This is a genomic window from Rossellomorea pakistanensis (genome assembly GCF_016908495.1).
In the GTDB taxonomy this organism is placed as follows: domain Bacteria; phylum Bacillota; class Bacilli; order Bacillales; family Bacillaceae_B; genus Rossellomorea; species Rossellomorea pakistanensis.
Window position 1 is genome coordinate 1153429 of sequence record NZ_JAFBDZ010000002.1, and the last position, 115343, is coordinate 1268771.

The 115343-nt window shown below is 37.6% G+C and carries 119 protein-coding genes, 1 tRNA gene, 1 pseudogene and 2 riboswitches (2 of these 123 only partly in view); of the genes and pseudogenes, 86 read left to right on the top strand and 35 right to left on the bottom strand.

The genetic code is table 11. The annotated features are described in order from the left end of the window. The 4 genes from JOC86_RS13165 to JOC86_RS13180 form a co-directional block, all read left to right on the top strand. A protein-coding gene (locus JOC86_RS13165) for an ABC transporter ATP-binding protein (RefSeq protein ID WP_239587550.1) crosses the window boundary here: on the top strand, positions 1–149 show its final stretch. It extends 670 nt beyond the left edge of the window; only the last 149 of its 819 coding nucleotides appear in the window; its start codon lies beyond the left edge, outside the window; its stop codon occupies positions 147–149. Further along, positions 146–937 carry an IucA/IucC family C-terminal-domain containing protein gene (locus tag JOC86_RS13170; protein WP_205173263.1) on the top strand — a complete coding sequence of 264 codons (792 nt, stop codon included), beginning with the start codon at positions 146–148 and terminating at the stop codon, positions 935–937. Before JOC86_RS13165 ends, JOC86_RS13170 begins: the two co-directional genes overlap by 4 nt. Then, positions 934–1173, top strand: coding sequence for a DUF2573 family protein (locus JOC86_RS13175; protein WP_205173264.1), 240 nt, complete (start codon positions 934–936; stop codon positions 1171–1173). The genes JOC86_RS13170 and JOC86_RS13175 overlap by 4 nt, the downstream gene beginning before the upstream one ends. A gap of 364 nt (positions 1174–1537) precedes the next feature. Beyond that, a complete protein-coding gene (locus JOC86_RS13180) occupies positions 1538–2935 on the top strand; it encodes an L-cystine transporter (protein ID WP_205173265.1) in 1398 nt (465 codons plus the stop codon). 149 nt (positions 2936–3084) lie between these two features. On the opposite strand, the gene JOC86_RS13185 is transcribed toward JOC86_RS13180, so the two are convergent. Both JOC86_RS13185 and JOC86_RS13190 read right to left on the bottom strand, forming a co-directional pair. Next, complete coding sequence (locus tag JOC86_RS13185; protein ID WP_205173266.1) at positions 3085–3426, bottom strand: spore coat protein; 342 nt, start codon at positions 3424–3426, stop codon at positions 3085–3087. A gap of 14 nt (positions 3427–3440) precedes the next feature. After that, positions 3441–3704, bottom strand: coding sequence for a hypothetical protein (locus JOC86_RS13190; RefSeq protein ID WP_205173267.1), 264 nt, complete (start codon positions 3702–3704; stop codon positions 3441–3443). 210 nt (positions 3705–3914) lie between these two features. Here JOC86_RS13190 and JOC86_RS13195 point away from each other — a divergent pair, with 210 nt between their 5' ends. After that, complete coding sequence (locus JOC86_RS13195; RefSeq protein WP_205173268.1) at positions 3915–4832, top strand: proline dehydrogenase family protein; 918 nt, start codon at positions 3915–3917, stop codon at positions 4830–4832. Positions 4833–5423: 591 nt separating this feature from the next. On the opposite strand, the gene JOC86_RS13200 is transcribed toward JOC86_RS13195, so the two are convergent. Beyond that, positions 5424–5558, bottom strand: a complete 135-nt coding sequence (locus JOC86_RS13200) for a YuzL family protein (protein WP_205173269.1) — start codon at positions 5556–5558, stop codon at positions 5424–5426. Positions 5559–5781: 223 nt separating this feature from the next. Between JOC86_RS13200 and JOC86_RS13205 the strand changes: the two genes are divergently transcribed. From JOC86_RS13205 to JOC86_RS13215, 3 genes are all read left to right on the top strand, one after another. Continuing rightward, a complete protein-coding gene (locus JOC86_RS13205) occupies positions 5782–8166 on the top strand; it encodes a 3-hydroxyacyl-CoA dehydrogenase/enoyl-CoA hydratase family protein (RefSeq protein WP_205173271.1) in 2385 nt (794 codons plus the stop codon). 33 nt (positions 8167–8199) lie between these two features. After that, positions 8200–9378 carry an acetyl-CoA C-acetyltransferase gene (locus tag JOC86_RS13210; protein ID WP_205173273.1) on the top strand — a complete coding sequence of 393 codons (1179 nt, stop codon included), beginning with the start codon at positions 8200–8202 and terminating at the stop codon, positions 9376–9378. Between the two features lie 330 nt (positions 9379–9708). Next, positions 9709–11493 (top strand): acyl-CoA dehydrogenase family protein, encoded by a 1785-nt coding sequence (locus JOC86_RS13215; RefSeq protein ID WP_205173275.1) that lies wholly within the window; start codon positions 9709–9711, stop codon positions 11491–11493. Between the two features lie 615 nt (positions 11494–12108). Here JOC86_RS13215 and JOC86_RS13220 read toward each other — a convergent pair. Next, positions 12109–12432 carry a winged helix-turn-helix transcriptional regulator gene (locus tag JOC86_RS13220; RefSeq protein WP_205173277.1) on the bottom strand — a complete coding sequence of 108 codons (324 nt, stop codon included), beginning with the start codon at positions 12430–12432 and terminating at the stop codon, positions 12109–12111. A 160-nt stretch (positions 12433–12592) separates the two neighbouring features. On the opposite strand from JOC86_RS13220, the gene JOC86_RS13225 reads away from it, so the two are divergent. The 27 genes from JOC86_RS13225 to JOC86_RS13355 all read left to right on the top strand — a co-directional run bounded on the left by JOC86_RS13225 (position 12593) and on the right by JOC86_RS13355 (position 36405). After that, on the top strand, positions 12593–13015 hold the full coding sequence (locus JOC86_RS13225; protein ID WP_205173279.1) for a DoxX family protein: 423 nt from the start codon (positions 12593–12595) through the stop codon (positions 13013–13015). 2 nt (positions 13016–13017) lie between these two features. Then, positions 13018–13866, top strand: a complete 849-nt coding sequence (locus tag JOC86_RS13230) for a VOC family protein (protein WP_205173281.1) — start codon at positions 13018–13020, stop codon at positions 13864–13866. Between the two features lie 268 nt (positions 13867–14134). Further along, positions 14135–14494, top strand: a complete 360-nt coding sequence (locus JOC86_RS13235) for an arsenate reductase family protein (RefSeq protein WP_205173282.1) — start codon at positions 14135–14137, stop codon at positions 14492–14494. 71 nt (positions 14495–14565) lie between these two features. Beyond that, positions 14566–14949 carry a glycine cleavage system protein GcvH gene (gcvH, locus tag JOC86_RS13240; protein WP_205173283.1) on the top strand — a complete coding sequence of 128 codons (384 nt, stop codon included), beginning with the start codon at positions 14566–14568 and terminating at the stop codon, positions 14947–14949. 182 nt (positions 14950–15131) lie between these two features. Continuing rightward, a complete protein-coding gene (locus JOC86_RS13245; protein WP_205173284.1) occupies positions 15132–15374 on the top strand; it encodes a YusG family protein in 243 nt (80 codons plus the stop codon). Positions 15375–15506: 132 nt separating this feature from the next. Next, complete coding sequence (locus JOC86_RS13250; protein ID WP_205173285.1) at positions 15507–15866, top strand: toprim domain-containing protein; 360 nt, start codon at positions 15507–15509, stop codon at positions 15864–15866. 5 nt (positions 15867–15871) lie between these two features. Beyond that, a complete protein-coding gene (locus JOC86_RS13255) occupies positions 15872–16186 on the top strand; it encodes a thioredoxin family protein (RefSeq protein WP_205173286.1) in 315 nt (104 codons plus the stop codon). A gap of 519 nt (positions 16187–16705) precedes the next feature. Beyond that, a complete protein-coding gene (locus JOC86_RS13260) occupies positions 16706–17053 on the top strand; it encodes a hypothetical protein (RefSeq protein WP_205173287.1) in 348 nt (115 codons plus the stop codon). 110 nt (positions 17054–17163) lie between these two features. Then, positions 17164–17270, top strand: a riboswitch (SAM riboswitch). A 302-nt stretch (positions 17271–17572) separates the two neighbouring features. Continuing rightward, complete coding sequence (locus JOC86_RS13265; protein ID WP_205173288.1) at positions 17573–18598, top strand: methionine ABC transporter ATP-binding protein; 1026 nt, start codon at positions 17573–17575, stop codon at positions 18596–18598. After that, on the top strand, positions 18591–19259 hold the full coding sequence (locus JOC86_RS13270; protein WP_205173289.1) for a methionine ABC transporter permease: 669 nt from the start codon (positions 18591–18593) through the stop codon (positions 19257–19259). The genes JOC86_RS13265 and JOC86_RS13270 overlap by 8 nt, the downstream gene beginning before the upstream one ends. 14 nt (positions 19260–19273) lie before the next feature. Then, positions 19274–20104: a MetQ/NlpA family ABC transporter substrate-binding protein gene (locus tag JOC86_RS13275; RefSeq protein ID WP_205173290.1), complete on the top strand. Its 831-nt coding sequence runs from the start codon at positions 19274–19276 to the stop codon at positions 20102–20104. A gap of 263 nt (positions 20105–20367) precedes the next feature. Then, positions 20368–20733 carry a carboxymuconolactone decarboxylase family protein gene (locus JOC86_RS13280; protein ID WP_205173291.1) on the top strand — a complete coding sequence of 122 codons (366 nt, stop codon included), beginning with the start codon at positions 20368–20370 and terminating at the stop codon, positions 20731–20733. A gap of 278 nt (positions 20734–21011) precedes the next feature. Continuing rightward, positions 21012–21170, top strand: coding sequence for a YuzK family famiily protein (locus JOC86_RS13285; protein ID WP_205173538.1), 159 nt, complete (start codon positions 21012–21014; stop codon positions 21168–21170). 295 nt (positions 21171–21465) lie between these two features. Continuing rightward, the gene (gene sufC / locus JOC86_RS13290; protein WP_205173292.1) at positions 21466–22251 is read left to right on the top strand and encodes a Fe-S cluster assembly ATPase SufC; all 786 of its coding nucleotides are present in this window, start codon (positions 21466–21468) and stop codon (positions 22249–22251) included. Between the two features lie 17 nt (positions 22252–22268). Continuing rightward, positions 22269–23579, top strand: coding sequence for a Fe-S cluster assembly protein SufD (gene sufD, locus JOC86_RS13295; RefSeq protein ID WP_205173293.1), 1311 nt, complete (start codon positions 22269–22271; stop codon positions 23577–23579). Further along, positions 23579–24808, top strand: coding sequence for a cysteine desulfurase (locus tag JOC86_RS13300; protein ID WP_205173294.1), 1230 nt, complete (start codon positions 23579–23581; stop codon positions 24806–24808). The genes sufD and JOC86_RS13300 overlap by 1 nt, the downstream gene beginning before the upstream one ends. Then, complete coding sequence (gene sufU / locus JOC86_RS13305; RefSeq protein WP_205173296.1) at positions 24798–25232, top strand: Fe-S cluster assembly sulfur transfer protein SufU; 435 nt, start codon at positions 24798–24800, stop codon at positions 25230–25232. The genes JOC86_RS13300 and sufU overlap by 11 nt, the downstream gene beginning before the upstream one ends. A 35-nt stretch (positions 25233–25267) precedes the next feature. Then, the gene (gene sufB, locus JOC86_RS13310) at positions 25268–26665 is read left to right on the top strand and encodes a Fe-S cluster assembly protein SufB (protein WP_205173298.1); all 1398 of its coding nucleotides are present in this window, start codon (positions 25268–25270) and stop codon (positions 26663–26665) included. 253 nt (positions 26666–26918) lie between these two features. Next, positions 26919–27761 (top strand): DUF72 domain-containing protein, encoded by an 843-nt coding sequence (locus JOC86_RS13315; protein WP_205173300.1) that lies wholly within the window; start codon positions 26919–26921, stop codon positions 27759–27761. A gap of 25 nt (positions 27762–27786) precedes the next feature. Further along, positions 27787–28608, top strand: coding sequence for a sulfite exporter TauE/SafE family protein (locus JOC86_RS13320; RefSeq protein WP_205173302.1), 822 nt, complete (start codon positions 27787–27789; stop codon positions 28606–28608). A gap of 19 nt (positions 28609–28627) precedes the next feature. Continuing rightward, positions 28628–29992, top strand: a complete 1365-nt coding sequence (locus JOC86_RS13325) for a bifunctional metallophosphatase/5'-nucleotidase (RefSeq protein ID WP_205173304.1) — start codon at positions 28628–28630, stop codon at positions 29990–29992. 61 nt (positions 29993–30053) lie between these two features. Next, complete coding sequence (locus JOC86_RS13330; protein ID WP_205173306.1) at positions 30054–30356, top strand: YunC family protein; 303 nt, start codon at positions 30054–30056, stop codon at positions 30354–30356. Positions 30357–30602: 246 nt separating this feature from the next. Further along, positions 30603–31715, top strand: a complete 1113-nt coding sequence (locus JOC86_RS13335; protein ID WP_205173308.1) for an HD-GYP domain-containing protein — start codon at positions 30603–30605, stop codon at positions 31713–31715. 59 nt (positions 31716–31774) lie between these two features. After that, on the top strand, positions 31775–32518 hold the full coding sequence (gene yunB, locus JOC86_RS13340; RefSeq protein WP_205173310.1) for a sporulation protein YunB: 744 nt from the start codon (positions 31775–31777) through the stop codon (positions 32516–32518). Positions 32519–32621: 103 nt separating this feature from the next. Continuing rightward, positions 32622–32804, top strand: a riboswitch (Lysine riboswitch). 123 nt (positions 32805–32927) lie between these two features. After that, complete coding sequence (locus tag JOC86_RS13345) at positions 32928–34496, top strand: Na+/H+ antiporter NhaC family protein (protein WP_205173312.1); 1569 nt, start codon at positions 32928–32930, stop codon at positions 34494–34496. 282 nt (positions 34497–34778) lie between these two features. Continuing rightward, positions 34779–36305 (top strand): sodium-dependent transporter, encoded by a 1527-nt coding sequence (locus tag JOC86_RS13350; protein WP_205173313.1) that lies wholly within the window; start codon positions 34779–34781, stop codon positions 36303–36305. Position 36306: 1 nt separating this feature from the next. Continuing rightward, complete coding sequence (locus JOC86_RS13355; protein WP_205173315.1) at positions 36307–36405, top strand: methionine/alanine import family NSS transporter small subunit; 99 nt, start codon at positions 36307–36309, stop codon at positions 36403–36405. Positions 36406–36440: 35 nt separating this feature from the next. On the opposite strand, the gene JOC86_RS13360 is transcribed toward JOC86_RS13355, so the two are convergent. Further along, entirely contained in the window at positions 36441–37433 is a 993-nt protein-coding gene (locus tag JOC86_RS13360; RefSeq protein ID WP_239587551.1) for a M23 family metallopeptidase, read from the bottom strand. Between the two features lie 273 nt (positions 37434–37706). Here JOC86_RS13360 and lipA point away from each other — a divergent pair, with 273 nt between their 5' ends. Continuing rightward, complete coding sequence (gene lipA, locus JOC86_RS13365; RefSeq protein WP_205173317.1) at positions 37707–38624, top strand: lipoyl synthase; 918 nt, start codon at positions 37707–37709, stop codon at positions 38622–38624. 105 nt (positions 38625–38729) lie between these two features. Here the strand turns inward: lipA and JOC86_RS13370 are convergent, their stop codons facing one another. Continuing rightward, a complete protein-coding gene (locus JOC86_RS13370; protein ID WP_205173318.1) occupies positions 38730–39449 on the bottom strand; it encodes a YhcN/YlaJ family sporulation lipoprotein in 720 nt (239 codons plus the stop codon). Positions 39450–39553: 104 nt separating this feature from the next. Between JOC86_RS13370 and JOC86_RS13375 the strand changes: the two genes are divergently transcribed. Then, the gene (locus tag JOC86_RS13375; RefSeq protein WP_205173319.1) at positions 39554–39829 is read left to right on the top strand and encodes a YutD family protein; all 276 of its coding nucleotides are present in this window, start codon (positions 39554–39556) and stop codon (positions 39827–39829) included. 220 nt (positions 39830–40049) lie between these two features. On the opposite strand, the gene JOC86_RS13380 is transcribed toward JOC86_RS13375, so the two are convergent. Next, positions 40050–40316: a DUF3055 domain-containing protein gene (locus JOC86_RS13380; protein ID WP_205173320.1), complete on the bottom strand. Its 267-nt coding sequence runs from the start codon at positions 40314–40316 to the stop codon at positions 40050–40052. A 168-nt stretch (positions 40317–40484) separates the two neighbouring features. Here JOC86_RS13380 and JOC86_RS13385 point away from each other — a divergent pair, with 168 nt between their 5' ends. Next, positions 40485–40922, top strand: a complete 438-nt coding sequence (locus JOC86_RS13385; protein ID WP_205173321.1) for a HepT-like ribonuclease domain-containing protein — start codon at positions 40485–40487, stop codon at positions 40920–40922. A 39-nt stretch (positions 40923–40961) separates the two neighbouring features. Continuing rightward, on the top strand, positions 40962–41726 hold the full coding sequence (locus JOC86_RS13390) for a TIGR01457 family HAD-type hydrolase (RefSeq protein ID WP_205173322.1): 765 nt from the start codon (positions 40962–40964) through the stop codon (positions 41724–41726). A gap of 422 nt (positions 41727–42148) precedes the next feature. Here the strand turns inward: JOC86_RS13390 and JOC86_RS13395 are convergent, their stop codons facing one another. Then, complete coding sequence (locus JOC86_RS13395) at positions 42149–42664, bottom strand: phosphatidylglycerophosphatase A family protein (protein WP_205173323.1); 516 nt, start codon at positions 42662–42664, stop codon at positions 42149–42151. Between the two features lie 146 nt (positions 42665–42810). Here JOC86_RS13395 and yutH point away from each other — a divergent pair, with 146 nt between their 5' ends. Then, a complete protein-coding gene (gene yutH / locus JOC86_RS13400) occupies positions 42811–43815 on the top strand; it encodes a spore coat putative kinase YutH (protein WP_205173324.1) in 1005 nt (334 codons plus the stop codon). Positions 43816–43907: 92 nt separating this feature from the next. Beyond that, on the top strand, positions 43908–44891 hold the full coding sequence (locus JOC86_RS13405) for a 2-hydroxyacid dehydrogenase (RefSeq protein ID WP_205173326.1): 984 nt from the start codon (positions 43908–43910) through the stop codon (positions 44889–44891). Positions 44892–44940: 49 nt separating this feature from the next. Here the strand turns inward: JOC86_RS13405 and JOC86_RS13410 are convergent, their stop codons facing one another. After that, on the bottom strand, positions 44941–45177 hold the full coding sequence (locus JOC86_RS13410) for a NifU family protein (RefSeq protein ID WP_205173328.1): 237 nt from the start codon (positions 45175–45177) through the stop codon (positions 44941–44943). A 153-nt stretch (positions 45178–45330) separates the two neighbouring features. On the opposite strand from JOC86_RS13410, the gene JOC86_RS13415 reads away from it, so the two are divergent. Together JOC86_RS13415 and JOC86_RS13420 are read left to right on the top strand one after the other, a co-directional pair. Next, complete coding sequence (locus tag JOC86_RS13415; protein ID WP_205173330.1) at positions 45331–45657, top strand: YuzD family protein; 327 nt, start codon at positions 45331–45333, stop codon at positions 45655–45657. Positions 45658–46093: 436 nt separating this feature from the next. After that, the gene (locus JOC86_RS13420) at positions 46094–46597 is read left to right on the top strand and encodes a L,D-transpeptidase family protein (RefSeq protein WP_205173332.1); all 504 of its coding nucleotides are present in this window, start codon (positions 46094–46096) and stop codon (positions 46595–46597) included. Between the two features lie 578 nt (positions 46598–47175). On the opposite strand, the gene JOC86_RS13425 is transcribed toward JOC86_RS13420, so the two are convergent. Further along, on the bottom strand, positions 47176–48243 hold the full coding sequence (locus tag JOC86_RS13425; RefSeq protein ID WP_205173333.1) for an NAD(P)/FAD-dependent oxidoreductase: 1068 nt from the start codon (positions 48241–48243) through the stop codon (positions 47176–47178). 243 nt (positions 48244–48486) lie between these two features. On the opposite strand from JOC86_RS13425, the gene JOC86_RS13430 reads away from it, so the two are divergent. The 3 genes from JOC86_RS13430 (at position 48487) to JOC86_RS13440 (ending at position 50088) form a co-directional block, all read left to right on the top strand. Beyond that, a complete protein-coding gene (locus JOC86_RS13430) occupies positions 48487–48723 on the top strand; it encodes a YuzB family protein (RefSeq protein WP_205173334.1) in 237 nt (78 codons plus the stop codon). A gap of 128 nt (positions 48724–48851) precedes the next feature. Continuing rightward, positions 48852–49238: a VOC family protein gene (locus JOC86_RS13435; protein ID WP_205173335.1), complete on the top strand. Its 387-nt coding sequence runs from the start codon at positions 48852–48854 to the stop codon at positions 49236–49238. Positions 49239–49725: 487 nt separating this feature from the next. Continuing rightward, entirely contained in the window at positions 49726–50088 is a 363-nt protein-coding gene (locus tag JOC86_RS13440) for a HesB/IscA family protein (protein WP_205173336.1), read from the top strand. Positions 50089–50287: 199 nt separating this feature from the next. Here JOC86_RS13440 and JOC86_RS13445 read toward each other — a convergent pair whose 3' ends face one another. Continuing rightward, positions 50288–50929 (bottom strand): SDR family oxidoreductase, encoded by a 642-nt coding sequence (locus JOC86_RS13445; protein ID WP_205173338.1) that lies wholly within the window; start codon positions 50927–50929, stop codon positions 50288–50290. Between the two features lie 141 nt (positions 50930–51070). On the opposite strand from JOC86_RS13445, the gene JOC86_RS13450 reads away from it, so the two are divergent. The 5 genes from JOC86_RS13450 (at position 51071) to nagE (ending at position 56023) form a co-directional block, all read left to right on the top strand. Next, positions 51071–51817 (top strand): SIS domain-containing protein, encoded by a 747-nt coding sequence (locus tag JOC86_RS13450; protein ID WP_205173339.1) that lies wholly within the window; start codon positions 51071–51073, stop codon positions 51815–51817. A gap of 102 nt (positions 51818–51919) precedes the next feature. Next, positions 51920–53107, top strand: coding sequence for an N-acetylglucosamine-6-phosphate deacetylase (gene nagA / locus JOC86_RS13455; RefSeq protein WP_205173340.1), 1188 nt, complete (start codon positions 51920–51922; stop codon positions 53105–53107). Continuing rightward, positions 53104–53859, top strand: a complete 756-nt coding sequence (gene nagB / locus JOC86_RS13460) for a glucosamine-6-phosphate deaminase (protein WP_205173345.1) — start codon at positions 53104–53106, stop codon at positions 53857–53859. Before nagA ends, nagB begins: the two co-directional genes overlap by 4 nt. Further along, entirely contained in the window at positions 53856–54578 is a 723-nt protein-coding gene (locus JOC86_RS13465; RefSeq protein WP_205173349.1) for a GntR family transcriptional regulator, read from the top strand. Before nagB ends, JOC86_RS13465 begins: the two co-directional genes overlap by 4 nt. A gap of 68 nt (positions 54579–54646) precedes the next feature. Next, positions 54647–56023 carry an N-acetylglucosamine-specific PTS transporter subunit IIBC gene (nagE, locus tag JOC86_RS13470; RefSeq protein ID WP_205173350.1) on the top strand — a complete coding sequence of 459 codons (1377 nt, stop codon included), beginning with the start codon at positions 54647–54649 and terminating at the stop codon, positions 56021–56023. A gap of 196 nt (positions 56024–56219) precedes the next feature. Here the strand turns inward: nagE and JOC86_RS13475 are convergent, their stop codons facing one another. Then, a complete protein-coding gene (locus JOC86_RS13475; protein ID WP_205173351.1) occupies positions 56220–57215 on the bottom strand; it encodes an NAD(P)/FAD-dependent oxidoreductase in 996 nt (331 codons plus the stop codon). A gap of 356 nt (positions 57216–57571) precedes the next feature. On the opposite strand from JOC86_RS13475, the gene JOC86_RS13480 reads away from it, so the two are divergent. The 5 genes and pseudogenes from JOC86_RS13480 (at position 57572) to JOC86_RS13500 (ending at position 61457) form a co-directional block, all read left to right on the top strand. Next, positions 57572–58792: an NAD(P)/FAD-dependent oxidoreductase gene (locus tag JOC86_RS13480; RefSeq protein ID WP_205173352.1), complete on the top strand. Its 1221-nt coding sequence runs from the start codon at positions 57572–57574 to the stop codon at positions 58790–58792. Between the two features lie 79 nt (positions 58793–58871). Then, positions 58872–59358, top strand: a pseudogene (locus JOC86_RS13485) (NUDIX domain-containing protein). A gap of 163 nt (positions 59359–59521) precedes the next feature. Beyond that, positions 59522–59659, top strand: coding sequence for a YuiA family protein (locus JOC86_RS13490; RefSeq protein ID WP_205173353.1), 138 nt, complete (start codon positions 59522–59524; stop codon positions 59657–59659). 577 nt (positions 59660–60236) lie between these two features. Further along, the gene (locus JOC86_RS13495; protein ID WP_205173354.1) at positions 60237–60560 is read left to right on the top strand and encodes a YuiB family protein; all 324 of its coding nucleotides are present in this window, start codon (positions 60237–60239) and stop codon (positions 60558–60560) included. A gap of 198 nt (positions 60561–60758) precedes the next feature. Next, positions 60759–61457, top strand: a complete 699-nt coding sequence (locus JOC86_RS13500) for a 3D domain-containing protein (protein ID WP_205173355.1) — start codon at positions 60759–60761, stop codon at positions 61455–61457. A gap of 112 nt (positions 61458–61569) precedes the next feature. Here JOC86_RS13500 and JOC86_RS13505 read toward each other — a convergent pair whose 3' ends face one another. Both JOC86_RS13505 and JOC86_RS13510 read right to left on the bottom strand, forming a co-directional pair. After that, complete coding sequence (locus tag JOC86_RS13505) at positions 61570–62370, bottom strand: cobalamin-binding protein (RefSeq protein ID WP_205173357.1); 801 nt, start codon at positions 62368–62370, stop codon at positions 61570–61572. 12 nt (positions 62371–62382) lie between these two features. Further along, positions 62383–62862 carry a divergent PAP2 family protein gene (locus tag JOC86_RS13510; protein ID WP_205173360.1) on the bottom strand — a complete coding sequence of 160 codons (480 nt, stop codon included), beginning with the start codon at positions 62860–62862 and terminating at the stop codon, positions 62383–62385. Positions 62863–63010: 148 nt separating this feature from the next. On the opposite strand from JOC86_RS13510, the gene JOC86_RS13515 reads away from it, so the two are divergent. Beyond that, positions 63011–64513 (top strand): leucyl aminopeptidase, encoded by a 1503-nt coding sequence (locus JOC86_RS13515; RefSeq protein WP_205173361.1) that lies wholly within the window; start codon positions 63011–63013, stop codon positions 64511–64513. Between the two features lie 194 nt (positions 64514–64707). Then, positions 64708–66027 (top strand): Na+/H+ antiporter family protein, encoded by a 1320-nt coding sequence (locus JOC86_RS13520; protein ID WP_205173362.1) that lies wholly within the window; start codon positions 64708–64710, stop codon positions 66025–66027. Between the two features lie 482 nt (positions 66028–66509). Here the strand turns inward: JOC86_RS13520 and JOC86_RS25385 are convergent, their stop codons facing one another. Beyond that, a complete protein-coding gene (locus JOC86_RS25385; RefSeq protein ID WP_472925691.1) occupies positions 66510–66890 on the bottom strand; it encodes a YuzC family spore coat inner layer protein in 381 nt (126 codons plus the stop codon). Positions 66891–67174: 284 nt separating this feature from the next. Between JOC86_RS25385 and JOC86_RS13530 the strand changes: the two genes are divergently transcribed. Then, positions 67175–67558: a PaaI family thioesterase gene (locus JOC86_RS13530; protein WP_205173364.1), complete on the top strand. Its 384-nt coding sequence runs from the start codon at positions 67175–67177 to the stop codon at positions 67556–67558. A 618-nt stretch (positions 67559–68176) separates the two neighbouring features. Then, the gene (locus JOC86_RS13540) at positions 68177–68542 is read left to right on the top strand and encodes a DUF2188 domain-containing protein (protein ID WP_205173365.1); all 366 of its coding nucleotides are present in this window, start codon (positions 68177–68179) and stop codon (positions 68540–68542) included. 149 nt (positions 68543–68691) lie between these two features. Here JOC86_RS13540 and mnhG read toward each other — a convergent pair whose 3' ends face one another. From mnhG to JOC86_RS13575, 7 genes are read right to left on the bottom strand one after another with little or no spacing between them, the layout of a single operon-like run. Further along, entirely contained in the window at positions 68692–69054 is a 363-nt protein-coding gene (gene mnhG, locus JOC86_RS13545) for a monovalent cation/H(+) antiporter subunit G (RefSeq protein WP_205173366.1), read from the bottom strand. Beyond that, entirely contained in the window at positions 69038–69322 is a 285-nt protein-coding gene (locus JOC86_RS13550; protein WP_205173367.1) for a Na(+)/H(+) antiporter subunit F1, read from the bottom strand. The genes mnhG and JOC86_RS13550 overlap by 17 nt, the downstream gene beginning before the upstream one ends. Next, entirely contained in the window at positions 69322–69798 is a 477-nt protein-coding gene (locus JOC86_RS13555; protein WP_205173369.1) for a Na+/H+ antiporter subunit E, read from the bottom strand. The genes JOC86_RS13550 and JOC86_RS13555 overlap by 1 nt, the downstream gene beginning before the upstream one ends. 6 nt (positions 69799–69804) lie before the next feature. After that, complete coding sequence (locus JOC86_RS13560) at positions 69805–71286, bottom strand: Na+/H+ antiporter subunit D (RefSeq protein WP_205173371.1); 1482 nt, start codon at positions 71284–71286, stop codon at positions 69805–69807. Continuing rightward, positions 71279–71623 carry a Na(+)/H(+) antiporter subunit C gene (locus JOC86_RS13565; protein WP_205173373.1) on the bottom strand — a complete coding sequence of 115 codons (345 nt, stop codon included), beginning with the start codon at positions 71621–71623 and terminating at the stop codon, positions 71279–71281. The genes JOC86_RS13560 and JOC86_RS13565 overlap by 8 nt, the downstream gene beginning before the upstream one ends. After that, on the bottom strand, positions 71623–72051 hold the full coding sequence (locus JOC86_RS13570) for a Na(+)/H(+) antiporter subunit B (RefSeq protein ID WP_205173375.1): 429 nt from the start codon (positions 72049–72051) through the stop codon (positions 71623–71625). The genes JOC86_RS13565 and JOC86_RS13570 overlap by 1 nt, the downstream gene beginning before the upstream one ends. Further along, positions 72048–74444: a Na+/H+ antiporter subunit A gene (locus tag JOC86_RS13575; RefSeq protein ID WP_205173377.1), complete on the bottom strand. Its 2397-nt coding sequence runs from the start codon at positions 74442–74444 to the stop codon at positions 72048–72050. The genes JOC86_RS13570 and JOC86_RS13575 overlap by 4 nt, the downstream gene beginning before the upstream one ends. A 240-nt stretch (positions 74445–74684) precedes the next feature. Here JOC86_RS13575 and JOC86_RS13580 point away from each other — a divergent pair, with 240 nt between their 5' ends. Continuing rightward, positions 74685–74915, top strand: a complete 231-nt coding sequence (locus JOC86_RS13580; protein WP_205173379.1) for a hypothetical protein — start codon at positions 74685–74687, stop codon at positions 74913–74915. 109 nt (positions 74916–75024) lie between these two features. After that, positions 75025–75600, top strand: coding sequence for a DUF5366 family protein (locus JOC86_RS13585; RefSeq protein ID WP_205173381.1), 576 nt, complete (start codon positions 75025–75027; stop codon positions 75598–75600). 355 nt (positions 75601–75955) lie between these two features. Here JOC86_RS13585 and JOC86_RS13590 read toward each other — a convergent pair whose 3' ends face one another. Both JOC86_RS13590 and JOC86_RS13595 read right to left on the bottom strand, forming a co-directional pair. Then, positions 75956–77806 carry a transglycosylase domain-containing protein gene (locus JOC86_RS13590; RefSeq protein WP_205173383.1) on the bottom strand — a complete coding sequence of 617 codons (1851 nt, stop codon included), beginning with the start codon at positions 77804–77806 and terminating at the stop codon, positions 75956–75958. Positions 77807–77859: 53 nt separating this feature from the next. Next, on the bottom strand, positions 77860–79074 hold the full coding sequence (locus tag JOC86_RS13595) for an MFS transporter (protein ID WP_205173531.1): 1215 nt from the start codon (positions 79072–79074) through the stop codon (positions 77860–77862). 260 nt (positions 79075–79334) lie between these two features. Here JOC86_RS13595 and kapD point away from each other — a divergent pair, with 260 nt between their 5' ends. Beyond that, positions 79335–79955, top strand: coding sequence for a 3'-5' exonuclease KapD (gene kapD, locus JOC86_RS13600; protein WP_205173385.1), 621 nt, complete (start codon positions 79335–79337; stop codon positions 79953–79955). A gap of 37 nt (positions 79956–79992) precedes the next feature. Here the strand turns inward: kapD and kapB are convergent, their stop codons facing one another. After that, entirely contained in the window at positions 79993–80391 is a 399-nt protein-coding gene (gene kapB, locus JOC86_RS13605) for a kinase-associated lipoprotein KapB (RefSeq protein ID WP_205173387.1), read from the bottom strand. A gap of 93 nt (positions 80392–80484) precedes the next feature. Here kapB and JOC86_RS13610 point away from each other — a divergent pair, with 93 nt between their 5' ends. The 3 genes from JOC86_RS13610 to JOC86_RS13620 all read left to right on the top strand — a co-directional run bounded on the left by JOC86_RS13610 (position 80485) and on the right by JOC86_RS13620 (position 82296). After that, on the top strand, positions 80485–81195 hold the full coding sequence (locus JOC86_RS13610) for a peptidylprolyl isomerase (protein ID WP_205173389.1): 711 nt from the start codon (positions 80485–80487) through the stop codon (positions 81193–81195). Positions 81196–81481: 286 nt separating this feature from the next. Beyond that, positions 81482–81688, top strand: coding sequence for a hypothetical protein (locus JOC86_RS13615; RefSeq protein ID WP_205173391.1), 207 nt, complete (start codon positions 81482–81484; stop codon positions 81686–81688). Positions 81689–81762: 74 nt separating this feature from the next. After that, positions 81763–82296, top strand: coding sequence for a superoxide dismutase family protein (locus JOC86_RS13620; RefSeq protein ID WP_205173393.1), 534 nt, complete (start codon positions 81763–81765; stop codon positions 82294–82296). A 201-nt stretch (positions 82297–82497) separates the two neighbouring features. Here JOC86_RS13620 and JOC86_RS13625 read toward each other — a convergent pair whose 3' ends face one another. Beyond that, positions 82498–83661 carry a MalY/PatB family protein gene (locus JOC86_RS13625; RefSeq protein WP_205173395.1) on the bottom strand — a complete coding sequence of 388 codons (1164 nt, stop codon included), beginning with the start codon at positions 83659–83661 and terminating at the stop codon, positions 82498–82500. A 170-nt stretch (positions 83662–83831) separates the two neighbouring features. Here JOC86_RS13625 and JOC86_RS13630 point away from each other — a divergent pair, with 170 nt between their 5' ends. Beyond that, positions 83832–84098 (top strand): DUF1871 family protein, encoded by a 267-nt coding sequence (locus tag JOC86_RS13630; protein ID WP_205173396.1) that lies wholly within the window; start codon positions 83832–83834, stop codon positions 84096–84098. Positions 84099–84339: 241 nt separating this feature from the next. On the opposite strand, the gene JOC86_RS13635 is transcribed toward JOC86_RS13630, so the two are convergent. Next, positions 84340–85197 (bottom strand): alpha/beta fold hydrolase, encoded by an 858-nt coding sequence (locus tag JOC86_RS13635; protein WP_205173398.1) that lies wholly within the window; start codon positions 85195–85197, stop codon positions 84340–84342. Positions 85198–85339: 142 nt separating this feature from the next. Between JOC86_RS13635 and JOC86_RS13640 the strand changes: the two genes are divergently transcribed. Further along, positions 85340–85840: an Lrp/AsnC family transcriptional regulator gene (locus JOC86_RS13640; protein ID WP_205173400.1), complete on the top strand. Its 501-nt coding sequence runs from the start codon at positions 85340–85342 to the stop codon at positions 85838–85840. After that, entirely contained in the window at positions 85840–87012 is a 1173-nt protein-coding gene (locus tag JOC86_RS13645) for an aminotransferase (RefSeq protein WP_205173402.1), read from the top strand. The genes JOC86_RS13640 and JOC86_RS13645 overlap by 1 nt, the downstream gene beginning before the upstream one ends. Before the next feature lie 220 nt (positions 87013–87232). Here JOC86_RS13645 and JOC86_RS13650 read toward each other — a convergent pair whose 3' ends face one another. Continuing rightward, a complete protein-coding gene (locus JOC86_RS13650) occupies positions 87233–87604 on the bottom strand; it encodes a helix-turn-helix domain-containing protein (RefSeq protein ID WP_205173405.1) in 372 nt (123 codons plus the stop codon). 353 nt (positions 87605–87957) lie between these two features. Continuing rightward, the gene (locus tag JOC86_RS13655; protein ID WP_205173407.1) at positions 87958–89301 is read right to left on the bottom strand and encodes a sodium-dependent transporter; all 1344 of its coding nucleotides are present in this window, start codon (positions 89299–89301) and stop codon (positions 87958–87960) included. Between the two features lie 195 nt (positions 89302–89496). Between JOC86_RS13655 and JOC86_RS13660 the strand changes: the two genes are divergently transcribed. The 4 genes from JOC86_RS13660 to nhaC all read left to right on the top strand — a co-directional run bounded on the left by JOC86_RS13660 (position 89497) and on the right by nhaC (position 93587). Continuing rightward, a complete protein-coding gene (locus tag JOC86_RS13660) occupies positions 89497–90057 on the top strand; it encodes an RNA polymerase sigma factor (protein ID WP_205173409.1) in 561 nt (186 codons plus the stop codon). Next, positions 90050–91330, top strand: a complete 1281-nt coding sequence (locus JOC86_RS13665; RefSeq protein WP_205173411.1) for a hypothetical protein — start codon at positions 90050–90052, stop codon at positions 91328–91330. The genes JOC86_RS13660 and JOC86_RS13665 overlap by 8 nt, the downstream gene beginning before the upstream one ends. Positions 91331–91487: 157 nt before the next feature. Further along, a complete protein-coding gene (gene yugI / locus JOC86_RS13670) occupies positions 91488–91898 on the top strand; it encodes a S1 domain-containing post-transcriptional regulator GSP13 (protein WP_205173413.1) in 411 nt (136 codons plus the stop codon). A 267-nt stretch (positions 91899–92165) separates the two neighbouring features. Next, a complete protein-coding gene (nhaC, locus tag JOC86_RS13675; RefSeq protein ID WP_205173415.1) occupies positions 92166–93587 on the top strand; it encodes a Na+/H+ antiporter NhaC in 1422 nt (473 codons plus the stop codon). A gap of 266 nt (positions 93588–93853) precedes the next feature. On the opposite strand, the gene JOC86_RS13680 is transcribed toward nhaC, so the two are convergent. After that, positions 93854–95254, bottom strand: coding sequence for a sigma-54 interaction domain-containing protein (locus JOC86_RS13680; RefSeq protein WP_239587555.1), 1401 nt, complete (start codon positions 95252–95254; stop codon positions 93854–93856). A gap of 185 nt (positions 95255–95439) precedes the next feature. On the opposite strand from JOC86_RS13680, the gene pruA reads away from it, so the two are divergent. The 4 genes from pruA to JOC86_RS13700 all read left to right on the top strand — a co-directional run bounded on the left by pruA (position 95440) and on the right by JOC86_RS13700 (position 101350). Continuing rightward, positions 95440–96984, top strand: coding sequence for an L-glutamate gamma-semialdehyde dehydrogenase (gene pruA, locus JOC86_RS13685; RefSeq protein ID WP_205173416.1), 1545 nt, complete (start codon positions 95440–95442; stop codon positions 96982–96984). Between the two features lie 172 nt (positions 96985–97156). Beyond that, the gene (locus JOC86_RS13690; RefSeq protein ID WP_205173417.1) at positions 97157–98350 is read left to right on the top strand and encodes an ornithine--oxo-acid transaminase; all 1194 of its coding nucleotides are present in this window, start codon (positions 97157–97159) and stop codon (positions 98348–98350) included. Positions 98351–98595: 245 nt separating this feature from the next. Continuing rightward, entirely contained in the window at positions 98596–99840 is a 1245-nt protein-coding gene (locus JOC86_RS13695; RefSeq protein WP_205173418.1) for a Glu/Leu/Phe/Val family dehydrogenase, read from the top strand. 106 nt (positions 99841–99946) lie between these two features. Further along, on the top strand, positions 99947–101350 hold the full coding sequence (locus JOC86_RS13700) for an aldehyde dehydrogenase (RefSeq protein ID WP_205173419.1): 1404 nt from the start codon (positions 99947–99949) through the stop codon (positions 101348–101350). Positions 101351–101596: 246 nt separating this feature from the next. Here the strand turns inward: JOC86_RS13700 and JOC86_RS13705 are convergent, their stop codons facing one another. Then, entirely contained in the window at positions 101597–101830 is a 234-nt protein-coding gene (locus JOC86_RS13705) for a DUF378 domain-containing protein (RefSeq protein ID WP_205173420.1), read from the bottom strand. Between the two features lie 168 nt (positions 101831–101998). On the opposite strand from JOC86_RS13705, the gene JOC86_RS13710 reads away from it, so the two are divergent. Then, positions 101999–103162 carry an iron-containing alcohol dehydrogenase gene (locus JOC86_RS13710; RefSeq protein ID WP_205173421.1) on the top strand — a complete coding sequence of 388 codons (1164 nt, stop codon included), beginning with the start codon at positions 101999–102001 and terminating at the stop codon, positions 103160–103162. A gap of 308 nt (positions 103163–103470) precedes the next feature. Here the strand turns inward: JOC86_RS13710 and JOC86_RS13715 are convergent, their stop codons facing one another. After that, positions 103471–103908 carry a GNAT family N-acetyltransferase gene (locus tag JOC86_RS13715; protein ID WP_338021748.1) on the bottom strand — a complete coding sequence of 146 codons (438 nt, stop codon included), beginning with the start codon at positions 103906–103908 and terminating at the stop codon, positions 103471–103473. Between the two features lie 128 nt (positions 103909–104036). Here JOC86_RS13715 and JOC86_RS13720 point away from each other — a divergent pair, with 128 nt between their 5' ends. After that, positions 104037–105386, top strand: a complete 1350-nt coding sequence (locus tag JOC86_RS13720) for a glucose-6-phosphate isomerase (protein ID WP_205173422.1) — start codon at positions 104037–104039, stop codon at positions 105384–105386. Between the two features lie 90 nt (positions 105387–105476). Further along, positions 105477–105884: a YugN-like family protein gene (locus tag JOC86_RS13725; protein ID WP_205173424.1), complete on the top strand. Its 408-nt coding sequence runs from the start codon at positions 105477–105479 to the stop codon at positions 105882–105884. On the opposite strand, the gene JOC86_RS13730 is transcribed toward JOC86_RS13725, so the two are convergent. After that, entirely contained in the window at positions 105877–106899 is a 1023-nt protein-coding gene (locus tag JOC86_RS13730) for a potassium channel family protein (protein WP_205173425.1), read from the bottom strand. The genes JOC86_RS13725 and JOC86_RS13730 overlap by 8 nt on opposite strands. 67 nt (positions 106900–106966) lie before the next feature. After that, positions 106967–109147 carry a beta-propeller domain-containing protein gene (locus JOC86_RS13735; RefSeq protein WP_205173426.1) on the bottom strand — a complete coding sequence of 727 codons (2181 nt, stop codon included), beginning with the start codon at positions 109145–109147 and terminating at the stop codon, positions 106967–106969. A gap of 158 nt (positions 109148–109305) precedes the next feature. On the opposite strand from JOC86_RS13735, the gene JOC86_RS13740 reads away from it, so the two are divergent. From JOC86_RS13740 to JOC86_RS25390, 5 genes are all read left to right on the top strand, one after another. Next, positions 109306–109378 (top strand) — tRNA-Ala (locus JOC86_RS13740). Between the two features lie 225 nt (positions 109379–109603). Next, positions 109604–110989, top strand: a complete 1386-nt coding sequence (locus JOC86_RS13745; RefSeq protein ID WP_338021749.1) for a sigma-54 interaction domain-containing protein — start codon at positions 109604–109606, stop codon at positions 110987–110989. A gap of 205 nt (positions 110990–111194) precedes the next feature. Beyond that, positions 111195–112292 carry an alanine dehydrogenase gene (locus tag JOC86_RS13750; protein ID WP_205173427.1) on the top strand — a complete coding sequence of 366 codons (1098 nt, stop codon included), beginning with the start codon at positions 111195–111197 and terminating at the stop codon, positions 112290–112292. 25 nt (positions 112293–112317) lie between these two features. Next, on the top strand, positions 112318–113715 hold the full coding sequence (locus JOC86_RS13755) for a Na+/H+ antiporter NhaC family protein (RefSeq protein ID WP_205173428.1): 1398 nt from the start codon (positions 112318–112320) through the stop codon (positions 113713–113715). Between the two features lie 493 nt (positions 113716–114208). Next, positions 114209–114271: a hypothetical protein gene (locus tag JOC86_RS25390; protein ID WP_472925692.1), complete on the top strand. Its 63-nt coding sequence runs from the start codon at positions 114209–114211 to the stop codon at positions 114269–114271. A gap of 263 nt (positions 114272–114534) precedes the next feature. On the opposite strand, the gene JOC86_RS25025 is transcribed toward JOC86_RS25390, so the two are convergent. Next, on the bottom strand, positions 114535–114669 hold the full coding sequence (locus JOC86_RS25025; RefSeq protein WP_275583401.1) for a hypothetical protein: 135 nt from the start codon (positions 114667–114669) through the stop codon (positions 114535–114537). Between the two features lie 452 nt (positions 114670–115121). On the opposite strand from JOC86_RS25025, the gene glpT reads away from it, so the two are divergent. Continuing rightward, positions 115122–115343, top strand: the beginning of a protein-coding gene (gene glpT, locus JOC86_RS13760) for a glycerol-3-phosphate transporter (protein ID WP_205173429.1). It continues 1140 nt past the right edge of the window; only the first 222 of its 1362 coding nucleotides appear in the window; the start codon lies at positions 115122–115124; its stop codon lies beyond the right edge, outside the window.

Here is a 115343-nt window from a genome sequence, read left to right on the forward strand (position 1 = left end):
AGCCAGAAAAAGTGATAAGTTGTGAGCTAGTAAAAAACGTTTTTGATATGAATTGCCAGGTTACAAGTGATCCACTTTTCGGGACACCATTATGTATCCCCCATGGGAGAGGAAGATGTATCATGCAAGAGGTTGCCCAATCCGTATGAGCCAGATCCTTCTGACAAGTGAGGAATTGAAGTGGCTTGAAAACTTACGATTTGTTACTGACATCCAAAAGGTAACAAGCAATCGTATGTTCCTTGTTAAGGATTTGATAGAAACAGAAAAGATGGATTCTTTCTTATCAGAACATTACGATCAGATGGGAAGTCACGATCCTATTGTTACTGGTTCTCTTTTCATGAAAAGATATGCGTTTCTTTCAGTGATTGGCTTATTTAGTATGTCTATGCTCGGCAAACGATTTGATCTCTCCCCTGATAATGTTTTTATCATTGACGATGAAAAAAATGGATTGTGGATGCCAGGATTTTATTTGAAGGATTCTTCCGTTACAAAAATAAGTACGGATAGGGTACAAAGGAAAGAGTATATTTCCCATTTATTTAAGGATCACTTAAACCTTATTATGACTAGTGTTAGAAAAGTTACAAAGCTATCTAGCTTGATCATGTGGGAAAATGTTGCGGTTTATATTTATTGGCTTTATGAAATAGTAAAAGATCATCCTTCATTAGTAGGAATAGATCAGCAAGCAGAGAAGGATTTTGCTTTATTATTAGAGGAGACAGAGGCTTGCCTGTTTGGGGAATATCATAAAAACCCTCTCAAAAGATACTATACTGAAAAAGTCCACGTAGATGGGATTGAGGAAAAGGTCAGAGTGAGAAAAACGTGTTGCTTTTCCTATGAATTAGCAGAAGGAGAGAGGTTGCGTTGCAATTCGTGTCCACAGACATGTAATATAAGAACTAGAAAGGAGCCAATCATATGAATGACTTTAACGAAAAGTTTGATGCTCTCATAGAAAAATATACAGAGCTGCTAATTGGGGAAACTTCTTCTGAAATGAAAGAGAAAGTCACGAAATATGTCCTTTATTCTTATATCGCGAAATCCATGCCGCCCTTGGCTAAACACTGGAACTCTTTATACCCTGAAGGCAAGGAAGAGATGAAAAAACTCGTTCAAGAAATTAAAACATTAAATGAACAAAGAAAAGATTCCTAGCCTAGAGGCTGGATTTTAAATCGGACAGACTTCGCTCCATGCGAAGCCTGTCTTTTTTAAGGATGTTTTCGCGAATTTTGTTACCTTTTTAGAACAGCAAAATTTCTACAACGCTTTGTGTGCATGATGTTAGAAGTGAGAGGTCGGATATAGAAGCAATTGGAGATTTGCCAATTGCATTATTTATATAGCCATCAACTAGTAAAAAACAACAAAATTCACAAGAAGATCCTTTTTAAGTTTATCTAGCCACAGAGTCATTTCTTTCATTTAAGATTTAGATAATACAGTAATTCCTACTTGACTTATAGGAATTACTGTATTATCTTTTTTAAGTATATTTATGAATAAAGGAGGGGACATAATGACAACAACTTTTGTCATCCTGAACATTGCTTTATTGCTTCTTGTCATTATTGGCTTATTTATTATGCAAAAGAAACATGTGTCATTTTCCAAGCGTGTATTTACAGCATTAGGTGTCGGAATTATTTTAGGTTTTATCCTGCAGTTTGCTTATGGGGGAGCAGATTCTGAAATCGTTATGGCGACAACAGAATGGTTTAATATTGTCGGAAATGGTTATGTGAAGCTATTACAAATGGTGGTTATGCCGTTAGTTTTTATATCGATATTGACTGCTTTCACCCGTTTAAAGCTTACTTCCAATATAGGGAAAATTAGTGTTCTCATCATTGGGATTTTACTTGGAACAACTGCTATTGCAGCTGTTGTCGGAATGACTACTTCCTTCGCATTTGATCTCGAAGCCGTTCAAATTGAACAAGGTGATGCGGAGCTCGAGCGAGCATCACAGTTAGAGGAGCGACAAAGTGGATTGGAAGGCAAAACAATGCCTCAGCAAATCATTGAATTATTGCCAGCAAATCCATTTCTTGATTTAACTGGAGCTAGACCGACTTCGACGATTGCAGTCGTTATTTTCGCTGCTTTTATAGGAATGGCATATCTTGGAGTAAAACGTAAGCAGCCTGAACAAGCTGAATTGTTTTCCAAACTAATTGAGGCCATTTATGCCATTGTTATGCGTGTTGTAACTCTTATTCTACGTTTAACTCCGTATGGTGTATTAGCAATCATGGCTAAAACGGTTGCAACAAGTGATATTGGTGCCATTATGAGTCTGGGGAAATTTGTGATCGCGTCCTATGTAGCATTACTGGCTATGTTCATTATTCATTTACTATTATTAACATTAACAGGTTTAAATCCTGTCACTTATATGAAAAAGGCATTCCCAGTGCTAACATTTGCCTTTACAGCAAGATCGAGTGCAGGTGCACTCCCTTTAAACATTAAAACTCAAAAAAGTTTAGGTGTTTCGGATGGTATTGCAAACTTTGCAGGATCATTCGGGTTATCAATTGGTCAGAATGGTTGTGCTGGAATTTACCCAGCAATGCTTGCGATTATGATTGCTCCAACAGTAGGGATTGATCCCCTATCTCCATCTTTCCTTGCATCTGTTGTAGCTATCGTAGCCATCAGTTCATTCGGGGTAGCCGGAGTTGGTGGTGGAGCAACATTTGCCGCATTACTTGTACTTTCAGCATTGAATTTACCTGTAGGCTTAGCAGGTCTATTAATATCAATAGAGCCACTGATTGATATGGGTCGAACAGCAGTAAATGTAAGCGGAGCTATGACTTCAGGAATTATTACAAGTAAAGTAACGAACGATATCGAGATGGAATCTTATAACGATCGTTCTAATCAAATTGAGGCAGAAGCTCATATGTAGTATAGAAATAAAAACAGGGCTGTCCCATATGGAATCCGGAACCAGAAGATGTTTTTGGACAATGTGGTTCCGGATTCCATACGTTGGGACAGCTTTATTTTTCATTTCCATTATCTTGACAATGGTTGCAGATTTGATTGTTTCTTATATTAATGAAGATTTTGATATGGGAACTGTGATGCATATTGTTGGTGCTGTTGATAGGATTGTTGCATTTGTTGTTGGTCTGCTGCTTCTAGTTTATACCAACCTTTTCTAAACATGGCGTTATACATTTCTCTTTGAGCGTTTTGGGTTTCGTTAAAAATGGTCAACAAATCCTGGTACAATGCTTGATGACTAGCTTCATTAAGAGCAGTACAATAGGCGTCAGACATATACTTTTCCATTGAAAGTACATCATTTACAAAATCACGCTCATTCATTTGAGGTGTTTGCGGAGTCTGAACTTTCGGATTTTGGATTTTTGACTGGTTCTGATTAGGCTGCATTTTTTGACCTCCTCTTATGGTGTAGTCTGATTGTAGTGTTGTGGATTTAAATGAGCTAATATCTGTTCATAATGTCGTTGGTGCATTTGGCCGCATCTTTCGATTTCTGCTTTTAGCTCAGGGTCTTGACAATGTGTGGCAGAAAAGTGTGCTTTCTTCATAGCTAATAAATTCCAAGCAAGCATATCATTTAAATATAATAAATCCTTCGATGTTAATACATGTGGGGGCTGCTCCATATACCCTTGCTGTGTACTTCCTTGTGGCTGTTGTTGCATAACTAATCCCTCCTTTTTTCCTTTGTATTTTTCCTTATTAATCACAGGCTATACCTATTCTGACAAATTTCCGATTCATGATGAGACAATGTTTAACTATATTCAAAAAAGGTTAAAGGTGATAAAATAAGAGTGTGAAAAAAGTAGGAATTTTCTTTTTTTTCATAATAGGAAGCGCTCTCATTTAGAACGATCAGGAGGAATGCAACCTTGGAAAAACTACTACGTAATTTCTTTTTATTTTTATCCAAAAATCGAGCTTTAACAAAGCTTGCTAAAAGGTATGGATTACGTTTTGGTGCTGCACGTTTCGTTGCAGGTGAGTCTATTAAACAAGCAGTTAATGTAATAAAAGAATTAAATAATAAAGGATTAGTAGTCACAATTGACTATTTAGGTGAATTTGTTGATAACGAAAAAGAAGCAAATGAGATGGCAGATCATTGTGTTTTGGCCGTAGAGGCAATTGGGCGGGAAAGAATTAATTCCCAGCTCTCGTTAAAAATGACCTCAATGGGCCTTGACCTATCTGAAGAAATCGTAATGAAAAATATGAAAAAAATTTTGGAAGCTGCTAAAAAGAATGATGTTTTCGTAACGATTGATATGGAAGATTATTCGAGGTGTGGCAAAACGATAGAAATATTTAAAAAATTAAAATCCGAGTATGATAATTTAGGTACAGTTATTCAAGCTTATCTTTATCGTACTGAAAAGGATATGGAAGAATTAAATCAATATTCACCAAACTTACGACTAGTAAAAGGTGCTTATAAAGAATCACCAGAAGTGGCTTTCCCAATAAAGAAAGACGTTGATGATAATTTTAAAAAAATTATTAAAATGCATCTCCTTAATGGGAATTATACTGCAGTGGCTACACATGATGATGAGATGATTGAATATACAAAACAGCTAGTAGAAGAGCACAATATACCATTTGATCAATTTGAGTTTCAAATGCTTTATGGAATTCGTGAAGAAAGACAGCTTGAATTGTACAAAGAAGGATATAAAATGCGTGTTTACGTTCCCTACGGTACAGATTGGTATGGTTATTTTATGAGAAGACTTGCAGAAAGACCAGCGAACATTGCTTTTGTTGTAAAAGGAGTGGTTTCAAAATAATTGATTGGGTTGCCTTTGAAGGATTTGAAAGCGCTTTAGGTGGTTTCAATTTTTTGATTGTGGGCAATTTTTTGACGGAAAGGATATTACTTCTATCGGTGTCTAGTAAAATTTGAGTCAGAAAGTCATTGCTACAGTGGCCTGTACCACCGAGTGACTATAGAGTGAAGTGAATTTTAGAATTCAATAATTAATTCGATAAAAATAAGGAATCAACAGAGTCGAATGAGACCGTGAAATTGAGCGGAACATGACCTCACAAGAGCTGAATGAGGCCGTGAAAATCCGTAAAAGCCAAAATGGCCATCTAAAAAGGAATATGGCACTCGTCTCATTTTATCAACCTATCCAAGGCGTTTCCGCTTTTGTCATGTCTAACTGATATGCTTAACTCCTCTAGACATAAGACGAGTCACGTAGATAAGGACTAAGTGACTCTTTTATATCTGTTCAAGGCGCTCCGCTTTTCTCGTGTCCAGTACCAGCGCCTACTTCCTCGAGACATAAGCCAACAGGGAGTAGGTCAGAAAGGCGTTGCCACAGGACGTGGCGAACTTAGCCTTTCATCCTTTCCCCAAGGGCTGCCGCTTCTTATTCCTTTTTATATTGATTGTTTTGACTGTTTACTTTCCCCCCACCGTCATGTTCAACCGTTGGGCCAGCATCGCCTTTTATACTTGCTGCACTGACTCCTGCCTTAGAAGGGTTCTTTTTCCTTTTCGCCATGAGCGCTCACCTCCATTCTTAACGTTTCCTGATTTTTTTCCTTTATCCAATTAGCTTGAAATCATCTTTAGTCTATATTTTTTGAAAATTTATCATTTTTAAACTTTAAAATATTGCGATTTCTTTGAATTTCCTTTATATTAAAAGTAGCAGAACTCATTCGCTATTTTTTTGGTTAGAAAATGAATGAGTATTCATTCAAGATTTAAAGGAGGATCACAAATTGGGACGTAGAATTCAAAAAGCAGCTGTATTAGGTTCTGGTGTGATGGGATCGGGAATAGCCGCTCATCTTGCCAATATCGGGATTCCGACCATATTGTTAGATATTGTTCCTAGAGACCTTACAGATGGTGAAAAAGCCAAGGGTCTGTCATTAGAAGATAAGACGGTTCGTAATCGAATTAGTGAAAATGCTCTTAAAAAGCTATTAAAACAAAAGCCTGCCCCTCTTACTTCTAAGAAGAATTTATCATTATTATCTGCGGGTAACTTTGAAGACGATATGGGAAAAATTAAAGATTGTGATTGGGTGATCGAGGTCGTAGTCGAAAATCTCGACATTAAAAAGAAGGTTTTTGAACAAGTTGAAAAGTATCGTAAAGAAGGAAGTATTATTAGCTCAAATACATCGGGTATTTCCGTGGAAGCGATGTCTGAAGGGAGATCAGAAGATTTTCAAAAACATTTTCTTGGAACCCATTTCTTTAATCCTCCTAGATACTTAAAGCTATTAGAAGTCATTCCCACAGGTAAAACAGACCCTGAAGTCGTTCGGTTTATGAAGACCTTTGGAGAGGATGTACTTGGAAAAGGTGTAGTAATTGCTAAGGACACTCCAAACTTTATCGCGAATCGAATTGGAACGTATGGTTTGCTTATCACTGTTCAAGAAATGCTTAAAAGCGGGTTTAGTGTCGGTGAAGTAGACTCCATTACTGGTCCAATGATTGGACGTCCGAAGAGTGCCACATTCAGAACATTGGATGTTGTTGGTTTAGACACATTTGCCCATGTCGCCAAAAATGTATATGAGCAAGTCGAAGGGAAAGAAAAGGAAGTATTTGATATCCCTCCATTTATGAAAAAGATGCTGGATAACGGATGGCTAGGAAGCAAAAGCGGGCAAGGATTTTTCTTGAAACAAGGAAAAGAGATTCTTGAATTAAACACTGAAACGCTAGAATATGAAACTCGGAAAAAATTAAAAACAGCTAGCACGGAATTGAGTAAGCAAGAAAAAGGATTAGCGAATAAAATGAAAGCGCTTGTTTTTGCTGATGATAAAGCAGGTTCCCTCCTTTGGAACATCCTTTCTCCTGTTCTGATTTACTCTGCTGAATTGCTCGGAAATATTGCGGATGATATTGAGTCTATCGACAAAGCGATGAAATGGGGCTTTGGCTGGGAAATGGGTCCATTTGAAACATGGGATGCCATTGGCTTAGAAAAGTCATTGAATAAGCTTCAAAAAGAGGGAAAAGTGGTTCCGGCTTGGATTACTGAAATGGTTAACTCAGGAAATTCTACTTTCTACAAAGAAGAAAATGGCGAACAGTTTTTCTACCATAAAGGTGAATACAGACTGATCGAAAGAAATCCTAAGAATATTGATTTAAGGCTCCTGAAAAAGCAAGGAAAAGTGATTAAAAAGAATAGCGGTGCCAGCTTTATTGATATTGGGGATGGGGTTGCCTTATTAGAATTCCATTCACCGAATAATTCGATCGGTCTAGATATTGTTCAAATGATCAATTTTTCCATTGATGAAGTAGAGAAAAATTATAAAGGACTTGTCATTGGTAATCAAGGAAAGAACTTCTGTGTTGGTGCCAACTTAGCAATGATGCTAATGGAAGCGCAAGATGATAATGTGTTTGAAATTGATATGGTAGTTCGTCATTTCCAACAAGCGATGATGAAAATCAAATATTCCAACAAGCCTGTAGTCTCAGCTCCATTTGGCATGACACTAGGTGGCGGATCTGAAGTTTGTCTACCAACCGCTCATATTCAAGCTTCAATGGAAACCTATATGGGACTTGTGGAAGTAGGAGTAGGTCTTATCCCAGGCGGTGGCGGAAATAAAGAGCTATATTTGAAGTATTTGAATAGTTTCCCTAATGAAGTAGAGTTTGACCTCCAAAAAGTCGCCAATAAAGTATTTGAAACGATTGCTATGGCCAAGGTTTCTACTTCGGGTGAAGAGGCGAGAGAAAATAACTTCCTTCATGCTGCAGATGGGGTGAGTGTGAACGGGGATCACCTTATATATGATGCCAAGCAAGTCGTATTGTCATTAAGTGAAAGAGGCTATCAGGCACCATTGCGTAAGAAAGTACCAGTTGTAGGGGAAACGGGATATGCCACTCTTTTACTTGGTGCTCAATCTATGTATCAATCAGGGTTCATTTCTGACCATGATTTAATGATAGCGAAAAAATTAGCATACGTCATAGCCGGTGGTAAAGTGCCATACGGAACAGAGGTAGATGAACAGTATTTACTAGATTTAGAGAGAGAAGCGTTCCTCAGTTTAATCGCTCAGCCTAAATCACAACAACGTATGCAGCATATGCTTCTTAAAGGAAAGCCACTCCGTAATTAATGGAAATTTACGATAGGAAAGAGGGGAAAAATGATGCGTGAAGCAGTCATTGTTGCTGGTGCGAGAACTCCAGTTGGAAGAGCAAAAAAAGGAACTCTAGCCCATGTAAGACCTGATGATCTCGGAGCAATAGTTGTAAAAGAAACTTTGAAGCGTGCGGGAAACTATGAAGGAAACATAGATGATTTAATTATGGGCTGTGCAATGCCAGAAGCAGAGCAAGGATTGAATATGGCAAGAAACATTGGGGGGCTGGCAGGGCTTCCAGATAGTGTTCCGGCTATAACCATTAACCGATATTGTTCTTCAGGTCTGCAATCCATTGCTTATGCAGCTGAGAAAATCATGATTGGTCATTCAGATACGGCGATTGCAGGTGGAGCAGAATCAATGAGCTTAGTACCAATGATGGGGCATGTCGTAAGACCAAATGCAAAATTAGCGGAGACGGCTCCAGAATATTATATGAGCATGGGGCATACTGCTGAACAGGTTGCACAGAGATTTGAAGTATCAAGGGAGGACCAAGATGCGTTTGCTGTGAGAAGTCACCAAAGAGCAGCAAAAGCGATACAGGAGGGCAAATTTGTTGATGAAATTGTCCCTGTTGATGTTGTACAACGATCCGTTAACGATGAATACAAACTAGTCACGAAAAACCTTACATTTTCACAGGATGAAGGGGTAAGGCCCGATACGAATGTAGATGTTCTATCTAAATTACGACCTGTATTTAATGTAAAAGGTTCCGTAACAGCCGGAAATTCCTCACAAACAAGCGATGGTGCTGCAGCAGTTATGGTGATGGATCGTGAGAAAGCTGGCTCACTTGGGTTGCAGCCAATGGCTAAATTCCGTTCCTTTGCGGTAGCAGGGGTTCCTCCAGAAGTAATGGGAATCGGCCCGATTGAAGCCATACCTAAGGCGTTAAAAATGGCAGGACTTGAGCTTTCTGATATCGGCTTATTTGAGCTTAATGAGGCGTTTGCTTCTCAATCCATTCAGGTCATTCGAAAATTAGGATTAGATGAAGATAAAGTGAATGTTAATGGTGGAGCGATCGCTCTTGGTCATCCATTAGGTTGTTCGGGAGCAAAATTAACACTCACACTTCTTCATGAAATGAAACGACGAAACGAACAGTTTGGTGTTGTCACCATGTGTATTGGCGGTGGCATGGGAGCGGCAGGAGTCTTTGAATTAATTAGTTAATAACAGAGATATTTGGCTCTCTAAGTAGTAAAAGGGAAATGAATAACTCTTTCCCTTTTACTACAAGGCTGTTTTCTAACCGTTTGTTGCTGCCTGAGATAAGTCGGAAATATTTTTGAATCATTGATCAGCCTGAATTCACTAGACTCCTGCGGGTACAGTGGCTTAAGCGTGGATGCTCACGGATCACCCTAAGGTGTGCGAAGTGTATCAAACTGCTTGTTAAATAACAATAATCATTACGAAAAGAGCCTAAAATAATTATTGAAATCGGCTATTTAATGAAAGACTGCGAGAACAGTCTTAATTATGCGATTAGGGGGAATTAAAATGCCAAATCAAACAGATAAGTTGATTAAAGGCGGTAGTTTTTTAATTGAAGATGTTTCATATGAGAAAATGTTTACTCCAGAAGATTACACCGACGAACAAAAAATGATTGCGAAAACCACTGAGGATTATGTATTAAATGAAGTCCTTCCTGTTGTGGAGAAATTAGAAAATCATGAATTTGAACATTCTGTAAGACTATTAAAAGAAGCTGGAGAGTTAGGATTGCTTGGAGCAGATGTTCCAGAAGAGTATGGCGGGTTAGGTCTGGATAAAGTCAGTTCAGCTTTAATTGCCGAGAAAATGTCCCGTGCTGGAGGGTTCTCGATCTCACATGGTGCTCATGTAGGAATTGGGTCACTACCAATTGTATTATTTGGAAATGAAGAACAAAAGCAAAAGTATTTACCTCCACTTTCAACTGGTGAAAAGCTTGCTGCCTATGCCTTAACAGAGCCTGGATCGGGTTCCGATGCCCTCGGTGCCAAAACGACAGCAAAGCTTAATGAAGCAGGGACACATTATATCCTTAACGGGGAAAAACAATGGATTACAAATGCGGGATTTGCAGACGTATTTGTAGTATATGCCAAAATCGATGGAGAACATTTCTCTACCTTCATCGTGGAAAGAGACTTCAAAGGAGTATCTACCGGCCCAGAGGAAAAGAAAATGGGAATCAAAAGCTCTTCTACACGAACACTCATATTAGAGGATGCTGAAATTCCAGTTGAAAACCTTTTAGGGCAAGCCGGAAAAGGTCATATCATTGCATTCAATATTTTAAACATCGGCCGTTATAAACTTGGAGTAGGCGCAGTTGGAGCAAGTAAGCGAGCATTTGAAGTAACGGCTCAATACACAAACCAGCGTCAACAATTTAAAACCCCAATTTCATCCTTTAATTTAACAAAAGAAAAGCTATCCACCATGGCTTCAAAGCTGTATGCAGCAGAAAGCTCTGTTTATCGAACAGTAGGATTATTCGAAGACCGTATGAGCCAACTAACGGATGATGAGGTTAAAAATGGAACAGAAGTTGCAAAATCAATAGCTGAATACGCCATCGAATGCTCTTTAAACAAATTCTTCGCGACTGAGGTATTAGATTATGTAGTCGATGAAGGTGTACAATTGCATGGTGGATATGGATTTATGCAAGAATATGAAATTGAGAGAATGTACCGTGATTCACGAATTAACCGGATCTTTGAAGGAACGAACGAAATCAACCGATTATTGGTTCCGGGAACCTATCTTCGAAAAGCAATGAAAGGGGAGCTCCCACTTCTTCAAAAGGCTCAAGCACTTCAAGAGGAATTGATGATGCTAATGCCAGAAGAAGTAGGTGACGAACCGCTCGCTCAAGTAAAGTACCTTGTGAAAAACGCGAAGAAAATTGGATTAATGCTTGCCGGTCTAGCGGCTCAGAAATATGGGAAAGCATTAGAAAAAGAGCAAGAAATTCTAGTGAATATTGCGGATATCGTTTCTAATGCATATGCAATGGAGTCAGCCGTTCTTCGCACTGAGAAGGCAATCAATAAAAATGGAGAAGAAAAAGCAAGCCAGAAGCTTCTCTATACCCAAATCTTCTGCCAGGAAGCTTTTAATGAGATTGAACAGCATGCAAAAGAAACACTTGTTGCCGTGGAAACAGGAGATTCATTACGGATGATGTTATCGGCTCTTCGTAAATTCACACGACATACTCCGATTAACGTTATAGCTGCAAAACGGAAAGCATCAGAAAAGCTCGTAGATGTTGAGCGTTACACAGTTTAATGAGACTCGAGACTGTCCTTTATGGCGGTCTCTTTTTATTAGGCTAATTTCAGACAAGTTGAATGTCATAAAAAAAGGCTGTCTAAAAAGAGAACTGAAACCATCACAGATAGAAGACCCTCCTAAGGTTTCTATCTTAAAGTTATGGTTCCAGACTCATTGGTTTTAGGACAGTCCTTTGTTTTTATTAGTAATATCAGATTAATTTGTTCCACTATATATGAAAATGTGCATAAATTTGAAATCTCGTGCATTTCTCTTGGATTTTCGTGCGCAAAATTAGATTCATGTGCATTGACTAATCGATTACGTGCATGAAATCAAAAAGATGTGCATTTCGACATTCAAGTCAAGGAAGATAATGTTTCTCCTTATGCATGGACTGAACTGGAATGAGTAACCGTATGAATTCTAAAAGGAAAACAAAGAATTAATGACAATTTTACCTCAAATTATCGATCAGGGTAATTCTTTTTCATGTAGCGTAGTAGGAAAATGGGCTATCCAAATAGAGAGAAATCCAGAAAATATGGAAACATTAATGATCCTATTTCTAAAATAAAAATGATCTCGCTAATCGTAAAAATATTGACTTATCAGACAGCCTCTTTATTCCTATTTTGTATTCTCCTGTGGAAGCCACTCCTGAGACCATTTTTCTATTTCTTTCATTATAGGTTCAAGTGAAAGACCCTTTTCAGTTAAAGAGTATTCTATTCGTACAGGAGTCTCTGGATAGACCTCTCTTCTAACAATCCCTTCATCCTCAAGTTCCTTTAGTCTCTCGGAAAGAAGTCTTCCACTAATTCCTGTTGCAGATTTAATCGTGCAGTTTCTTTGAGGACCGGCAAGCAATTGATAAATAATTAATCCAGTCCAGCGCTGGCTTAATATACTTATAGCTTTTTCGAATCTAGGACAAATCAATGATTTATTCATATTTCATCACTCCTATATAGGTATTATAACCTAATATAGATAAATAATAAATTTACTTTCAATTAATTATTTACTTGACATTATTTAGTTGTAAAAATATAATAGGTTACATAAAGTAACCGATATCGTTTTATTTATATTTTTAAGGAGTGTTTAGGAAATGTTAAGAAAATACGAGATAGGGGCTTTTATCTTAAGAATACTACTAGGTTTTACATTTTTCATTCATGGGTTAGCGAAGTTTCAGGATGGTATTGAAAATACAGTTGGCTTTTTTGAAAGCATAGGTCTTCCAGGCTTTTCTGCTTATGTAGTAGCTGGAATTGAGTTGATTGGCGGAATTGCACTAATACTAGGAATTGGTACGAGAGTCATTTCCGTTTTATTGGCTTTGATTATGATTGGAGCCATTTTTAAAGTGAAATTAGCTGGAGGATTTTTAGGTAATGGTCAAATGGCTGGATTTGAACTTGACCTTGCATTATTAGCTATCTCAGCTTACCTAGCTTTAACGAATCGTTCTGCGTTTGCATTAGATAATGTCATTTTTCAATCAAAACGAGATAACCAATTGGAGGGATGAAAATGAAATTTCACCAAAAACCATGTACTTTTGTTAGTCAGGTAGAATTGAAAGTTGAAAATTTAGAGCGTTCTCTCTCCTTCTATGAGGAGGTTATTGGTTTTCAAATTCTCGAGAGCTCAGAGAGAAAAGCTATTTTAACAGCAGATGGGAAAACGCCTTTATTATCAATTGAGCAACCTGACAATGTGAAGGTGAAAGAACCGCGTACAACCGGTTTATATCACTTTGCCTTGCTTTTACCAACTCGTGCTGATTTAGCCAGAGCATTACAGCATTTTATTAAAATGAACATTCGGTTAGGAGCATCGGATCACTTAGTTAGTGAAGCACTTTATTTAGATGATCCTGATGGAAATGGCATTGAAATATATGCTGATCGCCCATCTTCTGCATGGAGTTGGAGGGAAGGGCAAGTAGTAATGGCTACAGAACCGTTGAATGCAGAAAACCTTCTTAAAGAAGCAAATGGGGAGCAATGGATGGGTCTACCGAAAGCAGCCTTAATGGGTCATATTCATTTACATGTATCAGAATTAGAAAAAACAGAAGAATTTTATCTTAAAGGGTTAGGGTTTGAACTAGTTACGCGATACGGTTCACAGGCTCTCTTCCTATCTACCGGTGGATACCATCATCATATTGGTCTAAATACATGGAATGGAGTAGGAGCTAAATCACCTGCTGAAAACAGTGTAGGGTTGAAATGGTTTTCACTCGTTTTCCCTACGGAAGAGGATAGAAAGAATATCGTTATGCAATTAAAAAATATAGGAGCTCCAGTGAGAGATGAAAATGGGGAGTTTACTACGGAAGATCCCTCTGGAAACCCTATTCGATTGTTGGTTTAAATGGGATTGATTTTCATGAGGATCTATAGGAACGAGTTAAAATACCAAAGCAAGCCTCAGGAAATAGCATTTTTGGAATATGATTTTAAGGAAAAATAGAAGCGCCATGTAGAAATAGAATCTGCTGGCGTTTTTTTATTAGATTCATTGGAGGAATTCGGCAAGAAGGGATATAATATGAGAGTATACAACATAAAGGATATTGAAGGGTTTTGTAGAATTATGTATATAGTAAAGAGTGCTTGTTACATGAAAGGTGGTGAAGGCATTGACATTGACGTTTTACTCATACCCAAAGTGTGGAACATGCAGAAAAGCTAAAGCCTGGCTTGAGAATCAAGGGAAAGAGTTTAATGAAGTACATATCGTGGAGAATCCACCGTCTAAGGAAGAACTAAAAAGTCTTTATGAGAAAAGTGGATTGCCATTAAAAAAGTTTTTCAATACAAGTGGAAAAAAATATCGCGAACTAGGTCTTAAAGATAAAGTGAACAGTGCTTCTGATGAGGAGCTATTAGAAATTCTTTCATCAGATGGGATGTTAATTAAACGGCCAGTTACAACAGATGGTACACATGTTACGGTTGGATTTAAAGAAGAACACTTTGAAGAAACTTGGAATAAATGATAATGTTTTCTTGCTTTTTAAAGTAGAAATATGTCAATATAAATTTGAACATAAGCTATGGAGGGATTGGAATGAGTACACCGAAAGAACTACGTTATTCAGAGGAACATGAATGGGTAAAAGATGAAGGGGAGAAAGTTCGTATTGGAATTACGGATTTTGCTCAATCAGAACTAGGCGACATCGTTTTTGTTGAATTACCTGAAGTAGGTGACGAGATCACAGCAGACGAGCCATTCGGAAGTGTAGAATCAGTAAAAACGGTATCAGAGCTATATGCTCCAGTAAGTGGAAAAGTAGTGGAAATAAACGAAGAATTAACTGACAGCCCAGAGTTTGTTAACGAATCTCCGTATGAAAAAGCATGGATGATTACAGTTGAAGTTTCTGATTCAGCTGATCTGGACAAGCTTATGACTTCAGAGCAATATGATGAAATGATCAAAGAAGGCTAAAAATGATGGAATGATCCCAGTAAAATGATTTCACTGGGATCATTTTACTATTAGGGAAAGATGTTATCATAAATTACTGAAAGCGATTAAGATTTACATTTCAGTTGCATCTGTTAAAGTCGTTCTCATGTTTAGCTCAACTTAGGGAAATCTAATGATAACTAAGTTGGGAGGTTTTTTATATGACATTAGAATCGAAAAAGTTAAATGTAACAGATAGAATCGTTGGCAAAATTAAAAATGGAGAACTCCAGTTTTATTTAGATAATGAACTTGTTGGAAGAATGCCATTGAATCCATCGGAACAAAATGTTCAATTAGAGCCTAATTTTGAATTAAACGGCAATCAATTTATTCAAAATTATATGTCCCCGAATCAAGATGAATCACGCTATACAGACTGCGATGAAGGCGGCTGGTGCTAGATTTCACTCGTTAGAGCTAGGACCAAGCGGATTTTTCATGCGAAAATCATTATAATGGTATATTAAAGGACATCATCATATAAAAGATGAATATACTATCATAATCTTATTTACTGATAAGGTGATGATGAAATGGACGTTTTTGACGAAAAGGTAATAATAGTGGAAGGCACCACAGATAAGAGAAAAGTAAAAGGGATTGTCAAAGAGCCTGTAGAAATTATCTGTACAAACGGGACGATTAGCATTACAAAATTAGATGAACTTATTGATTCACTATTTTATCGTGATGTGTATATCCTCGTGGATGCAGATGAAGCTGGCGAGAAGCTGCGAAAACAATTTAAACGTGAATTTCCAGAAGCGGAGCATTTGTACATTGATAAAATGTATAAAGAAGTTGCTTCTGCACCAGAAAAGCATCTTGCGTCAGTCTTAACAGGGGCCAATATTGATGTTCACACGGAATATTTGGAAAAAAGGATGAGTTAATCAGTATGACGCCGGATTGGTCATTAGAAGAAATACAAAATGGAATAAAGCAAGAAAGGGTATTTGCTCTTTATTTATATACACCAATGTGTGGGACATGCCAATTAGCCGGCAAAATGTTATCCATTGTTGAAAAAACAATGCCGCAAATAAAATTTGCAAGATCCGATTTAAACTTTGTACCTCAGCTTGCAGAAGAGTTTTCAGTGGAAAGCGTACCTTGTTTGCTCTTGTTCAAAAAGAACGAATTACAGGACAAACTTTACGCTTTTCATTCCGTTCCATTTCTTTATGAAAAACTTTTGAAGTTGAACGATTAGTATAATTTGGGAAAAATGTAATTTATTAACGATGACCTGACTTTTGTTAAGGTCTTTTTTTTGCCTCTTTTCCTGGAGCAATTGTTTTTTACAACTTGAAGTCCTTATAAAAAAGCAATTAGCAAACCGCCAATTGCTTCGTGTCCGACCTCTTACTTCTGAAATTAAGCACACTAAGTATTACGGGAGTATTGCTATTATTCCCCAAAAGGCAACAAGGTTTGTGAAAACAGCCTTTTTTGTTGAAGAAGGTTTGTTTTTAAATCCAGCCATACGCTTAAGTCACGAATAGAGGAAGGTTTACCTTTCTTCGTCTACAATCATTATATTTTTCAAATATATACATATTTCTCAGGAAATATTAGCTATTTTGTCTATTGATTGATAAAAGGGAAGAACTGGATGTCTATTCGACATTGAATGTGAATTTCGTTAAAAAGTTGTCGATGATTAATAAAAGGAATTATTCCCTTAAAGTGGAATTAAGTTTAAGAGAGGAACTAAATAGGGGTGAAAACAATGAAAGAAGAAATCATGAGAGTCCTGGAAGAATGTCAGTCTCGGTTTCATTTAAGAATGCTTTTGCCTGAAGTGCCTTTTTTAATCACCTTAGAATCCTTGACAGCCAAATATACCATATCTTTGAAGAAACATGAATCACCAAAGATTGTTCAAGAAGCCCATAACGATTTTTACATTTTTGCAGATGAGAAAATGATGGTGGATCTTTTGAAAGGAAATGAGCGGTTGACTGCTTTAGTAGAGTCTGGACATGTGAAGATTAACGGTTCCTTTAGAGGTTTATTATTTGCAGAGGCGGTTTTATGGCTATGTAGGGAACACGAGGTAAATCCTGTGATGATTTAATATGAAATGGTTGGTCCTTTGAAGGACGAAAAAATTCGTTGACATTAAAAAAGTCCCATGATAAACTCATAATCATAAATCAAGATATTCGACAAAAAATTTAATATATACTCTTATCAAGAGTGGTGGAGGGATGTGCCCTATGAAGCCCGGCAACCGTCAATTTATTGAAATGGTGCCAATTCACACAAAGTTCAAGAACTTTGGAAGATGAGAGAGAGGACCATATAGATTATTATGCCTTTCTGCTCATCAGCAGGAAGGCATTTTTGTTTTTGTAAAGGTTGTTTTCGCATAGATTGTTGCTTTTTTAACTAGAATTGAAACATGTAATATAAAGGTTTCGGGACTCTTTTCGTCAAAGCAATAACTGTTTCACTAGTATTGAAATAATTAAGAGGCATTAGCAACAGCAGTTTACGAAAAGTCTTGTAAAAAGAAAATTTAATCAGGCATCATTAGATACAAACATAATTCATACTATACAAATGTGTTTAGTTGGGGAGTAGGTGAAAGCATATGATAAAGATTTCAAATGTGAAAAAAGTGTTTGCTTCTAAATCAGGGACAATTCAAGCTGTTTCAGAAGTGAACTTAGATATACAAGATGGTGAGATTTTTGGAGTGATTGGCTATAGTGGTGCAGGTAAGAGTACATTAATACGGATGTTAAATGGACTTGAGGTTCCAACAGAAGGGTCGATTGATGTAAATGGTCAGCTTGTTTCACAAATTAAAGGTTCTAGGCTTCGTAAGGCGCGCCAAAGAATTAGCATGATCTTTCAACATTTTAATTTATTATGGTCAAGAACTGTTAGAGAAAATATCTCCTTTCCGCTAGAGATTGCTGGTGTTTCCAAAGTAGAGAGAAAAAGACGAGTCGAAGAACTTATTGAACTGGTTGGATTAGAGGGAAGAGGAGATGCCTATCCTTCTCAATTAAGTGGTGGGCAGAAGCAAAGGGTTGGAATTGCAAGAGCATTAGCAAATAATCCAGAAGTATTGCTTTGTGATGAGGCGACCTCTGCTCTTGATCCGCAAACAACTGATTCGATATTAGAACTTCTTGTGGATATTAACAAACGATTGGGATTAACAATTGTTTTAATTACACATGAGATGCATGTCATTCGAAAGATTTGTCATCGTGTAGCCGTAATGGAAGATGGTCGTGTGGTAGAAATAGGGAATGTTTTAGACATATTTAAATCACCACAACAAACCATTACTAAAAGATTTGTTGGAGAAGTTTCAGAGCCTGAAGAAACGAAAGAAACGATTGAGCATCTTCTCGAAACATACCCTAATGGTAAGGTGATCAAGCTAACGTTTGTAGGCGAATCAGCTGGTCAGCCAGTTGTAACCAGTTTAATTCGAAATTTTGAACTGGATGTAAATATTCTTCAAGGGAAAATATCTCAAACCCAAAATGGGGCATATGGCACCCTTTTCATACACGTAAATGGTTCTGAGGAAGAGGAGTATAAAGCAGTAGAGTTTCTAATAGAGCAGTCAGTCCAAGTGGAGGTGATGACACATGCTTGAGAACATCTTTCCGAATGTGGACTGGGAGAAAATGTGGGAAGCTACAGTTGAGACGATGTATATGACGGGAATGGCGGTAGTTATTACATTTGTTTTAGGAATCATTTTAGGATTAATACTCTTTTTAACATCTAAAAATAACATTTGGGAAAATCGAATCGTCTACATGATCACTAGTGCTGTAGTGAATGTATTTCGCTCGATTCCTTTTATCATATTAATTGTGTTACTTATTCCATTTACGAAATTTTTAATTGGTACCATTCGCGGAGCAAATGCAGCCTTACCAGCATTGATTATTGGAGCAGCACCTTTTTATGCACGAATGGTAGAGATTGCGCTAAGGGAAATAAACAAGGGAGTAATAGAAGCAGCGAAATCAATGGGAGCGAGAACCTCAACAATAATATGGAAGGTACTACTTCCCGAATCAATGCCAGCGCTGGTATCAGGACTTACTGTAACGGCGATTGCACTTGTTGGATTTACAGCAATGGCAGGTGTTATCGGAGCTGGTGGACTTGGAAATCTTGCATACCTAGATGGATTCCAACGTAGTCGGGATGACGTTACATTAGCCGCTACCATCATTATTTTAATTATCGTTTTTGCCATTCAGTTTATTGGAGATACCATTACAAAAATATTAGATAAACGTTAAAGGAGAGGTCAACTATGAAAAAGTGGATAGTAGGTTTATTAACAGCGACAAGTATTTTCGGTCTTGCAGCATGCGGTAATGGTGGAGACAGCGAGGGAAATACCGAGTCAAAAGAGATTACCGTAGGTGCTTCGAATGTTCCGCACGCTGAGATTTTAGAAAAGGCACAGCCCTTGATGGAGGATAAGGGATATGAATTAAATATTGAGCCATATCAAGATTATATTTTTCCTAATAAAGACTTGGCAAATGGCGATATTGACGCCAACTATTTCCAACATATTCCATATTTAGAATCGCAAAAAGAAGAGCATGGCTATGACTTTGTAAATGCAGGTGGAATTCATATTGAACCAATTGGTGTTTATTCAAAAAAGTATGATTCCCTAAAAGACCTTCCTGAAGGGGCTACAATCCTAATGAGTAACTCGGTAGCCGACCACGGTCGTATTTTATCTTTATTGGAAAAAGAAGGGTTAATCACATTAAAAGATGGTGTTGAAAAAACAAAAGCAACACTAGAGGATATTAAGGACAATCCAAAAAACATTCAGTTTGATTACGAATACGAAGCAGCATTACTCCCTGAGTACTTTAAAAACGGCGAAGGGGATGCTGTCCTTATTAACTCCAACTATGCAATTGACGCAGGAATCAACCCATTAGAAGATTCTATTGCAATTGAAAAGTCAGACTCACCTTACGTAAACGTCATTGCTGTTCAGAAGGGTGATGAAGATAACAAAGCAATCAAAGCACTAGTAGAAGTACTACGCTCAAAAGAAATCCAAGACTTCATCCTTGAAGAATGGGAAGGTGCAGTCGTACCAGTATCAGAAGAATAATAACAATGCTTTACTGCTTTAAACCACTGCGGGACGGTTCTCGAATGCGTTAATACATTAACGCGATCGAGAACCGTCCCTTACTCGTGCTCTATTCTCTATATCCCATCTCTTTTCTCCAGATTAATTTAAGAACTTTTAATTTAGCTTAGCCTTATTCCGACTAACAAAAGGGGATCTTCATTAATTGTTTTTTCATATTCAAATGATTTTAGGTCATACTAACGTTGATTTTTGAAAAAAAGAAATGGAGCTGATTAACAATGGAATTTGATCCTCAAAATTCTTCTGAAGAGATTCTTCACCATTATAAAGCTGGAATTGGTGTATTTACCGAAAAGATGCCGGGACTTGCAGAACATTTTAATTCTTTTGCAGAAGAGTGTTTCAAAGAAGGTGAATTGACCCAAAAAGAAAAACAGCTTATTGCCTTAGGGATTAGTTTATATTCTCAAGATGAGTACTGTATTGTCTATCATATAAAAGGGTGTTTAGATCAAGGATGTTCGGAACAAGAGATTTATGAAGCAGTTGGTGTTACTGCTGCCTTTGGTGGAGGAGCAACAATGAGCCAAGCAGTCACCCTTGTTCAAGAATGTGTACAGGAATTAAATCAGTTGAAACAGTAATTAATTTTTATAAGAAATAAAAAGTAGTGACAAGAGTTACTTCAATGATCCTTTCCAGCAGGGATGTCAGAATATTTAGTATATGGTCGGAATATTGTGAAAAACTAAGCGTCGGGGCCCCCACTATTTGTCAAGAACTTTATGGTCCTCAGAAGATGAAAAATCATTTTATATCGGTTTTGCTATAAGTTCATCATGGTAGTAACATTATAAATGTGTTAAAAATCTGAAAGGAATGATTAATTATTAACTCTCTTAATATGGAGTACACAAATGAAATGGAGAAAGCTATGCAAAGCGCCCATGGAATAGGTTACGAGGTGTACAAACGAAAGCATGAAATACGTATGCAAGTAGAACGGAGAAGAGAGAATGACTACATCCAAAGCAGAAGGTTAATTGCTGATCTTGATCGGAAGGTACATGCCCATTTATAATTGAACTTGATTACAAAGTAAATGCTGATATAATAATAAGGAAGAAAAAAGGAAAAACCAGTGTCTGCGTAACAGAACACTGGTTTTTCTTTTGAACCTAAAGAAAGGATTTGTTACATTCTTCCACTCATTTCAGTACATACTATAAGCGATTTATAGGTCTCTTGGAATAACCTTTTCACATGGTTGAAAGAGTTGCTTATAACTTTTATTTGTTATAAGATTGTAATGAGAATAAATTGAGAATGACTAACGAATTTTCAAAAACTTTTTATAAAGTCACGGAGGTATAAACATGGCAGGTTCAACACTAACTATTACAGATCTTCATGTTGAAATTGAAGGAAAAGAAATCCTTAAGGGAGTTAATCTAGAGGTAAAAGGTGGAGAAATCCACGCGATTATGGGTCCAAACGGAACAGGTAAATCAACTCTATCATCCGCGATTATGGGACACCCAAAATACGAAGTTACAAAAGGTAGCATTACATTTGATGGTAAAGATGTTCTTGAGATGGAAGTAGATGAGCGTGCACAAGTAGGTCTATTCCTTGCAATGCAATATCCAAGTGAAATCAGTGGTGTAACGAACGCAGATTTCTTACGTTCGGCTATTAACAGTCGTCGTGAAGAAGGACAAGAAATATCTCTTATGAAATTCATTCGTCAAATGGATTCTACAATGGAATTACTAGAAATGGATCAAGATATGGCACAACGTTACCTTAATGAAGGGTTCTCAGGTGGAGAAAAGAAACGTAATGAAATCCTTCAATTAATGATGCTTGAACCAAAAATTGCCATCCTTGACGAAATCGATTCTGGTCTTGATATCGATGCCCTTAAAGTAGTATCAAAAGGAATTAATGAAATGCGTGGAGAAGATTTTGGTTGCTTAATTATTACTCACTACCAACGTCTTCTAAACTACATTACTCCAGATAAAGTACATGTAATGATGCAAGGTAGAGTAGTTAAATCAGGTGGACCAGAGCTTGCTAAGCGTCTTGAAGCAGAAGGATATGACTGGATTAAAGAAGAGCTAGGTATTAAAGACGAAACTGTCGGCCAAGAAGCGTAAGTGTTAGGGGGATTAAAATGACTGTAGAAACGAAACTACCAGTAGATCAGGATTATGTCAGCTCCTTTTCAAAAGGACAGGGCGAGCCTGAGTGGTTCACTAAATTCCGTTCAGATGCTCTTACAAAAGCAGACGAACTTGGGCTCCCAAGACCTGATAAAACTAAAATAGATAAATGGAACTTTACTAATTTTAAAAACCATACAGTTGACAGTGCTGCCTATCAATCACTTGATGAACTTCCAGAAGCTGCAAAGGTACTGGTTGATTTAGAGAATAGAGATCATAACTTGTATGTCCAACGAAATAACTCACCTGCTTTTCTAGCTCTTTCAGATTCCCTAAAGGAGCAAGGAGTTATTTTTACAGATATCATCACTGCTGCTAAAGAACACAGTGATGTCCTTCAAAAATACTTCATGACAGACGGAGTAAAAGTAGATGAGCATAAGCTTACAGCTTTACACGCTGCACTTGTGAATGGCGGGGCTTTCTTATATGTTCCTAAAAATGTAGAAATCTCAGAACCGATTCAGGCTGTTTATGTTCACGATAACCCTGAGGCAACTCTTTTCAACCACGTGTTAGTCGTTGCAGAAGATAATAGTTCTGTTACCTATGTAGAGAACTATGTTTCTACTACAGATGTTGAAGAAGGAATTGTCAACATCGTAACAGAGGTTGTTGCAAATCAAAATGCTAAAGTGGCTTACGGTGCAGTTGATAACTTAGCTAGTGGTGTGACAACATATGTTAACCGTCGTGGAGTAGCGGGAAGAGATGCACGAATTGATTGGGCATTAGGTATGATGAACGATGGAGATACCATTTCAGAGAATGTTACAAACCTTGTCGGCGATGGTTCGATTGGCGATACAAAATCAGTAGTTGTTGGTCGTGGAAAACAAAAGCAAAACTTCACAACAAAAGTCGTACACTTTGGTAAAAATTCTGAAGGGTATATCCTAAAGCATGGAGTTATGAAAGATGAAGCTTCTTCTATTTTTAATGGAATTGGAAAAATCGAGCATGGTGCTACTAAATCTAATGCTGAGCAGGAATCCCGTGTATTAATGCTAAGTGAAAAAGCACGTGGAGATGCAAATCCAATTCTTTTAATCGATGAAGATGATGTTACTGCAGGACATGCTGCATCAGTTGGTCGCGTTGATCCACTCCAATTATACTACTTAATGAGCCGTGGAATTCCTAAGAAGGAAGCAGAGCGTCTGATCATTCATGGTTTCTTAGCTCCAGTTGTTAATCAATTACCAATTGAAGGAGTTAAAAAGCAGTTAGTAGACGTCATTGAAGGGAAAGTTAACTAATGGATGTAAGAGAGATTCGAAAACAGTTTCCGATTCTCGATCAAGAAGTCAACGGTCATCCATTAGTTTATTTAGACAGTGCGGCAACATCTCAGAAACCAATAAAGGTAATCGAAGCTCTCGATCAATACTATCGTCAATACAACTCAAATGTTCATCGAGGGGTTCATACTTTAGGTACAAGAGCTACTGATGGATATGAAGGTGCTAGGGAAAAAGTTCGTCAGTTTATTCATGCGAAATCAACAGAAGAAATCATTTTTACAAGAGGTACTACTACAGCTATTAACACAGTAGCGGCAAGCTTTGGTCGAGCAAATGTTGCAGAAGGCGATGAAATTGTCATCACCCATATGGAACACCATTCTAATATTATTCCTTGGCAGCAATTAGCAAAGGAAAAAGGTGCGACATTAAAGTATGTTCCACTCCAAGAGGATGGTACAATCTCTCTAGAAGATGTTAAAGCAACCGTTACATCTAATACAAAAATTGTTGCGATCATGATGGTATCCAATGTTTTAGGCACGATGAATCCCATTAAGGAAATTACTAAGGTTGCCCATGAAAATGGGGCAGTAATGGTCGTTGACGGTGCACAAGCTGCTCCGCATATGAAAGTAGATGTTCAAGACCTAGACTGTGATTTCTTTGCATTTTCCGGTCATAAAATGGGTGGCCCTACTGGAATTGGTGTTCTTTATGGCAAGAAACAACTGCTTGAAGTAATGGAACCCATTGAGTTTGGTGGAGAAATGATTGATTTTGTAGGATTATATGAATCAACATGGAAAGAGCTTCCTTGGAAATTTGAAGGAGGCACACCAATTATTGCAGGTGCTATTGGTTTAGGGGCGGCAATTGATTTTCTTGAAGACATTGGCCTTGACAACATTGAAGCTTATGAACATAAATTAGCAGCCTATGCTTTGGATAAACTATCTGAAATAGATGGAATGAAGATTTTTGGACCTAAAGATCCGTCTAAGCGCGCAGGATTAGTAACCTTTAATATTGATGATGTTCATCCTCATGACGTCGCAACTGTTCTTGATTCTGAGGGAATTGCGGTTCGTGCTGGACATCATTGTGCACAACCTCTCATGAAATGGCTAAAAGTATCAGCAACGGCTCGAGCAAGCTTTTATCTCTATAATACGGAAGAAGATATCGACAAGCTTGCTGCTGGCCTTGTTAAAACGAAGGAGTATTTCAGCGATGTCTTTTAATAACTTAGACCAATTATATCGCCAAGTAATCATGGATCATTACAAGAACCCCCGCAACAAAGGGTTGCTAGAAGATGGGAACTTGACTGTCGATATGAACAATCCCACCTGTGGGGACCGTATTCGCTTGACTTTGAAAGTGGAAGATGGAAAAGTTACGGATGCTAAGTTTGATGGTGAAGGCTGTTCGATCTCAATGGCATCTGCATCCATGATGACTCAAACGATCATTGGGAAAGATGTAGAGACAGCTTTAAACCTTTCTAAAATCTTTTCAGATATGATGCAAGGAAAAGATTATGATGATAACATTGACTTAGGTGATATTGAAGCACTGCAAGGTGTAGCCAAATTCCCAGCAAGGATTAAGTGTGCAACACTTGCTTGGAAGGCAATGGAAAAAGGAGTTAAGGAAGAATCTTAATCTTCCTTAGCTTCAATAAGAATGGAGGAATCAACATGGCTAAAAAGATGCCAGAAATCGGCGATTATAAATACGGATTTTCTGACAAAGACGTCTCTATATTCCGTTCTAAACGTGGATTAACGAAAGAGATTGTTGAAGAAATTTCTCGTATGAAGTCAGAGCCACAGTGGATGCTTGATTTCCGTTTAAAATCACTTGAGCATTTTTACAACATGTCAATGCCACAATGGGGCGGAGATCTAAATGCTCTTAATTTTGATGAAATCACGTATTATGTTAAACCATCTGAGAAATCCGAACGTTCTTGGGATGAAGTACCAGAAGAAATTAAACAAACTTTTGATAAATTAGGAATTCCTGAAGCAGAGCAAAAATATCTTGCTGGGGTTTCTGCACAGTATGAATCTGAGGTTGTATACCACAACATGCAAGAAGATCTTGAAGCACAAGGAATTGTCTTTAAAGATACAGATTCAGCACTTCGTGAAAATGAAGACCTTTTCCGTGAGCATTGGGCAAAAGTAGTCCCTGCAACGGATAACAAGTTTGCAGCCCTAAATTCAGCGGTATGGTCTGGTGGATCGTTTATTTATGTTCCAAAAGGAGTTAAAGTGGAAACCCCTTTACAAGCGTATTTCCGCATTAACTCAGAAAATATGGGACAATTTGAACGTACATTGATCATTGTTGATGAAGGTGCAAGCGTACACTATGTAGAAGGTTGTACGGCACCTGTTTATACAACGAATTCATTACACTCAGCTGTAGTAGAAATTATTATTAAGAAAGATGCCTACTGTCGTTATACAACCATCCAGAACTGGGCTAATAATGTATTTAACCTAGTTACGAAGCGTGCTGTTTGTGAAGCGAACGCAACAATGGAATGGGTAGACGGAAACATTGGTTCGAAGCTTACAATGAAATATCCAGCTGTCATCCTTAAAGGTGAAGGAGCACGTGGAATGACATTATCCATCGCTCTTGCTGGTAAAGGTCAACACCAGGATGCTGGGGCCAAAATGATTCATTTAGCACCAAATACTTCTTCGACAATCGTTTCTAAATCCATCTCTAAACAAGGTGGTAAAGTAACGTATCGCGGTATCGTTCATTTTGGACGTAAAGCAGAAGGAGCACGTTCAAACATTGAATGTGACACGCTCATCATGGATAACCAATCTACATCAGATACTATTCCTTATAATGAGATCTTAAATGATAATATCTCATTAGAGCACGAAGCGAAGGTTTCTAAAGTATCAGAAGAGCAGTTATTCTATCTAATGAGCCGTGGAATTTCCGAAGAAGAAGCAACAGAAATGATTGTTATGGGCTTTATCGAACCATTTACGAAAGAATTACCAATGGAATACGCAGTCGAAATGAACCGCCTTATCAAGTTCGAAATGGAAGGTTCAATCGGATAATCCATTTCAAAGATATAAACTTAGCCAAAACCCGTTCGAGCATGTTGCTCAAACGGGTTTTTATCATATTAAAGCAATGAGGGACGGTTCTCGAATGCGTTGCCGTATTAACGCATTCGAGAACCGTCCCGCGCTGATGCAGTGCGTTAGTGCGGTAATGAGGTTGAGCCAGCCAGAAGTTGTCCGTTATACGAAATAATTTATGGTATGTTAAAATGAGAGTGCTCATTGTAATTGGAAGAGGTGTGAATTCATGTTATATATCGGATTAACCGGTTGGGGAGATCATGACACATTATATACGAACCGTTCCTCAAAGGATAAATTAAAAGAGTATGGATCTCATTTTCCTACAGTTGAAGTGGATACTGCTTTTTATGCTGTTCAACCTATTCGAAACGCAGAAAAATGGGTGAGGGATACACCAGATGGGTTCCAATTTATTGTAAAAGCCTATCAAGGGATTACTGGCCATCAAAGAGGTGACATCCCGTTTTCATCTAGGGAAGAAATGTTTAAAGCGTTTAAAGAGTCACTGAAGCCTTACATAGAAGCGAACAAACTTGCGATGGTACTTCTACAATTTCCACCCTGGTTTGATTGTAAGAAATCCCATGTTGATTATATAAGGTATTGCAAAGAAATGCTGAATGGACTTCCTCTTGCTTTAGAGTTCCGTAATCAGTCATGGTTTAAATCGCACCTAAGAGATAAGACGATATTATTCATGAAAGAAGAAGGCTGGATCCATAGCATCTGTGATGAACCCCAAGTAGGAGAGGGCTCGATTCCTACAATTTTAGAGCCCACCCATCCAGATAAAACCCTTATTCGCTTTCATGGACGAAATGTTTATGGCTGGACAAAACCTAACGGAGAAAACTGGCGTGAAGTTCGATACCTCTATCGATATAATGAAGATGAGCTATTAGAATGGAAGCAGAAAATTACACAAATAATAGAAAAATCAAAAGACATTTACATCCTATTCAACAACAACTCTGGTGGCGATGCAGCAGATAATGCGAAGCAATTTATTGATATGTTAGACATTGAATATAAAAATCTTGCACCAAGACAGTTGGACTTATTTTGAATGGAGACATATTGGAGTTGACATAATGGAGTGGGTAGTACTCGTAATAATTGGTCTAACGGCAGGAACGATAGGTTCACTTGTGGGTCTAGGGGGAGGAATTATTGTGGTTCCTGCCCTGCTATACTTTGGCTCTTACACAGATTTTTTAAGTGAGATAACCCCACAGATAGCTGTTGGAACTTCACTAATCATCATGATCTTTACAGGTCTTTCTTCAACTTTATCGTATATTAAGCATAAAACAGTTGATTACAAAAGTGGTCTTATCTTTTTTGCTGGATCTGGACCGGGATCCATCATTGGAGCATGGGTCAATAAAGATTTAGATATGGATTCGTTTAACCTTTATTTAGGATTCTTCATTATTATCGTTGCGATTATTTTACTTATAAGAAACCGGTTAAAACCCATTGAGATTTTTCAACAAAGTCGTTATCAAAGGTCATTTAAAGACCCACAAGGCTATACCTATCGATATGGTTTCCCCCCGCTTTTGGGAGCAGGATTCGCATTTGTCGTTGGATTTACCTCGGGATTATTTGGAATTGGTGGAGGGTCATTGATGGTACCAGCGATGATCCTTATATTCTTATTTCCTCCGCATGTCGCAATAGCTACAAGCATGTTCATGGTATTTTTATCAGCATTGGTAAGCTCCACTACCCATGTGTTTTTAGGTAATATAAATTGGTTATATGCATTGGCTCTCATTCCAGGGGCTTGGTTTGGAGCGAAGCTTGGTTCATATTTTAATACAAAACTACATTCCAATACGTTAGTTCGTGTTCTAAGAATTATTTTGATTCTGGTTGGGCTTCGATTAATTTATCAAGGTCTCTTATAGATAGAAAAGGAGGCGGGGTATGAAGGAACTCATACATATCTATCATACAAATGATTTACACAGCCACTTTGAAAACTGGCCAAGAATCCGAGACTTTTTAAAAGAGAGGAAAAAATGGCATTGCGAAGAAGGAGATCCTGTCTTTTTATTTGATATTGGTGATCATGCAGATCGGTGGCATCCTTTTACAGAGGGAACCGAAGGGAAGGGAAATGTGACCCTGTTAAATGAAGCCGGCTATGACGCCATTACAATCGGAAACAATGAAGGGATTACATTTTCCTATAATGAGTTAGATTCCCTATACGATGACGCAGCTTTTGAAGTGATCGTTGGCAATTTACTTAATAAAAATATGAAAATTCCCCAATGGGCCGTTCCTTATAAAATTTATGAAACAAGCTCGGGTATGAAGATAGGGGTTGTGGCAGTAACCGCTTATTTTCCAGCTTTTTATCATCAACTTGGGTGGAATGTAACTCATCCTATTGACGAATTGAGAAATCAAATCGATAAAATTAAGGATGAAGTGAATGCTATTGTATTATTGTCCCATCTTGGGATTCGCGATGATGAGAGAATAGCAAAAGAATTTCCTGATATTGATGTAATCCTTGGAGCCCATACACATCATATACTTCATGATGGTAAAGAAATTCATGACACTCTTTTAGGAGCTGCAGGTAAATTTGGATATTATGTAGGACATGTTCAATTAGAAGTAGATACAGACAAACATATAGTGGTAGCAAAAAAAGCACAGCTATATGAACATCATGAATTAGACGAAGTAGATGGAGAAGAGTATGAGATTCAGAATTGGTTTCATAAAGGGGAAAAGCTTTTACAAGAACCCATTGTGAACCTGCCAGAGCCAATAAAAGTGGAATGGTTTAAATGGTCACCACTGCCCCAAATATTATGTGATGCATTATTAGAATGGTGTGCTGGGGATTGTGCTTTTCTTAACTCCGGACTTTTTCTTGATGGGTTGAAAAAAGGAAAAGTAACGAAATATGATCTCCATTCGATTTTGCCACATCCAATCAATCCCTGTGTTATTGAATTGCAAGGTTCTGAGTTAAAAGAAGTGGTAAAACAAACTTTTGATGAGGAATGGCCGCATATTCAGGTGAAAGGTCTTGGGTTTAGAGGGAAAATAATGGGTACCTTTGTTTATTCAGAAGTGACATTCAATGGTTCTACACAGGAAATGAACATTAAAGGAGAACCCCTGGATCCTAAAAAAATATATAAATTAGCAACGACAGATATGTTCACTTTCGGCCACTTCTTTCCAGAGTTATCGAGAGCAAAAAAAGAATATTTCATGCCTGAGTTCTTAAGAGATCTCCTCGCTTGGAAATTAAAACAATCTTTCTAAACGAATCATTCACCTTATCCCTCTTTTACTCATAAAAATATGAGTAGAGGAGAGGATGAATATGATGAATCTGTCGCCTTTAGAAATAGGGGGACATACTTTTCTTGCCATCTCGGTCGAGCTACCTAAAACCAATCTGCTCGTAGTTTCGAGCGATAAAGGATATATTATGTGTGGTGCATTAGATGTCGGACTTCTAAATGAAAAGCTGAAGGACCGAAAAATAATCGCTGGCCGTGCAGTAGGAGTTAAAACCATTGATCAGCTCCTAGAAGCACCACTCGAATCGATCACGCTAGAAGCTGAACAGCTCGGAATTACAAAAGGAATGATTGGGAAAGACGCATTGTTAAAAATGATATAACCTCTCATTACAAGCCCCCTTTTAAAGGGGGTTCTTTTGTTGGAGTTGAAAATGGAAAGTGATTGAGTAGATAGTGTGCCAGGTATAATAGAAAGGGAATGTATCAGGCGCCACGCTTTCTTTCTATTCATCTGGGAATATTTACGTTTTACAAAGTTTTTTATCTTGAAATGTCATTTCTATACATTATAATGGAGGTACTAGTAATTTTTGTCGAAAAATGAAGGAATTACATAGGAGAATTTGATGAGGCTGATATCAACGAGGACTTTAAAACCAGGAATGATCCTGGCAACAACTGTATATAATGGTCAAGGTCAAGCTCTTATTCAAGAGAAGGTTTCTATTACTGAGAGAATGATACGAAGACTGAAGGAGCTTGAGGTCCAGTATGTTTATATTGAAGATCGTCTTTCATCTGGAATTAAGGTAAAAGAGGCAGTTCCTTATGCAGTAAGGCAGGAAGCTGTTAACACGATAGAAGAGACATTTAGGAAGATCAACAATCATCAATTATCGATTAACGCAGTAGCGCTAGAGAAGAGTGCTGATGAATTTAAAGTAATTATTGATACGGTTTTGAAAGAAATCAAACTCAATGATGAGTTAATAACGATTTTAACAGATGTGTTTACCTATGATTCTTATATTGTTCATCATTCTTTTAATGTAACCATCTATACGTTAGCGATCGGAATGGAATTAAAACTTCCCCCTAAGCAGCTTGAAATGTTAGGATTAGGGGCGATTCTTCATGATATCGGGAAGATGCTTGTTCCAGAAGATATTCTCATGAAGCCAGATAAACTAACGATTGATGAATTTTCTGAAGTGAAGAAACACTCTCAACACGGGTTTAATATTCTGAGACAATTACACAGTGTTTCTCTCATTGTAGCCCACTGCGCATTTCAGCATCATGAACGCTTAGATGGGTCCGGGTATCCACGAGGAATCAAGGGAGAGGATATTCATCCGTTTGCTAAGATTATTGCGGTTGCCGATGTGTTTGATGCAATGACTTCAAACAGGGTATATCGCCGCGCTATGCTTCCCCATGAAGCTCTTGAGGTACTGTATGCTGGAGCGGGAACACTTTTTGATAAAAATGTTGTCGAAGCTTTTCGTCATTCTGTAGCTATTTATCCTAATGGGTTGGTGGTAATACTGAGTGACGGGAGAAAGGGAATTGTGAGCAAGCAAAATAAAGGTTTAGCAGACCGCCCTGTTCTGCGAATCATTGAAGAAAATCAAATTGAGCTGCTAACCCCTTATGAATTAGATCTAAAAACAAATCTTGACTTGGTCATTCATGATTTTGATGCCGAATACGAAAGTAATTTAACAAATGTGAATTAAATTTTTTAGGCTAATCCCTACTTTACGAGCATACACATAGCTTGTAAGGGGGGATTTTTTTGATCAGAATAAAAAAATACAAACCCCGAAGAGGACCGTTGCCTTTTCGATATGTGTTCTTACTTAGCTTTGTATTTTTTATGTTTTCGACAGCGGGGAGTTTATGGTTGATCAATGCAGGTATCAAACCAACATTAACAGCATTCGCAGAGACACAAACAAAACAAATCGCCACTAAAGTGATTAACAAAGCTATTACCAAAAAAATAGCTAACGGAATTGATGTAGAAAATTTAATTAAAGAGGATTCGTCAGATGATGCTCAATATAATGCTGAAATCATAAATAGGATCCAATCTGAAATAACGAATCTAGTACAATTGAATATAAAGGAAGCAGAACGTGGAAATCTACAAGAGTTAGAATTTTTAACGGATGTTGAAATTAACGAAGAGGAAACGGGGAAGTCTGATGGAATTGTATTTTCTGTGCCTTTAGGGCAAGCAACGAATAACGCATTATTAGCAAATCTTGGACCACAAATCCCTATTCGTTTTAATGCAATCGGTGCTGTTCAAACTGATTTGAAAACAAATGTGGAAGATTTCGGTATTAATAATGCGCTTGTGAAGGTTTATGTTCACCTTAAAGTAGATATTAAAATCATTATACCATTTGAAACCAAAACAACTACAATCGAACAGGATATTCTTGTTGCAATGAAAGAATTTAAAGGAGATGTCCCGCAGTTTTATAATAATGGCGGAGAAGCATCACCTTCAATTGAAGTACCAGTTGATTGATCCTTTCAGTCATTACCATAAAAAAATAGTTGTCAAAATGTGAACAACTTGTTATATTTATAAAAGATTAAAATATAATAAAATAATCCTTATCATCAAAATCCGATGGGGTAGAGGCTGCATAGTTCATCAGTATTCTTTGGGAGAATGACACCAATGAACAGAGAAGAAAGGGAACATATGCCGAAGTATTAGCGGGTTCGTCAAAATCCTCTTTACTGGGGTTACCTTGAACAAAGGTAACACTGTCATTATGGAGCATTCATAATGGGGAGCTACAGATCGTGATGGAGAAAATAACTGCATTACTAAAAGGTAATGATAGGTATTCTCTATCGTTGCCTTTTTTATTTTTGTCCTCTGTCATGCTAAGAATGTTCCCCCCTATCAAAATTAGGAGGAGGAAAACATGGAAAACACTATCTACTCATTAATACCACCCCTTTTAGCCATTTTAATGGTGATTCTGACAAGAAGAGTGCTTCTTTCGTTAGGAGCAGGAATTGTTGCTGCGGCCCTTTTGCTGGCTGAATTTTCACTTACAAAAACCTTCACGATCATTTGGGATGCTGTAAAAGGCATTTTTGTTGCTGATGGTGCTCTCAATACCTGGAATGTTTATATTATTTTATTCCTTTTATTGCTTGGGGTCATCACAGCTTTTGTTAATATTTCTGGCGGAAGTCGTGCATTTGGAGAGTGGGCAATCAAACGAGTAAAAACTAGAGCGGGTGCTCAAATCATGACGGCGATTCTAGGTATAATAATTTTTATCGATGATTATTTCAATGCACTAGCCGTTGGACAAGTATCACGCCCAATTACGGATCGTCATCGCATTTCTCGTGCTAAACTAGCTTATATCATTGATTCAACATCTGCCCCGATCTGTGTCGTATCACCCATTTCAAGTTGGGGAGCTTATATTATTGGGATCGTAGGAACCATATTAGCCACACATCAGATTACTGAGTACTCTCCGTTTTCTGCTTTCATTCAAATGATTCCGATGAATATGTATGTATGGGCAACGATTATTATCGTGTTTATAGTTTCAATAAAAGGAATCGAATTTGGTCAAATGAAGAAGCATGAAGAAAAAGCGATTGAAACTGGGGAAGTATATGATTCTACTAAAGATATTCCTGGTGAGTTAAAAAATGATTTACCGGTAAGTGATAAAGGAACGGTCGGAGATCTAATCTGGCCAATCATCGCACTTGTTGTAGGTACGGTTGGATCAATGCTGTACACTGGATATCAAGCTGTTGGAAAGTTTTCTTTACTTGCTATTTTTGAAAATACGGATGTTGCCGCTTCTCTTCTTTATGGAGGATTAATCGGATTAATTGTATCTATCATTTTCTTCGCCATTCAAGTATCGAAAAAAGGTGTGGAAGGAAAAGCCTTTGGTACTGGCTTGATTGAGGGAGTTAAATCAATGCTTCCAGCTGTTTATATTTTATTATTTGCATGGGTGATTGTCACCTTGATTGATTCGCTGGGAACAGGAGCCTATCTAGCAGGATTAGTGGAACGCTCTAATCTTAATACAGGATTCTTACCAGTTATCCTCTTTATTGTCGCAGGAATTATGGCGTTTTCAACTGGTACATCCTGGGGGTCATTTGGAATTTTACTACCGATTGCTGGTGAAATTGCCGCTACTACGGATGTAGCCATTCTGCTTCCTGCTATGGCTGCTGTATTGGCTGGATCGGTATTCGGAGATCATTGTTCACCAATTTCTGATACGACGATAATGTCTTCAACTGGAGCGGGAAGTAACCATATAGATCATGTAGTGACACAGCTACCTTATGCTATCACAGGAGCTATCATTGCATCGGTTGGATTCTTACTTTTAGGGTTAACAGAAAGTACACTTATTAGCTTAGCAGCAGTCATCATCATTTTGATTTTGTTTGCCGTATTTGGAAAAAGGAAACAAGTGCCATCACAATCGTATTCACAGTAATTATGTTAAAGACAAAGCCTCATTTGGGCTTTGTCTTTTTTCTAGTCCAAAAGCAAATTTCCTTATAACAAAAATAAAGAAACTTATCATTGTTAGTGCTTTTTTTACTTCATTTTCAAATTAAGGATATAAGTAAATAGTCCTTATTAAATTAATTATTTTTATTTTTAATAATACTTTGACAATTGTCCTAGAAGTAGCTATACTATGTTTAGATTATGTTAAATAATCAGAAAATACAAAAAGTTTCCACAACTATGGAAATAATAGGGGGTAAAACAAATGGAAAATCGTGCCCAATGGGGAACACGTGCAGGCTTTATTTTAGCTGCTGTCGGGTCAGCTATTGGTTTGGGAAATATTTGGCGGTTTCCTGCAGTAGCTTATGAAAACGGTGGAGGAGCTTTCTTTATACCTTATCTATTTGCTTTGCTAACTGCCGGAATTCCAATTCTAATAATGGAGTTTACATTAGGTCATAAGTATCGAGGTTCAGCCCCTTTATCCTTCTTTAGAATGAGTAAAAAAACAGAGTGGATCGGGTGGTGGGGAGTATTTGTTTCATTTGTTATCTCCACCTACTATGCGGTTATTATTGCTTGGGCTATATCCTATAGCTACTTTTCATTTAACCTGAGCTGGGGTTCAGATACTGAGGGGTTCTTATTTAATGATTATTTGAATCTTACAGTATCACCTGGTGAAGCTGGTAGCCTTGTTCCAGGAGTACTCATTCCACTTGTTCTTGTATGGATTGTCACCTTAGGGGTTCTTTTCAAAGGGGTCAAAAAAGGGATTGAAAGAGCAAATAAAATCTTCATTCCAACCTTGGTAGTTTTATTTCTAATAATAGTAGTTCGTGCTCTAACACTTCCAGGAGCACTAGATGGTTTAGATAATTTCTTTAAACCGAATTTTGATGCTTTAACATCTCCTTCGGTATGGGTAGCAGCATATGGACAAATTTTCTTTAGTTTATCGGTTTGCTTTGCAATTATGATTACTTATTCTAGTTATTTACCTAAAAAATCAGATATAACAAACAATGCCTTTATCACTGGTTTTAGTAACTCTGGATTTGAGTTATTAGCTGGTATTGGTGTATTTGCTGCTTTAGGTTTTATGGCTAATCAAGCAGGTGTACCAGTAAGTGAAGTAGTGAGCGGTGGAGTGGGGTTAGCATTTGTTGTTTTCCCACAAATAATAAATGAGTTTCCAGCTCTTAATGGATTGTTCGGGTTCTTATTCTTCGCTTCACTTGTCCTTGCCGGCTTATCTTCTTTGATTTCGATTTCAGAGACATATGTTGCTGGGATTTCAGAGAAGTTAGGACTTTCGCGTACTAAAGCGGTAGCTGTTGGTGGAGGACTTGCAGCTTTGATTTCATTATTATTTGCAACTCAAGGCGGCTTATTCTTCCTTGATGCAGCTGATTATTTTATTAATCAGTTCGGGGTAGCATTCGTAGGACTTGTCGAAGTTGTGGCTATTGCTTGGTTCTTACGTAAACTAAGTAACCTGCAAACACATGCCAATGAAATTTCGGATATCCCTCTTGGCGGATGGTGGAAAGCATGTTTAGGCGTAATCACGCCGCTCGTCTTGGGTTATATGATGTTTGGACTTTTCAAACAAAACTTACTTAAAGAATTTGAGACTGAGACAGGTAACTATGAAGGCTACAGTGATAGCTTTATCCTATACGGAGGCTGGTTTGTTGCTGGCTTTGCATTATTAGCAGGTATCCTAATTGTCTTCAAACGCTGGAATGCGAAAACAGAAGCTGATAGCTACAAGGAGGTAAGCTAATATGTCTGGTAGTGCGATTGTTATGATGATTGTAGGGATGTTAGTAATTTGGGGAGGATTAGCAGTAAGTATAGCTAATGCCGTAAAAAAATCTAAATAATACAAAAGGGATGCCCAATGGTTAGGGCATCCCTTTTATCTATTCTTTCTATCTTGCCTTTCCCAAATTTTTAAGTAAGGGTAGGGATCAAATGACCATTCTGTTCTACCATTGTCTTTATACATTCCATAGTGAAGATGGGGAGGGAATTTTCCAGAAGTTCCTGGAGGTCCATACCCTGAACTTCCGACTCCTCCAATTTTCATACCTGGTTCTACTGTTTGCCCAAGCTTCAATTCTTTACTGAAACCGCTTAAATGAGCAAAATAATGATAAGTATTATTGATATCCCTTATTCCAATTCTCCATCCACCGTAACGATTCCAGCCTTTCATTTCAACAATTCCATAGCAGGTTGATCGAACAGGGACGCCATAATCTGCAAAGATGTCAGTTCCTTCATGAATTCTTCTTCCTCCCCAACCACGTGCATCTCCCCAGGTATTGTTATAGCTAAAGTTATGGCCTAATGGCAAAGGGAAGGTTTTCTGATTGAGATCTAATTTTCCGTAAGTTTTATATAATTTTGCTTTTCCCATGATGATACTAACGGTTTTATCCCGTTTATAATGCTTCCATAGAGCAATTCGAAAGTTATCATCATAGACTCCAAATTGTAAGAGATAGTCAGCAAATGTAGCTAGGATATCCTCGTCATTTAATCGATCGGCTTTTCCATCCCCATTTCCATCTTTCCCAACCCCATTAAATAAGGCAATTGATCCTTTATTTTGGTCATCCTGATTAGGGTTCTCTGCTCCGCTCCATTCCTCTGTTGTGTAGCGAATGGAAATAACTCCTTTAGGTTCAGGGATGTCTTTACGAGATAAGCGTAAACTTCTTTCATATTGATCAACAGCTGCAAGGTAATACCATGGTATTTGTGTTGCTGCCTCCATTTTTTGAAAAAGCTCCATCCGTTTTTTTAACATTTCTTCGTCTGAAATTTTTTGTTCTGCAAATATAGATGAAGGTTTTATAATTATAGCGGTTAATAAACAAAGTATGAAAAACCATTTTTTAAACAAATGCTACCATCCTTTCAAGAAGACCTATCATTATTTTGTAACAGCACCGGAAATTCATTAATATCAATAAATGGAAATAATATTTGGCAATATTGAATGCTTGTTTTCATTTTTTTAGTATGATAAAGTGACTAGAGAAGTTTTTTTGAAGATCAAGGACTATTTACATAGAAATGCATATAGATTTCCCCAGATGACTGTAAATGGAACTGGGATGAAAGCGTTTCACTCTATTTGCTTTACTAATGAAAATCAAGGAATGGAGATGAAATTATGAGTAAAAAAGAAGAACATATTCGTAAGCCGGATTGGCTCAAAATAAAACTCAATACCAATGATAATTATATGGGCCTTAAGAAAATGATGAGAGAAAACAATCTTCACACAGTTTGTGAAGAAGCAAGATGCCCAAATATTCATGAGTGCTGGGGAACGAGAAGAACAGCTACTTTTATGATTCTCGGAGATGTTTGTACAAGAGCTTGTCGCTTTTGTGCTGTAAAGACAGGACTTCCTAATGAGTTAGATTTGAAAGAGCCAGAACGAGTAGCCGATTCCGTTCAACTTATGAACTTAAAACATGTGGTAGTAACTGCTGTTGCTCGTGACGATTTAAAAGATGGTGGATCTCAAGTATTTGCCGAAACTGTGCGTGCGATCCGTCGCAAAAATCCATTTACAACGATTGAAGTTCTACCTTCTGATATGGGAGGGGTTTTTGATAACATTAAAACGTTAATGGACGCCAAACCTGATATTATGAATTATAATGTTGAAACCGTGCGTCGTTTGACTCCAAGAGTTCGTGCCCGTGCTACATATGATCGTACACTAGAGTTCTTAAGTCGAGCCAAAGATCTACAACCAGATATTCCTACGAAATCAAGTATCATGGTTGGATTAGGTGAAACAAAAGAAGAAATCATTGAAACAATGGACGATCTACGTGCAAGCAACGTTGATATTATGGCTATCGGTCAATATTTACAACCAACCAAAAAACACTTAAAAGTGCAAAAATACTATCATCCAGATGAATTTGCTGAATTAAGAAAAATTGCGATTGAAAAAGGCTTTAGTCATTGTGAAGCTGGTCCGCTCGTTCGATCTTCTTACCATGCAGATGAGCAGGTAAATGCAGCAGCGAAAGCGAAGCAAGCACAAGGTGAAAAAGAAGCCCAAAACGCATAAAACGAAATTTCATCTAAAGTAATTTATAGAGGACTAATCTAAAGGGGCCGCCTTTGGATTAGTCCTTTTTTAAAACTGATGGTTTGATTTCTTCCCACTATTCATTTAGTTTCCAGTGGTATCGTTTCGTTTCTGCTGACGATCATGATTGGTACGGTGAACATCATCGTCTTGTAATTCATATTTATCGCCTATCATTTCACCATTAGGGTTTTCGCCGGCATCCACATTTCTACCTTGTGGTGAGCTATCGAGCATTAAGTCAATTGTGTCACCAATGGCAGTGCTTGCATTATCTACATTTGCACCCATTGAAGCAAGATTTTCGACGTCTCTCATGAGAGCTGGGTCATCTGTTACATAAACATGGTACCAGCGAGGTACTACGGATAATGCTGTTTTCTTAACTTGATCGGCGATTTCAAATCGAGCTTTCTCATCTTTTTCTCCTGTTTTGTAGGAGATAAGTACTTCTTCACCCGTAACGAGCGTTGCACAATCATCTACATTAGGTAAAGAAACACTCATTTTACTAATGGCGTCAGCTACTTTTTCACGGTCAAGCGTGTACATATTTTCGGTTGAAATGTTTTCTCCCATTATTGGGCTTTTTTGATGACGAACATAGCCGAATCGTTTTGTACGATCTTGCCCGTTTGTGTCATTTTCGTTATTATAAAGCTCTTCTCGGTCACTCACGTTAATCGAGTTTCCATTGTCATGGAATAGTTCACCTGTTGCCGCACCATTATTGTTACAGCCAGCACCGATGATGGTTAGCCCGATTACACTTATGGTAAGAATGGATTTATTCAATATAAACACCTCCTCTTTTTTTAGAATGACCACTATTTTTACATTTCCTCTTAGTAATTAATGGGCAATCAGTTATAATTTATAGTAAGGATGAAAGAAAGCAGGTGAAGTGTATGATTACGATAGGTCAAGTTCAGTATGAAATTATGGAAGAGTTTAGAGAAGGATTTAACGAAGAGGCATTCTTAGGCCGTTATAGTGATATATTAACAAAGTATGATTATATTTTAGGCGATTGGGGTTATGGGCAATTACGTTTAAAAGGATTTTTTGAAGATCAAAATCCTAAATCCACTTTTGATACAAAAATCAGTACCGTGAAAGATTATCTTTATGAATACTGTAATTTTGGGTGTGCTTACTTCATTCTGAAAAAAGTTTCAAAATAAATGCTGCTTTACTACTTTAAACTGTTCGAGAACCGTCCCTCACCACTTTAATGTGGTAAAGGACGGTTCTTTTTTTAGGTAGTTAAGATAGTTTAGAATGCTTGATAGAAAGGTTTATTATTTGGCGAGAGTAAGCCCTTAGCTTCACGAGAATGTGTTTGATACTTGATGTTGGCGAACTTAGCCTTTCATCTTCTATACGAAGCGATCCCGCTTTTCTTCACACAATTTCATTTAGAAATGATCGTAATTCATCTCCTTCTCCATCCGTTAACTTAAAAATGCTCTCCAAGTAGCCTTCTTCTTCAAGGTCATCGCGACCAATAATGGCAAATCGATTTCCTTGTAAATCTAATACTAAATGTTTCCCGTAATATCGATCAGTCTGAACAACAGCTAAATCGAATCGTTGCTGTTCTCCCATAAAGCTGACAAAGCGAGTGCGCGTATCTTCAATATCATCGTACAAAAAAAATCGTTCAGTCATTTTTCTCCTCCAAAATATGATATGTTTTTAGGAAGTGTATTAAAATAGAATGCCATAATATCATTTCCAATTTCATTTAAGTGTAGCAGGATGACCTCATTCTTTCAAAACTTGATCATCAGTATGATAAAATAGAGAATGAATGAATATAAGTTGAGGTGTTAATACGTGTATTTTGTGGACAGAGAAAAAATTGAAAAGACATTACAATATATGGAACAACAAATGAGCCTATTGGAAGAAAAAAAACAATGGCATTCCCCAATAGAAAAATTAGCACTTGAAAGAATCGGACATGTCATCATTGAATCAATTTTAGATGTAGGCAATAGTATGATTGACGGATTTATTATGAGAGATCCAGGAAGCTATGAAGACATTATTGACATTCTTTTAGATGAAAGAGTCATCTCGGAGGAAATGAGTTCAAACCTTAAGATTGTCATCTCTCTTCGAAAGCCCCTTGTTCAAGAGTACATTTCGATAGATGGCATAGCTGTCGAGGAAACGCTCCAGAGTCAGTTAGGTATTCTAAAGTTGTTTCCGAAAAAGGTAAGAACGTACCTACACGACGAGTTAGGGCCCGTTTCAGCGTTTAAAAACTAAAACATTACAATAAACATCAAAGTATTACAGGAGGCCAACATGAAGGAGTACAAAGGTTATTTAATTGATTTAGATGGAACGATGTATCGAGGGAAAGAAAAAATTGAAGCAGCAGGGGATTTCGTACATCGCTTAAAGGCAAAAGGGCTTCCCTATTTATTTGTCACCAATAATTCATCTCGAAGACCTGATCAAGTAGCTCAGAAACTGGCTGATTTTGATATTCCAGCTGAACCTCATCAAGTGTTTACCACTTCAATGGCGACAGCTAACTTTATCTCTGAAAAAAAACCAAATGCAACCGCATATGTCATCGGTGAGGAGGGAATTCAAATGGCCCTCAAAGAAAAAGGAATTGTTCTCGTCGAAGACCAACCAGATTTCGTTGTCGTGGGGCTTGATCGTTCAATAAACTATGAAAAACTGGCACTTGGTTGTTTAGGAGTTCGAAATGGGGCCACCTTCATATCAACAAATGGAGATATTGCGATTCCTACAGAAAGGGGTTTATTACCAGGTAACGGTTCTATAACTTCAGTCATCACAGTTTCGACTCAAACGAATCCGATCTTCATTGGCAAACCTGAATCGATTATTATGGAGCAGGCTCAAGAGGTGCTTGGTGTCCCAAAAGAAGAAACGTTAATGGTTGGGGATAATTATGATACCGATATTCTTGCTGGCATTAACGCTGGTCTGGATACACTATTAGTTCATACAGGAGTAACAACTGTCGAGCATTTACAAAACAAAAAAATTCAACCTACTTACACCATATCTTCGTTGGAGGACTGGATTATTTAAAAAAAGTCCGATCCCATAGACAATCACTGAATTCTAGGTGAATGTCTTGTGGGATCGAACTTTTTTAATAGGAATAAGAGTGTGATATTTTTTCGAGTTGCAGTAAGGCTTATCAGTGGCAAGTAAGCGCCTAGCTTCTCGAGACATAAGGCAAGCCACTAATGAAGGAGAAAGGCGCCGTTCATTGGTGGCTTGCCTTATGCTTGTCGGAGGCCTGCAGGATGTAGGTCAGAAAGGCATTGCCACAGAACGTGGCGAACTTAGCCTTTCATCCTTTCCACAAGGTGCTTCCTCTTTTCTGTGTCCAGCTCCAGCGTCTTGGCCTTCGAGTCATAAGCCAAGCCACCTAGAAAGGGCAAGGACACCCTTACTAGGTGACTCGTCTTATGCTTGTCAAACCTGTTCGAGGCGCTTCCGCTTTTCTAGTCACTTTGTTCTTGTTCTGCAATAACGGCTCTATGGGCTAAACGACTAGAAGCGGCTGCAGCAATTGCGCCCACGATGTCATCTAAGAAGGTATGACATTTGCCAGTTGATTTATCATTTAAGTATTGTAAAATACCAGGTTTTTGCTTATCAATAAAACCATAATTCGTAAATCCGATTGAACCATATACATTTACAATTGAAAACGCTAAAATTTCATCAACACCGTATAACCCCTCATCTACCTCTATTATGGATTGAAGTGGTTCTTCAAGCATCTTTTTTTCAGCGAATCGATCCAATTGAATACCAGTCAAAATCGCATTTTGCACTTCTCTTTTAGATAAGACTCTTTCTACGTTTTCCATACACTGTTCTATTTGAAGATTTGGGTGATATTTTTCTTGTAGATACATGACTAATTCAGCGATATCTTTTATTTCTACCCCCCGCTCTTGTAGCCACTTTCTTGCTGTCTCCTCAGACAAATCCATTTTTTTATCCGTGCTCATATATTTCACCTTTTCTTTGAGTAATCAATAAATAATGATTCATTATCTTCTTTTTTTCCTTCTACTTCGATTCCTATTCATGAACAAGTGGTTTTCTTTCATATAAATAATTAAGAATCTCTTGTTATGAATGGAGAGAAAAAACAATGGAAGATATTTTAACGAAATACTATGGGCTTCAACCTGAACGAATGTATCAAGATGGTAAAGCGCACCGATACATGGTCAATGGTTTACTATATACTATTGTGACCGTTACCCATATGGAACAAGAAAAGCTAGTGGAGCTTTATAAAATTTCAGAGCATCTTAAAGCAACAGGGGACCGCTATGTGTCTACATTTGTTCCTTCAACTGAAGATAAATTTCTAATAACAGAAAAACAACAGGATTACGTTGTAGTAAAAAATGAATTTATCCAGTCGAAAGTTCAGAACCATTTTGGAAGGAAGCTCGCAAAATTCCATTCTAGAGGAAGAAGTATTGAAGAGAAAATTGAGCATCAATCAAGAATTGGTCAATGGAAAGGTCTATGGGAGAAACGGATTGATCAATTAGAAACAGCCTTTCAGCAAACCGTTCAGAATCACCCTGTGGATGAATTTGAGAAAAGATTTGTTGAGAGCTGCCCATATTTTATTGGGCTGGCGGAAAATGCGATCCAGTATTTAGTGGATACTGAATTGGATGATGAGCCTCATCAAGTCGATAGCGGTACAGTCTGTCACGAACGATTCCTGCAAGATACATGGGGGACGGATATTTGGATTCGATTTCCTTTTGATTGGATATTTGATCATGGAAGCCGGGATATTGCTGAGTGGGTAAGAGAGCGCTATTTAAAAAGAAATCAAACCTATCATAAAGATATACAAACATTTTTAAAGGATTATCAATCGATTACGCCTCTATCAACCTTTTCGTGGAGGTTGATATATGCACGTTTATTATTCCCGATCCATTATTTTGAATGCATTGAAAGGTATTATGTGACTTCTTCCGAACAACAAAAATTACAGCTTCAAGATCGATTAGGAAGAGAGTTAAAAAATGCTAGTCAATATGAAAAGTTTCTAACTGATTTTTACCAAATTGCTGAAGTTCCAGTAAAAAAGCACGGAATTCCGGTTGTGGGATGGTTATTTTCTTAAACGGAAAGATTGAGGAATACTCGATTTTAAGATCTGGGCTTCTTCAACAAATATGCTACAATAAAAGCAAAATCAACAAAGGTAGGAGTTCAATGAAGAAGCCCTTTATTTATATTACAAGAAAATTACCAGATGATATTGTAAGTGATTTACGAGATGAGTTCTATGTAGAAATGTGGGAGAGTGAGGATGTTCCCGTTCCTCGAGAAATATTATTGGAGAAGGTTAAGGAAGCAAATGGACTTTTGACGATGCTTTCTGATCAAATTAATTCAGAAGTTTTTCAACATGCACCATCGTTAAAAATTGTGGCTAACTTAGCTGTCGGTTATGACAATATTGATATTAAAAGTGCAAATAAATTTAAGGTAGCGGTCTGCAATACACCTGATGTTTTAACAGATACAACCGCTGATTTAACATTTGGCTTACTTTTAGCTACAGCAAGAAGATTAACAGAAGCGAGTGAATTTGTTAAATCTGGAGAATGGACGAGCTGGTCCCCGATGTTATTAGCTGGCACGGATGTACATCATAAAACAATAGGGATTTTCGGAATGGGAAAAATCGGGGAGGCCGTTGCTAAAAGAGCAAAAGGATTTGAAATGGAAATCATTTATCATAATCGCTCACGAAAACAGAATGTAGAAAAGGATGTTGGAGCTAGGTATGTTGAGTTTGAAGAGCTTCTCACACATTCTGACTTCCTTGTTTGTTTAGCTCCCTTGTCTCCAGAAACAAAAGAAACCTTTAAGAAAGAACAATTTGCGAAAATGAAAAAAAGTTCATTCTTCATCAATGCGGCAAGAGGACCGATTGTGAATGAAAATGACTTATATGTAGCATTAAAGAACGGTCTCATTAAAGGAGCTGGTCTTGATGTGTTCGACCAAGAGCCTATTAATAGGGATCATCAGTTATTAACTTTAAAGAATGTTGTAGCCCTTCCCCATATCGGAAGTGCAACAGTGGAAACGAGAACGAAGATGATGTCAGTATGTGTAGAGAATGTAAAAAGGGTCTTAAGCGATCAAAAGCCAATTACTATTGTTAATGAAGAATGGTTAACCAATTAGTTAAAAAAGGGATGGCTCATTTTTAGAGTCATCCCTTCAAACTTTACGATTAGAATACTTGCTCTACCTCAACTACACCCGGAACTTCTTCTAGAAGTGCACGTTCAATACCTGCCTTTAAAGTAATCGTTGAACTTGGGCAGCTTCCGCATGCTCCTAATAAACGAAGCTTTACAATACCATCTTCGATATCAACTAGTTCGCAATCCCCACCGTCACGCAGTAAGAATGGACGTAATTTATCTAGAACTTCTTGTACTTGACCTTTCATTTCTTGTTCAGTCATATATAATCGACTCCTTTCCTTACTCTCTATTATAATGACATATTTATAAAAAATCTATCAACCAGCAAACTTTTGGGAATGGATATTTTTTCAGTTTAGCTTTAGGGGATTATCTTGTAAAATAAAAGCAAAGAGATAAAGGGGTAGGTAACTATGGAGAGAAAAGAAGCGAAAGTTTTCATATATGGGGCAGAACAAGTTTGTGCAAGTTGTGTGAATTTACCATCGTCAAAAGAAACCTATGAATGGTTAGAAGCAGCGATTACAAGAAAATATCCAGAGCAAGCGTTTCATATTCAATATATCGATATCTATAGTCCACCAGAAGAAGAAGCCATCAAACGATTTGCTGCAAAAGTCGTTGAAGAAGATATGTTTTATCCTGTAGTGTTAATTAACGATACGGTGGTAGGAGAAGGAAACCCTCGTTTGAAGACCATTTTTTCTGAATTAGAAAAGCATGGATACCAAGCAGGGTAAGCGTAAACCAATATCTTTTGTAAAAATAAAAAGCAGTGAATTTCATTTTTGAAATCACATTGCTTTTTATTTTTGGTTGTTTCTAGAAGTTTGTAGTTACCTGAGTAAGTCGGGAATGCTTCTTAGAAGCACTGAGCAGCCTGAATTCACGTAGACTACTACGGAATCAGTGGCTAAAGCGGACCCTGCAGCATAGTGAGGAGGCTCACGGGTCACCCTAAGGTGAGCGAAATGTATTCAGGCTGCAGGTTAAATAAGAACAATCATAAAGAGATTTTTTATAATTGAAAAAGTCATTATTTGTCATTCGTAAACTTATTTGACGATGAAATTTTTTCCACTTTCCACAACAAAGAAATGTAATTTGTTGCAAGGGATGAGCTTCCTTCACATAAGGTAATGAGTAAATAACATACTTTATGAAAGGGAGAGGACAATGGTACACATAGTAAAGCCGGGGGAAACCTTATCTAGTATTGCGTTAAATTATCGAACAACAGTCCGTGCTTTACTTCAAGCTAACGCCGCAACAATTGCCAACCCAAATATTATTCATGTTGGTCAACAGATTATTATTCCTGGGTTAAGAGATCCAAATACTATTCCTTATACGATAAGAATTTCAGTGGGTAAAAGGACATTAACACTATTGAAGGATGGAAGAATAATCAAAGTTTATCCGATTGCAGTTGGCAAAATCTTAACGACAACACCGATAGGGGACTTTGTCATCGTCAATAGAGAACCAAACCCTGGTGGTCCTTTTGGAGCATTGTGGCTTAGTCTGTCAAAAATTCATTATGGCATCCATGGAACAAATGATCCAAGCTCAATTGGAAAGGCTGTTTCATTAGGTTGTGTTAGGATGCATAATAAAGATGTATTAGAATTAGGCTCCCTTGTCCCAAATGGAACCAGAGTGATTATTGTTCCTAATTAATTTTTATAGGGAATGATTTTATTTTCTATTTTGTTCTCGACTGAAAGATTCCTTTTGAAATTTTAAAAATCCTGAATTCATTAAATGGAATTCGGGATTTTTTTAGGTATTAAAATAATTCTGAGCTTTGTTAGAGTTCAGCGCCTAGGTCTTCGAGAAAAAAAGAATCCGTGATTATGAGAAAGAAGAAAATGAAGTTATGAAAAGAGTTCTTTGGTGCCGTGAAATTGTGAAAAAGAAGAAATGAAATTATGAAAAGAGGTCTTTAATGATGTGAAACTATGAGTTTGCCAATGACGTCATAAAACGAGCCACCTAGTAAGGAAAAATAACCTTTCAAGATGGCTCGCCCTATGCTTGTCAGTGGCCGACACGATGTGGGTCAAGGCGTGCTACAGGACGTGGCGAACTTAGCCTTTCATCTTCGTGCCAAGGCGCTTCCGCTTTTCTGAGTGTCCAGCTCCAGCGCCTAGCTCCTCGAGACATAAGTCAAGTCACCAAGGAAGGGAAAAGGCACCCATCCTTGGTGGCTCGCCTTATGCTTTTCGGAGCTGTTCAAGGCGCTTCCACTTTTCTAGTTACCCGTTATGATATTTATACATCCATAGGACGCCTGATTTAAGTAATCGTGCGACTCGCCCTGTAATGGAGCGATCATTTACTAGACCAAATCCATGTTTTTTTCCAAGTGAACCGAGGATTCCTTTGAGTTTAATTTTTGGTAACTCATTCGGTAGCTCTTCGCCATTCCAGCGTTTAAGAAGGATCTGTACAATTTGTTCGGCTTGTCCTTCTGCAAGCTGGGCACTTGGGGCATGTGGAAGGCTTGCACAATCTCCCACCACATAGACATGTTCATCATTTGGCAGATTGTGATATTTGGTTAATACAACACGACCTTGTTGATCTTTTTCTACATCCATTTCACGTACAACTCGAGTTGGTTGGATTCCTGCTGTCCAAACAATGGCATCACAATGAATTTGCTCTTCATGGTTAAATAGGGTGTTAGGAGCCACCTTAGTAATATTTGATTTGTTAATAATATCGACACCATTTTCATCAAACCAGCTATGAACATAAGAACTTAATCTTTCTGGAAATGCGTTGAGAATACGAGGGCCGCGATCAAATAATTTTATTCTAAGGTCAGTCCGGCTCTCTCTAAGCTCACTCGCTAATTCAATGCCACTCAATCCTGCTCCGACAATCCCTACAATAGAATCAGCAGGGAGATTACATAGTGTTTCATAGGTTTTGCGGGATTGCCCAATCGTTTGTATACTGTACGTAAATTCTTTAGCACCTGGGACATTATGATATTTATCTTCACAACCAAGTCCAATAACAAGATCGTCATAAGAAACTGGATCTTGGTCCATGAGATGAACCTGTTTATTTTGAATATCCACTTTTGTAATTTCTCCATATTTGACAGATAGCCTAGGGTGCTCAGGAAAAGATACACGCACATGCTGGTCTGAGATCGTTCCAGCAGCTAAAGCATAATATTCTGTTTTTAAACAATGATATGGATTGCGATCAATAAGAGTAATGGATACATCTTCTGGTAGTTGATTCGGTAAAAAACGCAGAAGAACGCGCATGTTTCCGTATCCTCCACCAAGCAGGACTAATTGTTTCATGTCTATTTCCCCTTTTTGCACTCAAGTATATTTAAAGTAAGCACTTTCAATATGATTATTTTATGAAGAATAATGACAATTATATTAACTTTAATCATAAAAAAGTATATCGAAATAATGGCATTTTCACAACACAAATAAGAGAAATTCTTCACAATCTACTCTACCTTTTAGGTAATCTTATTTGTTTGACGATTTACGTAAAAAAAGGTAGGATATTCAAGTAGTAGCGAGGTGAAAGCAATGAAACCAATCATTGAATTTTGTATAAGCAACTTAGCGAGTGGTTCGCAAAAGGCGCTTGAGATATTAGAAAGAGATCCTAATCTTGATGTCATTGAATATGGGTGTCTTGGATATTGTGGAAAATGTGCCCAAGCTCACTTTGCCCTCGTTAATGGCGAAGTAGTCACAGGAGAAACTCCAGAAGAACTTGTCGACAACGTTTACCAATTTCTAGAAGAAAACCCGATGTTTTGATAAAATACCATTAACCTTAATTTATTTAAATTGAGGTTATTTTTTGTGGAAGTAAAGTTAGCCTTTTCTATAATAAGAAGGAATTTCCTTTTCTGATATGGAATTATTTAAGCGAGGGGGGAGAGAGTATGTCCTATTTCAAAGGTTTATTGCAAACAAATTTACAAGTAAGAGATATCAAATCATCTGTGAATTGGTACGTGCAAAAGCTGCAATTAATAGTAATTGCGGATTACGGGACGACGGTGGTTCTATCTTTTTCAAATTCTTCTAAATATGAGGGCGGAATCGATGAAACGCCAGTACTATGCTTAATTGAAAATAAAGAAAGTCCGATTCAATCAAGTACATATCCAGTCCTGCAAATATCGGATAATATGTGTGAAAAACTCTATGAACATTTGCAGCAAAATGGTGTTTCTGTTGAAATGAATCCTACTCATCATGGTCATTTTAAATTTTATGATCCAGATGGAAATGTATTAGAGGCGTTTTGCCCTAGTATATATAAGTAAATATTTCTGTAATGCCTAGCACCGAATCGATTGATTGGTTAAACGCATAAAAAATGTTAGTGGCTCAAAAATCTAAATCCAAGCTAATGACTCAAAGAAGAGTGCTCATAAGGCATAAATTTCGGCTTATAAAGTGAAGTAGAGCATAAAAAGTCAAAGCCAACTTATTCTGCGTATTGTTCTTTTTAGATATGAGGTGTTTTACTTACCAAGCAGTTCACTCCCTAACTCCAATATCTTCATCTGATTGATTTATTGGTCAGAAATTCCTCGCATATCCTGTTACCATTAGCACTCATATAGCGTATCTTAGTAATAGAGAAGATAGAAATTTCATATCCACCAAAACATCGATTTCTCTAAGAAGGGGAAAGGTATTTATGAGAGAATCGCTTTGGTTGAGGAACTGTTCATGAAGAGTTATACTTGTAGTATTAGATATATAAAATAGGTTTGACATATAGATATTTTCTATGGAGGTGTAAGAATGAGCGACGTATTAAACATTTCTGAAGCTGCCGCTTTACAAATTAAAGATATGATGAAAGAGCATGACGAAGAAAATGCGTTTCTCCGTGTCGCTATTAAAGGTGGAGGCTGTAGTGGATTATCCTATGGTATGGGATTTGAAAACGAACCAGCTGAAGATGACCTTCATTTAGAACAGCATGGAATTAAAATTGTAGTGGCAAAAAATGATGTTGGAATCCTAAACGGCACCCAAATCGATTACAAACAATCGATGATGGGCGGAGGCTTCACCATCGATAATCCTAATGCGATTGCTAATTGTGGGTGTGGGTCATCCTTTAGAACGGCAACGAATACAGGAACACCTGAAAATTGCTAATAAAAAAATGCGGCCAATTAAATGGTCGCATTTTTTTATTAAGGCTGTTTTCGCATAGTTTGTTGTTTTCGAATAAGAATAGAAACCCGTAATGATTAAGACTTCGAAGAGTTTTTTCGTCAAAACAAAAACTAGTATTGAAGAATTTAAGATGTTTATGATTGACTTAAAGCAACAAGTTAACGAAAGGAGCCTTTATTTAAATCGTTTCAAGAGCCTCCTTAATGGGAATGCTTCCTCCTAAAATTTCGAATGTCTGATGATAGACGGATTCAATCAATAATACTTCAACGAGAACTTCCGCTACATCTTCCCTAGAAATGGACCCGGATTTATCTTCGATTGAAGGTGCTGCGATAATCTTCCCAATTCCTCGATCATCCGTTAACCTACCAGGACGGACAATCGTGAAATTTAAACCACTGGTTAATAAATGCTGATCTGCTTTCTGTTTGGCTTCTAAATAATGCTGGAGTCCTTTTGGCCCTTGTAAAGGCAGGTCTGCACCCATTGAACTAAGCATCACAAATCGTTCAATGCCTTTTTCTTTAGCAAAATCAATGGCTTTAATCGCTCCTTGTTCATCAACGGCTGTCGTTTTCTCAGGTCCTGTTTTACTTCCTGATCCTGCTGCAAAGATTACAGCGTTAACATCTTCTAAAGCATACGAGAAATCTTGCTCGAGGTCTGCTACAATCGGTCTGGCACCTAGAGCCTCCATATCTTTTGCTTGCTCCATTTTGCGAATCATGGCTCGAACAATATGTTGACTGCTATTGGATAGTTTCTCCACAATATGCTTTCCGGTTGTACCATTTGCCCCGATTACTAATACGTGCATTTGAAAACATCCTTTTATTTTAAAATTCTATCTATTATTAGCACTACCCGAAAGAATAAAAAATAAACAATCTTAGTGGTTTTTAAAAGTCAAATAAGGCAAAATAATTTGGTATGATACAAATAGAAAGGGGGAAATGAAATGATTCAACACTATTTCTCAAAACTTAATGAATTGTTTATCGAGGTTGAAAACAATGAAAAAGATAATATGATCTTAGCGGCAAATCAAATTTCAGCTTCTATCCAAAATGATGGAATTGTCCATATATTCGGGTGTGGACACTCACATATTCTCGCAGAAGAAGCATTTTACAGAGCAGGAGGTCTTGCTCCTATCAATCCAATCTTTGAAGAATCACTTATGTTGCACGAAGGGGCGACCCGCTCGTCAAATCTAGAAAAGCAAAATGGATATGCCGATACCTTTTTAGAGAAGCATGATATCAGAAAAGGTGATGTAATATTTGTAGTTTCGACTTCAGGAAGAAACCCTGTCCCCATTGATACTTGCTTGTTTGCTAAGGAAAGAGGAGCTTTCGTAATTGGAATAACATCAGTACAATATGCTAACAGCCAGGCTTCAAGGCATATAAGTAAAAAGCATTTGCATGACGTGGTTGATTTGGTAATCGATAATCACTCTGTGAGTGGAGATGCTATTTTAACCCATCCAAGAGTTCCGGTCTCTTTTACACCTACTTCTACAGTAATAGGCACAACGATTCTTAATGCTATCTTGTCAGAAGCAATAAAGTTAATGGTTGAGGATGGGTTTGAACCGCCGATTTTCTTAAGTGGAAATTTAGAAAACGGATCGAAACATAATCAAGCATTAATTGAGAAATATGAGAATAGAATTCCACTTCTAACTCAAAATAATAAATAAAGTGGTCCGATCATTCTTTTTTAATACCGACATAAATTGGTATAGACAACTAGATGATAAGATGTTATTTTAATAGGGAAAGCGTTAACAGAAAGAGGGTTAATGATGAAAACACTTATTTCAAATATTAGAGTATACGCTGAAAATAGAACAATTGATGAAGGCTATGTCTTACTTGACGGGACATCCATTATTGAAGTCGGAGAAATGAAAGAATTATCGATTTCAGAGCCAGTTGATGAAGTCCGAGCAACTCCATCAATGAGCTTAATCCCAGGAATGATTGACCTTCATATACATGGTGCTGATGGAGCAGATGCAATGGATAGCACCCCAGAAGCGATTAAAACAATAGCCGAAGCATTACCAAAGGAGGGGACAACGAGTTTTCTTCCAACTACCATGACGACATCTAAGGAAAGCATTGAGAATGCTTTAGTGAATTTGTCTCATTATATGAAAGAGGAACAATCTCATCGTGCAGAAGCCATTGGGATCCATTTGGAGGGGCCGTTTATATCTCCTAAAAGAGCAGGTGCACAGCATCCAGACCATATTATTGAACCAAGTATTTCATTATTTAAAGAGTGGCAGGATTTATCTGGTGGAAATATAAAACTAGTCACAGTTGCTCCTGAAGTAGATGGTGGCTTAGAGTTTGTTTCTTATTTAAAGGAACATGGTGTAGTTGCATCTATTGGACATACGGATGCCGTTTACTCTGATGTTAAAGAAGCCATTAAAGCAGGAGTCACCCATGCTACCCATTTATTCAATGGAATGAGAGGGATTCATCATCGAGAAATTGGTGTTGCTGGTGGGGTATTAATGCATCCAGAAGTGAAATGCGAAATGATTGTGGATGGAATTCATATCAGTCCTGAAATGGTGAAGTTTGCCTACATGAATAAAAGCAGTGATGGAGTAATCCTCATTACGGATAGTATGAGAGCTAAATGCTTAGGAAAAGGAACATATGATTTAGGCGGCCAGGAAGTAAATGTAGACGAGGACCGAGCAACATTAGAAAATGGCACATTGGCAGGGAGCATTTTAAAGATGAAAGACGCAGTAAAAAATATGATGTCTTTTACTCAATGTGACCTAGAAGATATTATTCAAATGACTTCAGTTAATCCAGCTAAACAGTTATCGGTTTTTGACCGTAAAGGAAGTATTAAAGCAGGTAAAGATGCAGATTTAGTCCTTCTAGATGAAGAACATAATATTATGAAAACATTTTGCCGTGGGAAATTATCGTATTCTAGGGAAAAGGAGACCACTTCATGAAGTTAATCCAAGCAAAAAATTACGAGGAAATGAGTGAAAAGGCGGCAGCATTTATGATTCAACAAGTACAATCAAAAAGGAATTCAGTACTTGGCCTTGCAACAGGTGGAACGGTCATCGGAACCTATGACCGAATAGTGGAAGATTTCAAACAATCCAACACAAGCTATAGCGAGGTTCATACCTTTAATCTAGATGAATATGTAGGGATGCAGCCGTCAGACTCAAACAGCTATCACAGTTATATGGATAAGCAACTTTTTCGTCATATTAACCTTCCAGAAGATCACAGCTATTTACCTGATGGGATGGCAGATAATCTCCAAGAGGAATGCCAGCGATATGAACAGCTAATAAAAGATTCTGGAGGTATTGATCTTCAGTTATTAGGAATTGGTCAAAATGGACATATTGGCTTTAATGAACCAGGAGCCTCTTTTGATTCTGTAACCCATATAGTGAATTTGACTGAGTCTACACGAAAGGCAAATGCTCGTTACTTTGAGAGTATTGAGGAAGTACCAACCCAAGCTATTACTATGGGAATTGCCACAATCATGAAGAGTAAAAAAATCCTATTGCTGGTGTCAGGAGAAAGTAAAGCTGAAGCTATTAGCAGACTAATTAACGAACAGATTCATAATGACAATCCTTCTTCCGTTCTGAAAAATCATGCTGATGTTACCATTATTGCAGATGAAGAAGCTCTATCATTATTAAAAAGAGAGCAAAAAGAGGTGTTCTCATTATGATCGATAAACAGTCTCCAATCCCTATTTATTACCAGTTGGAAAAAGGGATTAAAGACATGATTGAAAATGGTCACCTTACTCAAGGAGACACTCTCCCTTCAGAAAGGGAGTATGCTGAAATGTTTGAGGTAAGTAGAATGACCGTTAGACAGGCGATAAACAATTTAGTGAACGATGGGTACTTGACTAGAATGAGAGGCAAAGGAACCTTTGTTGCCTCTCAAAAAATTGAACAGACATTAAAGGGTTTAACTAGTTTTTCTGAAGATATGCGAGCGAGGAATATGGAGCCTGCAACTGAAATTATTGATTTTAAAAAGATCAAAGCCCATTCAGAAATGATAGATGCATTAAAGGTCACTGAAGGAAGTGAGGTTTATGAATTAAAAAGGGTAAGACTTGCGGATCAACTTCCAATGGCTTATGAAACCCTTTATATAAGTACTTCACTTGTTCCAGGTTTAACAATGGAGACAGCAATGGGATCTTTTTATCAATATATTGAGCATTCAGTAGGGTTGAGAATCAAGAATGCTACTCAAACACTGGAAGCTTCAAATGCCCGTAAAGTAGAAGGGGAGATTTTACAAATAACAGAAGGGGCTCCCGTACTTCTCATTGAAAGAACGAGTTTTCTTGAAAATGGTATCCCTCTTGAATATGTAAAATCCGTTTATAGAGGGGATCGTTATAAGTTTACGATTGAATTGGATCGTTAATTTTTGGAAAAGGCAATCAAAATCATTGCTTTCTATAATAACAATTGAAATGAAAGGGGTTACAAAATATGTTAGGTTTTTTACAGAAAATCGGTAAATCACTTATGCTTCCGATTGCGGTAATGCCAGCAGCGGCATTGCTTTTACGCTTAGGGCAAGACGATTTGTTGGGGATACCATTTATGGCAAAGGCAGGAGACGCTATTTTCGCCAATTTAGCTTTATTATTTGCGATTGGAGTGGCAATCGGTTTATCTAAAGATGGGAATGGTGCAGCAGCTCTTGCAGGTGCAATAGGGTTTTTTGTTTTAACAAATGGTGCACAAGCCATTAATGAAGAAATTAATATGGGTGTATTAGGTGGGATCTTATCAGGTATTGTAGCAGGGCTCTTATATAATCGTTATTCAGAAATTAAATTACCTGATTGGCTAGGATTTTTCGGTGGTAGACGATTTGTTCCCATTATTACCTCCTTAAGTATGCTCATTCTCGCAGGAATTTTTGGGTATGTTTGGCCTCCGATTCAAGATGGAATTAATGCTGTAGGACAGTGGATTGTTGATGCAGGTGCTTTTGGGGTTGGAGTATTCGGTTTCTTAAACAGAATGCTTATTCCGATTGGCCTTCACCATGTATTAAATACACTTGTTTGGTTTGAATTTGGAGAGTTTACAAATGCAGCTGGAGAAATTGTAAAAGGTGACCTTCATCGCTTCTTTGCTGGGGACCCGAATGCCGGAATCTTTATGGCTGGTTTCTTCCCAATCATGATGTTCGGTCTTCCAGGAGCTGCATTAGCTATAATTGCAGCGGCAAAGCCAGATAAAAGGAAACAAATATCAGGGGCACTTATCGGTTTAGCTTTTACATCTTTCTTAACAGGTATTACTGAGCCAATTGAATTTTCGTTCATGTTCTTATCTCCATTGTTATATGTTATCCATGCGATCTTAACAGGAATATCATTTGCTGTCGTTAATACTCTCGGGATCCTTCATGGGTTTGGATTTTCAGCGGGGGCACTTGATTACATTTTGAATTTTGGAATAGCAACTAAACCGCTGATATTAATAGTAGTTGGTTTAATCTACGCTGTCATCTATTTTGTTATCTTCTACTTCTTGATTAAGAAACTAGATCTTAAAACACCAGGTCGAGAAGATGATGTGGAAGATGAGGATTCAGATTCAAGTGCAGGCTCAGATGGATATGATCAAACAGCCGAGCGCTATCTATCTGCATTAGGTGGAAAAGATAATTTATATACGATTGATAACTGTGTTACACGACTACGTCTAAAAGTAAAAGATATGTCAAAAGTAGATGAAGCCGCTCTAAAGAAATCGGGAGCAAAAGGGGTCATTAAATTAAATCAAACAGACCTTCAAGTCGTAGTTGGTACGAATGTAGAGTTCGTTGCAGATGCAATGAAGAAACAATAGCTAAATGGAGACACCTCGTTTTTGCGGGGGGTCTTTTTTTTATACTTGTCGGGGCTGTTCGAGGCGCTTCCACTTTTCTATGTGTCCAGCTCCAGCGCCTAGGTACTCGAGACATAAGTCAAGCCACCATGAAAGGAAAAAGACACTCTTTCTTGGTGGCTCGCCTTATGCTTGTCGGAGCTGTTCGATTTCGGGTCTAGCTAAACATAGAAGTACTATGCATTGGTTGTAAGCGTGCATTTGGATCCATGTAAGCTTTAGCATTGTTTACTGCTGTAGGTGCTTCACCGAATCCACAGGCAATAAGTTTCACTTTCCCTTCATACGTGCAGATATCGCCTGCAGCATAAATGCCAGGAATATTGGTTTCCATTTTGGAATTTACAACAATGGAGTTCTTCTCAATCTCGAGTTCCCAATCTTTAATAGGTCCTAGAGAGGAGACGAAACCAAAGTTGACGATAAGCTCATCGACATCAAGTACTTCCCTTGCTTCACCACGGACTTCCTCAAGCACCAATTGAGAGATTCTTTCCCCATCCCCAATTAATTCATTCGGTACAAATGGTGTTTTGATTTCTACAGAGGATTTATGAAGGTTTTCAACACTATGTTCATGGGCACGGAACTTGTCCCTTCTATGAACTAGACTGACCTTTTCTGCGATAGGCTCAAGCATCAATGCCCAATCGACAGCAGAATCACCGCCACCACAAATCACTACTTTTTTATCTTTAAAGTAATTTAAATTATCAATAAAATAGTGCATGTTTTTCCCTTCATATGTAGAGGCATTCTCCAGCTCTAATCTCCTTGGTTGGAAAGCACCATTTCCAGCTGTAATAATAATGGTCTTAGAATAATGAATTTCCTTATCTGTTGTTAACTTGAACACACTGTCAGCTTGTCTTTCCACTTGTTCAACGGCTTGATCAAGACTGACGGTAGGTTCAAATTTAGCCATTTGTTCCTTTAAGTTGTCTACCAGCTCCTGTGCTTTTACTTTAGGAAAACCTGCCACGTCATAAATATATTTTTCAGGATATAATGTTGCTAATTGACCACCAAGTTGTGGAAGACTTTCTATGATTTTTACGCTTGCTTTTCTCATTCCACCGTAAAAAGCAGTGAACAGCCCGGTAGGACCTCCACCAATAATAGTAATATCATAAACCTTCTGATCTTCTTTCAACATAATCCCTCCAATGCTTTTCAACAACGATCTATTCAATTTTAACATACTAAGCTTAGGTGCCTCACATAAAACGCATAAAACGAATAAATAATTACGAATTATCAGGTAAATCCAATTTTATTTTCTTAATATTCTTAAGTTTGATTATTTCATTAGAACATCTTGAAAAAGGAATGTAAAAAGAATAATATGTAATATAGGCATAATATTAAGATTTTATGACATTTTTCGCAACTTTTTTGTGGTAGTTCGTGAAATTCGTCACATACTTTATTTCTTATTAATAAAATTTTTATATGCGGTTGAAAATAAGGTTAACTACATCGCAAATATACTGTAAAGGTGGATGTCTCTTGAGAAAGCCAAAGATTGTCGTATTAGGTGCAGGATACGGTGGATTGATGACAGTTACACGTCTTCAAAAACAATTGAGTCACGATGAAGCAGATATCGTTTTAATTAATAAAAACGATTACCATTATGAAACAACTTGGTTACATGAAGCTTCTGCTGGTACTCTACATCATGATCGAGTTCGTTATGATATTAGCGAAGTCATTAATCGCAGCAAAGTAAATTTTGTACAAGCAACTGTTGAAGATATTAAAACAGAAGAAAAGAAAGTCTTCACGAGTGAAGGCGAAGTTGAGTATGATTATTTAGTCATCGCACTTGGTGCTGTATCTGAGACGTTCGGAATTAAAGGCTTGCATGAACACGCTTTCATGATTGCTAATATTAATTCTGCTCGTCAAATTCGTGAACATATTGAATATCAATTCGCTACTTATAAGAATGAAGAAGAGAAAAAGGATGAGCGATTAACGATTATAGTCGGTGGTGCCGGATTCACTGGAATTGAATTCCTTGGTGAGCTTGGAAACCGTGTTCCAGAGCTTTGCAAAGAGTATGATGTTGATCCTAAGAAAGTACGTATTGTCTGTGTAGAAGCGGCTCCAATGATTCTACCAGGATTTGATCCAGAACTAGTTAAGTATGCTAGAGCGAAATTAGAGAAAAAAGGAATTGAGTTCAGTATCGGAACTCCGCTTAAAGAAGCAAAAGCTGATTCTGTCATCATCTCTAAGGGGGAGGATGAAGTAGAAGAAATCAAGGCTGGCACAATTGTTTGGGCCGCTGGTGTTCGTGGAAACCCAGTCATTGAAAAGGCTGGAATCGAAAACATGAGAGCTCGTGTTAAAGTCGAAAAGGATTTAAGGGCTCCAGGTCATGATAATATTTTCATCATTGGTGACTGTTCATTAATGATTAATGAAGAAATTGATCGTCCATACCCTCCAACTGCTCAGATTGCTATGCAGCAAGGGGAAGTATGTGCAAACAATATTATTTCTCTGTTAAAAGGAAATGATGAAGGACTAACGGCTTTCACTCCAGATATTAAAGGGACTGTTTGTTCATTAGGAGAAGACGATGCCATTGGTCTTGTATACGGTAAAAAGCTTATGGGTACAAAAGCTTCCTTTATGAAGAAAGTGGTTGATAACCGTGCCCTTCATATGATCGGTGGAACATCACTCGTATTCAAAAAAGGTAAATTTAAATTCTTCTAAAATTTAATATTACTAAAGGGTTAGACAGATAAGGCAATACGCCTTAGAAGTCACCCTTTTTTTTAGAATAGGAGAGAGGTTGATGTCAAGAGGGAATATTTGGATTGCTGTCGCAGGGCTGATTGTTGATTCAAAGGGAAGGTGGCTGGTTGTTAAGAAAAAATACAGTGGTCTTAAAGGAATGTGGTCGATTCCAGCTGGGTTTGTTCAGGAAGGTGAGACTCTAGACGAGGCAGTTGTAAGAGAAGTAAAAGAAGAAACTGGACTTTCAAGTGATGTAATAGGCGTATTTGGTCTAAGAACAGGTGTGATTAAAAATAAAATCAGTGACAATATGATTATCTTCACTTTATGCCTCAAAGGATGAAAACGAAGCTATTATTGTTCAAGAAAAAGAGCTTTCCGAGGTACAATGGATAAGCACGGACGTCTTAAAGCGCGATCCTTCTACTTCTGTCATGATTCGAGAGATGATTAAGTTTGATTTAAGTTCTATAAAAAGCGGTCTAGAAGGAATTAACCCTGGAAATCATTTTGGCTACACGAATTACAAATTGTTTTTATAATATTCTGAAATTTTTAGAAATAACGAGATTTAAAGAGAAATGACAGTTTGTATGCGTTTTCTTGAGGGGAGATTGTCATTTTTGTCCCTTTCTTATTTATTTAAAAGGTGATATATTATCAGAAAATTAAATAAATACTTCAGAAAAGGAGAGGGATAGAACGATGAGAACTACACTCGAAACACAAACAAAGAAATGTGAATACTGCTCTGGGAAAGGTTACTTCCAACTCGTTCTTGGCGGCTCTGAGACTTGTCCTTGTTGCTGCGGAAGCGGAAAAAATACAAATCAATCATCATAATTAAGATAGAGAGGGATTGGCCGTCATTGGTCAGTCTCTCTATTTTTTTGTGCGGTTTGAGGTGCTTCTGTTTTTCTTTGTCTAACTCCAGCGCGTAGGTTCTCAAGTCCTAAAAAGAATTATGAAACCGTGAAACAGTGAGAAAGACGAAATGATGGTATAAAAAGGGGTGTTTGATACCGTGAAACTGTGAAAAAGCTGAAACAAGGGCATTAAAAGAGTGCTTTATAGACGTGAAACTATGCGATTCCTGAAATGACATCATAAAACGAGTCACCTAGTAAGAAAAAATTCCCCTTCCTAGGTGACCCGCCTTATGCTTGTCAGGCCTGTTCAAGGCGCTTCCGCTTTTCTAGTGTCCAGCTCCAGCGCCTAGGCCTTCGAGACATAAGCCAAGCCACCTAGAAAGGGAAAAGGCACCCTTTCTAGGTGACTCGTCTTATGCTTGTCAGGCCTGTTCAAAGCGCTTCCGCTTATCTAGTAATTGTGGTGAATTTGTGAAGAATTTTCTACTTTATTGACGTTCGTCCCATGATTTTAGTACACTTGTCTTTAGTGTGTATGGAGGTGCAGGACGATGCAGATGGGTCTCCCCGTGATCATCATTTCAATGCTATTGTTTTTAGTGTTGTTTTTCGGTATTGGCTTTTTGTTGAATATGTTACTTAGAATGACATGGATTATGGCATTTATTTACCCTATAATAACGATTCTTATTGTAGATGAAGTACGTTTTATCGAATACTTCCGTGATTCACAAGAAGCTTTTTCTAGTTTGGGTGTAAAATTGGCTTCTTTAACGGTTGCAGATATATTAATTTTGGCAAGTGGACTGGCAGGAGCCATTCTTTCTGGAGTGACCATGAAAACCTTACGAAAAAAAGGCTATAGAATGTTTTAATTAGTTAGACTTCCTGTTATTAAAGGAGGTCTTTTTTTGTGTTCAGAATACGTGTCTATCCACCGTAATGTAAGGCTTATACAATGGAATTAACATAAAAACACCATTAAGTATTTAGAACATTTCGACTCTTTAATAATAATTTATGAATATTTCTTCTCAAGTTAGGAAAGTAATAGATTTGGGAGGAGTGAAATGATGAAATTTCTTAAAACATGGTCCAAACGATGGTTGATGACTATTCTTGTCGTTCTGGCACTATCAGCAACATTCCAATCTATCACTGGAGTAAAAGCAAGCTCATTGCCGAAATGGTTATTAGAAACTCATAATGGTGAAAATGTAGAGGAGCATGCTATGAAGCCAGTTTCGCTTACATTTAAAGTATTAAAGCGATTTGCACAAGGAAAAACACAAATTTCTTCTGCAGAAGCCGTTACAAATGAGCCATTAACCTTAATAGATTCGATTGATTGGACACAATACGAAAAAGATACGGTAGTTGCAACGGGGTATACGGCTGGGATAGAATCCACAGGAAAAAGCCCAGGACATCCAGGGTATGGAATTACATATTCGGGGGTAAAAGTAAAACGTGATCTTTATTCAACCATTGCGGCAGACTTAGACGTTTATCCTATTGGTACGATTCTTTTTATACCAGGATACGGTTTTGGAGTGGTCGCAGATAAAGGTAGCGCCATCAATGGAAACGAGCTTGATCTATACTATAAGACGGTTGATGATGTGTTTAACGAATGGGGAAAGAAAACCCTTGAAGTGTTCGTGATTCAAAAAGGGAATGGAACTTTAACTGAAGAAGATTTGATTGCTTTAAATGAAAATGAAGAAATGCAGGTCTTTAGACAACAATATATCTCTCCTGAAGAGGAATAATAGATAAAAGCGGCTGATCCCAAATCGAAGGCGACTACATCCATATTAAAGAACATCTTATATAGAAGATGTTCCTGAGGCCTTCTGGGGACAGCCTATTATGATTAGAAAGTCATGATGATTTGAATACAAGATCATTATAAATCGAGGGATGTAATTTCTTCCCCAGCTGTAATGCTCCTTTAAGTAATTGTGGAGATGGCCGACAATACAAAGCCTCTTCAAGGATTAGTATTTTATCCTCTTTAATAGCCTTCAAGCTGTCCCATCCTGGTCTTTTCTTTACTACTTTAGGGTTAACCTTCTGTGTTTGAACACCAACCCATGCTAGACATATGTAATCAGGATTTCGGTTATATACGTCTGTCCAATCGGTTTGAACACTAGCAAGTTCTACATCTTCAAAGCTATTATGACCCCCTGCAAGGGAGCTTAATTCTGTTAGCCAATTGATTTTCCCTGGTGTAAAAACAGGTTTTGGCCACCATTCCCAATAAAGGGTTGGTGGTGTGGTCACTTTTTCAGCTCTTTCTTTTAAGAGCTCTATAAAATTGTAAAACTCCCGCTGCTTCTCTTCTGCATATTGAGGTATTCCACATGCTTTTCCTATTGTCAACAGATCATCCGCAATGTCTGAAAAACTCTGTGGGTTTAGCACAATATAGGGCAATTTCCGCTTTTTTAGTTCTTCGATATTCTTTTCCATTCCTGGTACACTTAATGAGGCTACGACTAGGTCGGGTTCAAGCTTTTCTACCTTTTCCATATCAATGGATAGGTCTGGACCGAGTCTCGGAAGATGGGTGATTTCTTCTGGGAAATCTGAATAATCATCTACGCCTACAATGGAGGGGGTTAAATCTAAGTAATCCAGAATTTCCGTGTTACTTGGACATATTGAAACAATTCTCATTTGTGAAGCCTCCTATGTGTGGATCAAATAGTGAAGGAGTAGAGTAAGCAGGATTCCTGAAAGGCCACCAAAAAAAACCTCAATAGGCTTATGGCCTAACAATTCTTTTAATTCTTTCTGTTTTTCCTGTTCCGCCTTCTTTTGCCAACCCTTTGCTTCCTCAACAAATCGTTGGAAATCCCCCATAAGTTGATTTAATACAATCGCTTGTTCCCCTGCTTGTCTGCGAACGCCTGTTGCATCAAACATAGTGATAATAGCAAAAACAGCTGCAATAGCAAATATAGGTGATGCAAGACTTGTTTCTAAGGCAACACCTGTTGCAAGTGCCGTTACAGCAGCCGAGTGGGAGCTTGGCATCCCACCTGTCGATGTTAGTAATGACCAATCAAGCTGCCTGGTCGCAATAAACTGAATGGGTACTTTCACGAATTGGGCAAAGAATATAGCGATTAGTGCCGCCCAGAGTGGGAAATTCAAGAAGAGATCCATGCTGTACGTATACATCCTTTCTAAATGACTTTCCTAAAAGTTAATGCTCCCATTATAACACAGAAAGTTTTGAAAGCTTATTGATAAACTTAATTAGATAGTCGAAATAATTTCATTTTTTAGATATAATTTAATTGGAGGTGTAGGGATGAAATTTTCAGTAAAAAATGAAGCATTTTATAATCGTTCATCTGATTGTGTGGTGGTTGGTTTATTTAACAAGCCTACCTTTACTGGTGAGTTGACTTCTCTTGATGAAAGTTTAAATGGGATGTTAACGGATTTTGTGAAGGAAGGAGATCTTTCATCTAAACTTAAAGGGATTTCAAAAATACATACATTTGGAAAATTACCAACCAAACGACTCCTATTTGTAGGACTAGGAAAAGAAAAGAATTTAACGTTTGATACTGTCAGAGAAGCATTAGGGGTAGCTGCAAAAACATTAAAAAAAATGAAAGTCACTTCGGTTTCCATTGCCGTTGATACTTTTGTTACAGACAGCATACTAGCATCCGATATTGCTCATGCTTTTAGTGAATCATTTACGATGGCTACCTATGAGTTTCATGGTTATAAAAAGAAGTCAAATGAGCCAGAAGTTAGTATAGAAGAGGTTGTCGCCCTTACAAAAGAAGATCCAGAAGAAACTCATGCAGCACTTCAAGTAGGATATGCCCATGGAAAAGGGGTTAATTCAGCCCGAACACTTGTCAACACGCCTGGGAACATGCTGACGTCTACAAAGCTTTCAGAATATGCACTAGAGTTAGCCAAAAAATATGAATTTGAAGTAGAAATCCTAGATAAAGAGGATATGGAAAGATTGGGGATGGGCGCCCTTCTTGCCGTCAATCAAGGATCTATAGAGCCCCCTAAGATGATCGTTCTAAAACATCAAGGAAAGGATCAATGGGAGGATGTCATCGGACTTGTCGGAAAAGGGATCACCTTTGATACTGGTGGATACTCTTTAAAACCAAAGGATGGCATCGTAGGAATGAAGACGGATATGGGTGGTGCTGCAGCAGTTCTAGGCGCTATGGAGATTATTGGAGAGCTTCGTCCTGAACAAAACGTCGTGGCAGTCATCCCTTCTACAGATAACATGGTGAGTGGAGCTGCCTTTAAACCAGACGACGTGATTACATCAATGAGTGGAAAAACGATTGAAGTATTAAACACAGATGCAGAAGGTCGTTTAGCACTTGCAGACGGTATATCCTATGCTAAGCATCATGGAGCCGATTATATTGTAGATGTGGCGACATTAACTGGCGGAGTCATTGTTGCTTTAGGAACGGATAAAACGGGAGCAATGACGAATAATGAAACTTTCTTCGAACAGGTTCTAGAATCATCATTTGAAGCTGGTGAATTCATTTGGCGACTTCCGTATACGGACAATGATAAAAAGCGTGTCCGAAACAGCAAGATAGCTGATTTGAATAACTCTCCAGGAAGAGAAGGTCATGCGATCATGGGGGGAGCGTTTGTTGGAGAATTTGTTGAAAACACCCCTTGGGTCCATCTGGATATTGCTGGTACGGCAACTTCTAAAGCCGACCATGAGCTTGGTCCGTCTGGTGGAACTGGGGTTATGGCGCGCACCCTTGCCTTACTCGTTGAACGCTTTGAAATAGTTGAATAGAAGCTGATAAACAAGGTTAACCTCAGGTTAACCTTGTTTATTTCATTGACACTCTTTAGTAATTTACCAAGATAAAGCATTGACAAAATAAATTTTATTTTGTTATAGTGGAAAATGTATTTTAACACTCTACCAATTTAGTGGATTAAAGGATTTTTTTAGATATTACTTACAACGAGAGGGGAACTTTACAGATGAATGCAGTCATTGTTGCTGTCCTTGTGATGCTGTTATTAAGTCTATTCCGTGTGAATGTGGTGTTTGCACTTATAGCAGGAGCCTTAGTAGGGGGCATTACAGGTGGATTAGGAATGAAAGAAACGATGATTATTTTTTCAGAAGGAATTGGTGGAGGAGCCAATATTGCCTTAAGCTATGCCTTACTTGGAGGATTTGCAGTGGCGATCTCTTATACCGGGATTCCTAATCTACTAGTAGAATTTGTTTTGAAAATTGTTGGAGGGCGAAATGACTCTCAAAGAAAGGCTTTGTCTAAAGCACTTATCGTTTTATTTCTTTTATCAATAGCCTGTTTTTCGCAAAATATTATCCCCATTCATATTGCGTTTATTCCAATATTAATTCCGCCGTTATTGAAAGTGATGACGGAATTACAAATGGATCGTCGTATGATTGCATCTGTGTTGACTTTTGGATTAACCGCTCCTTACATTTTATTACCGTATGGATTTGGGTTCATGTTCCATGAAATTATTGCTCAAAATATGGATGCTAGTGGAATGGCAATTGATATGGCAGATATACCAAAAGCCATGCTTCTTCCAGTAGGGGGAATGGTTATCGGTTTATTAGTAGCAATCTTTGTTTCATATCGAAAACCTAGAAGCTATCAAAATCTATCTTACGTAGCTAAAGAAGAGTCTTCAAACCAGTATTCTAAAAAGGGAATCGTATTTGCTTTTCTCTCCATTATTGCTGCCCTTTATGTTCAATTAACTTTTGAATCTATGATTTTCGGAGCTTTAGCAGGAATCACAGTATTATATGTGAGCGGCTCCATTAAATGGAGTGAGGCAGATACATTGCTAAACGATGGAATGAAAATGATGGCGTTTATAGGATTTGTTATGATCGCAGCAGCCGGTTTTGCTAAAGTCATTCAGGAGACGGGGCATGTGGAGTCCCTTGTAGAAGCGACGGCAGGTCTAATTGGAAGAAACCAATCTCTAGCGGCCATTTTAATGCTAATAGTAGGGCTGCTTGTGACGATGGGCATCGGCTCATCCTTTGCAACGATTCCAATCATCGCTACAATCTTTGTTCCACTAGCATTAGAATTAGGATTTAGCCCATTAGGCACAATTGCTATCATAGGGACAGCAGGTGCTCTTGGGGATGCAGGATCACCAGCGTCAGATTCAACACTTGGACCAACAGCTGGGCTAAACGTAGATGGACAGCATAACCACATTTGGGATACATGTGTTCCAACCTTTTTACACTACAATATCCCTTTGATTTTGTTTGGATGGTTAGCGGCTGTAATGTTGTAAAAGTACAAACCATAGATGAAATCTTTCATTTAAACTATGCTTCTAATTTGTCTATAGAACATGAGATAGATGCCCACTCCTTCATAGCGGCTTTTGCATAAATAAGTATGGAAGGCCTATAGAAGAGAAGGAGGTACAGCTTGTATGAATGATTTTAGAATACCATTTGGTGGCTACGGAGGGTTCGGAAGACGACGGTTTTTCTTCGGAGGACCATTTATTGGTGGATTTCTTGGGGGGGCATTAGCGAGTACGTTATTCTACCCAAGACCATACCCGTACTACTATCCACCATACCCGTATTATCCATACCCATATTATTACTAAACCAAGAAGGGCGCTTAATGGCGCCCTTTTGTAGTGGAAAAAACCTATTGGTGGTTCCTGGTGATAGACGTTTTTGAGTATCGCTATGTGATCTTTAGTTCGTTTTTTATTATTATCAGTTTAGAGATGGGCCAATAGAAAATAGCCTTCCAAATTCAGCTCCAGCGTAAATTTACTACTAAGTGGCAACAGTCATTTTGAGAGGATCTGTCCTCAAATGTAAGATGGAGTCCATCAGGAGTGAATCTAACCTCTGGCTGAATAGTAATGCCTGTAGTCCGAATTAATTGTTTGACTTCTTCTGTTTTTGATTGCTGAGCGGCATCCATCAATTGATAAGTTAACTCTTTAGATCCTGAAAACCTTTGGACCAATTTTTTGGCTTCGTCCATCAAAGGTAACATCCTTTTCGATGAATCAATAAATATCTTTGTCTCAACGGGTGGGAATGGCCTGTATCTATGCCTCCAAGCAGAGTTTCGATGTAACGGGTTCGATCGTCTTCGATAAGAGAAAAAGGGATGATAGCGGTACATAATGGCCCCCTTCCATAAAAAATGAATGGCAAAAACACCATCCGGATTATTTACAAATATATGCCAACAACCAAAAGAAAAGAACAATACAAAAAGGACAACCAATCAACGCACTAAAGCATTACCTCACCGCGGGACGGTTCTCGAATACGTTAATACTTTAACGCATTCGAGAACCGTCCCGCGGTGCTTTAGTGTGTTATAGATAACACGATTTTTGAAGGGTTTTTGGTTGTTTTATCGAATGTGATAGAGTGGATGTTATTTATAGGAGGCTTTGAGAGATGGAATATCAAGATACATTAATTAAAACGCTAGGAATGGAGTTTGTTGAATTAGGGAAAGGAAAGGTAATCGCGACGATGCCTGTAAATGAAAATACAAAACAGCCATTTGGTTTCTTGCATGGGGGAGCATCTGTTGCCTTAGCAGAAACGGTTGCAAGTGTTGGTGCGGTAAATCTTATTGATTTAGACAAAGAGATTTGCTTTGGCCTTGAAATCAATGCCAATCATATAAAGGCGAAGCGAGATGGGATCGTTACCGCAACGGGTACGGTTATTCATCAGGGGAAAAGTACTATGGTTTGGGATATCAAGATCACCGACGAAGAAGACCAATTAATTTGTATTTCACGTTGCACGATGGCCGTCGTTCCTAAAAAATAACCATAACTAAGTGATTTAGATGGTCATCGATATAATTTTAAGCAGTGAGACCTCTTAGAAGTCTCACTGCTTTTTTAGTACAGTTATAATATAAGAATACAAGGATAGGGGAGACGAATTAAGAAAGCAATGGGAATTAAAATTTGCAGGTACCATTAGACCTTCACAAAAAAGAAAAATAAACGTTAGCTCATTTTTATTGCATGTATTTAGCTTTAAAAAATTATCTTGCTAAGAAAAAGAAAAGGCCATTCAAGCATTTGATCATGATGATAAAAGGGAATGTTACATTTTCTTTCAACATGATTTAAACGCCTTAAAGCTTCAAATGCATATAAGATACAAGCGCGAGATTTTGATATAACAATCAATGATCTATATATTGTAGATAGATTTTACATGGACATACGTACGAATCCATGAAAATAATTGTGGCCATTATTTTTATAAAAAGACATAAAGGAATTCCTTTTATTCTTCAAAAATAAAAGGGGAATATTTTGGAGTGTTTAAGGGGGAAAAGGTTTCTAACTCCAGCGCTTGCTTAAGGAGCTTTTCTTATGTTTACTCATTCTAAAAAAGGGAATGAGTTAAAAAACGAAAGGAGTGAAGACTAAAATGAGCTGGACGAAATCAGATTACCCCAATTCATTTAAAAATCTTCCTACTAAAGTGCGTAATAAAGCAATAGAAATTGCTAATGCCTTATTAGATGAAGGCTATGAAGAAGGACGGGTTATAGCCATTGCAACTGAACAGGCTAGGAAAAATAAAGAAGGACAAAAGGATAAAAAACAGTATCATGTTAAGACTCATGAAAATGGCTGGCAATTAATCAAAGAGGACGGGAAACAAGCTATATTAGTAGAAGATACGAAGGAAATTCTTCTAGAGGAAGCAAAACAGTATGCTAACAAAAAAGAAGGAATCCTAGTGGTTCATCGTCAGGATGGATCGGTAGAAAAAAGGCTTTATGAAGCTTAAAATGAGTAGAAAAAAAGACTGTCCCTCTAAAAGGAGTCCGAAGCCTACAATGTTCATCAATATAAGAAGAGGTTCTTATATTGTGAAGTAGTGATTCTGACGCTCCCTTCGGGACAGCCTTTTTCCAATAGGAAAATTTCTATAACTCTTTATGATCTTGCTTTTTCTTCATATTCTTTCTTATGCTTTAAATCATCTTGAACACTCTTATCCCAGAGCTTGACTCCCGAATGATAAGCCGCTCTTGAAATTAAATGACCAGCTACTGGAGCGGTAATGAAAATAAACACAATCGCTAATAATAACTTAGAGTTAAAATGCCCGTGTTCACTATAAAAGTACAAAAATGTTCCTAATAATATCGACATTACCCCAAGTGTTGCTGCTTTTGATGCAGCATGATTTCGGGTATATACATCAGGAAGCCGTAATAGACCAAACGCTGTGACAAGACTTAGAAAAGCTCCAAAGAGGAGTAGGAATCCGATAATAATACTAATAATCACGCTCACGTTCAATAATCTCCCCTTTCTCTAAAAACTTCGAAAAGGCAACGGTTCCAATGAAAGCTAATATTCCAATTAATAGAATAACATCTAGAAAGGCAAAGGTATCGAGAATTAATGATATTAACGCGATAATGGCGACAAGACCCATTCCAATCGCATCAAGTGCCACGACCCGGTCAGGTGTGGTTGGTCCTTTTATTACCCTATACAAAAACCCAAGCATGGATAATGAGACGCATACTAGTGTAATTTGAATAATGATCTCTAGCATTAGCGACTCACCTCCTTAATGGCTTTCTCGAATGTATTTTTTATTTCATTGACCGCTTCATCTGCATCTGGCATGTCAATGGAATGAATGTAAAGAATTTTATTATCAAATGATATATCAACAACCAGTGTACCAGGAGTTAAAGTGATTAGGTTAGCCAAAACGGTAATTTCCCAGTCAGACTTTAATTCTGTCGGTAGGGCAAAAATTCCAGGTTTTATTTCTAGCTTTGGTCTGATAATCGCCATTAGAACCGAAATATTGGCAAGAATCAATTCTTTTATAAATAAGACAATCAGGCTGATAATCGCCCAAACACGCAGCAAATAAAATCGCCCTGTAAAAAATCTTCTAAATGCAAAGATGATTAGCAATCCAAGAAGAAACCCAATGAAAAAGGATTTGGATGTAAAGGACACAGACAAAAACATCCAAATAAAGGCGAGAAAAAAGTTCAATAATAGTTGAAAAGCCATTCTACATTACTCCTTTAAGACTGCTTGAATATAAATATTTGGATCTACTAATACTTCAGCCGCTTGTGATATCAGTGGTCGAATGACGTCTGCTCCGAAGCCGTAACAAACAGCCAAACCAACTAATATGGCAGAAGTGAACCATAAATAATTCACGTTTCCTTTAGAAGTAACTTTGTATTCCTTCGGTTTGCCCCAAATCCCGTTCAGGAAAATTTTCAAAACAGAATACAACACTGCTAGACTTGACGCTAGAATGATTCCTGCTCCAACATAAGCCTCACCCTCAAAGCTTCCACGAACAATTAATAGTTTCCCAATAAAGCCACTTAACGGGGGAATTCCTGCTAGTGAAAGAGCGGCAACAAAGAATGTCCATCCAAGCCATGGGTAATCTTTAATAAGTCCTCCCATTTTTTTGAGGTCACTTGTACCAACAATGAAGGCCATCACCCCTACAAGCAGGAAGAGAGCAGATTTAATGATCATGTCATGAATAATATAATAAACCGATCCTTCTAGTGAACCGGGAGTCATGACAGAAACCCCGAATAAAATGACTCCAACAGCAATGATGATATTGTAAATAATAATTTTCTTAACGTCCCAATACGCTAACGCACCAATACATCCCATAACGATGGTGATAATCGCCAGTACACTTAGAATTTGATGTGTGTAGCCTGTATCATGATAAAAGAAGAGGGTGTAGGTTCTCATTATAGAATAGACACCGACCTTCGTTAACAGTGCTCCGAAAAGAGCAAGTATTGGTGTTGGTGGAGCAAAATAAGAGCCAGGAAGCCAGAAGTATAAAGGAAAAATAGCCCCTTTTAATCCAAACACAAGCAGGAAAAGAATGGCGATAACCGTAAGGATCGCTGGTTGTTCGACTTCTGAAATTTTCATCGAAATATCTGCCATGTTTAATGTTCCGACAACTGAGTATAAATACGCTACTGTAATAACAAATAATGCAGATGAGATAATATTCACTAATATATATTTAATTGACTCTCTCAATTGTCCTTTCGTTCCTCCTAATACAAGAAGAACATAGGACGACATCAGCATCACCTCAAAGAATACAAACAAGTTGAAAATGTCTCCTGTTGTAAAGGCGCCATTAACCCCAACAAGTAAAAATTGAACAACAGGGTAATAGTAAAAACGTTCCCGATCTCTCCCAATGGATTTAAATGAATAAAGGATGACGACGAATGTAATGATACTTGTCGTCGTTACTAACAAAGCAGAGAGCATGTCTGAAACTAGGGTAATTCCAAAAGGTGCTTCCCAGTTACTTAAATTCAGAGTTTGGATGCCATTAACGCTGACCTTTCGAATAAGCACGATCGAGGCTGCAATCGTCGCGACTGTAGAAACAGCGGACAAAACTCTTTGGGCGTTTACATATTTACTTAACATCATTAACACAATGGCCGTTAATAATGGTATTAATATCGGTAAGATAAGTAAGTTATTCATTTCCTTCCGTTCCTCTCATTTGATCCACATTATCCGTTCCTAGCTCTTGATAAGCTCTATAAGCAAGAACAAGAAAGAACGCGGTAACCCCGAAACTGATAACAATGGCTGTTAAGATTAATGCTTGAGGTAATGGATCGACATAGTCCTTTGCGTGTTCTCCAAGAAGTGGTGCAGCAGCCTTATCCTTTAGTCCACTAACAGATAAAATTAATAAATGTGCTCCGTGACTGAGTAATCCTGTTCCAATGATAATTCGAAGTAAGCTTTTAGAAAGCATCAGGTACACAGCGCTCATAAATAGGAATCCGATTACAATTGCCATTAATATCTCCATTATTCACTCTCCCCTATCGTTTGAATAATGGTCATTGTTACACCTATTACTACTAAATACACACCAGTATCAAATAGTACAGCAGTGTGTAATGACGTTTTCCCTAGAAGCGGTAAGTAGAAATAGTCATATGCATGAGTAAGGAAAGGGACATTAAAGATTAAAGCACCTGCTCCTGTACCTACAGCAAATAATAATCCAACCGCAATTAATATTTTATAATCTATTGGTAATATGCTTGCAACGGTTTTAATATCATAAGCAAGCAACAAAAGCACAATCGCCCCTGATGTCATTAATCCTCCAACGAATCCGCCTCCAGGGTTATAATGACCCGCAAAGAAAAGACTGAGAGAAAATAAAATAATGATAAACGCGACTACTGTTGTAATCGTTTGTAAGATCAAATCATTGGTTCTTGTTCTCATCCTTCTTTCCTCCTTGTCAGTCGTAATTTAATCATGGAGAAGATTCCAAGAGCTGCAATAGCTAGTACACAAATTTCAAATAAAGTATCGAACCCACGGAAATCAACTAGAATCACGTTGACCATATTTTTACCGCCAGCTTCATCATAAACATTTTCAATATAGTACTTAGAAATTGAATCAAACAGCTTTGTACTATAAGAAGAAATGGCCACAAGTGTAACGACAACACCGACACCGATTGAGATAAGGGCATTTCCTAATTTGAATGACATTCTTTCCTCATGTCTACTTAAAGGAGGAAGATGATAGAAACATAATAAGAATAGGGCAACAGATACCGTCTCAATCACTAGCTGTGTTAATGCTAGGTCTGGTGCTCTAAATAATACAAAGAATAAGGAAACCGTATATCCTGCTGCACCAAGTGCGATGATTGAAGTTAATCTTGATTTAGCGAATAAAGTGGTTACCGAACTTATGACTAAAATGAGCGCTAGAGCGATCTCGTAAATTCCAATCGGTGCTACATATTCTGTATTTATGGCGAATGCCCCTTTATACCACATTGTAAATAGCAAAATGGCAATAAAGAATGAGAAAATATAAACAAGGTAACTACGTATATACCCCGTCATATATCCCTTTGTAAAGCGAGAAGAACCACGCTCTGCTGCAATGATTCCGCGATCGTAGAAGGAATTTAGTGTTAGCTTCTCTGGAATCCAAGTATAGATATGCTTCCACTTCGGTAGAAGAACATATAAAAGAATTCCAAAAAGAAAAACTCCTAATGTCATAAATAACTCTGGTCCAACCCCATGCCAAAAAGAGATATGGACTTCTACTTCCTTGGCTAGACTTGGTGTAATGGCAGCAACAGCTGGCTCAATGACACTGTGTGAAAGAATATTTGGGAAGAAACCAAATATCACAACAAGCGAAGCAAGGATAATTGGAGAAATTAACATTCCAATCGGTGCTTCATGAGGTTTCTTTTCAAGCTTCTCAGGCTGGTGTTTCCCCGTAAAGGTTTTAAAAACGATGATCATGCTATAAAGAAATGTAAATACGCTTCCAACCCATGCGAGAATAGGGAAAAGAAGTCCCCATGTTTGAAGGTTGAAAAGATCTGCCTCCATGATATTCACCATTCCAGTAAAGAACATCTCTTTACTTAAGAAACCATTAAAAGGAGGAAGACCTGCCATCGAAAACGCTCCGATGATCGCGATTGTAAACGTTATCGGCATAAAGCTCATCAGTCCGCCAAGCTTTCGAATATCTCTCGTTCCTGTTTCGTGGTCTACAATCCCAACTACCATAAATAAACTTCCTTTAAACGTTGCATGATTAATCAAATGAAAGACGGCAGCAAGTGTTGCAACGAGAAAGATATTATCATTAATGTGATCGTAGTGAAGAGCAGCCGCTCCCACCCCTAATAAAGACATGATAAGCCCAAGCTGACTAACGGTGGAAAAAGCAAGAATCCCCTTTAAATCTGTTTGCTTAACAGCATTGAACGATCCCCAGAAAAGGGTTAAAATTCCAAAACCACCTACAAGCCATAGCCATAAACCTTGATCAGCAAACACAGGACTCATTCTCGCAACAAGATAAAGACCCGCTTTAACCATTGTGGCAGAGTGTAAATAGGCACTGACAGGAGTAGGCGCTTCCATTGCATCTGGTAACCAAATATGAAATGGGAATTGTGCAGATTTGGTAAAAGCCCCTAAAAGAACTAGGATCAATGCTGGAATAAATAGCGGATCAGTAGATAATTCACCCGCCATTCCGACAATCTCCCGAATACTAAAGCTTCCACCCATAACATAAAGAAGGAGGAATCCCCCAAGCATGGAAAGTCCGCCAAAAACAGTCATAAGCATCGATTTTTGAGCGCCATAACGAGAACGCTCTCGATGGTACCAATAGCCAATTAGTAAGAAAGAAGAAATCGAAGTAAACTCCCAGAACATGTAGAGCACGATTAAATTATCGGATAGTACAACTCCAAGCATGGCTCCCATGAACATCAGTAAATAGACATAGAAATTATGGAGCTGCTCTTTATCCTTATTCAAATAATAGATCGAATAAAGGACCACGAGCGAGCCTATTCCGGTAATCAATAGGGCAAAAAGTAAACCAAGACCATCCACATATGCAGTGAAATTAATATCAAATGAAGGCATCCATTGAACCGTTTCTTTGATAGTGTTTCCACCGCTAGTGATTGAAATAAATTGAAAGAAATAAGTAAAAAGAATTACTGGTAAAATAAGTACAAACCAGCCAGTATGTATTTTTCTAAATAACTTGTACAGTAACGGTATAATGATCGCCATTAAAAATGGTGAAATAATGGCCCAATGTAATAATGTCAAAAAATACCCCCCTTTAGAACTTGCCCTTCTTGTCTAATTAACCTAAAAGCATTATAACGCAAAAAAAAGACGCTTGCATTTCTTAGAGTTCGCGGTATTCCTTAATTCCACAAATGATATTAAATATGTAGAGATACGGAAAAATACCTAAAAAAATTTTTTTGAAACGATCTAGTAAATAGAGGTTTACGAATAGTCTTTCCAAATTTCGTACATACTATTGCTAGGTGGTGAAATCCAGTGCGTACGAAATTGACCATTTCTATTATGATCTTTTCAATTTTATTTATAAGTGCATGGTTCATACATGAAAATGCAAAGAATAACCGAATGAACAAGATCACTAAAATAGAAAGAGAAGGACAACAAAACTTTTTAAGAAATGTAAATACTGAGGGGAATAGTGATATGGAACCAGCACCTGTCATGGAACCCTTCAAACCAAGAGAATATATACGAATTGTACGGTAGAATTCTTAAGGGTATTGATTTTCTAAAATTACAGTGTAGAGTAAAGATGGGGAATGCTCCATCTTTTTTTATGTTCCCAAAGTTTTTAAATTAGTAGGAGAGACTTTCTGTGAGAAATGCCTATTTAACCGGTTATTTACCCCTGTTTTCGATTTTATTATTTAGCTTAACTTTTTCTGTTTATGGTGTTGAAGTATTTATAGACCTTTTTAAAAAAATTGGTGTCTATCCTGGTATGAGAGAATTTCTTTCCAATATGGAACTTAAATTCTTAATCCTGATCCTTCTGATGGTCGTTTTCTTCATGGTTTTTGCTGCTTTAAAATTAATTGCCGAGACGATAAACGAATTGTCACTTTTATTTTTCTCTAAGGATTCAGAAGGTGAAATCTTAAAATCGGTCCGGTCCGGGAAAATGATTTATTTTTTTGGATCTCTTGCATCTGTTGCAAGTCTCAAATCCTTTTTAGGGCTGCTCATTATCTTTGCACTGACATCATTCGTATACTTTATTTACTTTGTTACAAAAATTTCACCATCTCTAACAAAGGCTGGGGCCATAGGGATTGTATTCTTTCAAGTCATTACATGGTCTTTACTATTCTTAAGCATTATCCTCGTGTTCTTAAAACTATACAACGGCATCATGGCCAGCCTGCCAATCATGTCACAAGTAGAACTATAAAGACACCATGTTCAGCTAATGTAGTTGTTTTTAAAATCAAGCCATCTCTAATAAGAAAAATATTAGGTCATAGACTCTTGAAAAAGGGCTCCGAGGGAATTTTATTCTCAACTTTTGCTGTTTTATTTTCGACTTTAGTTGATTTATTCTCAACTATTTGGTGTTTATCGATTTCTCGACAATATTTGATAAATTTCAAACAAGCTAAGATAGGTCTAATTTCAATACGTTAAAAAAGCAGGGCAAGAAAAACGAAAAGTTTTTCTTGCCCTGCTTTCATTTTAAGGATTTTTGTCTTAATTAGAAGAGGGGGAAATATACCTATCATTCCATCATGATCCTAGAGCGATCAACTTTATTTCATAATCCACTTCCAAATGCGATGACTAGGTCGGTATCGTTCAATGGCTTCCATGCTTTTAGGGATGTCATGCCCGACCCATACACCGGTTGTGTATTGATCGGTTAAGCCCATTACCCAATAGTCGTTATAGTTGTTGGTTGTACCGGTTTTGATGCCGACGTATGGTTTGGATACATAAGCTGGTTCTCCAGTACCGGTAACGGCTGCAAAGTTTAGCATTTTCCTCATTTTTTCGGTAGTTTGAGGTGACCACACTTGAATAGAAGGGTCTTTCCATTCATAAAGTACTTTCCCTTTCCTGTCGGTTACCTTAATAATCGCATGTGACTTTAAATAGCTCCCGTTAACAAAGGAAGTGTAGGCATCGGTTAACTCTAAAGGAGACATTCCATAAGTAAATCCCCCAACAGCTGCTGCATAGGTTTGATCTTTTAGCTGAACATTTTCAAAATCAAACAAGTTTAATGTTTCGAACGCCTTAGTTATTCCTGTTTTTTCGAACAATCTAAGAGCAGGCGTGTTGTAGGATTCTTTAAAGGCTTGATTAATCGTGACTTGACCGTATTGCCTTCCACCGTAATTCTCTGGGCAATAATTCGAGACACAATAGGAATTAGCATTAATAGTCTCGTAAATAGAAGGTTGGTATTCTTCAATGTATGGGCCGTATACTAATAGCGGCTTGATCACAGATCCAGGCTGTCTAACGGCTTGATAGGCATGGTGAAAATTATACTTCTGATAATGTTTTCCGCCAGTAATGGCAACAATTTTTCTTGATTTGTTGTTGATTGTTACCGTCGCACCTTCAACACCCTCATAGACTAGTGAGTTATTCAAAGCTTCTATACTTTTCTGTTGCATGGAAGGCTGAAGGGCAGTATGAATCATGATACCTGATTGAACGACCTCATTTACCCGTTTATCTAGCTGATGTTCCATTTTTAATTTTTCTTCTTGCGTATTTGCTTGTTTTATTTTTTTATCAAAGCCTTCAGAATGAGCGATTAATTGGCTTAATTCATGCTCAGCATATACGGCATAATCAGGATATTGATCGATTTTCTTTCTTATCTTTAATTTGATTGGCGTATTTTTTATTTTCTTGGACTCTTGTGCCGTAATCGTACCTTCTTGTTCTAACAAGTCCAATAATCTTTCCTGTCTTTCCTTTGCTTTGTCGAAATGTTCGAGTGGATCGTATTTATTAGGATTATTTGGTATTGCCAAAATAAACGAAAGTTCCGCTTTATTCAAATCCTGTAGATTTTGATTAAAATAATACTGGGATGCGGTTTCAACACCATAGATACCATTGCTAAAATAGATGACGTTTAAATAAAGCTCCATAATTTCATCCTTTGAAAAGGATTTCTCAATTTCATAGGAGTAAAACAACTCTGTTAGTTTCCGGTTATACGTTTTTTCCTGTCCTAAGTACAAGTTACGGGCTAGCTGCTGTGTAATCGTGCTTCCGCCTTGTTGAATATGTGTAAAAACAAGGTTCTTCACTAAAGCGCGAATGATGGCCCCAGCATCAAATCCGACATGTTCATAAAAATTCCGATCTTCTGTAATCACAAGTAAATCCTTGGCGAATGACGGAATATCCTCATTCTCTACATAAAGACGGAAGGGACGGTTCATTTCTGAGAAAACTTGACCATTTGCATCAAGTAGTAAACTTGTTTTCTTAATATTGAGCTTATCTTCATTTACAGCTTGATTAAGTGCTTTATTGAAGCCCTGCACTTTTTGAACTTCAGAGCTTGCTCCAAACAAAACGGTTATGAAAATCGTAAACAATGTACAAATCAAAATATATCCGCTAATCGTTCTCATAAATTTCAACTCTTCTTAAGGTGGTTTTAAGTTCCTATCCTTATTTTCGGCAATTAATAGTTTTCTTTTAACCTATTTCTCTCAGTTGAATGTTTAAGGCTCCACCACAGTAAACCGAAAGCACAAAGGAATAAAGCTGCTGTCACGTAGAAGACGGAAGAGATGCCAATAAATCCAGACATTACTCCTCCAAATACAGGTCCAATAACGTTTCCAAGAAAACGAAAGCTTTGGTTGTACCCTAGTACTTCACCCTGCATGGAAAGGGGGGCTTCCTGTCGAATATAAGCAGTTGCACATGGGATCATTCCACCAATCGCCATCCCGAATAAAAATCTGAAAAGAACGAGGTGCCAAAGCTGTTCTGCTAATGCTTGAGGGATAATAAAAATGGCTGCTAAAACCAAAAGAATCGATAATACTTTTTCATATCCGATTTCATCTCCAAGCTTTCCCCATTGTCGAGTGACAAGCAGATTCCCGAACCCAGTGGCTGAAAAAGCTAACCCTGCAAGAAATGCTAGATTACTAGTCGATGTTAATTCATCAACATATAAAGCAAGCAACGGCTGTATACTGAAGTTTGCAATTTGTATCACCATTGAAAGAATCATAATGGTTAACAGTAATTTATGTTTCAGGATGTGGGTAAAAACTTCTTTTCTCGTATAATGTTTTTTCTTAGCTGTGGATGCTCCTCCCCTTTTTTCTACAATTCCTATTAAAACGCCAGTAGCGGCTAAGGAGATCGCAATGGAAGTAACGATAAAGGTATATGAGAACCCAAATGTATCCGCCATTAACCCTCCCAACACTGGACCAAAAAGCCCTCCAGAAACAGTCCCCATTTGTAGCGTTCCTAATGTTTTCCCGGCGATTTCCTTTGGTGTCTGGGAAGAGATGAGGGCAAGCGACGTTGGAATAAAACCGGTTACGGCTCCCATGGCCATCCGTAAAAAGAACAGACCAAGAACAGAGTCTACAAACCCCATGAGAAAAATAGATAAAGCAATACCATAACCAGTAACGAGGAGAATTGGTTTAAAGCCAAATCTATCCCCGATCCTTCCCCAAATTGGAGAGACAAAAAACGCGACTAGAAATGTAATCCCAAATATAAAACCGGACCATCTTTGGACAAATGCATCGTCATAATTTCCAAAGGTTTCAATATAAAGTGAGATGAAAGGTAAAACCATTGTTGCACTTGCTGCCACTAAAAAATTTGCAAACCACATGATGACAAGGTTTCTTTTTTCAATTGAGATAGGAGACACCTTCTTTATAAATTTAAATAAAATATGTCCTTATGAGTGAACATTACATTCCCCATTATACCGAATAATACTTCGATTTACTAAATATTCATTTTGTAAAGTATGATAAATTGGGGTGATTTTTCTAAAAATTCTATAAATAAATCATAATTCTTCACAATAAGGTGATATAATATTTTAATAAGAGGCACGATTCCTATTTTTTGATAGGGTTGGACGGTACTACCTGAAGTCAAACAGGAGGGAGTATTTTGTTAAAAGGAAAACAATTGATCTTTATTGACTTTGAATTTTCAATGCCGGAACGTAGTCGAACACCGAAACATTTTTATCCAGAGATTATTGAAGCAGGAATTGTCGTTGTCCAAAATAATGAGGTGATGGAAAAGTTTTCTTCGTACGTTAAACCAACAGCATTTCCTAAATTGACAACACGCTGTAAAAAGTTTCTATCCATTAAACAAGAACAGGTAGATCAAGGTATTTCATTTACTAATCTAATTCAATATTTCGCTGAAATGAATCAACATGGGAAAAATAAAGTGGTAACTTGGGGTAATATGGATATGAAGGTGTTGCGGGATAATTGCAAAAAGCAGGGAATTGAATTTCCACTAGTTGGGGAGTTTATCGATTTATCGATGGAATATAAGAAGTTTTTTGGGGATCAAAATCAAACAGGCTTGTGGAAGGCTGTTCAAGAATACGGACGTGATGGTGTTGGAAATCATCATAAAGCATTAGATGATGCTCTTACAACTTATCATATTTACAAGCTTGTGGAAAAAGATAAAAAGTATCTTGAAAAAGCGACACCTCCAACGATCGGAGAACGAATCGATTTATCGAAACTTTTTAATCAATTAGCATGAAAACCCAACACTCATTATTTAAGGTTGGGTTTTTTGTTTACATTTTTATCGAATACATCAGTTCATATTCTTTTTGAACACCATTTAATGCCTGTAAGCTTTTATCGGAATACGGGGTACTCTCTTTTGTAAGCTCCCTTTTTAATTCGGCAAAAGCTTTTTTTAGTGAAAGATGATAATTATCTATCTCACCATCGTAAGGCTTTACCATTTTTAGTGGAATATTGGCTCTCTCTGTATAGGCAAGAGCTTTTCGCTCATGGAACAGCGGAACATCAACATCTTTCGGATGGTGTAGATCACCTTGTCGAGGGTGTTTTAGAACAGCTAGAATTTTGACGACAAAATGGTGTGACCTAGTTTCTGTAATCTCACCAATATATTTTCCAGTCTTGTAAAGAGCTGTGACTATATTCCCCTTTTTAAGTTCAGACATGAAATACCTCTCCTTCTTCTTGCCAACTTTTTAGTAAAATGAAAAAATAGACAAGATAAGTATAGTTCAAAGTTAACATGTGGAGGGGAGAAAATGAAGCGCTTTACATATCTATTTTTTATCATGCTCATTTCTGTTGTGATAACAGCCTGTGGTCAGTCTGATCAAAACAAGGGAGAAAATGAATCTAACGGTAGTCAAAAAGAGGATGTAACATATCCACAGCTTACCAATGAAGTTCTAGAAAATGAGAAGGCCGTTGTAATGAAAACGAATATGGGAGATATCAAAATAAAGTTGTTTCCAGACCATGCTCCAAAAACGGTTGAAAACTTCATTACTCATAGTAAAGAAGGCTATTACGAAGGTGTCACTTTCCACCGTGTCATTAAAGACTTCATGATTCAAGGTGGAGATCCGGGTGGTACCGGAACAGGCGGTGAAAGTATTTGGGGAGAACCATTTGAGGATGAATTCTCAAAAGAATTATACAATCTTCGTGGTGCTCTATCGATGGCGAACGCTGGACCTGATACAAATGGCAGTCAATTCTTCATCGTCCAAAATTCTTCCGTTGATGAATCACTGAAGACTCAAATGGAAGAGGCAGGTTTCCCTGAAGAAATTGTTAATGCCTACATGGAAAAAGGCGGCACACCTCATCTTGATAATAAACATACCGTATTTGGCCAAGTAATCGAAGGAATGGATATTGTTGATAAGATTGCAAATGTTGAAACGGGTGAAGGGGATAAACCTGTAGAGGATGTTGTAATCGAGAAAATTGAGATTGTGAAAAAATAAATGTAAGTTGAGCGGGCTTTCCTTAAGGGTCCGGAACCACTATGATTCTCCCTATATAGAAGATATCATGAGGATTCTTCTATATAGGGAAGTTACGGGTACTGACACCTTTGTTTTTGGGCGGTCCCGTTTTTTAAATGCACTTTGGAAGAGATTATCTTTGTATGTGATTAATTTTTTCGTACGTCACCGAATTGTAACGGATTCATTCGTATTCTAATGGAGTATGTTCATCCCTATTGTTATAATAGGCAATAAAGTGGTTGGTTTTTGAAAGGAGTCAAGCATGCATTTTTCCTACATATTAAATTTATTTCTCTATTTTCCTGAAGATAAAATGGAGTACATTCCAGCTGTTATTTCATTTACCATTTTTGCGATAGCTGCTGTGTTAACCTTCCGTTTGATTATAAGAGCGTCGAAAAAAGAGGAGTTAAAAACAAGGAGACAAGAAGAAGAGGCAAGCATTCGACCTCCAAAAGAAGACTCATAAAGGATTGCTGTTATAAAAACCTCTGACAAAGGTAAAAATGAGAAAGATACTTACAGAGTTGGAGGACAATCATTATGAGGATTCGCACTTATCTTGTCGTTCCGATTGCCATTATTTTTTTACAAGCATGTGCAATTGAAAACCCCAAAAAAGCGGAGGTTGACATCAAAAACGATGTTGGCGATTCATTAGGGACTATAACACTTCAAGAGCAAGCGTCAGGAGTCGAGCTTGATATTAACCTTGAAGGTTTACCGCCAGGTGAGCATGGTATCCATATCCATGAAAAGGGTAAATGTGAACCACCAGATTTTGAATCGGCAGGAAACCATTTTAATCCGGACAATAAAAAGCATGGATTAATGCACCCGAAAGGAGCGCATGCGGGTGATTTGCCTAATCTGATTGTAAAAGATGATAGTACCGTTAAAGTAAAGATCATGGCACCGTTAGTAACCATGTCAAAAGGCAAGACCTCTCTTTTCACAAAAGAAGGAACAAGCATTGTTATAACAGAAGAGAAGGATGACGGTATGTCACAACCAACAGGTGAATCAGGAAAAAGAATTGCTTGCGGTGAGATTACGAATAATAAAAAATCAAATTAACTAGATAAAAAGCTGATCTGGACATTCCTTGAAGATGTTAGATCAGCTATTTTTATATTCAAGCAGATAAGGGTTTATTTAATTTTTCAATGACTGTTTTCGTAAACAATGTTGTTACTTGAAAAGGGGTTGGTTTCCGCTCCAATCAACCTTTTTACAAAAATTTATGTTCTTAAGAACAACAATCTTTTAAGTATCAGCCTATTCAAATGACCGTTTTAAACGATCTAATCCTTCAAGAAGCATATTCCTCGGACAAGCAATGTTCATTCTCACAAATCCTTCTCCCCCGGGTCCGTATTTTGGCCCAGGCTCGAGGGCAAGCTTGCCTTTTTCAAGTAAACGTGAGGCAATTTCTTTATCGTCATAACCAGTGTTTCTACAATCGATCCAGATTAAGTAAGTTCCCTCAGGTTCAACAACTTCTAATTGTGGAATTTCGCTAGTAATAAATTTTTTAGTTAGCTCAATATTTTCTTTTACATACTCAAGTAAGCTTTCCAGCCAATTTTCTCCGAACTCATAAGCGGCTTCCATTCCGGCTATTCCAAAGGTCCCAAGAGTGAAAAAACCTTGCCGCTTTTGAGCTTCTTCGATTTTTTTCCGAGAATGTTTATTAGGGATAACCATAAAGGAAGCTTGTAATCCTGCAAGATTAAAGGTTTTACTTGGAGCCATAAGCGTAATGGTTATGTTTTCATATTTCTTATCTAAAGATGCAATCGGAACATGCTTATGGGGAGAAAATACAAGATCGGAATGGATCTCATCTGAGACAATTTGAACATCATATTTTAGACAAAGCTCTGCGATTTTCATTAATTCATCTTTTGTCCATACACGTCCACTCGGATTATGTGGATTGCATAATAAAAATAATTTTACCCCGTTTTGAAGGGATTTTTCGAATGCTTCAAAATCGATTTCGTAGTAACCTTTATTTAAGACGAGTGGACAATTTTCCACTACACGTTGATTGGCTTCTACCATATTAAAAAAAGGTGTGTAAACAGGAGACTGGAGCATTATACGGTCATTTGGCTGTGTATGTGCTTGAATGATGGTTGCAATAGCCGGAACTACTCCTGGACTATATAGAAGTGAATCTGTTTCTATACTCCAATTATGTCGTGTATGCAACCAATTTTGAATAGAGGATGCTGTTCGTTCGCCGATGAAGGTATATCCGAAAATTCCATGTTCCAGTCGTTTTTCTAATTCTTTTATGACCATTGGTGGTGGAGCAAAGTCCATATCTGCCACCCACATAGGAAGTACATCCTCTTTTCCAAAAATGGTTTTTCTTAAATCCCATTTTACAGAATTGGTTCCTTCTCGTTTAATTTCATAATGGAAGTCATTCATCAAAACACCATCCTTTTCATTCGTTACATATATGATAAGATAATAGGGCGTCAGAATAAAATAATCTGTCTTTTATTTTAAGGCTTTTCGAATTCTTGTTATGAATAGATAAAAGTATTCTTATTTTGTTATGAAAAAATTGAGATAAAACAAGAAGTTGGGTGAACAATATGGAACAAAATATGAGAGCAACGAATGAAATGCTGTTTATAACATTACAAGAATGGGACCCTTTTTCCATTGGTAAGGAAGGCTACGATACGGAAATTGCCGACAGTATTGCAGCCGTTCACAGAATGGATCATCCTAATGAGCTGGCGAAAAAAATTCAAGAAATTTATGAGTTTTCTTTTGAAGAATGGATTCCGATGGAGAGCTGTTTAAAGGTGGCTTATAAATTGATTGAAATCAAAAATACTGGCAGCTGTAGTTTATAAGTTAGGCTCTTTTCTAAAAGATTGTTGATTTTAGCAACATTGAAAACGTAGAGTGGATTGGAGCGGAAGGCACTTGACTCCTGCGGGATGTAGAGGAAAAGTCGAGACCCCACAGAGGAAACGTCGAGGAGGTTCGACTTCCTCCCCGTGGAAAGTAAGTGCCTGTAGCGAAAAGGAACGGCCCACTGTTTATTCCTAGAAACAACAAACTTAGCGAAAACAGCCTTATAAAAAGGACAGCTTACCCTGGCTGTCCTTCTAAAACCTTATTGTTTCCCTGTATAAAGGAAAGTATATGCTGTTTCACTTCCTCAGGCTTTTCTTCTGGTACAAGGTGACCTGTTTCATCTAACACAATCATTTGGGAATTTGGCAGATCTTTTTTCAAACGTTCTCCTACATTTAATGGAACGACTCGATCGTGCTTCCCCCAAATAAGTAAGCATGGTGTTTGGATCTCTTTTAAATCCGGTACCGTTAAATCTCCTTCTCTATCCCGTATCATTCTTGTTAATGCTTTGAAAATATCATCATCCAAAAAAGGTTTTAAATAGCCGAACATCATTTCATCGTTTATCATTTGAATATCATGAACGACGTTTTCAAGGTTTTTTCTTACACCTGATCTTGTCAGCCAGAGCTTTATATATAAATGGAAAAATGGAATATAACTTAACATCGATACATGCCATTTCATCCTTTTCAGGTAACCTGAGCTACAAAGCAAGATGCCTTTTTGGACGAGGTCTGGCTTCATTTTCATAATATTAAGGGCAATTTGCCCACCCATTGAGTGACCAGCGAGATAAATATCTTGAAGATTAAGCTGGTCAAGAAGCTTTATAACGGTTTTCCCTAGGTTTTCGTAGGAATAGATGAACTTATTACTCTTTTCGCTATTGCCAAATGGGGGAAGGTCAATTGAAATCACATTGAAATCCTGCTTTAATAACGGTGTTAAATGACGAAAACTAAAGGTGGAAGATAAAAATCCATGTAATAAAACAAAGGTTTCTTTTGCATAAGGATGGCGATAATATTCATAGAATACATCGACCCCATTGACGTTTACTCGATACGTTGTATCCTTATCTGACATGACCATCACTCCTGTTTTTTCCGTATTTGTATTCTACCCGGAAGAAGCAAAAAAACACCTTTTTTTCATCATTTTAGCTCTAAAAGTATTCAGTTTTGTTATAATAAAAGAGTTTTAAATCGACCATAGAGGAGGGCACAACATGCAGCTAAATGAAAAAGAGCTAAATATTTTACATATCCTCGAACAAGACGCTAGGGCTTCAATTGAAACGATCAGTAAAATGATTGAGATAAGTGAAGGGGAAGTTCAAAGCATGATCGAGAAGCTGGAAGCACAACAAATTCTTGTCCGTTATACATCCATTATTGATTGGTCTAAAGTAGCTGGACATGAAGGTGTTACAGCAATGATAGATGTAAAGGTTACTCCTAAACGAGGGGTCGGCTTTAATGAAGTGGCACAACGAATTTATCGATATAAAGAGGTTCAATCTGTGTATTTAATGTCTGGAGCCTATGACCTTTCAGTGACGGTTGTGGGTCATTCCATGAATGAAGTAGCCCGGTTTGTATCTGAAAAGTTATCAACCATTGACTCGGTTATTTCGACAACGACCCATTTTCAATTGAAAAAATATAAACATGATGGAACCATTTTTAATCATGACCAAGAAGATAAAAGAATTGTGGTGTCTCCGTAATGAAAACAAAAACGAAGCATTACTTATCAAAGAACGTAGAAAATCTTAAACCATCAGGGATTCGTAAATTTTTCGACTTAGCCGCTAATATGGAGGGAGTTATTTCTCTTGGTGTGGGGGAACCTGATTTTGTCACATCGTGGACAGTAAGAGAAGCTGCTATCCTTTCTTTAGAACAAGGATATACCTCCTATACTGCCAATGCTGGGCTAGCTGAATTACGGGAAGAGATTACGAAATATATGGAAATAGGGTTTGGTGTTAAATATGATTGGCGTGAAGAAGTCATTGTTACTGTGGGGGCGAGTCAAGCGATTGATTTAGCACTAAGAGCCATCATTGATCCCGGGGATGAAGTCATTGTTGTTGAGCCAAGTTTTGTTTCTTATGTTCCTCTAGTTCAATTGGCTGGTGGAGTCGCTGTAACAGTTGAAACAAAGCCGGAAAATGGCTTTAAACTTCAAGCTTCAGAGCTTAAAGAAGCGATTACTCCGAAAACGAAGGCCGTTCTTCTTTGTTCTCCAAACAATCCAACTGGAACTCTGCTTACAAAAGAAGATTTAGAGGGATTAACAGATGTCATTAAAGAAAATGATTTACTTGTCATATCAGATGAGATCTATGCTGAATTAGCCTATGATGACCAACATGTATCTGTTGCAGCCCTTGAGGAAATGAGGGAACGGACAATTCTTGTTAATGGATTCTCCAAAGGATTTGCGATGACAGGATGGAGATTGGGGTTTCTCTGTGCTCCAGCTGAGATCTCAAAAGCGATGTTGAAAATTCATCAGTATTCCATGATGTGTGCGCCTACACCAGCCCAATTTGGAGCATTAGAGGCTTTAGTAAATGGTATGGGAGACGTGGCTGAAATGAAGAGAAGCTATCATCTGCGACGAAACTATTTTGTGACGTCATTGAATGAGCTGGGCTTAAGTTGCCATACTCCTGGGGGAGCCTTTTACGCTTTCCCATCTATAGAAGCAACGGGGCTAAGCTCTGAGCAATTTGCAGAACAATTACTTTTGGAACAAAAAGTGGCCGTTGTTCCTGGAAACGTCTTTGGGAAAGGAGGAGAAGGACATATCCGCTGCTCCTACGCAACCTCCATGGAACAACTACAAGAAGCCGTAAAACGAATCAAAAAATTCGTAGAAAAGAAAATCTAGTTAACATAATGAGGGACGGTTCTCGAATGCGTTAATACGTTAACGCGCTCGAGAACCGTCCCTCAATACTTTAAAGCAATAAAAAGGGGATTGACCATTTTGGCCAATCCCAAAGTACAAAAACAAAAGGGGGAATACTTAGAAAGCATATTTTAAGGATTACCCGTTTCTTGAGTTTTTATACCTTTATTTTAAAAAATCTTTTAAAAAAATTATATTTTTATAAACTTTTTTCCTCATATTTAATTTTGTAGAGCATTTGCATCACTCTTAAAAAGTCTTCTTCAGAAAATTCCTTCGCTTTTCTAAGGATAAGCTTTGCTTTTTTCGTTCCAATTTCATTAACAAGCTGTTCAATTTCTGGGTCAAGATGTAAAGGTGGGGAGTCCTGATATTCCTTTTCAAGAAGCTCGGATGCAGGAATATCTAAGACAGTAGAGAGCTTTAAGATGGTTTGTGTATCGGGTAGCTGTAAGCCAGATTCATACTTTTCGATTGTTTGACTTCCTAGTCGAGTTTTTAACGCAAGTTCTTGCTGACTCATTTTTCTTTGTTTCCGGTACTGCAATAAATGCTGACCAAAGTGAGACATAAAACCCCTCCCTAATATTGTTCGATTCTTATCTATTATTTTACCATTTATAATTGGGAATTAATTCATGTAATCGTGAACATTATGTTAAATGTTTCACAATCTTTAAGAACCATTACTCATGAATAGAGTTTTGTCAAAAAGTCGATATTATATTGGAATTGAGGTTAGAAATGGAAAAGTTGAAATATAAGAAACAAATCCAGTATTTCGATTTAAATTATCACGCTAAACAACAATCTAATACGACTCTCCATACTTCTACTTCAATATCCACTTATTTCGAAACAAAAAACCCCTAGATACTCACAAAAAAAGGCAGCCTCACCTAAAGTGAGAACTGCCATTAACAATTATAATATTTCCATCATGTTTAAAAAGATCAAAATGATCGCAACCGGAACGATGTATCGTATTAGAAAGTACCACATTTTGAAAAAGAAACTAGATATATTTGAACCTGAATTCAATTCATCCCAAACATCTGCTTTTTTTAAACGATAAGATACAAAGATACTAATTAAGAAAGCTCCTAATGGTAAACCGATATTGCTTGTTACGTAATCGGCAAAATCAAAGAAAACCATGTCCATAATAAAGAAATCAGTTAAGACCCCAAAGGAAAGAGCACTTGGAATTCCCACTACAAAAGCCAACACCCCAGAAGCCCATGTATATTTTTTTCTCTTTTCTGGCTTTTCTTTTGATAGAACGGCTACAAAAATTTCTAAAATCGAAAACGCCGAGGTTAACGTCGCAAATAATAGTAAGATTAAAAAAACTATCAGAAAAAATCCTCCAAAGGCGATTTCATTAAATACGGCAGGAATCACAACAAAAATAAGACCAGGCCCTACATCTGGCTCAAAACCAAGTGCAAACACAGAAGGGAAAATAACCAATCCTGCTAATAAAGAAATGATAATATTTAATGCAGCCACACTAAAGGCGGACTTCGGCATATCCTCATTTTTAGGTAAATAGGAAGAGTAGGTTACCATGACGGAAAGACCTACAGTTAAGGCAAAAAATGCTTGTCCTAATGCTAGTAAAGCGGTTTTACCATTTAAGTAACTCCAGTCAGGTTGAAGTAAGAATTTTACCCCTTCCATAGCCCCATCAAGGGAAAGTGATCGGATAGCTAAAACAATAAAAAGAATTAATAGAGCAGGCATCATGATACGACTCGCTTTTTCAATTCCTTTTTGAATACCGCTTTTTACTACAAAAATTGTCATGAGTATGAATATGAATTGAGCGAGTAATACTTCAACTGGATTCGAAATAATGCTTTCAAATAGGTCAGCATATTCGCTTTGACTTTTTCCGATGAGGACCCCCGTAAAACTCCGCAACAAGTAGGAAAGGATCCACCCTCCTACAACGCTATAAAAAGAAAGGATTAGAATCGATACAATCGTTCCCCAATAACCTATCCAATGCCATTTAGTACCTGGTGCCAAATTTTTATAAGAATGAACGGCATCTGCTTGACCTCTTCGTCCAATGATAAACTCACCAATTAGAATGGGGGTGGCAATGAGAACAGTAAAAAGTATAAATAATAAAAAGAATACTCCGCCACCATTCGTTCCCGCCATATAAGGGAACTTCCATATTGCTCCTAACCCGATTGCAGAACCGGCTGCAGCCAGTATAAATCCTACCTTAGATGTCCATTGATCTTTATTTGCCATTAATAAACTCCTTTTCTTGACTTATGTGACGATTTTATAAATGGTACTATGTTTTGTTACACGTGTACAGATGAATAGATCATTTTCAAGAAATAATTAATATTGGAATTATCTTGATAATATGAAACAATTTGATTAAAACTCTCGTTACATAGATAAAAAAAAGATATAACACAGAAAAGGGGGAATTCCTCATTGGATGATCAGCTCTTAATTCAGCAGGCCCAGAAAGGGAATCTTACTGCTTATGGGGAATTAATTCAAAAATACTCACCAGTTGTGGAACGATTTGCATACCAAATGGGGAATTCGATGGATGACATCCCAGATATTTCTCAAGAAGTATTTATAAGAGTCTATCGTTTTCTCCACCAATTCTCACACTCTAGGTTCACCACTTGGCTTTATAAAATTACATTAAATGTTTCAAGGGATTATGGTAGACAAAGAAATCAATTAAAAAGCAAGCTTCAAAAATTGCAAAATGAACCGATCCCACAAGTAAGTACCCTAACAGATGAACAAATTTTTCGTGAAGAAGAAGACCGAATTCTTCATCACTGCATTCATAATCTTGATGAAAAATATCAATTGCCTATTATCTTGCACTATTTTCATGAAAAAAAGTACGAGGAGATTGCCGAAATCTTGTCACTTAACCTATCAACAGTGAAAACAAGGCTTCTTCGGGGAAAGGCGATTTTAAAACAAGCACTTATAAAAGCAGAGGGTGAGGAGGGAACGATAAATGGATGATAAAATGCTTGAAAAGCGCTTAGATTTACTGAATAAAAGCTATCATCGAATTCCGCCTCAAACAGATTCTTCTGAGGTATTAAAAGCCATAGAAAAAGAAGTACAGCCGAAAAAGCCTACTAAAAAACGAAAAAGGATTCATTGGCCATATGCGGCAAGTTTCATCGGGGTAATTCTAATTTCCACGGTCTTAGCTTTCCAGTTTTCAGTAGGAAAAAGTGAAGAAAGGAGTAATGCAAATCAGAAAAAGGAATCAATCATTACATCTGAAAAAGTCCAAGCTGAAATAGAAGAAGCGAGAAAGCTATTCGAGATGAGAATGTTACAATCAAAAGAAAGTGTTGGGTTAACAAAGGAAGCATTTGAAGAGACCTATATGTATCAATCGGCTAAAAGTGTTCTCCGATATGCAGAGAGTGCACCTAAACGTGATCTCACCGAGAGTGAACAGATCAAGCTGGTTCATTCAGCTAAAGAAGAAATTGAACGAAGCCTTTTAACTCCGGAGCAAATGATTCGAGGATTGGTCAAAATAAATCCAGAAGAAGCAGACAATTGGATGAATAAGTTTTTAACAAAGCACAACGACCTAACCATGATTTATGAAGGGGAAATCCAAAAGCTAGAGAGTGATTGGCAGAAACCTGTTCAAAATGGTAAAGATGATATCAGGGCACTAACCTATTATTTTTACGATAGTAAAGAGCAGCCTAAGCAATTAATGAACCTACTAGAAGGTGCAACCTTTAATGGAGTCGAATTAAAATATTTAGAGGATACGGATTCATTTCATGGATATTTAGATTATGAATTAATCAGCATTTACATTAGAGAAAATCCTTTTTTACCAGAGCTATATAAAAAGGTATTAAAACTAAAAGGATCCAAACCAGCCATCATAACAGGTGAAATGCAAATTTCTTGGAAAGAGGCTGGTGAAAGATTGATTCAATACGAGCAAGTGCTTTCTCAATTACCTAACAACAGCAATCTCAAGGGATTGATAATGGTTGAATATGATCGTTTATATCAATTCTTTGTACATGGAACCGTAATTGGTGGAAATCAATCCATTTTTAACAAAGATGGAATACTCAAGAAAGAAGTGAAAGACGCGTTTGAATATTTAATTCAAACATATCAAGGTACGACAACATCCAAGTATATTAAAAATGAGTACAATGACTTAAAAGAGAATCAGTTTACTAAACCAAAGGATTGGGAAAAGGAGATGTCACCAATCCCTACCATTGAAGAACTATCACATAACTAGTTGTCAGACCAACAGACAAGTAAATAATGGGAATGCTCATTTTCTCTATGAATACTCACTTTAGGATTAGGACAACTTTTGCGATAAGTGATCATCTATGATATAATCTTTAATTGCGTGAAAAAGAGAAAAAATATATATACTAGGAGTTGTTTCCATGACTACAAAATTCGAAACAGGAACTGTCGTTACAGGTAAAGTAACAGGCATTCAACCATACGGTGCGTTCGTTGCACTAGACGAAGAAACACAAGGACTTGTTCACATTTCTGAAATTACTCACGGGTTTGTTAAAGACGTTAATGAACATCTAAATGTTGGAGATGAAGTTCAAGTTAAAGTTTTATCTGTTGATGAAGCAGCAGGAAAAATCAGCCTATCCATTCGTGCTACTCAAGAAGCACCAGTACAAGAAGAAAAGCCAGCTGCCAAAAAGCCTCGCCGCCGTCAAGGTAGTGTTAAGCCAGCTGCTACTACAGAAGCAGCACCAACTGGATTCAATACACTAAAAGACAAGCTAGAAGAGTGGATCGAGCAATCTGAGCGTGAAGATTTAATCAAAAAATAATGCTTTCCTAATAGATGACCAATAAAGGCGCGGTATCTTGTCACCATTCAGTTAATTACTAAATGGTCTACAAGGTACTATTTCCTTTGTGCGGTCATCTTTTTCATTCTTAAAGATGCAAAAATTTTTTTCTATATGCAAACTGATTGAGCGCTCACTCGAAAAATTTTTATGGTTATTTTTCTGAAAAATAAGTCAAGTAAGCGTTTTCTGGAGTTGGCATACTTCTTGCAAACAATATTTCTAAATGAACAAGGGGGAAAACAGATGAAAGAATTGTCAAAGAAACAGGTTCCATTTTCACTCGCACTTATTCCTTTGCTTGTTATGATCGTGATCATGGCAGTAACGATTGTCGTTTTTGAAGGAAGTCCACATATCCCGCTAATTGTTGGGACGATTGTAGCTTCACTGATTGCATGGAGATATGGTTATCAGTGGAAGGAGATTGAAGAAGGTGCTTACAAAGGAATCCGTTTAGCCCTTCCAGCTATTTTAATTATATTGATGGTTGGCTTAACCATCGGCTCTTGGATTGGCGGAGGAATTGTGGCAACTATGATTTATTATGGTTTAAAGCTCATTACTCCTTCCCTTTTTCTCGTAAGTATTTGTATTATTTGTGCGATTGTAACACTAGCTATCGGAAGTTCGTGGTCTACTATGGGAACAATAGGTGTTGCAGGCATGGGGATTGGCATTAGCATGGGGATTCCTGCTCCTATGGTTGCGGGTGCGATTATTTCTGGGTCTTATTTCGGGGATAAAATGTCTCCATTGTCAGACACGACGAATTTAGCTTCTGGGATCACGAATACCGATCTCTTCGAGCATATTAAGCATATGTTTTACACCACAATTCCTGCGTTAGTTATTGCACTTATTGTTTACTGGTTTATGGGAAAAAGATTTAGTGGATCTAGTATTAATAGTGAAAAGATTAGTGAAGTGATGGGTGTATTAGAAACTAGCTTTGTGATTTCACCTTGGCTCTTATTAGTCCCAGCAGCTGTCATACTGTTGGTCGCTAAAAAGGTTCCAGCCCTTCCTGCATTGACTGTAGGAGTGTTCCTTGGCTGGATTTGTCATATTTTTGTCCAAGGTGGCAATGTAGGGGATGCAGTGAATACACTTCAAGGTGGCTTTTCAATTGAATCAGGAAATGCATTAGTAGATGAATTATTTAATCGTGGTGGAATTGATGATATGATGTACACGATTTCACTAACCATTGTAGCAATGACCTTCGGTGGTGTCATGGAACAAACAGGTATGCTGAAAGCGATCGTAGACCAGATTTTAAAGCTCGCTCGAACGGCAAAAAGTCTGATTGTTACGACGATTGTTTCGGCATTCTTTACGAACGTTGCTGCCGCAGAACAATATATCTCCATTCTTTTACCAGGAAGAATGTATCCTGAAGCCTATAAGGATAAAAATTTACACAGCAAAAACCTGTCGAGAGCCTTAGAGGATGGAGGTACCGTTACCTCACCATTCGTTCCATGGAACACCTGTGCAGTCTTTATCATGTCAACACTAGCTGTTCATCCATTTGAATATGCTCCTTACGCAATTTTGAATTACTCAGTTCCGATCATAGCCATCTTCTTTGCGTTTATAGGCTATAAGATTCAATATTTAAAAGGTGGTCAAAAAGATACCACTAAACAGCAAAAAATTTCATAATGGAGGATAGGGGCTGAGATTATGTCGGTCCCTAATTTTTTTGCCAAAATGGGTGAGACTCATTAATTTGTCCGTTACGGCTATTTATTTGTCCAGAGGCGTCATTAATTCATCCGTTCTTTGCGGTTATTTGTCCGTCGATGACAATTTATTGACCGTTCGACAAAACACAACAATTTTCACAATGTAAAAAACATTTAATTCAACAATAAATCGATTCCTCATAAAAACAGACTCCAACAATGATGTTAGAGTCTGCTTATTGTTCAATCTGGTTTTTCAATCCCGTACTTACGGATCCTATATTGAAGATTTTGCCGGCTCATTCCGAGAGATTTTGCCGTCTTTGTAATATTAAAGTGATGGTGAATAAGGGCTTTTTGAATGTAATAAGTTTCGGCTTCATACATAAATTCATCAAGTGGCTTGATTTCTTTTTCCGTTTGGTAAAGTAAGTCTTCTACATTCGCATCGATTTCTGGATGTGACTTCTGTCTGAATTGGATCGGAAGGTGGTTATATTCAATAACTTCCTCGTATTCCATTAAGTTAAATGCTCCTTCTATCACGTGTTCTAGCTCTCGTACATTCCCAGGCCAATCATACTCTAGAAAAAGTTTCTTAACTTGCGAATCTAATGTCTTTATGTTCATCCCAAACAAGCTATTATATTTTTCTATAAAGAAGGCCGTTAGTTCTTGAATGTCGTCCTGTCTCGCTTTTAATGGAGGGATGAAAATCGAAACAACACTAAGTCGATAATAGAGGTCTTTTCTTAATCGGTTCTCGGAAATAGCATCAATAGGGTCTTCGTTAATAGTAGCAATGATCCGTACATCAATAGGGCGGTCTATTGTATCTCCAATTCTTCTGACTTTTTTTTCTTGAATGACCCTGAGTAGTTTGGCTTGAAGAGAGGGGTCTAGGGAATTAATTTCATCTAGTAATAATGTGCCCCCCTCTGCCTGTTCAAAAAGTCCAGGTCTTTCAATCGATCCGGTAAAAGCCCCTTTTTTAGTGCCGAATAATATTCCCTCAATCAATGTGTCAGGAAGTGCCGCACAATTCTGCGAAACAAAAGGCTTGGATGATCTTGGACTGTCGTTATGAATACTTTGAGCAAATAATTCTTTTCCTGTCCCTGTTTCTCCAATGATCAGAACAGACGAGGTTGTCCGGGTTGCTCTTTTACTCGTTTCAATTGCTTCTTGAAAAACAGGATCATTTCCGATGATATTATCAAAAGTATAAAGGGTGTCTTCTTTTTTAAATCTGTTTTCTCTAATTAACTTCTCAAGTTTTGTGACATCTCTCGCTATCTCCATAGCTCCAACGATGTTGTTTTCAATAATGATAGGAAAAGTATCATTTATGGTCGTTATTTCATGGCCGTTGATATTAAAGTAGGTCTGCTTCACGTTTAATCGAGATTCACCTGTCGTGAGGACCTTAAGTAAAGTACTTTCCTCATCTTTTTCAAATTGAAAAACCTCTAATAGGTTTTTATCTAGAACATCATCGACCTCCATGCCTTCAATTTCCATCATTTTTTGATTATAGATGATGGTTCTGCCTTCTTGATCGATGACGTGGACACCAGCATCAATGGCGTTGATCGTCTTTTCGTAGATTAACAATATCTTTTCGTGGTTTTGATTAATTTGCATACTACTCTCTCCTTGGTAGGAAGATAGAAAAATTTTTTTAAAAAAACACTTGAAAAACGCAACGTTCTTTTGCATTATTATATATGTAAGGGTTTTCTGATTGCAAACTTTTTTTGCATATAAGATTCTTACTATTTTAAACTTTTTTAAATCAGACTAAAACTAATATAGAGGAGGAAATCCACATGATTCCGTACAAACATGAGCCATTTACAGATTTTTCTAAAGAAGAAAATCAGAAAGCATTAAAAGAAGGCGTAAAGCTTGTAGAAAGCTATTTAGGTCAAGACTATCCATTAGTAATTGGTGGAGAACGTATTACTACAGAGGATAAAATTGTATCTGTTAACCCTGCAAATAAGGAAGAAGTAATTGGTCGCGTATCTAAAGCGAACCAAGAGCTTGCTGAAAAGGCGATGACAGAAGCTTACAATACGTTTGAGTCTTGGAGAAAAGTAAAACCTGAAACACGTGCGGATATTTTATTCCGAGCTTCGGCAATTGTTCGTCGTCGTAAGCATGAATTCTCAGCTATTCTTGTTAAAGAAGCGGGTAAACCTTGGAATGAAGCGGATGCAGATACGGCTGAAGCGATTGATTTCATGGAATACTATGCTCGTCAAATGCTTCGTATTAAAGAAGGCTTCCCTGTGGAAAGTCGTCCTGGTGAATATAACCAGTTCAACTACATTCCACTAGGTGTCGGAGTGGTTATTTCTCCATGGAACTTCGCGTTTGCTATTATGGCAGGAACAGCAGTAGCTGCGATTGTTTCTGGTAATACAGTACTATTAAAGCCAGCTTCAACTACACCAGTTGTAGCAGCGAAATTTATTGAAGTGTTAGAAGAAGCAGGTCTTCCAAAAGGTGTTATTAACTACGTACCAGGAAGCGGAGCGGAAGTTGGCGACTACTTAGTTGACCATCCAAAAACACGCTTCATCTCTTTCACAGGTTCTCGTGATGTAGGCGTTCGTATTTATGAGCGTGCGGCAAAAGTAAACCCAGGACAAAAATGGCTTAAGCGCGTAATCGCTGAAATGGGTGGGAAGGATACGATTGTTGTTGATAGTGAAGGAGATCTTGAACTGGCAGCACAATCAATCGTAGCCTCTGCATTTGGATTCTCTGGACAAAAATGTTCTGCATGTTCTCGTGCCGTAATTGTTGAGGATGTTTACGATCAAGTCTTAGCTCGTGCTGTTGAATTAACGAAAGAGCTTACTGTTGGTGATACGGTTGATGGAGATAAATTCATGGGCCCTGTTATTGACCAGGCGGCATTTGACAAAATCATGAGCTACATTGAAATCGGTCAAACAGAAGGAAAATTAATGGCAGGTGGAGAAGGAGATAGTTCAAAAGGGTTCTTCGTTAAGCCAACGATTTTTGCAGATGTTGATCCAGAAGCGCGTTTAATGAAGGAAGAAATCTTTGGACCAGTTGTTGCTTTCTCAAAAGCAAAAGATTTCGACCATGCTCTCGAAATTGCAAATAATACAGATTACGGTTTAACAGGTGCTGTTATCACAAATAATCGTGCGAAAATTGAGCAAGCACGTGAAGATTTCCACGTTGGTAACCTTTACTTCAACCGTGGTTGTACAGGTGCGATTGTTGGATACCAACCATTCGGCGGATTCAACATGTCAGGTACTGACTCGAAAGCGGGCGGACCAGATTACCTATTGCTTCACATGCAAGCAAAAACAACATCTGAAATGCTTTAATAATTGATAAGGAGGAGGCTGTCCCAAAAATAAGGTGTCAGGAACCACAACTTCAATATATAGAAGAAGCTCTAAGGAATCTTCTGTATATAGACGAACATTGTGGTCCGTACCCCCTTTGGGACAGCCTCCATCCTTATATTTACCACTATGGAAGATGGAGGAGATTTAGTTGACAGTTAAAACGGATTCGATTATTGAACAAACAGAACGATTTGGTGCGAAAAACTATCACCCGCTACCAATTGTTATCGCAGAAGCTGATGGAGTCTGGGTAAAGGACCCTGAAGGAAACAAATACATGGATATGCTCAGCGCATACTCTGCTGTAAACCAAGGGCACAGACATCCTAAAATTATTCAAGCACTAAAAGATCAAGCGGATAAAGTAACATTAACTTCTCGTGCGTTCCATAATGATCAATTAGGTCCTTGGTACGAAAAGATTTGTAAGCTTACAAATAAAGAAATGGCGCTTCCAATGAACACAGGTGCTGAAGCGGTAGAAACCGCTATTAAAACTGCTCGTCGTTGGGCATACGATGTTAAAGGTGTAGAGGAGAACCAAGCTGAAATCATCGCATGTGAAGGAAACTTCCATGGTAGAACGATGACAGCAGTATCCCTATCTTCAGAAGAAGAGTACAAACGTGGATTTGGACCAATGCTGCCAGGGATCAGTTTAATTCCTTATGGTGACCTTGAAGCATTAAAAGAAAAAATTACTCCAAATACTGCTGCATTTTTGATTGAACCAATTCAAGGGGAAGCTGGAATTGTTATCCCTCCAGAAGGATTCTTAAAAGCAGCTTATGAACTATGTAAAGAAAATAACGTTCTATTTATTGCTGATGAAATCCAAGCTGGTCTAGCTCGATCTGGAAAAATGTTTGCTTGTGAATGGGAAGATGTAGATCCAGATATGTATATCTTAGGAAAAGCATTAGGTGGCGGAGTATTCCCAATTTCATGTGTCGTAGCAAATAAAGAAGTGTTAGGCGTATTCAATCCAGGATCTCACGGATCTACATTTGGCGGGAACCCAATGGCTTGTGCGGTATCTGTCGCTTCATTGGATGTCATTTTTGATGAAAACCTTGTCAATCGCTCACTAGAAATGGGAGAGTATTTCATGAGTAAATTACGTGAAATTAACAATCCTATGATTAAAGAGGTTCGTGGTAGAGGCTTGTTTATCGGAGTAGAGCTAACAGAACCTGCACGCAAATATTGTGAAGAGTTAAAGGCTGAAGGATTACTTTGTAAAGAGACGCACGATACGGTCATCCGTTTTGCGCCTCCACTAGTGATTAGCCAAGAAGAATTAGACTGGGCGATTGAACGAATTAAAAAAGTTCTTTCTTAATGAAGTGCAGCATATTTTGAAATGAACAAATTTGGTAGTATAGTTAAAAATCTTGAGGACGACACTGGTAGCTAGATAGCTCAGAAGTGAAAGTATATTTTTTCGTTCGAATCTCTATTTTGTGATAGATACTAGAGAAAAGCACGAAGAATATAAAAAATCGCTAAAAAGTGGTTTTCATTATAGTGATAAATTGTTACAATAACAACGTTTTAGATTACACAATAAAGAGGCGAATTTTAAAAATGGGAGAAAACCTAAACCTATTTACTTCTACTCAACATGTCATTAATGATGCACTTGCAAAACTTGGTTATACCGAAGAAATGTATGAACTACTGAAAGAACCGGTTCGAATGCTAACTGTAAGAATTCCTGTCCGTATGGATGATGGAAGCATCCAGGTATTTACAGGTTACCGTGCGCAACATAATGATGCTGTTGGTCCCACAAAAGGTGGAGTACGTTTCCATCCTGAAGTAGATGAGGAAGAAGTAAAGGCTTTATCAATGTGGATGAGTTTAAAATGTGGAATCGTTGATCTTCCATATGGAGGAGGAAAAGGCGGTATCATTTGTGATCCACGAACAATGTCTTTTGCAGAGCTTGAGAAACTAAGCCGCGGATACGTTCGTGCCATCAGTCAAATTGTTGGACCGACTAAGGATATCCCTGCACCAGATGTTTATACCAATTCCCAAATTATGGCTTGGATGATGGATGAATATAGTCGTTTACGTGAAAATGATTCTCCAGGATTCATCACGGGTAAACCGATTGTTCTTGGTGGTTCACAAGGTCGTGAGAAAGCAACAGCCCAAGGTGTTACCATTTGTATAGAAGAAGCGGCAAAGAAGAGAAATATTAATATTAAAGGTGCTCGTGTTGTTATCCAAGGATTTGGAAATGCTGGTAGTTTCCTTGCTAAATTCATGCATGATGCTGGAGCAAAAGTCGTTGCCATTTCAGATGCGCACGGTGCACTGTATGACGAGAATGGCTTAGATATAGACTACCTATTAGATCGCCGAGATAGCTTTGGAACTGTTACTACTTTATTTGAAAACACGATTTCGAACAAAGAGCTCCTTGAATTAGAATGTGATATTCTAGTTCCTGCAGCGATTTCAAACCAAATTACATCAGAGAATGCTCACAATATTAAAGCGGCTATTGTGGTAGAAGCAGCAAATGGCCCGACAACATTTGAAGCTACAAAAATTCTATCTGAACGTGGAATCCTGCTAGTTCCAGATGTGTTAGCTAGTGCTGGTGGAGTAACCGTATCTTATTTCGAGTGGGTTCAAAATAACCAAGGTTATTATTGGTCTGAAGAAGAAGTAAATGAAAAGCTTCACGCAAAATTAGTTTCAGCTTTTAATAATGTATATGAAACATCGGAAAATCGCCGAGTAAATATGCGTTTGGCTGCCTATATGGTAGGGGCAAGAAAAATGGCTGAAGCGTCTCGTTTTAGAGGATGGGTTTAACTAGTAAATACGTTATAAATTATTCATAAAGACTTATTCCAGATGATATACTATTCATCAGGAATAAGTCTTTTTTATACATAACGTTCTTAAAGGGGGAAATTCTATGTCTGAGAGTGAAAAAGTGCCTGTACAGTCACTATCCACAGTCAAAGAACAAGTTCGCAAGCAAAAAATGTTTTATAAAACAGGGGCAACGAGACCTTTAGAATATAGAGTTGCCATGTTAAATAAACTCGCTACTCTCATTCGGGAGAATGAGGAGAAAATCTTGATTGCATTAAAAAGCGACCTAAATAAGTCCAACCAGGAAGCTTATACAACAGAAGTCGGAATCCTGCTAGAAGAAATACGCTATACAATTAAACACCTTGAAAAGTGGATGAAGCCTGAAAAAGTGAAAACAGCGAAAACGCATATAGGATCCAAAGGTTATAAAATTGCCGAGCCTTACGGGGTGGCCTTAATCATTGCACCTTGGAATTACCCCTTTCAACTAGCCCTTTCGCCGTTAATAGGAGCTATTGCCGCTGGAAATACGGCTATCATCAAACCATCTGAATTAACTCCACACACCTCCCAATTATTAGCCCAGATGATTCAAGATTCATTCGATTCGCAGTGTTTACATGTTATGGAGGGTGGGGTTGAAACAACTCAGAATTTATTAAAACAGTCTTTTGACTATATTTTCTTTACAGGAAGTGTACCTGTAGGAAAGATTGTTATGGAGGCGGCATCCAAACAGCTGATTCCTATTACGTTAGAATTAGGTGGGAAAAGCCCCTGTATCGTTGATGAATCAGCAAATATCTCTTTAGCTGCAAAGAGAATAGCCTTTGGGAAATTAATCAACTCTGGTCAAACTTGTATTGCTCCAGACTATCTATTTATCCATAAAAAGGTTAAGAGTCTATTTTTGGAGGAATTTAAAAAGGTTGTAACTGAATTTTATGGTCAAGATCCAATTGGTAACGAAGCCTACGGGCGGATCGTAAACCATAAACATTTTGAATGTTTGAAGAACTATCTTGGTGATGGAAAAATCCTCTTTGGAGGCAATTTAAATGAGCGGGAATTAAAAGTAGAGCCAACCATTATGGAACCTAGAAGTTCTAATGTTCCTGTCATGCAAGAAGAAATTTTTGGTCCGATATTGCCTTTACTTGATTTTGAAGACCTTCAGGAAGTGATTGACTATGTCACAGAGCGTCCGAAGCCACTAGCCCTTTATGTGTTTACAACGAGCGAAGACATTGAAGAAAAAGTGAACTCAACGATCTCCTTTGGGGGCGGATGCGTTAATGACACATTAATGCACATCGCTACACCATACCTTCCATTTGGTGGAGTAGGAGAAAGTGGAATTGGGAGTTACCATGGTAAGTCCAGCTTTTCGACCTTCTCCCATTATAAGAGTGTATTAAAGCAAACGAATAAATTTGATTTCCATTTTCGCTATCCTAATGCTAAAAATGGGATGAAAATAATGAAGAAGTTAATGAAGTAGTTGGGGAATGGGATACAACAGATTGAGGGTATATGACGAGTGGGCTACAGTGTGAGCTTTGGGAATTAAACAAAGTTAAGAATGGTGTCAAGACTCACAACTGAATTTAATTTATTTAAATGAAAACCTTAATTTTGAATAACAATATATCGACCAATCAACATAATATTTAGCACGCCTTTTCCAATCAGAAACTTAATGAAAAAGCTCATCAACAAGATGACTCGTCAATGAGCTTTTTAATAATTATCGAGTTGGTCTTGCTTCAGGTTCTCGATCTACTTCCTCTGTTGGTTTAAATAGTAGCCCAAGGTTGATTAATCCTGCGATTCCGACTAAACCATAAATCAATCGAGCTAATGCGCTGTTTTGGCCACCAAAGATAGCTGCTACAAGATCAAATTGGAAAAATCCGATTAGTCCCCAGTTTATTGCTCCAATAATAGTAAGAACCAAGGCAATACGTTGAATAGCACTCATGATGTACTCCTCCTTATAATATGGTTCATTTATAGATTGTTACAATAGTCCGGAATTATACATTGGCGAAAAAGAATTTTGCTGTGCATTATCTTTGCAAATAAGGAATGGTATATCCGATAATGAAGTAGAGCTACATTTCAAAAATCCATAAGGAGGTTATATTGAATGAATAGCTTTACATTTTATAATCCGACTAAATTAATTTTTGGGAAAGACCAATTAGAACAATTAACCGATTTGATTCCCGAATATGGGAGTAGAGTATTACTTGTTTATGGTGGAGGAAGTATAAAGCGAAATGGACTTTACGACAAGGTCGTTACATATTTGAATAAAATAGACGTGGAATTTACTGAACTATCTGGAGTAGAGCCGAATCCTCGAATTTCAACTGTCCGCAAGGGAGTAGAGATTTGTAGACAAGAGAATGTTGATTTTATTTTAGCGGTTGGTGGGGGAAGTGTTATTGACTGTACGAAAGCCATTGCAGCGGGAGCAAAATATGAAGGTGATGCTTGGGATCTCGTTATCAAAAAAGTGATTGCGGAAGAGGCAATACCATTTGGTACTGTCTTAACCCTTGCAGCAACAGGGTCCGAAATGAATTCAGGATCAGTTATTACGAATTGGGAGACGAATGAAAAGTATGGTTGGGGAAGTCCGGTTACATTTCCGAAGTTCTCCATCCTAGATCCTGAAAATACGTTTACCGTACCAAAGGATCAAACGATTTATGGAATGGTCGATATGATGACCCATGTTTTCGAACAATATTTCCATAATGCAGACAACACACCACTGCAGGATCGCATGTGTGAATCTGTTTTAAAAACTGTTATAGAAACGGCCCCTAAGCTATTGAATGATCTTGAAAATTATGAGTTAAGAGAAACCATTCTTTATTCAGGAACCATTGCTTTAAACGGAATGTTGCAAATGGGCTATCGCGGGGACTGGGCATCACATAATATTGAACACGCTGTATCTGCTGTGTATGATATCCCACATGCTGGAGGCCTTGCCATTCTATTCCCGAATTGGATGAAGCATAACTTAAAAGTAAATCCATCTCGCTTTGCACAATTGGCGAAAAGAGTATTTAATGTAAATCCAGCAGGTAAATCCAATGAAGAGGTTGGGTTAGAAGGAATTGAAAAGCTCCGAGAATTCTGGTCAAGTCTTGGTGCACCAGTCACATTAAAAGACTACAATATCGACGATAGAAAGCTTGAGGTTATGGCTGATAAAGCAATGGTCAACGGAGAATTCGGGAACTTTAATCCCCTAAAGAAAGAGGATGTTCTCTCAATCTTACGTGCATCTTTATAAAAAGCAGGGGGCTGTCTGATAAGTCAATTTTTCTACTAGCAGACAGCTCCTTTTTGATTTTTGAAATATGGTAATGATCAACTTTTCGATTTAATGCACGGAAACGACTAGTAATTGTACGAGATCAAATTTATGCATATGTTAATAAATCAAAAAAGAAAGCAGGAACCGTAACTTTAATAGATAGAAGAAACCCTCAGAAGCATCTTCATTTTTATGGCAAGGCACAATAAAGCGGAATTGTACCAAATAAAATTGTTCTAGAATTCAAATTCCTCTAAATCCTCAGATTCCCCAAACAACATCATCTACAACTTTTTCTCCAATATAATCTTGGGTTCCCCTTGTTTATCAGTATAGGTGCCGATGACGTCAAATCCTGATTTCAGGTTTAAGATTAACATGTTTTTCCATTTGTTTTTTGTTTTTGTTTGAATGGTCTCATATCCATGTTTCATGCACCATTCATGCTGGTGTTTCATTAAATGAGAGGCGATACCCTGTCCCCGATAGGAAGGGTGAACTCCTCCTAGCCAGCTATAAAAATGACCAATTTTTCGATCGTATCCAATTTTAAAGCCAATAACCTTTTCAGAATCTATTGCTAAGTTAATTAAAGGATTTTTCTTCTCTTCCATGGAATCAAAAAAGTCACCATCGTTTTGAAATATTTCTTGATATAAGATTGTTGTCTTCTTTTGCCATGATATTGGAAGGTTGGAAAGGGTAAATGTCAAGTATTCCACAATGTTCACCTCAGTTTGTTAAATTTTTTTATATTGGACACGCTTACATAGAGGAAGCTTTCTTGATAATATTTGCAGCTTTCGATAAAGTGGTAAATGGATAAACTATTTTAACGGAGGATTACACTATGACACACGTTCGTTTTGATTATTCTAAAGCTCTTTCTTTTTTTGGCGAACATGAAATTACATATTTGAGTGATGCTGTAAAAGTGGCGCATCACTCACTACATGAACAGACAGGTGCAGGGAGTGACTTTTTAGGTTGGATTGACCTCCCTGTTCAATATGACAAAGAAGAATTTACTCGTATTCAAAAGTCTGCAGAGAAAGTAAAGAATGATTCTGATGTACTTTTAGTCATTGGTATTGGCGGTTCATACTTAGGGGCTCGTGCAGCTATTGAAATGCTTAATCACAGCTTTTATAATGCCTTACCATCTGAAAAACGTCAAACACCACAAGTTCTATTTGTAGGAAACAATATTAGTTCGACGTATATGAAGGATTTAATGGATCTTCTTGAAGGGAAAGACTTCTCGATTAATGTGATTTCGAAATCGGGTACTACTACAGAACCTGCCATTGCATTCCGTATTTTCCGTAAGCTGCTGGAAGAGAAATATGGAGTCGAAGAAGCAAGGAAGCGTATCTATGCAACAACAGATAAAGCAAAAGGTGCTTTAAAAACTCTTGCGACAGACGAAGGCTATGAATCTTTTGTTGTTCCTGATGATGTGGGAGGCCGTTATTCCGTTCTTACTGCTGTTGGGTTACTACCGATTGCTGTAAGTGGTGTTGATATCCATTCCATGATGAACGGTGCTGCAGAAGCACGTGAAGATTTCAGCAAGTCTGAGCTTGAAGAAAATATAGCCTATCAATATGCTGCTGTTCGAAATGTTCTTTACAATAAAGGAAAAACAATTGAAATGCTGATCAATTATGAGCCAGGACTTCAATATTTTGCTGAGTGGTGGAAGCAGCTGTTTGGTGAAAGTGAAGGGAAAGACCAAAAAGGAATTTTCCCTTCGTCTGCAAACTTCTCAACAGACCTCCATTCACTAGGTCAATACGTTCAGGAAGGTCGTCGAGACTTGTTTGAAACGGTCATTAAAGTTTCCGAGCCTCGTCATGAATTGACTCTTGAAAAAGCAGAAAGTGATCTTGACGGCTTGAACTATTTAGCTGGTGAAACCGTTGATTTTGTTAATAACAAAGCTTTTGAAGGAACATTATTAGCCCATACTGATGGTGGAGTTCCTAACTTAATTGTGGAGATACCGAAAATGGATGCTTTCACGTTTGGGTATCTTGTGTATTTCTTTGAGAAAGCTTGTGCAATGAGCGGATATTTACTAGGAGTGAATCCATTCGACCAACCAGGAGTAGAAGCCTATAAAGTGAACATGTTTGCTCTACTTGGTAAACCTGGATTTGAAGAGAAAAAGAAAGAACTTGAAAAACGCTTGAAATAATTATTAAAGGAGCAGGCTCTCTGCTCCTTTTCTTTACATGATTTTTTTCTCCTTAGATAAAACTATAAGTATCTGAAAGGAGATGGAATCATGATTAAATTATCTTCTAAAATTGAAGGGCAACATTATCAGCTCTATAAACTAGAACAGTTATTAAAGCCACTGGGGTACTCAATTGGCGGCGGATGGGAATATGACCATGGTTATTTTGATTATAAAATAGACGATGAAGTCGGATATCAATATTTGCGTATTCCTTTTCAATCGATTGACGGTCAGCTCGATTCACGTGGCGCAACTGTTCAGTTGGGAAAACCATTTTTGCTCTCTCATAAATACCAGATCGGAGTAGATGACTATGCATCTGCTGGCGCCATGTCTGGTACGTTTAATCAGTTTCAAGAACCACAAGATCCAGACGCCACTGTATCTGAAGAATATGTTCACACGGGCCAGGAGCTTGTGAAAGAATTGGAAAACGTGTTAGCAACTAATTAGAAATAACAAGAAGTTCATCATCTTCATGGATGACTGTTCCTAAAGGAGGGTTCACGCCTGTGAACTCTCCTTTTTTAATCCCTAATAAAATAATGTTTTTCTCAAGTAAAAAAGCACTTAGCTCTTGGAAACTTTTTCCGCACCATTCTGGTGATGTTGAAATCAGCTTTAAATTATTTCCCCTTAAATGGTTTAATAGCTTCAAAATTGTTTTTGACATTCCTTGAGAAATGATGCTATTCATCACAACATAGCTTGTTTGTTTATTCGATTGAATAATTTCATCTGCTCCAGCTCGACTTGCATTAGCAACTTGCTCCTTTGTTAAAATTTCAACCACACAGTAGAGGTTGGGCTGCATACCTTTCATAGCTAAAAGAGTCAGAATCGAATTCATATCAGCATGTTCTTCATTTTGATTCTGATCTGAAGTAATGATTCCCTTTGAGGCATGATGAATATTAGCTTGTTTCAATACTTTATCATTATAGGCCTTGCCCTTTATAAAATGGACATGATGATTCTTATAAGGGTTTTCTTTTAAAGTATCATCAATTAAGATTACGAAGCATTGACGGTCTAATGAAATTAACTGATCAATAATTTCTCTTGAGCGTTCATTCCAGCCGATAATAATGATATGATCTTTGCCACTATAGGTAGCTTTTCCTTCTAGAAAAGCATTTTGTGTTGTAACAGCAGTAGAAGCCAATGTAATGAAATAGGTGGATAAAAATCCTGCCCCAGCTAGAATAAGCAAAATTCCGATGACTCTCCCTTCAGTAGAGCTTGGGTAAAGATCACCATAACCAACAGTTGAAGCGGTAATGATTGCCCACCACACTCCATCAAAAATAGTGGGGAAGGTCCTCGGTTCGACCATATGAGCGGCAGCTCCAAATGTTAAGATTAGAAATAAGGCGATTATTAAAATTCGAAAGACTAATGGCCATTGTAAAAAGCGATGATAAATATGTACCAAATCAATCGTTCCTTTCAGCAATTCTCTTATCATTATCACCGAAATATTGGGAATACATAACCAAAAAGTGGCTGACTTTGAAAGTCAACCACTTTCTTCGTTATTGAATTTTAATGGATTCTATAGATTTAAAAGAATTTAAGTCGTAAGCACTAACGGCATTGTTCGAAATGGTATACAATTGATTATCGATATAGAGAATTCGTTGAATTTGATCCTCCCAGTTCTCTGCCTTTTCTTCATCATTTATTAGCTTTGCTTTTTGTACGATTCCATTTTCAGGCGAAATTTCGTATATTAGTGCTCCTTGACCAGCGAATTCCTGATCAAACGGCCCTTTTTTTCCATCCTGATAAATTGAAACAGGAAAAGCAAATAAGTCCTTTTCTGGATGGTGCATTAGAGCTTTGTGATTATGAAGAAGCTCTGAATGGGTACCTTGACCTCCAATGATTTCCATATCTGCTTCCTTTGGGTTGTTGAAATCAGTAATGTCAAACAACGAAATTTTCATTCCACCTCTCATCACAATCGGTTCTTCGCTTTTGCCATTAGGATCTTTGACTGTCCTAGTATCCTGACCAAAGCCTATGATATGATTTTCATCGTATGGATGTAAATACGTACTAAAGCCAGGAATTTTCAACTCTCCAAGTACTTTAGGGTTTGATGGGTTTGCGGTATCTATGACAAAGAGCGGATCGACTTGCTTAAAGGTAACAATATAAGCTCGATCACCCATAAATCGAACAGAATAAATTCTTTCACCACGAGCTAAATTTTCAACTTCCCCAACTTGTTTCATATTTTTATCTAAAATATAAAGGTTATTAGCAGAAGGCTTATCATCATTCCACATTTCCCCTTGGGTTGTCGCGACTCTAAAATACCCTTCATGTTCATCCATTGAAAACTGATTGAGTACTGTTCCAGGAACTTCACCCATCGAGGCAAATTGAACATCAAGATTATTTACATTAAACTTATATATCTCTGTATTCGGCGGAGACCACTCTCCATTATTCTCGTAAAAATATTTACTCACTGCAATATACAAATGATCCTCGGACATATAGATTTGCTCGCCGCTTCCGAGATAGGATTCTACATGCATTTCCGAGTTAGGTTTATTTAAATCTAAACTTCCAAACATGGTAAAGTTTTTCTCTTGTGATTGCGGCATGTATTTGATTTTATCAATATCTAGTCTAGTTGGTTCTTCATTTGCTAGTGAATCCATAATTCTAGGTCGTAAATCAATATCTTCATTTTGTTCAAGCATCAAGTGGTTTGGATAATGGTTAGAAATTAAATAAACCTGTGAATCAATCATCCTAGATGTTACATAATGCCCTTCCATTCCAATTTCTCTTAACAACTTCGGCTTCTGTTTATTTGAAATGTCATAAATATACCCTGTGGTCATCCCATCTATCGGCATAATCATATTCTTTGTCCTGGGAAGGTTATCTTGATAAGATTCCCAACTGTTTCCGATAACGAGTAGTGTATTTTCATGGATAAACAAATGCATGGGACTGAAATTTTGCTTGAATTCGGTTTGTGAGGCAATTTCTAGATTCTCAGCGGGAGCTGCTTTTGTTATGATCAATTTCCCATCAGTCATATGATAGATATACTTTCCGTCTGTCTTTACCCGATCTCCTTCATCTACACCTTGAACTTGATTGTTTGTTCCAGAGAACTCTGCTGCGGTCGATTTCTCTTGACTAAGAGTGGCGGAATTTGCTGATTCTGGTGTCCCATTGCTGTCAGAACGTTCTTCCGTTTTGCCCAGAAGAGATGGACGATTCTTTTCTTCCTTAAGAGCAGTAAGGAAATACTTTTTTAAATGTTCTTTCGACTTCACGGTTGGAAGAGATGGAACAACGGCAAATTCAATATTTTTATCCCTTCTAATGGACAATCCCCATGTTGATTTTACAGATGAACCCAAATGAAGTGTAAAATACTCAGGATCGAGTGAATATCCATCCTTTGGAGGATGAATCTTGAGGTGTTTCCCATCCTTACTTAAATCAAGTGTCACGGGTACTTTTTTCCCGTTGTTATCTGTTACATAAACATTCTCTTTATTGACCGAATCTTTATCCATACTAGTTGAAAATTGCAAGTCCCATGACTTATTGGAAAGGACAACAGACCGTTCATCCAATGGAATCCCAGCACTAACCGACGGCTTTTGAAAAAAGAAGAAAAGGCCAAAGCAAATAAGTGCAACCACAGCAATACAACTATAAATCAATGAGTACTTTTTCAATTTTTTCACTCCCTTTCCATATTCTCTAACAATAACTTGTTCTTATTGGAGTAGACGAAGTAGGAAAAAGAAGGTTACAAAAACATTAAAATTAATTAAAAATATTGCAATAATTGTAGAAAATAGTATAATAATCTTTGTCGGAAAAATATTATCCTGGGGCATTAGCTCAGCTGGGAGAGCGCTACACTGGCAGTGTAGAGGTCAGCGGTTCGAGCCCGCTATGCTCCATACATAACTTTATTTTAATGTTTCAATCTGTTGGTAAACTATTTTAGGCTATCTTACACATAAGAACCACTTTTCTTTTGAGTACTAACTTAAGAGGAAGTGGCTTTTTTTGTTTAAAGGATAATAAGGTGAGAGGAACCCATTTCGTAAAACAGTTTGATGTTTTTTGAGTGAAAGTTCTGTAATATAGTAGAAAATGATGTGAATACACGGGGATGATGGATAGTGTTGGACCAATTAAGATATATTGATGGAATTACGATTATTGATACATCAGGAACCATCTTATTTACAGTTAAATTTAATCCAAGGTTTCATGCTGAAATTGATGATAACGAGAAGATTATCGGCCAAAATCTTTTTTCTGCTTTCCCTATGCTTGATGAACAGTCAAGCACCCTTTTTAATGTAATGAAGACGGGGAAACCGATTTATCGTGCAAAACAAAAGATAGTCGATTTCAGAGGGGTTGAAAATGAAACCACAAATGTTTCATTACCAATCAAGGCCCATGGGAAAACGATTGGTTCGATTGAACTTTCAAAAGATATAAGTGATGATAACCGTTTACTAGGTTCGGTTATAGAAATTGATTCAAGTTCATTTAATAGTAAACAATTAAAAGCGAAGATTCAGCCGGAGAGAGCTGTCTATTTTTTGGAAGATATCGTCACTATTGATGAAGAAATGAATCAATTAAAGGAATCTGTAAGGAAGTTTGCCAAAGGGGATTCTTCTGTTTTTATCAATGGAGAAACAGGAACGGGCAAAGAATTATTTGCACATGCCATTCACAATGAGAGTGATCGATCAACTCAACCATTTATTACTCAGAATTGTGCTGCACTTCCAGAAAGTTTAATCGAAAGTATTCTGTTTGGCACAAAAAAGGGAAGCTTTACTGGGGCTGAGGATAATCCTGGCTTGTTTGAATTGGCTGATGGGGGTACTCTTTTCCTTGATGAGATCAATTCGATGCCGATTCACCTTCAGGCTAAACTTTTAAGAGTATTGGAAGATCGTTGTGTTCGCAGACTAGGGGACACAAAAGTAAGAGCAATTGATGTTCGTATCATTTCTGCAACTAACGTGCATCCGGCACAGTGTGTAAGAGATGGAAAGCTGCGTCAAGATCTTTACTACCGTCTTGGGGTCATGACATTGGCAATTCCTCCTTTACGTGAAAGGAGAGAGGATATACGACTATTGGTTGAATATTTTGTTAGTAAGTTTAATAAAAGCCATAAAAAGAACATTGCTCATATTTCAAGAGATTCACTTGAGTTTTTACTGAGTTATGATTGGCCAGGAAATGTCAGGGAGCTTGAAAATGTCATCGAATATTCTATAAATCTAGCTGATGCATGTGATGATACATTACAATATCATCATTTAGAAAAACAAATAAAGCATCTAATGGGTGTACAACAAACGTTTTCCTCTACGAAAATAAAGCCATTAAAAGATGAGATTGCGAATTTAGAAAAAGCAAGAATTGAGCAGGCCATTATTCTAACAAATGGGAATGTATCAAAAGCGGCTAGGTTGCTTGAAATCCCTAGACAAACATTACAAAATAAAATGATCCATTATGGAATAAACAATAGCTGAACTAAATCTATCTAGTAGGTGCCCATATCTTAACACCTGATTGCCCGTTTTATATCACTTTTGATTTTCTAAACTATTTTTTGGAAGGCAAAAATCCTTTTGTAAGGGGTTTTGCCTGCTTTTTTTATTTATTGTTCCTCCTATATTTTAAGTTGGCATGAGTTTTGCATATAAGCTTATAAGCTATTGAAAGTAGGGGGATAAAATGAAAATAGGAATTTTAAAAGAAGTAAAGGATGGAGAATCACGTGTTGTTTTAACACCAACTGAGGTGAAGGTATTGTCACGTAATGGCCATTCAGTTTTGGTGGAAAAAAATGCGGGGTTAAATGCAGGGTTTCCTGACCAATTATATCTAGAGGCAGGAGCAGAGATTACACAGCTAGCAAAAGATATTTTTGAGCAGTCTGATATGGTGGTGAAAGTGAAGGAAATTAGTCCGAAAGAATATGCTCTTCTTCAGCCTGGTCAAATTCTTTTTTCCTGTCTCCATCCGGCGGCTAATAAAGAAGAGGTGGATGTGTTGTTAGAAAAGAAAGTAGTGGCTATAACAGCAGAAGATACTCATCGTTTTGGATCACCTAATTGTGAAGTAGCCGGAAAGCTTGGAGCCTTAATGGGAATACAGTACCTTCTTTCTACAAACGGTGGATTGGGAAAATTAGTAGGGGGGGTAGGTGGAGTCCCCGGAATACAGGCTTTAGTGTTAGGAGGAGGCATCGTTGGGAAAAGTGCGGTGGACGTTCTTGCTTCATTGAGAGCTCAGGTGAGATTACTAGACATTAATATCGGAGTATTAAGAGAAGCCCAGTTTCTTTTTCCGAAGAATGTTACGACTGGTTTTTCAAATCAAGAAACGATTAAAGAAATCTTGCCTAATGTGGACCTTGTCATCAATTGTGTAAAGTGGCCGAAACAACGAGCAGACCATCTGATTACTAGAGAAATGCTTTGCATGATGCAAAAGGGATCGGTCATTGTTGATATTAGTGCAGACGTTGGTGGGGCAATTGAAACCTATCGCCCAACGACGTTTAATGAACCAGTTTATACGGTGGATGGTGTTATCCATTTTGGAGTAGATAATATACCAGGTGCTGTTCCCAACACTGCATCGATTGCATATGCCGCCTCGGTTTTCCCGCATATCCATTCTATTGCCAATAATGGGGTTGAAAAAGCATTGATTGATGATGAATATCTTAGAAAAGGGCTTACTGCCTTTAAAGGGGTGTTAACCCATGAAGAAACAGGCAACATTCAAGAGCGCCAATGGGTGAAACCAGAAGAGTTGTTGAATTAAATTTTATTTTTGGGGAGGGATGAACATGGATTTAGGTATTCTATCACTTGTTCCCGCAGCGGTTGCAATTATTCTAGCATTTGTAACTAGAAATACAGTCTTCTCGCTTGCTGTCGCATGTTTTATCGGGGTGCTTCTAGCTGGACAAGGATTATTAGGATTTCCTAACTTGCTGAAAGATGCATTAGGTACCACTAGCTTTTCATGGATCTTTTTACTTGAACTTTTTATCGGGGTTTTAATTGCCTTTTTTCAAAGAACCGGAGCGATTCAGCATTTTACGTTAATCATGGAGCGTAAGAATTTGAGTCGTGTCAAGACACAGCTAGTTTCCTGGTTTTTAGGAATGTTCGTGTTCTTTAGCGACTATTTCAGTCCGTTATTTGTAGGGTCCACAATGCGAAATTTGTCAGATAAAGCGAAAATTTCAAGAGAAAAGTTGTCATATATAGCGGATTCGACTTCAGCACCTGTCAGCGTCATGGTTCCAATAACTGGTTGGGCCGTGTATATTTCAGGGTTATTGGTCGGTATGGGTGCGATTACAAGCCCTGATATGGCGATGGGAGTGTTTGTTCAAGCAATACCTTTTAACTTCTATGCCTTACTATCAGTTCTTTTTGTAGGGTTAATTGCAATGAAAGTCATCCCTGATTTTGGACCGATGAAGAAAGCGGAGGAACGAGCATTGAAGGAAGGAAAAGTTCTTCGCGACGGAGCTGAACCGTTAATGGGAGAGGAATTGACAGAAACTCCACCTTTTGAAGGAATAAAGCCTAATGTCTTCTTAAACTTTTTCTTGCCTGTTTTGATTGTGATCTCTATCGCAGTTGGGACATTCATAGTGTTAGATTCAGCGAAAACGATGGAAGCCTTTTTGACTGCATCTGTCATTTTAGGAATCATTATGCGAATACAGGGCATCCCTTTTAATGATATTATGAAAACAGCAACTGCCGGGATGAAAGGTGTATTACCTGCCATTATTATCTTAGCGTTTGCCTATGCATTGAATAAATTAACCGAAGACATTGGAACAGCCGATTATATTGTTTCGGTCAGCGAAAATTGGTTAACTCCTAGTCTACTTCCAGTAATTACCTTTATAATCGCGGCGATTATTGCTTTTGCAACAGGTTCTTCTTGGGGAACTTTTGCCATAGTTATGCCTTTAGCAATCCCCCTTGTCTTTAACTATACAGGGGATGAAGTAACGACTCTTGTTTTAGCTACAATAGCAGCCGTTGGAGGTGGAGGTGTGTTTGGAGATCATTGTTCTCCTTTATCAGATACGACAGTACTAGCTTCAACCGGTGCAGCATCCGATCACATGGATCATGTAAAGACACAGATTCCGTATGCGTTAACTGTAGCTGCTATTGCTTGTGTTTTTTATCTGATTGTTGGGATAGTATTTGTTTAAAAAGTAAAAAAACTCATCGATTGAGAAAACTTAATTTTAGAGTGTATTAATAGAAAATATAATTATGGAACTACCGGGTACCAAAAAGGTTAAAGGGACATCTAATGAAAAATGATGCCCTTTTTTTATGAGACTAGAACAAAAAGAAGCTAATAAATAGGCAAATGAGTTTCTAGCCTGTTTCCGACTGTTGCCTTTTTCTATTCCTAAAAAAAGCGATTACAAGAAGTAACAATGGGATGATTACATGAAAAGGAATAAATAAAATAAAGGGCGAAAAGCTTTAACCCTTCTTTAATATGTTCAGGAAAATTGCTTGCAATGGTCATTGACAAAATGAGTATTACGATCCCTAGGGGGTACGAAAGCTTTGATGGTTCTTTCACTTAGAATAAGCTAGCTGTACCGATAACGACTGCATAGAAATAAAGGCCGATTTTATGATCAGGGCAAACATAAAGAATACGTCAAGTCGATCAGTCCTTTTCAAGTAATGGAAAAACCCGAAATTTTTTTGTTTTACTTTCTTATTTTCTACTGTTTATTAAAGCTATAGTACAGTCCTATAAAAAAAGAAAAGGAAAAACCGCAAAAAGTTCTTGAGTTTTTCGAAAGGGATAATGGATAGAATTAGGCGGGCAACTACCTATTAAGTAGGGGGGGTATTAAAGAGAAACTTCCGGCTTCTAAGTGAGCAAAATTTCATATTTTAGTCAATATATTTTAAAGGGAAATGATCATTAAAACTAAGAATAAAAAAACTCTTCTTCTTTTCAAACTTAGCCAAACCTAAGAGAATTCATTTTTAGGTAATTAACGTTATTCCGGTTTATTTTTATCTTTTTCATTACTCATCACTTTAATAAAGCTTTTAAATTGATCTTTAGATATCCCTGATAGCATGGCTTTTTTTACCAAGGAATTAAATTCTTTCCTTCTCCTTATATCTTTCAAATGAGTCAACCCCTTTCTTTGTGAGTGAATTATTAAATGATTCGAATAATAGAAGTGATTTATAGGGGGGAATAACTAAAATATTATTTAGAGTAATTCGTTGTCAAAAATATGTATATCTAAGTCTATTTATAAAATAATTATTTTAGTGATTGACAACGTTTTCACTCTCATGTAAATTTGTAGTACAAGTTAACAAACGGGGCTAGAGACTATAGAGACCTGCACTACATTAGCACTTTTCGTTAAGAGAAGTGTCTTCTGAAGTGCGGTTTTTTTGTTTTTAGGTACGTTGTAAATTTGATAAAATTTATCTATTTAAAGGAGTGAGAGTTTAATTTGGCTCAAAAGGAAGAACTAGAATGTATAAAATTGTTCTATGTTTCAAAACAAGATGATTATATTCTTTTTTCCAAGTAGAGAATTTTCTAATTTATATCGGGAGGACATGTATGCTTAAAATGTTTAGTCCAGCGCCGCCTATTGAAAGGTTGCCGGAAAATAGGATTGATTCAGAATATAAGAAGTTAAGATTCCAAGTCTTTATGGGAATTTTTATTGGTTATGCCGCTTATTATTTAATACGGAAAAACTTCTCATTAGCTATACCTTATTTAACCGAACAAGGTTTTTCTAAAGGTGAATTAGGTTTAGCTCTCTCGGCTATATCCATT

Coding starts and splice junctions, on each gene's coding strand:
- JOC86_RS13335 (WP_205173308.1), top strand. CDS start 30,603: ATGAGGCTGATATCAACGAGGACTTTAAAACCAGGAATGATCCTGGCA.
- JOC86_RS13215 (WP_205173275.1), top strand. CDS start 9,709: ATGCCAAATCAAACAGATAAGTTGATTAAAGGCGGTAGTTTTTTAATT.
- JOC86_RS13415 (WP_205173330.1), top strand. CDS start 45,331: ATGGAGAGAAAAGAAGCGAAAGTTTTCATATATGGGGCAGAACAAGTT.
- JOC86_RS13410 (WP_205173328.1), bottom strand. CDS start 45,177: ATGACTGAACAAGAAATGAAAGGTCAAGTACAAGAAGTTCTAGATAAA.
- JOC86_RS13170 (WP_205173263.1), top strand. CDS start 146: ATGAGCCAGATCCTTCTGACAAGTGAGGAATTGAAGTGGCTTGAAAAC.
- JOC86_RS13555 (WP_205173369.1), bottom strand. CDS start 69,798: ATGGCTTTTCAACTATTATTGAACTTTTTTCTCGCCTTTATTTGGATG.
- JOC86_RS13665 (WP_205173411.1), top strand. CDS start 90,050: ATGGATGATAAAATGCTTGAAAAGCGCTTAGATTTACTGAATAAAAGC.
- JOC86_RS13185 (WP_205173266.1), bottom strand. CDS start 3,426: ATGCAGCCTAATCAGAACCAGTCAAAAATCCAAAATCCGAAAGTTCAG.
- JOC86_RS13445 (WP_205173338.1), bottom strand. CDS start 50,929: ATGCACGTATTAGTAATCGGGGCAAATGGTACAACCGGAAAGCATATT.
- JOC86_RS13750 (WP_205173427.1), top strand. CDS start 111,195: ATGAAAATAGGAATTTTAAAAGAAGTAAAGGATGGAGAATCACGTGTT.
- JOC86_RS13450 (WP_205173339.1), top strand. CDS start 51,071: ATGATTCAACACTATTTCTCAAAACTTAATGAATTGTTTATCGAGGTT.
- JOC86_RS13345 (WP_205173312.1), top strand. CDS start 32,928: ATGGAAAACACTATCTACTCATTAATACCACCCCTTTTAGCCATTTTA.
- JOC86_RS13655 (WP_205173407.1), bottom strand. CDS start 89,301: ATGGCAAATAAAGATCAATGGACATCTAAGGTAGGATTTATACTGGCT.
- JOC86_RS13300 (WP_205173294.1), top strand. CDS start 23,579: ATGGATGTAAGAGAGATTCGAAAACAGTTTCCGATTCTCGATCAAGAA.
- JOC86_RS13275 (WP_205173290.1), top strand. CDS start 19,274: ATGAAAAAGTGGATAGTAGGTTTATTAACAGCGACAAGTATTTTCGGT.
- JOC86_RS25385 (WP_472925691.1), bottom strand. CDS start 66,890: ATGTACCGCTATCATCCCTTTTTCTCTTATCGAAGACGATCGAACCCG.
- JOC86_RS13495 (WP_205173354.1), top strand. CDS start 60,237: ATGCAGATGGGTCTCCCCGTGATCATCATTTCAATGCTATTGTTTTTA.
- JOC86_RS13490 (WP_205173353.1), top strand. CDS start 59,522: ATGAGAACTACACTCGAAACACAAACAAAGAAATGTGAATACTGCTCT.
- yutH (WP_205173324.1), top strand. CDS start 42,811: ATGGAAGATATTTTAACGAAATACTATGGGCTTCAACCTGAACGAATG.
- JOC86_RS13530 (WP_205173364.1), top strand. CDS start 67,175: ATGGAATATCAAGATACATTAATTAAAACGCTAGGAATGGAGTTTGTT.
- JOC86_RS13610 (WP_205173389.1), top strand. CDS start 80,485: ATGAAGCGCTTTACATATCTATTTTTTATCATGCTCATTTCTGTTGTG.
- sufD (WP_205173293.1), top strand. CDS start 22,269: ATGACTGTAGAAACGAAACTACCAGTAGATCAGGATTATGTCAGCTCC.
- JOC86_RS13190 (WP_205173267.1), bottom strand. CDS start 3,704: ATGCAACAACAGCCACAAGGAAGTACACAGCAAGGGTATATGGAGCAG.
- JOC86_RS13355 (WP_205173315.1), top strand. CDS start 36,307: ATGTCTGGTAGTGCGATTGTTATGATGATTGTAGGGATGTTAGTAATT.
- JOC86_RS13695 (WP_205173418.1), top strand. CDS start 98,596: ATGGGAGAAAACCTAAACCTATTTACTTCTACTCAACATGTCATTAAT.
- JOC86_RS13540 (WP_205173365.1), top strand. CDS start 68,177: ATGAGCTGGACGAAATCAGATTACCCCAATTCATTTAAAAATCTTCCT.
- nagB (WP_205173345.1), top strand. CDS start 53,104: ATGAAGTTAATCCAAGCAAAAAATTACGAGGAAATGAGTGAAAAGGCG.
- JOC86_RS13500 (WP_205173355.1), top strand. CDS start 60,759: ATGAAATTTCTTAAAACATGGTCCAAACGATGGTTGATGACTATTCTT.
- JOC86_RS13625 (WP_205173395.1), bottom strand. CDS start 83,661: ATGAATGACTTCCATTATGAAATTAAACGAGAAGGAACCAATTCTGTA.
- JOC86_RS13270 (WP_205173289.1), top strand. CDS start 18,591: ATGCTTGAGAACATCTTTCCGAATGTGGACTGGGAGAAAATGTGGGAA.
- sufB (WP_205173298.1), top strand. CDS start 25,268: ATGGCTAAAAAGATGCCAGAAATCGGCGATTATAAATACGGATTTTCT.
- JOC86_RS13425 (WP_205173333.1), bottom strand. CDS start 48,243: ATGAAACAATTAGTCCTGCTTGGTGGAGGATACGGAAACATGCGCGTT.
- gcvH (WP_205173283.1), top strand. CDS start 14,566: ATGAGTACACCGAAAGAACTACGTTATTCAGAGGAACATGAATGGGTA.
- JOC86_RS13210 (WP_205173273.1), top strand. CDS start 8,200: ATGCGTGAAGCAGTCATTGTTGCTGGTGCGAGAACTCCAGTTGGAAGA.
- JOC86_RS13570 (WP_205173375.1), bottom strand. CDS start 72,051: ATGAGAACAAGAACCAATGATTTGATCTTACAAACGATTACAACAGTA.
- JOC86_RS13315 (WP_205173300.1), top strand. CDS start 26,919: ATGTTATATATCGGATTAACCGGTTGGGGAGATCATGACACATTATAT.
- JOC86_RS13620 (WP_205173393.1), top strand. CDS start 81,763: ATGAGGATTCGCACTTATCTTGTCGTTCCGATTGCCATTATTTTTTTA.
- pruA (WP_205173416.1), top strand. CDS start 95,440: ATGATTCCGTACAAACATGAGCCATTTACAGATTTTTCTAAAGAAGAA.
- JOC86_RS13705 (WP_205173420.1), bottom strand. CDS start 101,830: ATGAGTGCTATTCAACGTATTGCCTTGGTTCTTACTATTATTGGAGCA.
- nhaC (WP_205173415.1), top strand. CDS start 92,166: ATGAAAGAATTGTCAAAGAAACAGGTTCCATTTTCACTCGCACTTATT.
- JOC86_RS13265 (WP_205173288.1), top strand. CDS start 17,573: ATGATAAAGATTTCAAATGTGAAAAAAGTGTTTGCTTCTAAATCAGGG.
- JOC86_RS13505 (WP_205173357.1), bottom strand. CDS start 62,370: ATGAGAATTGTTTCAATATGTCCAAGTAACACGGAAATTCTGGATTAC.
- JOC86_RS13615 (WP_205173391.1), top strand. CDS start 81,482: ATGCATTTTTCCTACATATTAAATTTATTTCTCTATTTTCCTGAAGAT.
- yugI (WP_205173413.1), top strand. CDS start 91,488: ATGACTACAAAATTCGAAACAGGAACTGTCGTTACAGGTAAAGTAACA.
- JOC86_RS13560 (WP_205173371.1), bottom strand. CDS start 71,286: ATGAATAACTTACTTATCTTACCGATATTAATACCATTATTAACGGCC.
- JOC86_RS13230 (WP_205173281.1), top strand. CDS start 13,018: ATGAAATTTCACCAAAAACCATGTACTTTTGTTAGTCAGGTAGAATTG.
- JOC86_RS13320 (WP_205173302.1), top strand. CDS start 27,787: ATGGAGTGGGTAGTACTCGTAATAATTGGTCTAACGGCAGGAACGATA.
- JOC86_RS13730 (WP_205173425.1), bottom strand. CDS start 106,899: ATGATAAGAGAATTGCTGAAAGGAACGATTGATTTGGTACATATTTAT.
- JOC86_RS13645 (WP_205173402.1), top strand. CDS start 85,840: ATGAAAACAAAAACGAAGCATTACTTATCAAAGAACGTAGAAAATCTT.
- sufU (WP_205173296.1), top strand. CDS start 24,798: ATGTCTTTTAATAACTTAGACCAATTATATCGCCAAGTAATCATGGAT.
- JOC86_RS13175 (WP_205173264.1), top strand. CDS start 934: ATGAATGACTTTAACGAAAAGTTTGATGCTCTCATAGAAAAATATACA.
- JOC86_RS13720 (WP_205173422.1), top strand. CDS start 104,037: ATGACACACGTTCGTTTTGATTATTCTAAAGCTCTTTCTTTTTTTGGC.
- JOC86_RS13520 (WP_205173362.1), top strand. CDS start 64,708: ATGAATGCAGTCATTGTTGCTGTCCTTGTGATGCTGTTATTAAGTCTA.
- JOC86_RS13725 (WP_205173424.1), top strand. CDS start 105,477: ATGATTAAATTATCTTCTAAAATTGAAGGGCAACATTATCAGCTCTAT.
- JOC86_RS13405 (WP_205173326.1), top strand. CDS start 43,908: ATGAAGAAGCCCTTTATTTATATTACAAGAAAATTACCAGATGATATT.
- JOC86_RS13630 (WP_205173396.1), top strand. CDS start 83,832: ATGGAACAAAATATGAGAGCAACGAATGAAATGCTGTTTATAACATTA.
- JOC86_RS13375 (WP_205173319.1), top strand. CDS start 39,554: ATGATTACGATAGGTCAAGTTCAGTATGAAATTATGGAAGAGTTTAGA.
- JOC86_RS13325 (WP_205173304.1), top strand. CDS start 28,628: ATGAAGGAACTCATACATATCTATCATACAAATGATTTACACAGCCAC.
- JOC86_RS13250 (WP_205173285.1), top strand. CDS start 15,507: ATGGACGTTTTTGACGAAAAGGTAATAATAGTGGAAGGCACCACAGAT.
- JOC86_RS13220 (WP_205173277.1), bottom strand. CDS start 12,432: ATGAATAAATCATTGATTTGTCCTAGATTCGAAAAAGCTATAAGTATA.
- JOC86_RS13440 (WP_205173336.1), top strand. CDS start 49,726: ATGAGCGACGTATTAAACATTTCTGAAGCTGCCGCTTTACAAATTAAA.
- JOC86_RS13245 (WP_205173284.1), top strand. CDS start 15,132: ATGACATTAGAATCGAAAAAGTTAAATGTAACAGATAGAATCGTTGGC.
- JOC86_RS13710 (WP_205173421.1), top strand. CDS start 101,999: ATGAATAGCTTTACATTTTATAATCCGACTAAATTAATTTTTGGGAAA.
- JOC86_RS13200 (WP_205173269.1), bottom strand. CDS start 5,558: ATGGCGAAAAGGAAAAAGAACCCTTCTAAGGCAGGAGTCAGTGCAGCA.
- JOC86_RS13565 (WP_205173373.1), bottom strand. CDS start 71,623: ATGGAGATATTAATGGCAATTGTAATCGGATTCCTATTTATGAGCGCT.
- JOC86_RS13350 (WP_205173313.1), top strand. CDS start 34,779: ATGGAAAATCGTGCCCAATGGGGAACACGTGCAGGCTTTATTTTAGCT.
- JOC86_RS13180 (WP_205173265.1), top strand. CDS start 1,538: ATGACAACAACTTTTGTCATCCTGAACATTGCTTTATTGCTTCTTGTC.
- JOC86_RS13700 (WP_205173419.1), top strand. CDS start 99,947: ATGTCTGAGAGTGAAAAAGTGCCTGTACAGTCACTATCCACAGTCAAA.
- JOC86_RS13635 (WP_205173398.1), bottom strand. CDS start 85,197: ATGTCAGATAAGGATACAACGTATCGAGTAAACGTCAATGGGGTCGAT.
- JOC86_RS13260 (WP_205173287.1), top strand. CDS start 16,706: ATGAAAGAAGAAATCATGAGAGTCCTGGAAGAATGTCAGTCTCGGTTT.
- JOC86_RS13550 (WP_205173367.1), bottom strand. CDS start 69,322: ATGCTAGAGATCATTATTCAAATTACACTAGTATGCGTCTCATTATCC.
- JOC86_RS13435 (WP_205173335.1), top strand. CDS start 48,852: ATGTCCTATTTCAAAGGTTTATTGCAAACAAATTTACAAGTAAGAGAT.
- JOC86_RS13330 (WP_205173306.1), top strand. CDS start 30,054: ATGATGAATCTGTCGCCTTTAGAAATAGGGGGACATACTTTTCTTGCC.
- nagE (WP_205173350.1), top strand. CDS start 54,647: ATGTTAGGTTTTTTACAGAAAATCGGTAAATCACTTATGCTTCCGATT.
- JOC86_RS13285 (WP_205173538.1), top strand. CDS start 21,012: ATGGAGAAAGCTATGCAAAGCGCCCATGGAATAGGTTACGAGGTGTAC.
- JOC86_RS13755 (WP_205173428.1), top strand. CDS start 112,318: ATGGATTTAGGTATTCTATCACTTGTTCCCGCAGCGGTTGCAATTATT.
- JOC86_RS13465 (WP_205173349.1), top strand. CDS start 53,856: ATGATCGATAAACAGTCTCCAATCCCTATTTATTACCAGTTGGAAAAA.
- JOC86_RS13430 (WP_205173334.1), top strand. CDS start 48,487: ATGAAACCAATCATTGAATTTTGTATAAGCAACTTAGCGAGTGGTTCG.
- sufC (WP_205173292.1), top strand. CDS start 21,466: ATGGCAGGTTCAACACTAACTATTACAGATCTTCATGTTGAAATTGAA.
- JOC86_RS13590 (WP_205173383.1), bottom strand. CDS start 77,806: ATGAGAACGATTAGCGGATATATTTTGATTTGTACATTGTTTACGATT.
- lipA (WP_205173317.1), top strand. CDS start 37,707: ATGAGTAAAAAAGAAGAACATATTCGTAAGCCGGATTGGCTCAAAATA.
- JOC86_RS13380 (WP_205173320.1), bottom strand. CDS start 40,316: ATGACTGAACGATTTTTTTTGTACGATGATATTGAAGATACGCGCACT.
- JOC86_RS13225 (WP_205173279.1), top strand. CDS start 12,593: ATGTTAAGAAAATACGAGATAGGGGCTTTTATCTTAAGAATACTACTA.
- JOC86_RS13395 (WP_205173323.1), bottom strand. CDS start 42,664: ATGAGCACGGATAAAAAAATGGATTTGTCTGAGGAGACAGCAAGAAAG.
- JOC86_RS13640 (WP_205173400.1), top strand. CDS start 85,340: ATGCAGCTAAATGAAAAAGAGCTAAATATTTTACATATCCTCGAACAA.
- JOC86_RS13420 (WP_205173332.1), top strand. CDS start 46,094: ATGGTACACATAGTAAAGCCGGGGGAAACCTTATCTAGTATTGCGTTA.
- kapB (WP_205173387.1), bottom strand. CDS start 80,391: ATGTCTGAACTTAAAAAGGGGAATATAGTCACAGCTCTTTACAAGACT.
- JOC86_RS13280 (WP_205173291.1), top strand. CDS start 20,368: ATGGAATTTGATCCTCAAAATTCTTCTGAAGAGATTCTTCACCATTAT.
- JOC86_RS13680 (WP_239587555.1), bottom strand. CDS start 95,254: ATGCAAATTAATCAAAACCACGAAAAGATATTGTTAATCTACGAAAAG.
- nagA (WP_205173340.1), top strand. CDS start 51,920: ATGATGAAAACACTTATTTCAAATATTAGAGTATACGCTGAAAATAGA.
- JOC86_RS13390 (WP_205173322.1), top strand. CDS start 40,962: ATGAAGGAGTACAAAGGTTATTTAATTGATTTAGATGGAACGATGTAT.
- JOC86_RS13515 (WP_205173361.1), top strand. CDS start 63,011: ATGAAATTTTCAGTAAAAAATGAAGCATTTTATAATCGTTCATCTGAT.
- JOC86_RS13255 (WP_205173286.1), top strand. CDS start 15,872: ATGACGCCGGATTGGTCATTAGAAGAAATACAAAATGGAATAAAGCAA.
- JOC86_RS13510 (WP_205173360.1), bottom strand. CDS start 62,862: ATGGATCTCTTCTTGAATTTCCCACTCTGGGCGGCACTAATCGCTATA.
- JOC86_RS13650 (WP_205173405.1), bottom strand. CDS start 87,604: ATGTCTCACTTTGGTCAGCATTTATTGCAGTACCGGAAACAAAGAAAA.